General features: G+C 42.0%; 94 protein-coding genes (2 of these 94 cut by a window edge). 62 read left to right on the forward strand and 32 right to left on the reverse strand.

Annotation, left to right across the window (positions count from 1 at the left end):
* A protein-coding gene (locus PJIAN_RS05400) for a dihydrolipoamide acetyltransferase family protein (protein ID WP_068702871.1) crosses the window boundary here: on the reverse strand, positions 1–869 show its 5' portion. It extends 469 nt beyond the left edge of the window; the window shows 869 of its 1,338 coding nt (coding positions 1–869); it begins with the start codon at positions 867–869; its stop codon lies off the left edge, out of view.
* Between the two features lie 297 nt (positions 870–1,166).
* Here PJIAN_RS05400 and PJIAN_RS05405 point away from each other — a divergent pair, with 297 nt between their 5' ends.
* The 9 genes from PJIAN_RS05405 to PJIAN_RS05445 all read left to right on the forward strand — a co-directional run bounded on the left by PJIAN_RS05405 (position 1,167) and on the right by PJIAN_RS05445 (position 12,059).
* Positions 1,167–1,874 (forward strand): GntR family transcriptional regulator, encoded by a 708-nt coding sequence (locus tag PJIAN_RS05405; protein ID WP_068702873.1) that lies wholly within the window; start codon positions 1,167–1,169, stop codon positions 1,872–1,874.
* 183 nt (positions 1,875–2,057) lie between these two features.
* Entirely contained in the window at positions 2,058–3,464 is a 1,407-nt protein-coding gene (uxaC, locus tag PJIAN_RS05410; protein ID WP_068702875.1) for a glucuronate isomerase, read from the forward strand.
* A gap of 168 nt (positions 3,465–3,632) precedes the next feature.
* Complete coding sequence (locus tag PJIAN_RS05415) at positions 3,633–4,676, forward strand: sugar kinase (protein WP_068703217.1); 1,044 nt, start codon at positions 3,633–3,635, stop codon at positions 4,674–4,676.
* 97 nt (positions 4,677–4,773) lie between these two features.
* Positions 4,774–5,442, forward strand: coding sequence for a bifunctional 4-hydroxy-2-oxoglutarate aldolase/2-dehydro-3-deoxy-phosphogluconate aldolase (locus tag PJIAN_RS05420; RefSeq protein WP_068702881.1), 669 nt, complete (start codon positions 4,774–4,776; stop codon positions 5,440–5,442).
* Positions 5,443–5,509: 67 nt separating this feature from the next.
* Positions 5,510–7,030: an MFS transporter gene (locus PJIAN_RS05425; RefSeq protein WP_068702883.1), complete on the forward strand. Its 1,521-nt coding sequence runs from the start codon at positions 5,510–5,512 to the stop codon at positions 7,028–7,030.
* A gap of 165 nt (positions 7,031–7,195) precedes the next feature.
* Positions 7,196–8,443 carry a type IX secretion system plug protein gene (locus PJIAN_RS05430; protein WP_084252285.1) on the forward strand — a complete coding sequence of 416 codons (1,248 nt, stop codon included), beginning with the start codon at positions 7,196–7,198 and terminating at the stop codon, positions 8,441–8,443.
* Positions 8,444–9,077: 634 nt separating this feature from the next.
* Positions 9,078–9,860: a twin-arginine translocase subunit TatC gene (gene tatC, locus PJIAN_RS05435; protein WP_068702887.1), complete on the forward strand. Its 783-nt coding sequence runs from the start codon at positions 9,078–9,080 to the stop codon at positions 9,858–9,860.
* 15 nt (positions 9,861–9,875) lie between these two features.
* The gene (locus PJIAN_RS05440) at positions 9,876–11,051 is read left to right on the forward strand and encodes a THUMP-like domain-containing protein (protein ID WP_068702889.1); all 1,176 of its coding nucleotides are present in this window, start codon (positions 9,876–9,878) and stop codon (positions 11,049–11,051) included.
* 360 nt (positions 11,052–11,411) lie between these two features.
* Entirely contained in the window at positions 11,412–12,059 is a 648-nt protein-coding gene (locus PJIAN_RS05445; RefSeq protein ID WP_068702894.1) for a carbohydrate-binding family 9-like protein, read from the forward strand.
* A gap of 271 nt (positions 12,060–12,330) precedes the next feature.
* On the opposite strand, the gene PJIAN_RS05450 is transcribed toward PJIAN_RS05445, so the two are convergent.
* Complete coding sequence (locus PJIAN_RS05450; protein WP_068702895.1) at positions 12,331–13,095, reverse strand: hypothetical protein; 765 nt, start codon at positions 13,093–13,095, stop codon at positions 12,331–12,333.
* A gap of 494 nt (positions 13,096–13,589) precedes the next feature.
* On the opposite strand from PJIAN_RS05450, the gene fabD reads away from it, so the two are divergent.
* From fabD to PJIAN_RS05470, 4 genes are all read left to right on the forward strand, one after another.
* Positions 13,590–14,462, forward strand: a complete 873-nt coding sequence (gene fabD / locus PJIAN_RS05455) for an ACP S-malonyltransferase (RefSeq protein ID WP_068702897.1) — start codon at positions 13,590–13,592, stop codon at positions 14,460–14,462.
* 683 nt (positions 14,463–15,145) lie between these two features.
* On the forward strand, positions 15,146–16,537 hold the full coding sequence (locus PJIAN_RS05460; protein ID WP_068702899.1) for a type III PLP-dependent enzyme domain-containing protein: 1,392 nt from the start codon (positions 15,146–15,148) through the stop codon (positions 16,535–16,537).
* 76 nt (positions 16,538–16,613) lie between these two features.
* The gene (locus tag PJIAN_RS05465) at positions 16,614–17,075 is read left to right on the forward strand and encodes an SPOR domain-containing protein (RefSeq protein WP_172795576.1); all 462 of its coding nucleotides are present in this window, start codon (positions 16,614–16,616) and stop codon (positions 17,073–17,075) included.
* A gap of 341 nt (positions 17,076–17,416) precedes the next feature.
* A complete protein-coding gene (locus tag PJIAN_RS05470; RefSeq protein WP_101750730.1) occupies positions 17,417–18,739 on the forward strand; it encodes an MATE family efflux transporter in 1,323 nt (440 codons plus the stop codon).
* 9 nt (positions 18,740–18,748) lie between these two features.
* Here PJIAN_RS05470 and PJIAN_RS05475 read toward each other — a convergent pair whose 3' ends face one another.
* The 8 genes from PJIAN_RS05475 to kdpA all read right to left on the reverse strand — a co-directional run bounded on the left by PJIAN_RS05475 (position 18,749) and on the right by kdpA (position 28,658).
* Positions 18,749–19,429, reverse strand: a complete 681-nt coding sequence (locus PJIAN_RS05475; protein WP_068702902.1) for a response regulator — start codon at positions 19,427–19,429, stop codon at positions 18,749–18,751.
* A 310-nt stretch (positions 19,430–19,739) separates the two neighbouring features.
* Positions 19,740–22,430, reverse strand: coding sequence for an ATP-binding protein (locus PJIAN_RS05480; RefSeq protein ID WP_068702904.1), 2,691 nt, complete (start codon positions 22,428–22,430; stop codon positions 19,740–19,742).
* 338 nt (positions 22,431–22,768) lie between these two features.
* Positions 22,769–23,344 (reverse strand): potassium-transporting ATPase subunit KdpC, encoded by a 576-nt coding sequence (kdpC, locus tag PJIAN_RS05485; RefSeq protein ID WP_068702906.1) that lies wholly within the window; start codon positions 23,342–23,344, stop codon positions 22,769–22,771.
* A gap of 19 nt (positions 23,345–23,363) precedes the next feature.
* Positions 23,364–23,642 (reverse strand): hypothetical protein, encoded by a 279-nt coding sequence (locus tag PJIAN_RS05490; RefSeq protein WP_068702907.1) that lies wholly within the window; start codon positions 23,640–23,642, stop codon positions 23,364–23,366.
* A 6-nt stretch (positions 23,643–23,648) separates the two neighbouring features.
* Entirely contained in the window at positions 23,649–24,098 is a 450-nt protein-coding gene (locus PJIAN_RS05495) for a hypothetical protein (protein WP_153802489.1), read from the reverse strand.
* A 58-nt stretch (positions 24,099–24,156) separates the two neighbouring features.
* Positions 24,157–24,597 carry an META domain-containing protein gene (locus PJIAN_RS05500; RefSeq protein WP_084252287.1) on the reverse strand — a complete coding sequence of 147 codons (441 nt, stop codon included), beginning with the start codon at positions 24,595–24,597 and terminating at the stop codon, positions 24,157–24,159.
* Positions 24,598–24,631: 34 nt separating this feature from the next.
* Positions 24,632–26,716 (reverse strand): potassium-transporting ATPase subunit KdpB, encoded by a 2,085-nt coding sequence (gene kdpB, locus PJIAN_RS05505; RefSeq protein ID WP_068702910.1) that lies wholly within the window; start codon positions 26,714–26,716, stop codon positions 24,632–24,634.
* A 256-nt stretch (positions 26,717–26,972) separates the two neighbouring features.
* Positions 26,973–28,658, reverse strand: a complete 1,686-nt coding sequence (kdpA, locus tag PJIAN_RS05510) for a potassium-transporting ATPase subunit KdpA (RefSeq protein ID WP_068702912.1) — start codon at positions 28,656–28,658, stop codon at positions 26,973–26,975.
* Between the two features lie 416 nt (positions 28,659–29,074).
* Between kdpA and PJIAN_RS05515 the strand changes: the two genes are divergently transcribed.
* The 3 genes from PJIAN_RS05515 (at position 29,075) to PJIAN_RS05525 (ending at position 32,901) form a co-directional block, all read left to right on the forward strand.
* The gene (locus tag PJIAN_RS05515; protein ID WP_068702914.1) at positions 29,075–29,839 is read left to right on the forward strand and encodes a sensor histidine kinase; all 765 of its coding nucleotides are present in this window, start codon (positions 29,075–29,077) and stop codon (positions 29,837–29,839) included.
* Positions 29,805–30,521, forward strand: coding sequence for a LytR/AlgR family response regulator transcription factor (locus PJIAN_RS05520; protein WP_068702916.1), 717 nt, complete (start codon positions 29,805–29,807; stop codon positions 30,519–30,521). Before PJIAN_RS05515 ends, PJIAN_RS05520 begins: the two co-directional genes overlap by 35 nt.
* 109 nt (positions 30,522–30,630) lie before the next feature.
* A complete protein-coding gene (locus tag PJIAN_RS05525; protein ID WP_068702918.1) occupies positions 30,631–32,901 on the forward strand; it encodes a cation:proton antiporter domain-containing protein in 2,271 nt (756 codons plus the stop codon).
* 170 nt (positions 32,902–33,071) lie between these two features.
* On the opposite strand, the gene PJIAN_RS05530 is transcribed toward PJIAN_RS05525, so the two are convergent.
* Entirely contained in the window at positions 33,072–33,485 is a 414-nt protein-coding gene (locus PJIAN_RS05530) for a helix-turn-helix domain-containing protein (RefSeq protein ID WP_068702920.1), read from the reverse strand.
* A gap of 368 nt (positions 33,486–33,853) precedes the next feature.
* On the opposite strand from PJIAN_RS05530, the gene PJIAN_RS05535 reads away from it, so the two are divergent.
* The 7 genes from PJIAN_RS05535 to PJIAN_RS05570 all read left to right on the forward strand — a co-directional run bounded on the left by PJIAN_RS05535 (position 33,854) and on the right by PJIAN_RS05570 (position 40,915).
* On the forward strand, positions 33,854–34,660 hold the full coding sequence (locus tag PJIAN_RS05535; RefSeq protein ID WP_068702922.1) for a polysaccharide deacetylase family protein: 807 nt from the start codon (positions 33,854–33,856) through the stop codon (positions 34,658–34,660).
* 18 nt (positions 34,661–34,678) lie between these two features.
* Positions 34,679–35,320: a SanA/YdcF family protein gene (locus tag PJIAN_RS05540; protein WP_068702923.1), complete on the forward strand. Its 642-nt coding sequence runs from the start codon at positions 34,679–34,681 to the stop codon at positions 35,318–35,320.
* Positions 35,321–35,352: 32 nt separating this feature from the next.
* Positions 35,353–36,651: a tetratricopeptide repeat protein gene (locus PJIAN_RS05545; RefSeq protein WP_068702924.1), complete on the forward strand. Its 1,299-nt coding sequence runs from the start codon at positions 35,353–35,355 to the stop codon at positions 36,649–36,651.
* Between the two features lie 121 nt (positions 36,652–36,772).
* Positions 36,773–37,393, forward strand: coding sequence for an HAD family hydrolase (locus tag PJIAN_RS05550; RefSeq protein ID WP_068702927.1), 621 nt, complete (start codon positions 36,773–36,775; stop codon positions 37,391–37,393).
* Positions 37,394–37,554: 161 nt separating this feature from the next.
* On the forward strand, positions 37,555–38,601 hold the full coding sequence (locus tag PJIAN_RS05555; protein ID WP_068702928.1) for a hypothetical protein: 1,047 nt from the start codon (positions 37,555–37,557) through the stop codon (positions 38,599–38,601).
* Positions 38,602–38,706: 105 nt separating this feature from the next.
* Positions 38,707–39,345, forward strand: coding sequence for a site-2 protease family protein (locus PJIAN_RS05560; protein ID WP_068702929.1), 639 nt, complete (start codon positions 38,707–38,709; stop codon positions 39,343–39,345).
* Between the two features lie 661 nt (positions 39,346–40,006).
* A complete protein-coding gene (locus PJIAN_RS05570; protein WP_084252301.1) occupies positions 40,007–40,915 on the forward strand; it encodes a CE1 family esterase in 909 nt (302 codons plus the stop codon).
* A gap of 119 nt (positions 40,916–41,034) precedes the next feature.
* Here the strand turns inward: PJIAN_RS05570 and PJIAN_RS05575 are convergent, their stop codons facing one another.
* From PJIAN_RS05575 to PJIAN_RS05615, 9 genes are all read right to left on the reverse strand, one after another.
* Entirely contained in the window at positions 41,035–41,520 is a 486-nt protein-coding gene (locus PJIAN_RS05575; protein WP_068702934.1) for a hypothetical protein, read from the reverse strand.
* 516 nt (positions 41,521–42,036) lie between these two features.
* Positions 42,037–43,470 carry an FAD-dependent oxidoreductase gene (locus tag PJIAN_RS05580; protein ID WP_068702936.1) on the reverse strand — a complete coding sequence of 478 codons (1,434 nt, stop codon included), beginning with the start codon at positions 43,468–43,470 and terminating at the stop codon, positions 42,037–42,039.
* 1 nt (position 43,471) lies between these two features.
* Positions 43,472–44,143 carry a phosphoglycolate phosphatase gene (locus PJIAN_RS05585; protein WP_068702937.1) on the reverse strand — a complete coding sequence of 224 codons (672 nt, stop codon included), beginning with the start codon at positions 44,141–44,143 and terminating at the stop codon, positions 43,472–43,474.
* A gap of 425 nt (positions 44,144–44,568) precedes the next feature.
* On the reverse strand, positions 44,569–45,345 hold the full coding sequence (locus PJIAN_RS14980) for a TIR domain-containing protein (RefSeq protein ID WP_201787343.1): 777 nt from the start codon (positions 45,343–45,345) through the stop codon (positions 44,569–44,571).
* Positions 45,346–45,578: 233 nt separating this feature from the next.
* On the reverse strand, positions 45,579–47,483 hold the full coding sequence (locus PJIAN_RS05595; RefSeq protein WP_068702940.1) for an AIPR family protein: 1,905 nt from the start codon (positions 47,481–47,483) through the stop codon (positions 45,579–45,581).
* 201 nt (positions 47,484–47,684) lie between these two features.
* Entirely contained in the window at positions 47,685–48,809 is a 1,125-nt protein-coding gene (locus PJIAN_RS05600; protein ID WP_068702941.1) for an FRG domain-containing protein, read from the reverse strand.
* Position 48,810: 1 nt separating this feature from the next.
* On the reverse strand, positions 48,811–49,395 hold the full coding sequence (locus PJIAN_RS05605; RefSeq protein WP_068702942.1) for a hypothetical protein: 585 nt from the start codon (positions 49,393–49,395) through the stop codon (positions 48,811–48,813).
* A gap of 489 nt (positions 49,396–49,884) precedes the next feature.
* Positions 49,885–51,981, reverse strand: a complete 2,097-nt coding sequence (gene dpp5, locus PJIAN_RS05610; RefSeq protein WP_068702943.1) for a dipeptidyl-peptidase Dpp5 — start codon at positions 51,979–51,981, stop codon at positions 49,885–49,887.
* Positions 51,982–52,126: 145 nt separating this feature from the next.
* Positions 52,127–53,200 (reverse strand): mannose-1-phosphate guanylyltransferase, encoded by a 1,074-nt coding sequence (locus tag PJIAN_RS05615; RefSeq protein ID WP_068702945.1) that lies wholly within the window; start codon positions 53,198–53,200, stop codon positions 52,127–52,129.
* A gap of 520 nt (positions 53,201–53,720) precedes the next feature.
* On the opposite strand from PJIAN_RS05615, the gene PJIAN_RS05620 reads away from it, so the two are divergent.
* The 9 genes from PJIAN_RS05620 to PJIAN_RS05660 all read left to right on the forward strand — a co-directional run bounded on the left by PJIAN_RS05620 (position 53,721) and on the right by PJIAN_RS05660 (position 63,585).
* Entirely contained in the window at positions 53,721–54,890 is a 1,170-nt protein-coding gene (locus PJIAN_RS05620) for a MalY/PatB family protein (RefSeq protein WP_068702947.1), read from the forward strand.
* Positions 54,891–55,250: 360 nt separating this feature from the next.
* Entirely contained in the window at positions 55,251–55,514 is a 264-nt protein-coding gene (locus tag PJIAN_RS05625; RefSeq protein WP_068702948.1) for a glutaredoxin family protein, read from the forward strand.
* Positions 55,515–55,805: 291 nt separating this feature from the next.
* Positions 55,806–57,116, forward strand: coding sequence for an aspartate kinase (locus tag PJIAN_RS05630; RefSeq protein ID WP_068702949.1), 1,311 nt, complete (start codon positions 55,806–55,808; stop codon positions 57,114–57,116).
* Between the two features lie 121 nt (positions 57,117–57,237).
* Entirely contained in the window at positions 57,238–58,395 is a 1,158-nt protein-coding gene (gene lysA, locus PJIAN_RS05635) for a diaminopimelate decarboxylase (RefSeq protein WP_068702950.1), read from the forward strand.
* Positions 58,396–58,452: 57 nt separating this feature from the next.
* Positions 58,453–59,613, forward strand: coding sequence for a glycosyltransferase (locus PJIAN_RS05640; RefSeq protein ID WP_068702951.1), 1,161 nt, complete (start codon positions 58,453–58,455; stop codon positions 59,611–59,613).
* A gap of 142 nt (positions 59,614–59,755) precedes the next feature.
* Positions 59,756–61,207: an aminoacyl-histidine dipeptidase gene (locus PJIAN_RS05645; RefSeq protein ID WP_068702953.1), complete on the forward strand. Its 1,452-nt coding sequence runs from the start codon at positions 59,756–59,758 to the stop codon at positions 61,205–61,207.
* Positions 61,208–61,326: 119 nt separating this feature from the next.
* Complete coding sequence (locus PJIAN_RS05650; RefSeq protein WP_068702954.1) at positions 61,327–62,274, forward strand: GSCFA domain-containing protein; 948 nt, start codon at positions 61,327–61,329, stop codon at positions 62,272–62,274.
* Between the two features lie 494 nt (positions 62,275–62,768).
* A complete protein-coding gene (locus PJIAN_RS05655; RefSeq protein ID WP_068702955.1) occupies positions 62,769–63,281 on the forward strand; it encodes a DUF3124 domain-containing protein in 513 nt (170 codons plus the stop codon).
* 46 nt (positions 63,282–63,327) lie between these two features.
* The gene (locus PJIAN_RS05660; protein WP_068702962.1) at positions 63,328–63,585 is read left to right on the forward strand and encodes a zinc ribbon domain-containing protein; all 258 of its coding nucleotides are present in this window, start codon (positions 63,328–63,330) and stop codon (positions 63,583–63,585) included.
* A gap of 38 nt (positions 63,586–63,623) precedes the next feature.
* On the opposite strand, the gene PJIAN_RS14890 is transcribed toward PJIAN_RS05660, so the two are convergent.
* Positions 63,624–63,761 carry a hypothetical protein gene (locus PJIAN_RS14890; protein WP_153802490.1) on the reverse strand — a complete coding sequence of 46 codons (138 nt, stop codon included), beginning with the start codon at positions 63,759–63,761 and terminating at the stop codon, positions 63,624–63,626.
* Positions 63,762–63,772: 11 nt separating this feature from the next.
* Here PJIAN_RS14890 and PJIAN_RS05665 point away from each other — a divergent pair, with 11 nt between their 5' ends.
* The 3 genes from PJIAN_RS05665 (at position 63,773) to PJIAN_RS05675 (ending at position 65,759) form a co-directional block, all read left to right on the forward strand.
* A complete protein-coding gene (locus PJIAN_RS05665; RefSeq protein ID WP_068702964.1) occupies positions 63,773–64,141 on the forward strand; it encodes a hypothetical protein in 369 nt (122 codons plus the stop codon).
* Between the two features lie 109 nt (positions 64,142–64,250).
* Complete coding sequence (locus PJIAN_RS05670) at positions 64,251–64,754, forward strand: hypothetical protein (RefSeq protein ID WP_068702966.1); 504 nt, start codon at positions 64,251–64,253, stop codon at positions 64,752–64,754.
* Positions 64,755–64,766: 12 nt separating this feature from the next.
* Entirely contained in the window at positions 64,767–65,759 is a 993-nt protein-coding gene (locus PJIAN_RS05675; protein WP_236714379.1) for a YitT family protein, read from the forward strand.
* Between the two features lie 12 nt (positions 65,760–65,771).
* Here the strand turns inward: PJIAN_RS05675 and PJIAN_RS05680 are convergent, their stop codons facing one another.
* Positions 65,772–66,791, reverse strand: a complete 1,020-nt coding sequence (locus PJIAN_RS05680) for a hypothetical protein (RefSeq protein WP_068702968.1) — start codon at positions 66,789–66,791, stop codon at positions 65,772–65,774.
* Between the two features lie 271 nt (positions 66,792–67,062).
* Between PJIAN_RS05680 and PJIAN_RS05685 the strand changes: the two genes are divergently transcribed.
* From PJIAN_RS05685 to PJIAN_RS05695, 3 genes are all read left to right on the forward strand, one after another.
* The gene (locus PJIAN_RS05685) at positions 67,063–70,572 is read left to right on the forward strand and encodes a proline dehydrogenase family protein (RefSeq protein WP_068702970.1); all 3,510 of its coding nucleotides are present in this window, start codon (positions 67,063–67,065) and stop codon (positions 70,570–70,572) included.
* Positions 70,573–70,719: 147 nt separating this feature from the next.
* Positions 70,720–71,202 carry a hypothetical protein gene (locus PJIAN_RS05690; RefSeq protein ID WP_068702972.1) on the forward strand — a complete coding sequence of 161 codons (483 nt, stop codon included), beginning with the start codon at positions 70,720–70,722 and terminating at the stop codon, positions 71,200–71,202.
* Positions 71,203–71,213: 11 nt separating this feature from the next.
* On the forward strand, positions 71,214–71,420 hold the full coding sequence (locus PJIAN_RS05695) for a hypothetical protein (protein ID WP_068702974.1): 207 nt from the start codon (positions 71,214–71,216) through the stop codon (positions 71,418–71,420).
* Between the two features lie 77 nt (positions 71,421–71,497).
* Here the strand turns inward: PJIAN_RS05695 and PJIAN_RS05700 are convergent, their stop codons facing one another.
* The gene (locus tag PJIAN_RS05700; RefSeq protein ID WP_068702976.1) at positions 71,498–71,983 is read right to left on the reverse strand and encodes a hydrolase; all 486 of its coding nucleotides are present in this window, start codon (positions 71,981–71,983) and stop codon (positions 71,498–71,500) included.
* A 606-nt stretch (positions 71,984–72,589) separates the two neighbouring features.
* On the opposite strand from PJIAN_RS05700, the gene PJIAN_RS05705 reads away from it, so the two are divergent.
* The 11 genes from PJIAN_RS05705 (at position 72,590) to PJIAN_RS05755 (ending at position 85,849) form a co-directional block, all read left to right on the forward strand.
* The gene (locus tag PJIAN_RS05705; protein ID WP_068702978.1) at positions 72,590–73,228 is read left to right on the forward strand and encodes a hypothetical protein; all 639 of its coding nucleotides are present in this window, start codon (positions 72,590–72,592) and stop codon (positions 73,226–73,228) included.
* A 71-nt stretch (positions 73,229–73,299) separates the two neighbouring features.
* Entirely contained in the window at positions 73,300–73,590 is a 291-nt protein-coding gene (locus PJIAN_RS05710) for a hypothetical protein (RefSeq protein ID WP_068702980.1), read from the forward strand.
* A complete protein-coding gene (locus PJIAN_RS05715) occupies positions 73,541–74,917 on the forward strand; it encodes a cupredoxin domain-containing protein (RefSeq protein WP_153802491.1) in 1,377 nt (458 codons plus the stop codon). The genes PJIAN_RS05710 and PJIAN_RS05715 overlap by 50 nt, the downstream gene beginning before the upstream one ends.
* Positions 74,918–74,999: 82 nt before the next feature.
* Complete coding sequence (locus PJIAN_RS05720) at positions 75,000–75,470, forward strand: lysozyme (protein WP_068702983.1); 471 nt, start codon at positions 75,000–75,002, stop codon at positions 75,468–75,470.
* Positions 75,471–76,062: 592 nt separating this feature from the next.
* Positions 76,063–77,091, forward strand: a complete 1,029-nt coding sequence (locus tag PJIAN_RS05725; protein ID WP_068702984.1) for an SAM-dependent methyltransferase — start codon at positions 76,063–76,065, stop codon at positions 77,089–77,091.
* 43 nt (positions 77,092–77,134) lie between these two features.
* A complete protein-coding gene (locus tag PJIAN_RS05730) occupies positions 77,135–77,830 on the forward strand; it encodes a phage tail protein (RefSeq protein ID WP_068702985.1) in 696 nt (231 codons plus the stop codon).
* Between the two features lie 65 nt (positions 77,831–77,895).
* Entirely contained in the window at positions 77,896–79,056 is a 1,161-nt protein-coding gene (locus PJIAN_RS05735) for an ABC transporter substrate-binding protein (protein ID WP_068702986.1), read from the forward strand.
* A 34-nt stretch (positions 79,057–79,090) separates the two neighbouring features.
* The gene (locus PJIAN_RS14755) at positions 79,091–82,093 is read left to right on the forward strand and encodes a beta strand repeat-containing protein (protein WP_172795577.1); all 3,003 of its coding nucleotides are present in this window, start codon (positions 79,091–79,093) and stop codon (positions 82,091–82,093) included.
* Positions 82,094–82,353: 260 nt separating this feature from the next.
* On the forward strand, positions 82,354–83,508 hold the full coding sequence (locus PJIAN_RS05745; protein ID WP_068703225.1) for an acyltransferase family protein: 1,155 nt from the start codon (positions 82,354–82,356) through the stop codon (positions 83,506–83,508).
* 184 nt (positions 83,509–83,692) lie between these two features.
* Positions 83,693–84,472 (forward strand): hypothetical protein, encoded by a 780-nt coding sequence (locus PJIAN_RS05750; RefSeq protein WP_068702988.1) that lies wholly within the window; start codon positions 83,693–83,695, stop codon positions 84,470–84,472.
* Between the two features lie 78 nt (positions 84,473–84,550).
* Positions 84,551–85,849 (forward strand): SGNH/GDSL hydrolase family protein, encoded by a 1,299-nt coding sequence (locus PJIAN_RS05755; RefSeq protein ID WP_068702989.1) that lies wholly within the window; start codon positions 84,551–84,553, stop codon positions 85,847–85,849.
* A gap of 83 nt (positions 85,850–85,932) precedes the next feature.
* On the opposite strand, the gene xylE is transcribed toward PJIAN_RS05755, so the two are convergent.
* From xylE to PJIAN_RS05780, 5 genes are all read right to left on the reverse strand, one after another.
* Complete coding sequence (gene xylE / locus PJIAN_RS05760) at positions 85,933–87,603, reverse strand: D-xylose transporter XylE (protein WP_068702991.1); 1,671 nt, start codon at positions 87,601–87,603, stop codon at positions 85,933–85,935.
* A gap of 134 nt (positions 87,604–87,737) precedes the next feature.
* Entirely contained in the window at positions 87,738–89,054 is a 1,317-nt protein-coding gene (gene xylA, locus PJIAN_RS05765; RefSeq protein WP_068702993.1) for a xylose isomerase, read from the reverse strand.
* A 47-nt stretch (positions 89,055–89,101) separates the two neighbouring features.
* The gene (locus PJIAN_RS05770; protein WP_068702995.1) at positions 89,102–91,291 is read right to left on the reverse strand and encodes a glycoside hydrolase family 3 C-terminal domain-containing protein; all 2,190 of its coding nucleotides are present in this window, start codon (positions 91,289–91,291) and stop codon (positions 89,102–89,104) included.
* A gap of 24 nt (positions 91,292–91,315) precedes the next feature.
* Entirely contained in the window at positions 91,316–92,788 is a 1,473-nt protein-coding gene (locus PJIAN_RS05775) for a xylulokinase (protein WP_068702996.1), read from the reverse strand.
* A gap of 44 nt (positions 92,789–92,832) precedes the next feature.
* Positions 92,833–93,549 carry an NUDIX hydrolase gene (locus tag PJIAN_RS05780; protein WP_068703227.1) on the reverse strand — a complete coding sequence of 239 codons (717 nt, stop codon included), beginning with the start codon at positions 93,547–93,549 and terminating at the stop codon, positions 92,833–92,835.
* Positions 93,550–94,131: 582 nt separating this feature from the next.
* Here PJIAN_RS05780 and PJIAN_RS05785 point away from each other — a divergent pair.
* Both PJIAN_RS05785 and PJIAN_RS05790 read left to right on the forward strand, forming a co-directional pair.
* The gene (locus PJIAN_RS05785; RefSeq protein WP_172795578.1) at positions 94,132–96,021 is read left to right on the forward strand and encodes a DUF3857 domain-containing transglutaminase family protein; all 1,890 of its coding nucleotides are present in this window, start codon (positions 94,132–94,134) and stop codon (positions 96,019–96,021) included.
* A gap of 75 nt (positions 96,022–96,096) precedes the next feature.
* Complete coding sequence (locus tag PJIAN_RS05790; protein ID WP_084252288.1) at positions 96,097–98,145, forward strand: DUF3858 domain-containing protein; 2,049 nt, start codon at positions 96,097–96,099, stop codon at positions 98,143–98,145.
* 9 nt (positions 98,146–98,154) lie between these two features.
* Here the strand turns inward: PJIAN_RS05790 and PJIAN_RS05795 are convergent, their stop codons facing one another.
* Positions 98,155–98,808: an HAD family hydrolase gene (locus PJIAN_RS05795; protein WP_068703001.1), complete on the reverse strand. Its 654-nt coding sequence runs from the start codon at positions 98,806–98,808 to the stop codon at positions 98,155–98,157.
* Positions 98,801–100,720: a RecQ family ATP-dependent DNA helicase gene (locus PJIAN_RS05800; RefSeq protein ID WP_068703003.1), complete on the reverse strand. Its 1,920-nt coding sequence runs from the start codon at positions 100,718–100,720 to the stop codon at positions 98,801–98,803. Before PJIAN_RS05800 ends, PJIAN_RS05795 begins: the two co-directional genes overlap by 8 nt.
* 107 nt (positions 100,721–100,827) lie before the next feature.
* Here PJIAN_RS05800 and PJIAN_RS05805 point away from each other — a divergent pair, with 107 nt between their 5' ends.
* The 11 genes from PJIAN_RS05805 (at position 100,828) to PJIAN_RS05855 (ending at position 112,593) form a co-directional block, all read left to right on the forward strand.
* Positions 100,828–101,493 carry a DUF4294 domain-containing protein gene (locus PJIAN_RS05805; protein ID WP_068703005.1) on the forward strand — a complete coding sequence of 222 codons (666 nt, stop codon included), beginning with the start codon at positions 100,828–100,830 and terminating at the stop codon, positions 101,491–101,493.
* A gap of 31 nt (positions 101,494–101,524) precedes the next feature.
* Positions 101,525–102,667, forward strand: a complete 1,143-nt coding sequence (locus PJIAN_RS05810) for a 4-phosphoerythronate dehydrogenase (RefSeq protein ID WP_068703007.1) — start codon at positions 101,525–101,527, stop codon at positions 102,665–102,667.
* A gap of 77 nt (positions 102,668–102,744) precedes the next feature.
* Positions 102,745–103,524 (forward strand): O-methyltransferase, encoded by a 780-nt coding sequence (locus tag PJIAN_RS05815; protein ID WP_068703009.1) that lies wholly within the window; start codon positions 102,745–102,747, stop codon positions 103,522–103,524.
* Between the two features lie 102 nt (positions 103,525–103,626).
* Entirely contained in the window at positions 103,627–104,184 is a 558-nt protein-coding gene (locus PJIAN_RS05820; RefSeq protein WP_068703010.1) for a cob(I)yrinic acid a,c-diamide adenosyltransferase, read from the forward strand.
* A 131-nt stretch (positions 104,185–104,315) separates the two neighbouring features.
* A complete protein-coding gene (locus tag PJIAN_RS05825) occupies positions 104,316–104,537 on the forward strand; it encodes a DUF2795 domain-containing protein (protein ID WP_002558131.1) in 222 nt (73 codons plus the stop codon).
* A gap of 243 nt (positions 104,538–104,780) precedes the next feature.
* Positions 104,781–105,734 (forward strand): PorP/SprF family type IX secretion system membrane protein, encoded by a 954-nt coding sequence (locus PJIAN_RS05830; protein ID WP_172795579.1) that lies wholly within the window; start codon positions 104,781–104,783, stop codon positions 105,732–105,734.
* An 18-nt stretch (positions 105,735–105,752) separates the two neighbouring features.
* Positions 105,753–107,111 carry a T9SS ring complex lipoprotein PorK/GldK gene (gene porK, locus PJIAN_RS05835; RefSeq protein ID WP_068703014.1) on the forward strand — a complete coding sequence of 453 codons (1,359 nt, stop codon included), beginning with the start codon at positions 105,753–105,755 and terminating at the stop codon, positions 107,109–107,111.
* Positions 107,112–107,120: 9 nt separating this feature from the next.
* Positions 107,121–107,963, forward strand: a complete 843-nt coding sequence (gene porL / locus PJIAN_RS05840; protein ID WP_068703016.1) for a type IX secretion system motor protein PorL/GldL — start codon at positions 107,121–107,123, stop codon at positions 107,961–107,963.
* A 19-nt stretch (positions 107,964–107,982) separates the two neighbouring features.
* Positions 107,983–109,521: a type IX secretion system motor protein PorM/GldM gene (gene porM, locus PJIAN_RS05845; RefSeq protein WP_084252290.1), complete on the forward strand. Its 1,539-nt coding sequence runs from the start codon at positions 107,983–107,985 to the stop codon at positions 109,519–109,521.
* Positions 109,522–109,544: 23 nt separating this feature from the next.
* Positions 109,545–110,498: a type IX secretion system ring subunit PorN/GldN gene (porN, locus tag PJIAN_RS05850; RefSeq protein WP_172795580.1), complete on the forward strand. Its 954-nt coding sequence runs from the start codon at positions 109,545–109,547 to the stop codon at positions 110,496–110,498.
* Positions 110,499–110,703: 205 nt separating this feature from the next.
* A complete protein-coding gene (locus PJIAN_RS05855) occupies positions 110,704–112,593 on the forward strand; it encodes a putative porin (protein WP_068703022.1) in 1,890 nt (629 codons plus the stop codon).
* On the opposite strand, the gene priA is transcribed toward PJIAN_RS05855, so the two are convergent.
* Positions 112,594–115,056 carry a replication restart helicase PriA gene (gene priA, locus PJIAN_RS05860; RefSeq protein ID WP_068703024.1) on the reverse strand — a complete coding sequence of 821 codons (2,463 nt, stop codon included), beginning with the start codon at positions 115,054–115,056 and terminating at the stop codon, positions 112,594–112,596. It abuts the gene before it with no gap.
* Positions 115,057–115,212: 156 nt separating this feature from the next.
* Positions 115,213–115,343 carry the 3' portion of a UDP-N-acetylmuramate dehydrogenase gene (gene murB, locus PJIAN_RS05865; protein WP_068703027.1) on the reverse strand. Its footprint extends 883 nt past the window's final position, so only the last 131 of its 1,014 coding nucleotides appear in the window; its start codon lies off the right edge, out of view; it ends in the stop codon at positions 115,213–115,215.

The following is a 115,343-nucleotide window of genomic DNA, read 5'->3' on the forward strand; positions in this document are numbered from 1 at the left end:
GGGAACTTTTTCAATGCTTTGATCACGGCAAACCCTACCATGTCGTTCAATGTGATATTGGTTGGATAGCCTTTCTCCATTGCTTTTTTTACCTTTTCGCGCAGTTCGAGGATGCGGCGGGCATCAGCTCCTAAATGGTGGGTGAGCTGAGCCGAGTTCTGCAACGAAGCATGCATTGCTTTGGCAATGATCTTGCGCATGTTGGTAACCGGTTTAACTTCAAAGTCGGCTCCGTATACTGGATTTTTCGCGGCTGACAAATCTTTGGCAGTGACGCTTCCTCCCAATCCCGTGCCTTCTGTAGCTGTTGCGCCTGTTGCTTTGGCTTCGGCTTTTGCCAGCGGAGTCAGTTTCGGACGGTTTTCAATGGCGGACTGAACGTCACGCTCGATGATGCGTCCTTTGGGACCGGAACCCTGAATGTCACCTGTAGAAACGGCCTCTTTTTCTGCCAGATGTTTGGCGCGCGGAGAAATCGCCCCACTGGTTGAGCTTGAAACCACTGCAGTTGGAGTTGATGCTGTTGCTGAGGAAGCAGTCGCTTGAACTTCGGGTTCTTGATTCTTGGCTCTTGGCTCTTGAGTCTCGGATGTTGATCTTCCTCCCGGGCGGAACTCCTCTGCCGACTCCCCGGCTTGTCCGATCACCAACACATTGGTTAGTACAGGAACTTCGTCGCCGTCGCCGAAAAAAATGTCGAGAACAATCCCGTCAGCCGGAGCAACTTCTTCGAACGAGGCTTTGTCTGTTTCGTATGCAAAAAGGAGTTCGCCTTGCTTGACGCTGTCTCCTTTTTTTTTGTTGAACTGCGTGATGATGCAGCTTTCAACCGATTGCCCTTGCTTGGGCATAATTACTACTGTTGCCATGAATATTGGAAATAAGATGTAGCCCTCAATTCGGGGCGGTTATACTATAAAAGGTTGTGTGTTGTTTCGTATTTGTGACGACGCTTATCGTCTGTCGAATACAAAGGTACAACTATTACATATATGTACAAGTTATTTTTAAATCAAATAATAACTCTGAATATCAGTGTTTAATAATTATTTGTATGCATAAAAATATATATTTGTACGTACAAGTTGGCTAAAAAAAGTTTTGTCGTATTGATGATAATACCTACCTTTGGACTGTAATTCATAAAATGCTTTTTTCTTGACTCAATGGCAGAACTTCCTGAACATAAAAAACTATATGAAGCGCTTCGAAGGCTGATAAGTGACGGCGTGTATGCTGAAGGTGATTTACTTCCTTCGGAGAATGAACTGAGTTCAGTGCATGGTGTGGCGCGCCATACGGTTCGAAAAGCGCTGGATCGTCTGGTGGTGGATGGCTATATTCTGAAACATCAGGGGAAGGGTAGCGTTGTGAAAGGAGTGCCAAAGGGTATCGGTATTCTGTCGTTGATGAGTACGACGTCGGCCGTGGGCGATAACATTCTGACGACGAAAATTATCGGTCGGCCGGAAGTGAGAGCCTGGAAAGAGGCGTTTACTTTTGAGTTGAGCGATGTGGAAAAAGAGGTCGGTTGTATTTATTTCGAACGGCTGCGGTCGCTCAACGGGAAGCCGGTGTTTTATGATATTACCATGTTGCCAAATCTGAATTTTCCCCGTTTTACTTCATTGAATCTGGAAAATAAATCGTTGTTTGATGTGTTGCGTACCAAATATCAGATAGAGGTTACGGGTGGCGTGCAGCAAATCTTTGCTATTAAGGCGGATGCAAAATTGCAGGAGCATTTTCGCGTGAGACCCGGGCATCCTGTGTTGCGCTTGAATCGTAAGCTGAACACGAATAAAATGGGAGTCTATATTTATAGTCAGGTTTTCTGTATAACCGATGAACTTGGCTTGTCCGGTACTTTTTAATTCGCTTGATGCATTTCTGCCTTCTTTCCTGTGAGGAATTAAAATAAATTTTTTCGAGAAACGAAGTATGTTCTGAAATTTTATCCTTATCTTCGTGCTCGAACACGGTAAATGTGCTTGCGGTGCTAATGCATTGATAATTAGAATCTAATTATAATACCAAATAATACAAACAGAATACGTATGAAAGCTTTCATGGACAAAGACTTCATGCTCGACAACGAAACAGCGCAACAACTGTATCATGAGCATGCGGCTAAAATGCCGATTATTGACTATCACTGTCACCTTAACCCTGAATTTATTGCGAAAGACCGCCAGTTTGATAACCTGGGCCAAATTTGGCTCGAAGGCGACCACTACAAATGGCGTGCTATGCGTACCAACGGTATTGAAGAACGCTTCTGCACCGGAAAAGATACTACCGACTGGGAAAAATTTGAAAAATGGGCAGCTACGGTTCCTTACACCATGCGTAACCCGCTTTACCACTGGACTCACCTCGAACTCCGTTCGGTTTTCGGTGTCAACACGCTGCTTAAACCCGAAACTGCCAAAGAAATCTTCGACGAATGTACTGCTAAGCTGCGTACTCCCGAGTTTTCTGCACGTGGCCTGATGAAACGCTGCAACGTAAAGGTTGTTTGTACCACCGATGATCCTGTTGATTCTCTCGAATATCATATTGCTCTGAAAAACGAAGGCTTTGAAGTGAAAGTTCTTCCTACCTGGCGTCCTGACAAAGCAATGGCAGTAGAGAGCCCTGCTAATTTCCGTGCTTATATCGAAAAGCTGGCTGCTGTTTCCGGAGTTTCTATCTCCAAATTTGCCGATGTAATCGAAGCGTTGCGCGTACGCCATAAATTCTTCGAATCGGTAGGCTGTAAACTGAGCGACCACGGTATCGAAGAATTCTATGCCGAAGATTATACTCAGGCCGAAATCGATGCCATCTTCAACAAAGTGTATGGTGGCAAAGAGTTGACCAAAGAAGAAATTGTAAAATTCAAATCGGCAATGTTGGTTGAATTTGCGGTGATGGATTGGGAAACAGGTTGGACACAACAATTCCACTACGGTGCAATTCGTGATAACAACAGCCGTTTGTTCAAAAGTTTAGGTGCTGATACCGGTTTCGATTCAATCGGTGACTTTACAGTTGCCAAAGCGATGTCGAAATTCCTCAATCGTCTTGATACTGACAACAAGCTGGCCAAAACAATCCTATACAACCTCAATCCACGCGACAACGATTTGATTACTACCATGATCGGCAATTTCCAGGATGGTAGTGTTGCCGGTAAAATTCAGTTCGGTTCAGGCTGGTGGTTCCTCGATCAGGAAATCGGCATGACTGCTCAAATGAACTCACTCTCCGTTTTAGGTCTGTTGAGCCGTTTCGTAGGTATGCTGACCGACTCCCGCAGCTTCCTTTCTTACCCTCGTCACGAATATTTCCGTCGTATCCTGTGTAACCTCATTGGTACAGACGTAGAAAAAGGTAAGTTACCGGCAAGCGAACTGGCATTTTTGGGTCAGATGGTAGAAGATATCAGCTACAACAACGCTAATAACTTCTTCAAATTCTGATTTATCGCTGAAAGCAATGTAAAGAAACTGTAAGCATTCAAAAGCTGAACAATTCTAATAATGTGATGGTTCTTTGTAACAATCTGTTATTGCTTAATTGGGAAAAAAGCAGTTTCTTTGCATTCGCAAAATTGGCAGACCAATTTAATCAAATACACAATCAATACAATGAGTAAGAAAATTGTAACTTTTGGAGAGATTATGCTTCGTTTGGCCACTCCGGGCTACGAACGTTTTTGTCAGGCAACACACCTCAATTCTACTTTTGGTGGTGGAGAAGCTAATGTTGCCGTATCTTTGGCTAACTACGGAATGGACGCTCAGTTCGTTACCCGTTTGCCTAAAAATGACATCGCAGAGTGGTGTTTAAGCGAATTGCACAAGTATGGCGTTAAAACCGATAATGTAGTGCGTGGTGGTGACCGTGTAGGTATCTATTTCCTCGAAACCGGTGCTGTGGCACGTGCAAGCAAAGTGGTTTACGACCGTGCTCACTCTTCAATTGCCGAAGTTACCCCGGGTATGATTAACTGGGAAGAGGTATTGAAAGGTGCCGACTGGTTCCACTGGACAGGCATCACTCCGGCTCTTTCGCAGGGTGCTGCCGATGCTTGCCTAGAAGCTATCAAAGTGGCCAACAAATTAGGCGTTCCCGTTTCATGTGACCTGAACTACCGTAAGAACCTCTGGAAATACGGCAAAACAGCATCGGAAGTTATGCCTGCATTGGTTGAAGGTTGCGACGTTATCCTTGGTAACGAAGAAGATGCAGAAAAAGTATTCGGTATCAAACCCGAAGGTTTTGATGTAGAACACACAGGTGGCGAGGTAAATGCAGCTGAATTCGAATCGGTTTGTACTCAAATGATGGCTAAATTTCCACGTGCTAAAAAAGTGATTATCACATTGCGTGGCTCTATCAATGCCAACCACAACACATGGAGAGGTTGCTTGTATTCTGAAGGTTCTCTGAAAGTATCCAAAGATTACGATATCACTCACATCGTTGACCGCGTAGGTGGTGGCGATTCGTTCATGGGTGGTTTGATCTACGGTTTGCTGACTTACACAAACGACGATCAGAAAGCACTTGAATTTGCAGTAGCAGCATCTTGCCTGAAACATACTATCTATGGCGACTTCAACCTGGTTACTGTTCCTGAAGTAGAAAACCTGATGAAAGGTGACGGCTCGGGACGTGTTTCAAGATAATTGACCATTTTTATTGACTATTCGTCTGAGTAAAAACAATGACTGAGATACGAGGAGTCAATCGTAAATTGTAAATGAATAAATCGTAAATACTATTATGGCAAGATTTTCAAAAATACAGGTTTTGGCTGCTATGAAAGAAACCGGCATGGTTCCGGTATTCTACAATAAGGATATTGAAGTGGCTAAAAACGTGCTCAAAGCATGTTATGAAGGTGGCGTTCGCGCTTTCGAATTTACAAACCGTGGCGACTTTGCTCACGAAGTATTTCGTGATTTGGTGAAGTTTGCTGCTGTAGAATGTCCCGAAATGATTTTGGGTATCGGTTCTATCGTAGATGCTCCTGCGGCAACGTTGTATATTCAGATGGGCGCTAACTTTATCGTGGGTCCGCTGTTCAATCCCGATGTGGCAAAAGTGGCAAACCGCCGTTTGGTACCGTACACTCCGGGTTGTGGCTCTGTGTCAGAAGTTGGTTTCGCTCAGGAACTGGGTTGTGACCTTTGTAAAGTATTCCCCGGCGATGTGTTGGGTACTAGCTTCGTAAAAGGTTTGAAAGCTCCGATGCCCTGGTCGCAACTGATGGTGACCGGCGGTGTAAAACCGGAAGAAGGAAACCTGAAAGGTTGGTTTGATGCAGGTGTTACCTGTGTAGGCATGGGATCAAATCTGTTTCCGGCCGATTTGATCAAAGCTCAGGATTGGGCTGGTATTACCAAACTTTGCAGCGATGCTTTGGCAATCATTAAAAAAGTTCGCAAATAATATTCTAAGCGGAAAGTGGTACTCCCATTTTCCGCTTTCACCTTTATACTTAAATCTATAAACAATTATGACTTCAGTTACTGAAAAAGTTGGAAAATACAGGTGGACGATTGCTGCTTTGCTTCTTTTTGCCACGACTGTGAACTACATGGACAGAAATGTGATCGGGTTCCTGAAAGATTATTTCTGCTCTCCTGAAGGATTTGGATGGAGTTCGACAGAATTCTCTACCCTTACTTCTGTCTTTACAGCATTCTACGCCGGTTTTACGCTGGTGGCAGGATGGATTATCGATAAAATCGGAACGAAAGTAGGCCTTGCAATTTCGCTGGTGGTGTGGTCAGTTGCCGGTATCGCAAGTTCTTTGATGGGTAAATCGCTTATTGCACATAGCATTGCACGAAGCATTTTCGGAGCAGGCGAAGCTGGAAACTTTCCGGCATCCATTAAAACAGTAGCTGAATGGTTCCCTAAAAAAGAGAGAGCACTTGCAACCGGGGTTTTTAACTCGGGATCTAATATCGGTGCTATGATTTGTGCTATTTTCGTTCCATGGTGTTTGCTCACCTGGGCAAGCGGCTCCGAGTTTCTCGGAAGCCTGCATGGATGGCAAATGGCTTTTATCATTACCGGTGTAATTGGTTTCCTTTGGCTGATTTTCTGGAGTATTTTCTATTCTACTCCTAAAAAGATGCTGGAAAAAGGGAAACTCGGACAGGCAGAATACGATTATATTCACAGCGACAAAGACGAACCAAAAGAAGACGATGACGCAGCTAACCATGGTCAGAAAATTTCATGGGGTAAAATGCTCGGATACCGTCAGACCTGGTCGTTTGTAGTTGGTAAGTTCCTGACCGATGGTATCTGGTGGTTCCTTTTGTTCTGGTTGCCAACTTACGTCAAACAACAGTTCTGCGTAGGTTTGAGCCCGGCAGAAACAGCTCAGCGTGTAATGATATCCAACTTTGTTGTGTTCGGTATTGCTATCATCGGTTCTGTTTACGGAGGTTCTATTCCAATGTCGTTTATGAACAAAGGATGGGCGGCATACAAAGCCCGTATGACTTCGATGTTGCTGATTGCTGTCGCTCCGTTGTCGTTGCTGCTTACTCAAACGATGGCCGGTTTCGGTATCGTTTACGGCATTGCCATTATTTGTATTGCAGGAGCTGCTCACCAGGCCTGGTCGGCTAACCTGTTTACAACTGTTTCTGATATGTTCCCGAAAAAAGCAGTTGGTACTGTAACCGGTATCGGTGCAGCATTTGGTGGTTTGGGCGGTGTTGCCGTTCAACAAATCGCAGGTCGCCTGGAAGACCATTATCGCGCCATTGGCGTTGGTTTGGCCAAGGCACAGGGTTTGATTCAGGAAACAGCTCAGATTCCGCTCGACAAAATCAAGATCGACAACCTGAAAGAAGTGGTTGTTAGTCCTCAGGCACTGGATCATGCAAAAGAATTGATCTCTTCTAATGTTTCTACAGCCTACGGAATTATGTTCGGAGTGTGTGCGTTTGCTTACCTGCTCGCTTTCCTGTGCATGAAACTTTTGGTTCCGAAGCACAAACCAATTACGGATTTGTAATTTTATTAAAGGATAATATGTTGAAGCTGCCGGTGATGAAAATGCCGGCAGCTTTTTTTGTGTTTTGTATTTTGATATGGCATAAATACCTTAATTTTGCAAAGATTGGATGATAATGGGGAGTCGGATACAGAACAGTAGTCTCATAATCTTAAACAGTGTCGGATGAAACGTCTTTTGCTTGTATGTTTTTTTGTAGCAACGCTATGTGTGTCAGCGCAGGAACACTACAGAACCATGCCGTTGGCTGAAAATATAAAGACTCTGCAGGTCGGTATTGACGGACAGAAGCTCTCTTTGCCGGTTATTCGCCTGGATGATACGGATCGGATCTGTGTGAAATTTGATGAGATGTCGCATGACCGGAAAAATTATTACTATTCAATTCGGCATTGCAATGCAGACTGGACACTCTCAAATATCACCGAAATGGAAGCCATTGACGGCTCATCCACCGGAACGATAAATGATTTTGAGTCCTCCTTCAATACCACCTTTTTGTATACTCACTATGCAATCAGGTTTCCAAACGATCAGGTGAAATTTAAGATTTCAGGGAATTACCGGGTGACCATCTACGAGGATAATAATCCCGATAAAGTAGTTGCTGTGGCGTGTTTCTCCGTGGTGGAACCGAAAGTGTCTATCGAAGGTACAATTCGAGGAAATACAGACATGGAGATTAACCGTCGTTACCAGCAGATCGATTTCTCTGTCGATAACAGCCGCTTTCCGATTAAAGACGTGTTCTCGGAACTGAAGATTTTGATTCGTCAAAATGGCAGATGCGATAATCAGGTGTTGGGGGTTCAGCCGTCTTATACGACCTCTTCCAAACAAAGCTATGTCAATAACCGTGCTTTGATTTTTGAAGGTGGCAATGAGTACCGGAACTTCGACTGCTCTTCCATCTATACCTTTGGCAATGGAGTGGATAATATTAAATATCATGCGCCGTATTACCATGCCACTTTGCTTCCGGACAACTCCAGGGCCGGAAAACCATATGAAAAGATTGAAGATGCAAATGGAAGATTCGTCATTAATCTGCAAAATGATGAAGCTGACTCTGTGAATGCGGATTATATGTTTGTGCATTTCACGATACCGACCGAGAAGCCCTTTTTTGACGGTTCTTTGTATGTTCTGGGCGATTTGAATTACAATCTTTTCGACCGGAGTGTGCGGATGGAGTATAATGCCCAGCACAGCGCTTATGAACAAACCGTTTTGCTAAAGCAGGGCGGCTACAACTATATGTATGCCTTTGTGAAAAAAGGGGAGACCTCGGGCTCCTTGCAGCCGATGGAAGGAAGTTTGTGGCAAACCCGCAACGAGTATGTGATTTATGCCTATTACCGTGGTTGGGGCGAGCGCTACGACAGATTAATTGGTATGCAGGTGGTTGAATAATAAGGCGATTTGCCGATCAACCCCCTTCAAACCCGCTTAAGCAATCTGCATAAAAATAGAACCGTATAGTTTTTATAATCGTTGGCAAAACCAGGCCCGAAGGGTAAACAAAGATACCAAACCGACGGAAAGCTGTTTGAGTGAGTAGGCCAACTACAGACATTTTATAATGAAGTCGTCTCGATTTTTTGTTAGATTATAATTTCGCTCCTATTGGAGCTCTTTGACACATCTTGATCAAGATTTTCTACCATAATATCGCTTCTCCGAAGCTAAAAAATGCTCCGATAGGAGCAAAATTATGGTAGAATTATTCAATGTTAACGATCAATAGCTCCGTTAGGAGCGTAATTATGAAAAGTCAAGATTCATGGCCGAGCGAACGAGTTCTTTTATGTGATATGTGTTTATTTTTTTAAGGACACATAGAACTCGTAACTCGTTACCGTCACTGTTTTTGCTTGCTTTTTGCGTCAAAAAGCAAGACCTGCCGCAGGCAAAGAACAAATTAAGAATGGTGAAGAATTGTTTTTTTTTGAATATCTGTGCTGCAACTGGTGCATAATTATAATATATTAATCCCTTGAGGCAAGCTAAATTGCAATGCTTGCGAAAGTTGAATAATAATGAGACTATGAGTGTGGAAAACGAAGAACAGGAAATGACGTTTTGGGACCATTTGGAAGCGTTGAGGTGGACGCTTTTCAGAGCGGTGGTAGCTATTGTGTTGATGATGGTGGCGGTTTTTTGTGCAAAAGAATGGGTGTTTGATGTCATATTTGCTCCAAAAAACTCCACATTCTACATGTACAAATGGCTGGATATCATTGGACAAAACCTGCATATTTCATCACTTCGTTTTGAGGATTTCAACCTAAAACTGGTCAATTACGAACTTACCGGCCAGTTTATGGTGCACCTTAACATCGCTTTCTGGCTGGGACTCATCCTCTCTCTTCCCTATATTGCATATGAATTGTGGCGTTTTGTGAGCCCGGCACTTTATCCGAACGAACGGCGTCCAATCGTGTGGACTTTTGTTTCCGGAGGCTTGCTTTTCTTTCTCGGAGTACTGATTTCTTATAGCTTGATATTCCCGATTGCGATACGCTTTTTCTTCACCTATCAGGTTAGTCCCGATATTGTAAATATGGTATCGCTGAGCTCTTATATCAGCCTGTTTACAACCACATTGATCTGTATCGGCGCAGTTTTCGAACTGCCGATTCTGGTTTACCTGCTTTCGAAGTTCGGTATTCTGAAACGTGAATTTATGCGTAAGTACCGCCGCCATGCAGTGGTAATTATTGCGATTCTGGCAGGTATTATCACACCGGCCGATCCTTTCTCAATGATTGCGGTATGTATTCCTCTCGTTCTGCTCTATGAGGCCAGTATTTACGTGTGTAAGAAATAATTCCGGCGTAGGCATATGATTCAACCGGACGAACAGCTAAAGTCTTTTATACGTCAACATGCCGATGATGATACTCATAAGCTGTTGCTTGCATCATCCCGATATCCGGGCATCGATGTGGAATTTGCTGTGCGACAGATAGAAGGCCGGTGTAAAGCGAAAGAGAAATTTCCCTCACTCGTAGAAAACGAAGATTTTATTTATCCGGTTAAGCTCTCGATGGAGCAATGTTCTTCGGAGCTGACGGCGCAATACAAAGCGTCATTGGTGGCAGGTCTTTCCGTTGCTGATCTGACAGGAGGTTTAGGGATTGACGCCATATTTATGTCTGCTCAGAGTGCGGGATATTGTTACGTAGAGCGTAATGTCGAATTAGAGCAAATAGCGGCTCATAATTTCAGCGTATGCGGAGCCGCGGTGAAATCTTATTGTGACGATGGTATTGAGTTTCTGGCGAAGGCGAATCGTCGTTTCGATTGCATCTATATTGATCCGGCTCGTCGCGATGGAAATAAAAACAAAGTGATCCGACTGGGCGATTGCGAACCCGATGTGCCATCTGCTTTGTCCGTTTTATGGCAATATGCGGATAAAATTCTTGTCAAAGCCTCTCCCATGCTAGATATTACGCAAGCTGTGAAAGAGCTGGGTTGTGTGAGCCGGGTGCACGTGGTTGCCGTGAAAAATGAATGTAAGGAACTGCTTTTTGAATGCAGCCCGGGTGCTACATCATATTCCATCACTTGCGCGAATCTGGATGCGGAGCGTCACTCTTCATTTTCTTTCACTCCGGAAGAAGAATCGCAGTCTGTCGTCGATTTTGCGGAAACTCTTTCTGCTTATCTCTATGAACCGAATGCGGCTATTATGAAAGCCGGTGCTTTTCGGTTGACAGGCAAGCGTTTCGGCCTGAATAAATTGCATCCCGATACGCACCTTTATACTTCGGATGTGTTGCTGTCCGACTTTCCCGGGAGGGTATTCCGTATTGTGTCTTCCGGTGCGATGAATAAGCAAACGATGAGGGAAAATCTGTCGGATAGGAAAGCGAATATTGCGGTGCGTAATTTCCCCTCGAAACCCGAAGAAATCAGGAAGAAGTTTGGCTTGTCTGATGGAGGATCTGTTTATTTGTTTGCTGTGACGATGTTTGGAGGCAGAAAACAGGCGATTTTTTGTCAAAAAGACTAATTTAGTCATAATACTTTATCTTTTCTTATTCACAAAAAGCCACTTTTTTTTTAGCTAAAAAAATTGTATCATTGCATATCTGTTTCTCAACAATATTTAGAAGTCATCTTGACTTTTTGTTTTGTGACCCCCAACCCCCAAAATGGGGGCTGTAACTTTGTATAATGTGCAATTTTTTCTTGTTTTGAGAACGAATTCCTCCCCATTTAGGGGAGGTTAGGAGGGGTCGGAAGGTGAAATTGAGAATAAAATATAGTGCCTAAGAAAAGCCCTGACGAGTTCTTATTGTGCAGAACAGATAATTAATTCGATGATAATTTTTTATCTGATTGTGTGTTAGGTATTTAAAATGTGGAGGCGATGAAGACAATTAATGTTCCCTATGTAGATCGTTTGGATGATGCATCCATAGAGTCGGTAGCCGATATTCTTACGGAAGAAGGCAGTGCCGGAAGTATCGACAGTATAAACTGGCCGGAACGATATCCCTATAAACCAATTACTTCATTCCGCATTGCGCGTTCCGCATCTGCAATATGTATAAAATATACGGTCTGTGGCAATGTTCTTTGCGCAGTTTATAGCAAAGATCAGCAGCCGGTATGGAAAGACAGTTGCGTGGAATTTTTCTGCAAAAGAGCCGATCAGAATGGTTACATGAATTTTGAATTCAATTGTATCGGTACCTGCTATTCTGCCAAACATATTACCCGTCATGAGTCGGAGTTGCGCACTCCGGAAGAGTTGCAACAGATCTTGCGTTATCCCTCTATCGGTACAAAAGCTTTTCAGGAACTGGAAGGCATGTTCGAATGGGAGCTCACAGTTGCCATTCCATTCTCGCTACTTGGTATTGATCCTGAAAATTTACCCGAAAAGATATTGGGTAACTTCTACAAGTGTGCCGATGATACAGCCTTTCAGCACTATTTAAGCTGGAATCCAATCACAACACCTGCGCCCGATTTTCATCGCCCTGAATTTTTTGGAGAACTGAAATTGGTTTAATTTATGCTTGCGACGCTGTTGTTGATATCGTGCGTCAGCTACTTCAATCTATTTTGCATGCTCTGGGAAAGGGTGCAGCGAACCAACGGTCAACGACAGCAAGGTGCTATTTTTAAATCGCTGAGAGTTATTACATGCGAGTCGGAGCTCGCATCACCCAATAACAACTTGCCTCAGATTTCAATCATTATTTTAATCATCACTCCGACGTAGGCCAGAGCCATACGCCGAACCTGAATCGGCTAACGCTACAATGTGCGGGTTTGGCAATTTATTCGTTCATAAAGTCATCAACAAGATATTGTCTTATTCTCTGACTGTATACTTTCTCTGCAGCTGTGAGTTTCGCCTGAGCTTGATCGAAATTTAGCATTTTCGTATTCTCTTTATATTCTCTATCAGAAATCTTTTTCAGATAGTTTTGCTTCATTAGATTTATAATTTTGAAGTCAATGGTAATGGCATTCTTTAGTGGTGTAGACAAATTATCTTTTCTTGAAGTCAAACCAATATCTAAAATGTTGAATTGGTAGTTTGGATAAGTTGTATGCATTTCTCCATAGTCATAAGAAATTTTGTCATCATTTTTTCTTTTTATGAAGCCATCAAAATATACTGTAGAATAGTCTGATATTCCTTTTAATTTGTTGTACAGTGAGTCAGAGTCTTTCTTTTCTGTCTTTATATTGTAGGTGCAAAAGAATGATACCTCTCTGTATTGTTCTGGTTTGTAATTTATTGAAAAAGTTATTTGAGTAAAATCACCTACTTCATTCGTTTTAATATCTTTTATCTCACCTTTCCAATTTACAAAAATTCCAATAGAGTCAATTAAATGAGCTAATTGAGTCTCGAACTTTTCATTGAATTCCTTCCTTTGAATATCATTTGTTTGCAATGATTCTAAATTGTTTTGTGCACTCAAAAACTTGTCAAAAATGTCCTGTTGTAGGTTTTCGAAATTTTTTTTGGTTTGTATGTTACAACTGTTTGATAACAGGACCCAAAAAAATAATAAAATAATTTTTGTTTTCATGTTCAGATATTTTTGTTGTTTCTTATCGTTAGAGGTCGATTTTGTGGGGGTTAAAAGCTTTGATTTATACCTTTGAAATTTAATTCCGTTCTTTTTAATGGCTCGTTGCTACCACTCGGTTTGCCCACACGATGAAATAGAGGAAGAGAGGAGCCTTATTTTTCGGTCCAAACGGCGATAAAATTTTCCGTTCCAAATCTACGAAAATCCTTCCAAAATACACTAATTAGCTTAAATAATATTTTATATATATGAGCTGATAGGTGTGTCCTAAGATTGATGCTGCTCAGGCGATGCAGAGATTCGCTTCCTATTAAAGAAAAATCCGTATCTTTGTGCCGCTTTCGGGTTGGACAGAAAAAGGCGCTGTTTTAGCGTCTGTGTTATTCTGTATTTGCCTGTTGCATAAATAAATAACTTTAGCCTACCGTGCTTCTTGACGGTTTGATCCGAAGAGAAAGCACCTAATCTAAACTTAAGAAAATTATCATAGTATGAAAAAAGCTTATGTATTTCCCGGTCAGGGTGCCCAGTTCGTAGGAATGGGTAAGGATTTGTATGATAACAATCCTTTGGCAAAGGAACTTTTTGAAAAAGCAAATGAAATTCTGGGATTCCGTATCACAGATTTAATGTTTGCAGGAACTGACGAAGATTTGCGTCAGACAAAAGTAACGCAACCTGCAATTTTCCTTCATTCTGTTATTCTGGCGAAAACCCTTGGTGCAGAATTTGCTCCGGAAATGACTGCCGGTCACTCTTTGGGCGAATTTTCAGCATTGGTTGCAGCAGGTGCTCTTTCATTCGAAGATGGATTGAAACTGGTTTCTGCCCGTGCTCAGGCTATGCAGAAAGCTTGCGAAAAACAACCTTCTACAATGGCCGCTGTTCTTGGTCTTGAAGACGCTAAAGTGGAAGAAATTTGTGCTTCGGTTGAAGGCGTTGTGGTTCCTGCTAACTATAACTGTCCGGGTCAGTTGGTTATTTCCGGTGAAGTGGAAGCAATCCAGACAGCTTGCGAGTTGCTGAAAGCTGCCGGTGCCAAACGTGCTTTGGTTCTTTCGGTTGGTGGTGCATTCCACTCTCCGTTGATGGAACCGGCTCGTGTTGAACTCGAAGAAGCTATTGCCCGTACACAGTTCTCAGCTCCGGTTTGCCCTGTTTACCAGAATGTAAACGCTCAGCCTCAGACAGATCCTGAAGTAATCAAACAAAACCTGATTGCGCAGTTGACCTCTCCGGTACGCTGGACACAAACCGTTCAGAATATGATAGCTGACGGCGCAGGCTGGTTCCGTGAACTCGGCCCCGGCACAGTTCTTCAGGGTCTTGTGAAGAAAATCAACAAAGAAGTTGAAACTTGCTAAGATACGGTAGTTAACGTATACGTCCGAAAGGGGAAAATGTGGTTTTATCCGCATTTTCCCCTTTTTTGTTGTCAGTTAGAGGTTTGCTGTGGATGGGTTTCGATACTAACCATGGAGTGGTGGCTTATTTAGCTCTGCCGATTTTCAATTCAGCCCAACGTAAAGCGAAGCGAAACGTTGGGTTTCCTGATAAAGCAGATTTTGAGCCCTGTAAGGGCGATTTAAGCCGTCCTTACAGGACTTAAATCTGTTTGTTCGCATTGTACCCAAGGCTTCGCCATTGGGCTGAAGTAAATATGACTTTCAGTCAATTAAGGACTTAGCAGTCCCATCGTGCCGGGTGCTCAACTTCCGATCCGAAGGGGCGAATGTTACAGAGGAGTTAGATGGAATTTAAGTGTGAATTGTTTGTTATGCAGGGTTTTGTAATATACACTCCGAATGCGCTATGATTTTTTATAAATGTTATTCGATTTGACTTGTTATTTTAAATAAGCTAATGAACTGAATCCGATAATATTTTGTACTTTTGTAGCCCAATTTTAGTCGGTGGATTTCTTTTTGTGAAATCCGTGTGAGTTAGATTGGATTTTTTTTATCAATCCAAGTGAGTTGGATTTTCTGTTTGTTATTTATAAATTGTCTTTTTATTTTATTTATTCTTTTAGAGAATTGATATTCGGATGAAAAACAAGTATGTCGATTTAATTGAACAATCCTTCGAATTCCCAAACGAAGAGTTTACTGTAGAGGATAACGAACTCTACTGGTATGGTGTTCCTCTGATGGATCTTATCAAGCAGTACGGAACTCCGCTGCGCGTTAGTTACCTGCCAAGCATTGCCAAGAAGATACAGCGGGCGCGCCGTATGTTTAACGTGGCAATGGCAAAGGTGGATTACAATGCGGATTATCACTATTGTTATTGTACCAAGAGTTCGCATTTCTCTTTTGTGATGGAAGAGGTGCTGAAGCACGGAGTTCACATTGAGACTTCATCGGCTTTTGATATAAACATTCTGGAATCTTTGTTTGAATCCGGACAACTTAAACCTGACACATTTGTGATATGTAATGGATTTAAACGTCCTCATTATGTTGAGAACATCCAGAATCTGATAAATCTTGGTTTTGAAAATGTAGTTCCGGTACTTGATAACAAGTTCGAACTGGACTTGTTACTCAATGAGTTTGAACCTCAATTCAAAGTAGGTATCCGAATTGCTTCGGAAGAAGAACCCAAGTTTGATTTCTATACATCACGATTGGGTATCCGCTATAATGACATCATTCCTTATTATTGTGAAAAGATTCAGAACAATCCTCAGGTGGAGCTCAAAATGCTTCATTTCTTTATCAATACGGGAATAAAAGATACGGCTTACTACTGGAATGAACTGAACAAGGCGGTCAATCTTTATTGCGAAATGAAGAAGATATGTCCGTCGCTCGACAGTCTGAATATCGGTGGTGGCTTCCCCATTCAGGCACACCTCGACTTCGTTTACGATTATGATTACATGGCCGAAGAAATCGTCGCTCAGATCAAAGCAATCTGTACACAAAACGAGGTGCCAGAGCCACATATCTTTACCGAATTCGGTTCGTATACTGTCGGCGAAAGCGGCGCAATGCTCTATTCTATCGTCAACCAGAAGCAGCAGAACGACCGTGAGTTGTGGAACATGATCGACAGTTCGTTTATGACAACGTTGCCCGATACCTGGGCCATCAACCAGCGTTACGTTTTCCTTGCCATCAATAACTGGGATTCTGAATATCAGCGCGTTCACCTGGGTGGATTAACCTGCGACAGCGAAGATTTCTATAATGCGGAGGCTCATTCGAATGCGGTGTTCCTTCCGACAATGAAAGAAGATACCGAACAATACATCGGGTTCTTCCATATGGGAGCATATCAGGAATCACTCAGCGGGTTCGGAGGCATACAGCACTGTTTGATCCCGGCTCCGAAAGTGGTGGTGATTGATCTGGATGAAAACGGAGAATATGTTACTAAACTGTTTGCTAAAGAGCAAAGCTACAAATCGATGCTTAAAATTCTGGGCTATTAATAAGTTCTTGTTAATCTCACAAGAAATTTGCAATTTTGTACGCTGTAAAAAGCTTTTTACTCTAAATTCTATGACGATGAAGAAATTAATTTATTTGGCTCTTATTGTGCCTTCTATTCTGGTTGTTTCCTGCAAAACCACACATCCGGCAGGTATCTACGCGAAAGCTCAGTCGACAGAACAACAATCATCAGTGATTGCTGCTCCGGCAACACAGGCTCAGGTTCCTTCGAATCCTGTATCAGGAAAGGAAAATGTTCGTAAAGAAAATTTCAAGCCTATTGCAACAGAGACCAACCAGGATGTGGTGAATAAAAAATATCATGTGGTAGTAGGTAGCTTTGGTAGTCAGCTCAACGCTCAAAACCTTGCTGCAACATTGAAAAAAGAAGGAAAAAATCCGGCAGTTGTTGTCAACGAAAACAATATGTACCGTGTAATTATTGCTTCTTATGACGATTATGCTCAGGCAACCAGTGCAAAAGTAGAATTACAGTCGCGTTTCGCCGACGCATGGCTGCTGGTACAAAATAAATAATCACTTCTGATTGTTGGCGAAACCACTCAGAAAGTGTTTCGCCGGTCAAAAGAGCTGACAGGCTATTGAGTTTGTCGGCTCTTTTCTTGTCTTATCACTGAAGTTGTCTTGATTTTGCATAATTACGCTCCTAACGGAGCTCTTGATTGTTGGATTTGAATGATTCTACCATAATGTTGCTCCTAACGGAGCCTTTTTAGCTTCTGAGAAGCGATTCCCGATAGCTATCGGGAGGTAGAAAAATTTGATTAAGATGCACCAAAGAGCTCCGTTAGGAGCAACATTATAATCTAACAAAAAATAGAGACGACTTCACTTTATATTTGCAGAAAATTGATTCTATGTACAACCTCAAACATATTTGGCATCTTACTTATCCGATAATTCTGACGCTATTGGCGCAGAATCTGGTAAATCTTACCGACTCTGCTTTTCTGGGAAGAGTGGGAGAGGTGGAACTTGGCGCATCTGCTCTGGCCGGTGTGTTTTACCTTGCCGTGTTTGTGGTGGGAATGGGCTTCAGTTCCGGCTCGCAAATATTGATTGGCAGACGTAATGGCGAACAAAATTATCGTCAGATAGGCGAAGTGTTCAATCAGGGAATGATTTTCACCTTGCTGCTGGCGCTATTCGTTTTTCTGCTCAGTTTCTTTTTTGCAGCCCCGTTGATGCGCTCTTTTGTTCATTCGCACGCTGTCTGCAATGCCACTATTGAATACCTCAATTTCCGCATCTTCGGTTTCTTCTTTGCGTTTATCAACCTGATGTTTCGGGCATTCTATGTGGGTGTGATGCGGACAAAGGTGCTGACATTGAGCGCGTTTATCACTACGGGTGTGAATGTTCTGCTAAACTATCCGTTAATCTTCGGACACTGGGGATTACCAAGCCTTGGTATAGGAGGGGCAGCGCTGGCGTCGGTCATTGCAGAAGCAGCTACCACGTTGTTTTATTTTATCTATACATGGAAAGCCGTTGATACAAAGCGCTTCGGATTGTTTGAGATGCATCGGTTTAGCTGGCAAACGGTTCGTCAGATTCTTGATATCTCCCTGTTTATAATGATGCAGATCTTTCTGTCTGTGTCAACCTGGTTCTTGTTCTTTATGTTTATTGAACAAACAGGTGAGCGTCCGCTGGCTATTTCAAATATTATCCGTAGTCTCTACTCGTTGTTGGGACTGCCGGTGATGGCATTCGGGCAAACCATCAGCACCATTGTGAGTAATCTGATAGGCGAAGGCCGGCAGGAAGAGGTACTGCCTACCATCCGAAGGCAATTCCGTGTGGCGCTCGGAGCGGTGATTCCGGTTGCTGTTTTTGCAGCATTATTCCCAAAATTACTAGCCTCCATTTATACGGATAACAGCGAATTAGTCAATGCGGCTGTCCCGTCGATGTATGTGTTCTGTGGGGTGTTGTTTGTTTTTGCTTTCGGCTGTATATGGTTCAACGCTCTATCCGGAACCGGAAATACACGCATGGCATTGCTTTTTGATATGACAACGCTGGTGGTTTATATGGCCTATAACTATGTGGTGAACTTTGTATTTCACTGGTCGGTGGCGATTGCCTGGATGTCCGAAATCGTCTATTGGCTTGGACTTGGTACGATGTGCTACCTCTATTTCCATTTCGGAAACTGGAGAGCCCGAAAAATATAATTTTCGATTCTATTCGCAGAAACGATAGCCGATACCCGATTCTGTAATGATGTAGACAGGCAGGGAGGGATTATCTTCTAACTTCTTCCTTAACTGGGCGACAAACACCCGCAGATATTGTGTCTGTTCCAGGTAGCTATAACCCCATATCTCTTTCAGGATAAAAGTGTGAGTGAGAACTTTCCCTGCATTTTTTGCCATCAGTGCTAATAGAGAAAATTCGGTGGAGGTAAGTTTTATCACTTCGCCGTTTTTTTTGACGATATGATTCACGGCGTCAATCTCCAGATTGTTGAATGTAAAAACAGAGTGCACGGTGTTGGCTTGTGCCGAAAAACGGAGTGATGAACGTACGCGGGCAGACAGCTCGCCCGTACGGAACGGCTTGGTAAGATAATCATTGGCCCCGCTATCGAGAGCTTTTACAATATCTTCTTCCGAACTGCGTACCGAAAGGATGATAACAGGTCCGGCATACCATTCGCGCAATTTCTTCAGAACCATCTGGCCGTCCATATCGGGCAATCCCAGATCGAGGATGACCAGATGCGGATTATGACTGGCCGCCATCATCAGTCCGTCTTTCCCGGTGGTGGCTTCCAGAATAGTGTAGCCGCCAGACTGGAGTGTTATCTCAAGCAGCCGCCTGATTGCGCTTTCATCATCTATTATCAGTATTGTTTCAGCCATATTCTTTTAGCAAAAAGAGGAAAGGACAAAGATAGCGAACTATTTTCGCATACAGAATGCACGGAAGCAACAGATAAACACCGAAAATATCTTTGGAATTCAGCTATTTCATATTATTCATGCGGATCAGGAGTTTTGTAATTATTACAACTCCTGATTCGCATTATTCATAGGTAGTTAGTCGTCAGTAGAAAATCTGCCTTAGGGCAAGTTTCTATCAAAATAGAATAAAAATGGAAGTGTGAAAAGCCAATCTTAAAACATAAGTTGCTGTTGTTCTCGTTACTACCTCCTGTGTAGATCCATAAAATCAGTGTAATCCGTGTGCTTCGTTATTTTCGATTGTATATTTTCCGGTCGGTATTTTGATGGTAATCAGGGCACCGCCATGTGCGCGATTTTCAAACCGGATAGTTCCCTGATGTGCATCCACAAACCCTTTCACGATAGATAACCCGAGGCCGATCCCTCCGGCAACGCGATTGTTGGCCCGGTAGAATTTATTGCAAAGATAGGGAATAGATTCGGGAGGAAACCCGGTTCCCCGGTCCATTACCTGAATAACCAAATGATGATGATCGTAGTAGAACTTGATTCGTATGGTAGTTTTGGGTTGCGAGTGTTGGGTGGCATTGTACACCAGATTGTGCACCACCTGTTCCATCAATCCGAAATCAAATTTAACCAGCGGCATATTCTCGGGAATGATAACCTCCGTATGGAATGGTTTCAGTTTATCGTGCAGGTTGGAAATAACTTTGTTGGCCAAATCGTGCACATCGTGCCAATCAATGGATGGGGTAATGCGATCCGACTCCAGGCGTGACATGTTCAGCAGGTTTTCGATCAGTCGGTTGAGACGATCAGAGGCCATAAAGATCTCCTGTGCAAGTTGCTGTTGCAGTTCCTGATCGCTGTTTTTCTGGAGCAGCGTTTCGGATGCCCCCATGAGCGTAGAAACCGGAATGCGCAATTCGTGCGAAATGGAATTGAAAAGCGTTTTATATAGCTTTTCCGACTCATTGAGCACCGAAGCCCGTCGGGCAATTTCGTTCAGCAATTCCCGTTCCAGCGCATTGGTGAGCTGCACCCGAAACGTATCCCAGAACATCTCCATCTCGCCCCGAAAAGGCTTTTGTGGCTTTACCAACAAGACTCCCGTATTGATTCGTTTCCCTTTTAACGGATAAAAAGTAAGATCGGTCGCCGGCAGGGTATCGGTATATTTTCCAGCCTTCTTTACATGTTTATAGACCCACGCGGCGATGCTGTGTTCTGTGCTCTGCAACTCTATCTTCGAATCGGCTGGCAATAAGGTCGTTTGCAAACCGGTTTCGTCTTCACACAAAAGTATGGCGCTTTCGATGTCGAAATATTTGCGAATGTGTGTCACTGCCTGTTCTATCACTTCCTGTGTTCCGGAAGCCGAAGCCAGCACTTTCGAAAGTTCGTACAGGGCGCTTGTGCGCTGTTCTCGGTCGCGTGCCAGTCGTTGCTGACTGCGTAAACGGGCTGTCAATACCCCGTTGATGATGGCTACAGAGAAAAATGTTCCGAACATCATCAAATCTTCGGGTTTGGCAATGTAAAAGGTGAGCGGTGGATTGATGAAAAAGAAATCCCACAGCATAGCTCCGAGTGCGGCGGCAAGCAAAATAGGACCGGTACTAAAAAAGAGCGCTACCAGCGAAACGGCAAAAAGCAGAATGTAAGAGACGACCTGATAACCAACAAAACCTTTGCACAAATAACAGAGTAATACCGCCAGCAGCATCACGGCAGCACTTGCCAGATAGGCTTTGGGTGACGAACGGAATTCGGATGAAGCAAAGGCAAAACGCTTTTGTCGTTTCTTCATCTCCTTGGCTCCGACTACGTAAATGTCGATATCGCCGCTATCGTGAATCAGTTTGGAGACCAGATCGCCCCGCAATAGTTCGCGCAAGCCCTTTCGTTGTGATTTTCCCACCAGAATATGGGTCACGTTTTCGCGCTGGGCAATATTGAGGATTCCTCTTGAAAGATCTGTGTCGGTAGTGGAGAGATAGTGTGCTCCCAACTGTTTTGCCAGGGCAATGTTTTTGTTAAGTTGTTCCTGATCCTCCGGCGAAAGCGTTTCCGTTTTTTGCACATAAACGGCAATCAGCGAAGCATCCATGGTGTAAGAGAGACTCTTGGCCCAACGAATCAGCCATGCGGAATAAGGGCTGGGGCCGATGGCTACCATCAGGCGCAATCCTGATTTCCAGGGACCGGGTATGCGGCGGGTTTGCATGTATTCCCGCAGTTGCTTATCGACCCGGTCGGCCACCAACCGCAGTGACATTTCGCGCAGTGCCGTAATGTTCCCTTTCCTGAAGAAATTACGGATTGCCTCTTGCGAACGTTCCGGTGTATACACTTTTCCTTCGGCAAGACGTTGTAACAGTTCATCGGCGGTCAGATCCACCAGCTCTATTTCATCTGCCGCTTCCAACACATCGTCAGGCACTGTTTCACGAATAGAGACTCCAGTGATTTGGGTCACCGTATCGGTACGGCTTTCGATGTGTTGTACATTCAGCGTTGTGAATACGTCAATGCCGTTGTTGATCAGCTCCTGCACATCCTGATAACGTTTGGTATGACGGCTTCCGGGTGCATTGGTATGCGCCAGTTCGTCAATCAACACCACCTGCGGCTTACGGGCAATAATGGCATCAATGTCCACCTCACGAAACAGGGTGTCACGATAACTGATCTGGTATGGAGGAATAATTTCCAGGCCTTCTACCAGTTTGTCCGTTTCAGGACGGCCGTGCGTTTCCACATATCCGATCACCACATCCACCTTTTTCCCCTTTTCCAGGTGGGCAGCCTGCAACATGGTGTAAGTTTTACCCACACCGGCACACATTCCGAAAAAGATTTTCAGTTTGCCCAGTTTGTTTTTATCCTCCTGCTCTTTCAAAGAAGCCAGCAGTTCATCGGGATCGGGGCGGTTTTCGTCGTAAATATTCATAAGAAATATCTTTTTACCATGAAGGCATTAAGAGAATGAAGGTCAGTCATCATACGCTAATAGGAATAGCTATATTTCCCCAAGATTGAAACAAAATCAAATTCGTCAGCCAATAGGAGCGATAGCTCTGTCTTCTTGGTTGTGACGTAGCAATGAACAGAATAAAGGGGCGTTAGCCCTGTCGTCTAAACCTGTTTTCTAACCAATCATACACAAAGAAATCAGAGCTAACGCCCCTCTCTATTAATCAGGTGTAGAATCGGATGATTGTTTAGGCATCCTTCCTTAATGGTTAATCCAATTGCTGTTACGTATTACAATGACAAATATACGTCGATTTATTTCAACAAGTCCAGGTCACGGTTCAATTGCAGCACATTCACCCGCTTTTCTCCCAGACACCCAAACTGAGGTGGTTCAGCATGCCTTGCTACCAATTTGTGTAATTGCAGGAGTTGAGCTGTTGAAAAATGACGAGCCAAAGCCACTCTCCCAATTTGGAGTTCGGCACTTTCGGGCGAAATGTGCGGATCGAGCCCGCTACCGGAAGCCGTCAGCATTTCGTTAGGTACCACCGTATTCAACGGTAGATGATTGGCAAGAATAAATGACTCTCTTCGTTTTTCAATCGTCTTGCGCAATGTGTCGCTGGTTGGACTCCAATTGGAAGCCCCCGAGGGCAAAGTGGCATAACTGCAAGCCGAAGGCCGCGACCAGAAGTAGTGGTCGCTTTTGAACTCTTGCCCCAACAACTCCGAGCCATAAGATTTTTGTCCAATGGAAATGATGCTGCCATTCGACTGACGGGGAAACACTGCTTGCGCAATTCCCGAGACAATTAAAGGATAAACCATTCCGGTCAACAGGGTGAATGCCAATAATATTTTTAAACCGGATAAAATAGACTTTTTCATCTGTTACTAATTTTGTTTCTTATAATGTAATGCCTGCTACGAAGAAGGCTTTTTCGGACTGAGGATTCGCTCCGACAATCCCATAAACCGGCAGACTGAAAGAGTCGGAAAATTTTATCTCTTTCGACACTTTAAGGCCAAGGTTGATTACTGAAAAACCATTGTTATAATAATTGGGGCTGTCGAACAAAGAGGCACCGAGAAAAGCTTTGACGTTCGAAGTAATTGGTAAGCCTAATTCTACATAAGTAGAGAACGCCTGATTGCCGTTCGTCTTTTTGTCCGCACCGTATAACATAGTGTTTCATGCTATTGACAAAGGAAATGATTTCGTTCCTCCGTAAGCCAGCGTCCCTTCAAAAACGTGACCTGTTTTTCCATTCTTATAGTTGAAATATCCGATACTGCCATCGTTTCCGTTATTCCAATTGTAATCTGTAACGGTAACAGAGAATGCTTCGGGTAAAGACAGGGTTGCGTATAGGTCAACTTCCTTGACATTGCCTGAAAACGCGTACGAGCCCCATGCTCCGACACAGAAAGCTCCATTGACATACGAAACGGAGGGTTGAATATTGGTAGAACCGCCCCGCGAACCTTCTTGTGCTACACCTCGCCAAACATATGAACTAACGACATCGGCTGAAACAGAAAAATGGTTATTGTTGTTTTGCGCTTTTGCCTGACAATATACAACAGTAAAAGTGACAATTGCACAAAATTTCAGCATCGAAAATCTATGAATCTTATACATTATTTCAAAGTTTAATCATTAAAACGAATAGCCTTGAATTGCAGTGTTGGTTTGCTATTCAACGCATATCCATAGGCATAAATTTAGCCAGTACTTTATCTCCTTTTTTCAATAACAGGTGGCCGTGGTCGACTGTGTAGTTGTCCGTAGAATCGAGGGAGGCAAAAAAAGCACTTTCGATGGCTCTGTCCGGGCACGATATATGGGTGAAAATCAGGTTCCCGAATTTCAGGTTGTAGCCAGTCACTGCTACCTGACCCTCAAAACTATTGCATCCGGTAGTGCCCTTGATAGTACCGTCAGACAATACTTCAAGAGTCGGAATCTCATCTTTGGACGGAATCAACGACGAATCGCTGACTACCGCTTTGACAGTGACCAAACCCCATACGGATTCGGTAATATTTCCTTTCGCACTTTTCCCCTTCGGAGAGGAGCAAGCCATGAAGCCAGATATGAGGCTTATTGTCAATACGCTTATGATGATGTTTCGTTTCATAATTATTGTTGAGTTAGATTGTTTGCATTTTAGATTATACGCAATGTGTCCATTGCAGGAAAATATCAATCAGTTTAATTCCGATAAAAGGCACCACCAGCCCACCCAAACCATATACCAGCAGGTTTTTGGCCAAAATACGGTTCGACGAAAGCGGACGGTATTTCACGCCTTTCAATGCTAACGGAATGAGCAAGACAATGATCAGAGCATTGAAAATAACCGCGCTGAGTATGGCGCTTTGGGGGGTGGCAAGATGCATAATGTTGAGTGCCGACAACACTCCCTGTCCGTTGGCACCGGCATACAGTCCGGCTGCAATAGCAGGAATGATGGCAAAATATTTTGATACGTCGTTGGCAATACTGAAGGTAGTGAGCGAACCCCGGGTCATTAGCAACTGTTTGCCGGTTTCCACCACTTCAATCAATTTGGTCGGATTGCTATCCAGATCGACCATATTCCCGGCTTCGCGGGCAGCCTGTGTGCCACTGTTCATCGCAATTCCGATATCGGCCTGCGCCAGAGCGGGAGCATCGTTGGTGCCGTCGCCAATCATACCTACAAGGTGTCCGTTTGCCTGTTCCTGACGAATGCGGGAAAGTTTGTCTTCCGGTTTGGCCTCTGCAATAAAATCATCCACCCCGGCTTCGGCGGCAATGGCGGCGGCAGTCAAAGGGTTATCGCCCGTTACCATCACGGTTTTAATACCCATGGCCCGTAACTGGGCAAAGCGATGTTTGATACCGCCTTTCACAATATCTTTGAGATGAATCACTCCCAACACCCGATCGCCGTCGGCTACCACCAGCGGGGTGGCTCCCTGTCCAGAAAGTTCGACGACCTTATCCGTTACATTTTGAGGAAAGAATCCGTTATTGTTTTGCACGAATTTGCGGATGGCGTCAGTTGCTCCTTTTCGAATGGAACGGACTTTTCCGTTCGAAAGACGAATATCTACTCCACTCATGCGTGATTGAGCCGTGAAAGGAACGAACGTAATGTCGTTTTCGTGAATATGGCGTTCGCGCAAATGAAATTTTTCTTTTGCCAAAACCACGATAGAGCGGCCTTCCGGCGTTTCGTCTGCCAGTGAGGAAAGCTGAGCAGCATCCGCCAGTTCTTCTCTCGATACGCCATCGGCAGGTACGAAATCGGTTGCCATGCGGTTTCCGAGCGTGATGGTTCCTGTTTTGTCCAGCATTAATACATCCACATCGCCCGCAGCCTCAACGGCTTTTCCGCTGGTAGCAATCACATTCTTTTGCAACAAACGATCCATACCGCTGATGCCGATCGCGCTCAACAAACCGCCAATGGTGGTTGGAATCAGGCAGACCAACAACGCTACCAGAATGGTCAGGCTCAACGTCGATTGTTGCCCTGTAAGGTTGTAGTTGAACAAAGAAGGCAGGGTGATGACTGCAATCAGGAAGATGGCCGTCAGTCCGAGCAGCAGGTTGTTCAGGGCAATTTCGTTTGGAGTTTTCTTCCGTTTGGCACCTTCCACCAGAGCAATCATCCGGTCGAGGAAGGTATCGCCGGGTTCGGAAGTTACCTTGATAATGATTTTGTCACTCAGCACCTTAGTGCCGCCGGTCACGGCACAGCGGTCGCCACCACTTTCGCGAATCACCGGTGCCGATTCGCCGGTAATGGCCGATTCGTCCACGCTGGCAATACCTTCAATCACATCTCCGTCGGCTGGAATCAGGTCGCCGGTTTCGCAAACCACCAGATCTCCGCGTGTCAGTTCGGTTGCCCAAACCACCTCTTCCTTATCTCCTTTCATGCGACGGGCTTTGGTTTGTGTACGGCTCTTTTTCAGGGTCTCCGCCTGTGCTTTGCCTCTTCCTTCGGCAATGGCTTCGGAGAAGTTGGCAAACAAAACAGTAAACCACAACCAAACGGTAATCTGGAAGTCGAAGGATGAAAAGTGGCCGGCAAACAGATTTGCGACAACAATTCCGGTTGTCAGTACGGCACCCAGTCCAACGATAAAGATGATTGGATTTTGGATCAGTTTGCCCGGATGCAACTTGACAAAAGAGTCTTTTAATGCCGGAACGATTAATTTTCGGCTAAACAGTTGTGACGATTTTTTATCTTTTGTGCTCATTGATTGTTCAATTTTAATGATTATCGAATATTATGCCTATACAAAAAGCAGTACACTATATCCGTTTTTCTCAGCGTTCTTTGCTAAAAACTTTGCTCTCTTTGCGGTGAAGAATCTGAGATTAACCGCCAAGAACGCAGAGAATGCGCAACGCACGCAAAGATTAGGTCTATGAGGTAACTAATCCAATAGTCATATTAATTTCTCAGAAATTACAGATTTCATTTCCACATTTTCAAATTCTCAAATTTTCAAATTAAAACGTCATTCCCGCCTGCATCAGCAGATGTTCCAGAATCGGACCCAATGAAAGTGCCGGAAAGAAAGTCAATCCGCCCACGATGATAATTACCCCGATTAGAAGAATAAGAAACATTCCGTTGTCGGTATGAAAGGTACCCGAAGATACCGGTGTAATCTTTTTGCCCGCCATGCTACCGGCAATAGCCATCATTGGGATAATAACCCCGAAACGTCCCACCAGCATGCATATCGATAAAAGCACATTGTAAAACGGAGTATTGGTAGTGAGTCCGGCAAAAGCGCTGCCGTTATTTCCACAGGCTGATGTAAAGGCATATAAAATTTCCGACAAGCCGTGCGGTCCTTTGTTGTTTAACCCGGCAAGCCCGGCATGTGTACTGACGGCTATGGCCGTGAAAGCAAGAATACAGACTGCCGGAGCCAATACGGCAATCAGCGCCATTCGCACCTCGAACGATTCGATCTTCTTACCCAGGTATTCAGGTGTCCGTCCTACCATCAGTCCGGCAATAAAAACGGTCAGTATTACAAACGCTATCATGCCGTATAAGCCGGAACCAACACCACCAAAAACCACTTCTCCCAGCATCATATTGAACATGGCAACCAAACCGGCCAGCGGAGAGAGACTGTCGTGCATAGCATTCACCGAACCGTTGGAAGCAACCGTGGTAGAGGTCGACCAAATAATGCTGTTCACGATGCCAAACCGGGTCTCTTTTCCTTCCATCGAACCGGTGATGTGGAGAGCCGGATTAGCCGCGTATTCGGCATAGAGTGAAACGCCCAGACCCACGCACAAAATAATCAGCATGGCGCCGAAAAGCGTCCATCCCTGTTTTTTGGAACCGATAAAGAGTCCGTAAGTGTACGTCAATGCTGCCGGAATAAGTAAGATGGCAAGCATCTCCAGAAAATTGGAAAAAGGTGTCGGATTTTCAAACGGATGGGCGCTGTTTACGCCGAAGAAGCCTCCGCCATTGGTTCCAAGTTGTTTGATGGCAATCTGGGATGCTGCCGGACCGAGCGGGATGACCTGCTTGACACCTTCCAGCGTTGTAGCATCAGTATAGGACGAGAATGTTTGCACAACGCCCTGACTTACCAAAACCACCGCAAAGATGATAGATAGCGGTAGCAGAATGTAAATGACCGAACGGGTCAGATCGACCCAAAAGTTCCCGAGGTGTTGCTTTGTGTTTTTGATCAGGCCTTTCATTAGTGCTATTAATACCGCCAACCCGGTTGCCGCACTTAAAAAGTTCTGTACTCCAAGAGCTGCCATTTGCGTGAGATAGCTCATCGTGGTTTCGCCGCTGTACGATTGCCAATTAGTATTGGTGACAAAGCTTATTGCGGTGTTTAACGCAAGGTGCCAGGAAGTATTCGGTACTTTTGCCGGATTCAGCGGCAGCCAGGCTTGAGTCATTTGTAGGGCAAAAACAACCACAAAACCAAAGAAATTGAACCAAAGCAAAGCAAACAAATATTGCTTCCAGTTCATCTCTTGTTGCGGATCGACACCACAAAAGCGATAGATTAACCTTTCGAGCCATCCGAAAACCGGTGTCAGGAGGTGTTTCTCTCCGCCAATTACCTTCTTTATATATTTTCCCAAAACGGGAGTCAGAAGGACAAGTGCCCCGAAGAAGAGGGCCAGTTGAATAAATGAGTTCATCGTTTGTCTGTTTTACAGCAAATAATCTTAGTAGGATTTCACTGCAAAAGTAAGGCGGAAGTCATAAGGGGATTGTAAAGAAGCAAAAGCAGAGTATAAAGATTTTATAAAGATATTGATATGACAAATAGAGTTTATGTCGAATAGATTATTACGAAATTGATTAATACGATTTTGTTCAGACCTCTCCTCCTAGCCTCCTCTCCCAAGGCGAGGAGGAACACGACAGTAACAATGAGAGATAAACCTCATTAATACAGATGTAACGCCCCTCTCTTCGGGAGAGGGGTTGGGGAGAGGTCAAATATTGGAATTGAGAAATAAATTAAACGGCATAATGTCTAATAGATGTAGATGAATATTATTGTGGTTGCTGATGAAAAATCCGCTATCTTTGAACTGTTTTAATAAAGAAAATGGATAATACGTTTGTCATCATATATGTTATTTTAAGTGCAGGGGCATTGTTGCTTCTGAGCCTTACTGCTGTGTATTTCTACAAAGCAGCACGTCGAGCTAAAGCCGAAAAACAGCGTTTGGAGCAATTGTGCGGAGAACTGACGAAAAAGATAGAAAAAACCGAATTGCCGTCTATCGAAGCTAAGCTGAATCCCCATCTTTTTAAGAATATTCTCAACTCTATCCAGTCGCATGCCTACCAGACTTATTATGCCATGGATAAGCTGGCGAACGTGCTTGATTATATTCTGTATGAGAGTAACGGTTCTTTTGTTACGCCACAGGAAGAAATTGAGTTTGCTCTCAATTTGATCGAAATCAATAAAATAAAGGTGAGTCCTCTGTTTGCCATGAATGTGAAAAATAAAACAGACGAATCCGATCCGCTTTACCGGACGAAGGTAATGGCTCCGCTTATTTCGGTCGATCTGATTGAAAATGCGTTTAAACATGCCGATTTGCAAAGTGGCGATGCTTTTATTGCAGTTTCGTTTGAATTCAGACAGGGAGTATTTTCGCTTACAGTCGCCAATAAGATTTCTTCGCGTACGGCTCTGCACAAAGAGAAAAGCGGTATCGGCTCTGCAACGTTAGAGCAGCGCCTGCAAATACTTTACAACGGGCACTATCGTTTGGATCGCGAGGTGGAGAATAATACATACACTGCTCATTTAACGATTGACCTCAATGGAAAAGCCTCTGAAGTGTCTGCTGCTCGATGATGAGTTGCCTGGGTTGGCTTATCTGAAAATGCTTTGCGAGCAGATATCGGGTTTGATAGTGCTTAAAGCCTTTGCTGATCCTGTCGTTTTCCTGGAAGAGGCCGCCGTAACAGACTTTGATCTTGCAATCCTCGATATTGAAATGGGCGGAATGGATGGATTGTCAGTTGCCCGATGCCTGAATGGTAAGCCGGTGATTTTTACCACTGCATACAAACAATATGCTACGGATGCATTTGATATCGATGCGGTGGATTACCTAGTGAAGCCGATTCAGAAAGAGCGCCTGCAAATTGCCGTGGAAAAGGCGGCCAAGCGCATCGAACTATTACAGAATCAGCCCGCTTTTGTCCGTTTGAATACGGATAAAGGCAGGGCTTTATTGTTTTTCGACAAGGTGCTCTATATTGCCACCTCGGACATTGATAGCCGCGACAAAGCGGCAACGCTCGATGATGGTTCGGTGCTGATTTTGAAGAATATTTCCTTCGAAAAACTCTTAGCTCTGTTGCCTTCCGATAAGTTCTGCCAAATTAATAAACAGGAAATTATTGCACTACGGGCAGTCCGGTATTTTTCTCACGACGAAATCGTAACGAATCTTCCTGCGGACGAAGGCTTACTGACGCTTCATCTGAGCGAGGCTTACCGTAGCGTTTTTATGCAGAAAACCATTCGTTGATTTCTTTACAAAATTTTCCTGTCTTGTTGCAAAATCCCCTTTGACAGGACTCTCCAGCCTTGATTTTATCAGCTTTTTGCATAATCTTTGCACAAAAAAGGAGGTCGTCATGCATCGTTTGAAAAATACAGGGTTTTATGTCGTGGTTATGGCAGTTTTTTCTGCATTGATGGTGTGGTTTTTTCATGCCGGAAAATCCCTTGAAGTTGGAAAGACGATAAAACCGGCGCTTAGCGATGATAGCATGTGGACGGCTTTTCTGCAATCTCTGGGGGTGAACTTCGGACACCCGCTGGCTATTCTTCTGTTGCAGATTGTTACCATTATCCTTGTTGCTAAACTCTTCGGTTGGATTTGTACCAAAATAGGACAACCGACGGTAATTGGAGAAATCATTGCCGGTGTGGTGTTGGGCCCCTCTGTTGTCGGTCATTATTTTCCCCATTTCTTTTCAACGTTATTTCCGGTTGCGTCATTGGGCAATCTTCAGTTTATTAGTCAGATAGGGTTGATTTTGTTCATGTTTATGGTGGGGATGGAACTCGATCTGAAGGTGGTGAAGAAGAATGCCGGCGATGCGTTTGTTATCAGTCAGGTGAGTATCATTGTTCCGTTTGCACTGGGTCTCGGACTGGCGTATGCCATCTACCGGAGCTTTGCACCGGCCGGTGTGCCCTTTACTTCTTTCGGACTTTTCATCGGAATTGCCATGAGCATTACGGCCTTTCCTGTTCTTGCGAGGGTAGTGCAGGAGCGGGGACTGCATAAAACGCATCTTGGTTCGGTGGTAATTACCTGCGCGGCGGTCGATGATATTACGGCATGGTGCCTGTTGGCTGCTGTTATTGCCATCGTGAAAGCCGGATCGTTTGCCAGTTCGCTGTATGTGATTGCGTTGGCTATTGTTTACGTGGTTATAATGATCAAAGGTGTACGTCCGTTTTTGAAACGGGTCGGCGACTTGCATACTTCGCGCGAAAACCTGAGTAAACCAATTGTTGCAATATTCTTCCTGATTTTACTGCTTTCGTCGTATGCCACAGAATTGATCGGTATTCATGCTTTATTCGGGGCATTTATGGCGGGAACCATGATGCCTGATAACGAGAAATTCCGTAATATTTTCATTGAAAAAATTGAAGATATCGCGCTGGTGCTTTTACTTCCTCTCTATTTTGTGTTTACCGGGTTGCGCACACAAATCGGACTGCTCAACGATGCTTACCTTTGGCAGGTAACAGGGTGTGTTATCCTTGTTGCCGTGGTCGGGAAGTTTGTGGGAAGTACCGTGGCTGCCCGTTTCGTGGGGCAAAACTGGCGTAACAGTTTGTCGATAGGCGCCTTGATGAATACACGGGGATTGATGGAGTTGGTGGTGCTGAATATCGGTTATGATCTGGGCGTGTTGTCTCCCTCTGTTTTTGCCATGATGGTGATAATGGCGTTGGTAACTACATTTATTACAGGCCCGGCGCTGAATCTCATCAATAAACTCTTTAAACCGGGCAAAGAAGAGGTCTCGACTACCATCAGCCGTATTGGTAAGTATAAAATATTGGTGTCGTTTGCAAATCCGGAGCGGAGTGTGGCATTGCTCCGTCTGGCTTATAGCCTTACCAGTAAGCAAAGTGGTAATTCTATGATTACGGCCATGCACCTTTCCCCGAATAACGACCTGAATCAGTTTAATGCCGCAGAGTACGAAGAAGAAAGTTTTACCCCCATTATTGCAGAATCGAACCGGTTGAATGTTGATGTTGCCACTTTGTTCAAAGCATCTAATGACATTGAGACGGAAATAACCCAGATGGCGAATAAAGGGAATTACGACTTGCTGCTGATCGGTATCGGACAGTCAATTTTTGAGGGCAGTGTATTGGGAAAAATCCTTGGTTTTACGGCGCGTATCATCAATCCCGATCTTTTGCTCAATAAAGTGACCCGACGCGAAAAGCTGTTCGAAAACTCTCCTTTTGATGAGAAAACACGGCTGATTGTGGGCAAAAGCGAAGTGCCGGTAGGTATATTGATCGATAAGAATTTTGTGAAACCCGATCGGGTGCTGGTAGCTTTGTTGTCGCCCGAAGATTCGTTTTTAATCGGTTATGCCCAGAAGCTGATCTCGAATGCAGATTCGCAGGTGACGGTAATCGATAGTCGTCAGGCGTTGAAACATTCATCGGATATTCGGGAAACGATTCGCAATATAGAACAAATTGCTCCGAATCACATTCAGACGGTTCATGAGTCGAAGGTGACCCGCGAAATGATTCGTCATCATGACCTGTTGTTGATAAGTATTAATAGCTGGAAAGCGGAACTCGATCGTGAGAGCCGGTGGTTGAAAGATATTCCCAGTACATTGATTCTTAAGTCGTGATAGGCTTGTAAAAGAGATTTCGGATAAATGTTGTTTGGAAACGACAAACCGCGCCATGCATTTGCACGGTGCGGTTTTCTCTTTAGATATTTGGTTTACGTTGAGCAAAACTAACCTATTGCTCAATGCTTCTTTAAAGCATATTGTTTCGTGTCTGACGTATCTTTATCTCAGACTTCTTGCTCTTCAGGCGAGGGCTGATGCTCCATTATTTTTATCCCCGCTTTTATTTCGTTTATCTTCTTCTCCTTTATTTTTTTCTGGTATTGCGATGGAGTGCATCCGTAAAAAATTCGGAAATCTTTACTGAAATGAGATGCCGTGCTGTAACCTAACCGACTCCATAGCTCCTGTATTTCAATCGATTCGTCACTTTTAAGATAGGAGCACGCTTTCTCCATCCGCAGTCGTTTAATATAACGACGTGGTGTTTCTCCTGTTACTTTTTTGAAAATCCGGTGGAAGTGATATTCCGAAAACATTGCAATTGAAGCAACCTCTTTCAGTGACATATTTTTCCCGGGATTTTCTTTCAGGTACTCAATAGTTTTCTTTATACGCTCTAAATGATGGTCGCTATTCATTCGAGTTAAATGTTTGTGCAAAAATAGATTTAATAAATTTAGCAATGTGTTCAAATCTTGCTTTTTAGATATTTTAATTAAAAAAATGGTTTCCGTTTTTTCTATCGGACTGACTGCGGCTTGTTTAGTAAATTCACTATCAGGGATATTGTAAGATTGCAGAAAATACGATTCGTAAAAGAGATATGTTTTTTCATCTCTGTCTTTAATTTGGCGGTTTTAGTGTCCGGTTCTTCTTGTATATTTCGGGTTTTGTGTCATTCAAAAAGCTTGTAAGTTGTTTTAAGTTGTAAAAAGAAAGCTGTAAGTTTGTCTTCTTATTAGTAAATATGATGCTTGCATTTAATTGTTTATAACCTTTTTATCCTATGAACCGTAAAATCTTATTGGCCTTTATTATTTCAATTGTTATGTCTCAGTTTTCGAATGCTCAGCAAAATGAACTTTGGAACGGCAAGAAATGTGCTGTAGTGCTTACATATGACGATGCAATTGATGTTGATCTCGACAATGCCATACCTGCCCTTGATTCGGTAGGTCTTAAAGGTACTTTTTATATTATCGGACAGTCGCCGGTGGTGGCAAAACGAATGAACGAATGGAGAGCAGCTGCGCAACGTGGACACGAGCTCGGCAACCATACGCTTACTCATCCCTGCGACGCGACTCTACCGGGGCGTAGCTGGCTCACACCCGAAGACGATCTTAGCCGCTTTTCGGTAAAACGGGCACAAAACGAAATCAGAATTACAAGCACCCTTCTACAGGCAATCGACGGCAAAACCGAGCGCTCTTTTGCTTATCCATGTGGAGATCGTACCATTGGCGGCGTCGATTTTTATAAACCGCTTGAAAAAGAATTTACCGGAGCCCGCGGTGTTACGCCGGGTTTACAGCACAGCAACGAAGTCGATCTCAATGATATTCGTTGTTATATGATTAACGGAGAGGGAGGCGATTATATGACAGGTCTTGTGAAGCAGGCCTTGGAATCGCATACGTTACTGGTTTTTCTGTTTCACGGCGTAGGTGGCGGACATAACATCAATGTTTCGCTTGAGGCGCACAGCAAGTTGCTCCATTTCCTGAAAGCGCATGAAAATGAAATCTGGATTGCTCCGATGGTGGATATGGCCAGGTATATCCGCGAGAAGCAGCAGTCGGCAAAAAAATAATTGCCAATTGTTTTTTCTATGAGGCTAAAAACTTGGATGATACTTTGCCTGTCAGGTGTTGTTCTGATGTTGGTGATAATTTCGTTTGCGAACTATCGTGTTGAAAGTTCGACTAATTGTGATGTGTTTAGCAATATAGCTCAGTTGCCTGCAAATAAAGTGGGATTGCTGTTAGGTACATCCAAATTTATTCATGGAGGCCGCCCAAACCTCTATTTCTACAATCGCATTGAGGCTACGGTGCAGCTCTTTAAGGCGGGGAAGATCGAAGTGGTTGTAATCAGCGGGGATAATGGAAGAAGTGGTTATAATGAACCTCAAGATATGAAGGCTGCATTAGTAAAAGCCGGAATATCGCCGGAAAAAATCTATCTCGATTATGCCGGATTTCGTACTTATGATTCCGTCTATAGGATGAAAGCCATTTTCGGACAGACAAAATTTACCGTTATTTCTCAGGAATTTCATAACCGAAGAGCTGTTTTTATTGCAAAGGCATTGAAACTGGATGTGGTCGGCTTTAATGCCAGAGATGTGGATGCCTATAACGGATTCAAAACCAGATTGCGGGAGCGCTTTGCCCGGGTGAAAATTTTATTGGACGTGTTTTTTCAGTTCAAACCCAGGTTTTTGGGCGAACGTATTTTAATCAGTCAATAATTAGTTATCGAGCTGAAATAAAATGATAAACTATGAAATCATTTCCCTGTGCTTTCAGAATTATACTGTTAATTCTGGTTGTTGGTGTTTCTGTTGTGGCTAAACCAATGTCGTCAATTGACTCCATCCGTTGGCTGATGCAACAGTCGCGGTTTGATGAAACGATCAGGATTACTCAACGGCTGCAGCAGGCGAATCAGGCGACAGCCGAAACTTTTTATCAGGAAGGACTTGCCCTGAAAAATATCTACAGGTTTGCCCGGGCTATTCGTTCATTCCAAAAGTCGTATGAGATAGATACGCTTCGGTCTGAAATCCTTTCCGAACTAGGGAGTTGCTATAAATCGTTGAACGATTACGGGAAAGCTCTCGGTTGTTATGAGAAGGCTTTGCTCAAAACGCCCTTGTCTTCGGGGGTGATGGCCGATGCTGCCAATGCGTATATGATGGCCGAAAAATATGAACGAGCGTTGGAACTCTATCGGAGTCTATATAAGAATGAACCACTAAACGTTTATTTTCTCCGCAACATTGCACGTTGTTACGACTACATGGGCCGAGAAGATTCGGCCATCGTTTCTTATGATAAATGTTTGTATCCGATTAATGGCGATTATCAGTCGACGTACCGGCTCTGCACTCTTTGGCTGAAGAAGAAAGCTTACGATCAGGCTTTGTCGCTGACAAATCAATATATACGTCAAGATTCTACCAATGCCCGTATCAACAGCCTCAATGCCTATCTTTATATGATGAAGCATTTTTATGCAGAGGCAAAGTGTTTGTTTCTGAAATGTTACCGGAATCACGATGAATCGAAGTTTACCCTCAAATACCTCGGAATCACTTCTTTCAAACTAAACGATATGGAGAGTGCTAAAACCTATCTGGAAAAAGCGTACCAGATCGACTCTACCGATTATGAAGTGACCAATTTTCTGGGTATCGCCTGCTCTTCGTCGGCTTATAAACGCCTGGGTATTTTTTACCTCAATAAAACGCTTCAGTTAATCACGCCCGATTCTGTTTATCTGGGAAATATCTATGGTAATCTTGGTAAGGCTTACGATGCATACAGCAATGCTCCCTGCGAAAAGTCGCTGGAAGCGTACCTTAGAGCAATGGAGTTGAATCCGGCCGACACGCTTTCAGTGTATTTGGTTGCCAATAAGTATGATAATTGTCTGAAAAATAAAACTATGGCGGTGAAGTATTACCGGCGGTTTGTCGATATGTTTCCGGCCCGGAAAAAGAGTGAACCGGCAGAGCCCAACGTGATCTCTCTTTACAATACGGCTCTACGTCGTCTGAAAGAACTGACGCAAAAATGATGTCTGTCTCCATTGAAAAGTATCGATACTAGCAACTGATTGGATTTGCGTTTCGGTTGTTGGATAAAATCTGCTAAATTAGCAGTATCGAATGTTTTATCCTATTAGACAGTAAATGAGAATGAATACAATAGTTTTTGATATAGACGGTACTCTGATCGATACCGAACAGGCAGTGTTGTGTGGTTTACAGAGTCTGTTGAAGACCGATTACGGCAAAGAATATTCATTGAAGGATCTGGAATTTGCTTTCGGGTTGCCGGGCTCCGATTCTTTACCGATGTTCGGTATTGAGGATGTGCAACATGCCAACCTGCGATGGAACTTCTTTTTTCAGCAATTTTTTCATACGGCAAAGGTTTTCGACGGCATCCGCGAAATGTTGGTGTCTCTGAAGAAAATGAACCTGCAAACCGGCATCGTTACCTCCAAAACGCAAAACGAGTTTAAGCACGAGTTCGCTCCTTTCGGACTGGCGGATCTTTTCGATTATGTGGTTTGTTCCGATCAAACCGAAAAGCACAAGCCAGATTCCGAACCGATGCAGAAGTTTCTGGAAGTATCAGGTGCAGCAGCCGCACAAACCATCTACATCGGCGATACGGTATACGACTGCCAGTGTGCTCACGGAGCCGGAGTGAAATTTGGACTGGCGGGGTGGGGCAGTCGCCACCCGGAACGAATCGCTCCCGACGTGACATTTCGGGTGCCGGCTGATATTGTTGAGTGGGTGAGAGTCTGAAAATATCTTCGGTTTGCAATGGATGGCAGTTGAAATTCACGTTGTGTTATCGTTGTTAATATTTAAAGAACCGTTTCTGATTGCTAAGCCTGCACAAGAGAAAAGAATCAGATGTCAAAACCAAACAGACTTTATTCGCGAATAGACATAAATGGATATTTATGAATTCATTATTTAGAACTATTAGTATTGTTTTTTTATTAATTGGATTGGCTAATTGCAAAGGGAGTGAAGATGAACCTAAAACTAATATAGCTGATTCTGGTATTTATGTTTTAGTGAACAATCCAATAGTATCAGTAAGCAATCCTGCAATATTAGAAGGAGCTGTAAAGTTATGGCATAATAATGCACTTACTAATATATCAGCATCAGGAGCGGATTACTATCTTGCTTCGGGTCTGTTTGTAGATGGTAATGACACCTATATTGTCGGATATAATGCAAGTACAGGGATGGCTGTATATTGGAAAAATAAGACGCTGGTCACTTTGTCAACTTTAGGTAATTCTAAGGGATTGGCAATATGTGTATCGAATGGGGATGTCTATGTTGCAGGAAATACTTCATATGGAGGCAAAACCTATGCCAGATATTGGAAAAACGGAGTAATTACTAATCTTACAACCGGGAAATATGTTGCAGCCGCAACTTCTATTATTGTGTCGAATAATGATATTTATGTTGCAGGCTATGAATATAACAGTTCGACTATAAATATTGCCAAATATTGGAAAAATGGAGCGGAATTTAGTCTTACAGATGGAACTTATTCGGCAAAGGTAGAAGCAATGGCACTGTCTGGAACAGATCTTTATATTGCGGGTTATGAACGTAACAGTTCGGGGAGTAAGGTTGCTAAATATTGGAAAAACGGGAATGCGGTTTCATTAAGCAACGGGAATTATGATGCTGAGATTAGTTCAATATTTATTGATGGAAACGATGTGTATATGGCCGGGTACGAGGGAACCCAATATACTCCGAGGATTGCCAAATATTGGAAAAATGGGATTGGTACAACTGTAACCAATAGTAGAAATTTATCAGAAGCTCTTTCAATCATTGTAAAGAACAGTGATGTTTACATTGCAGGTGAGGAACATAATGGAACAGCTTCAGTTGCCAAATACTGGAAAAATGGAACGGAAATCATCTTAGCTTCAGGAGGAGCAGATGCAGTTGCTCAGACTATATTTGTAAAGTGACAATATTTATCTTGACGTTGTGACAGAATCAACACGTCCGAGAATCGTTGAATATATGTAGCCTCAAACGACAGAGGAATGAATGAAATGAAACAGAATTAATTCATGGAACTATCCGAAACGGTTAAGATTATTCCGGCAGCCATTATTGGCCTGACCATACACGAGTTTGCCCATGCCTACACGGCCTATCGACTGGGCGACAGCACGGCCAAAGACGACGGACGTATATCACTCAACCCGTTGCGACATATCGACTGGATGGGTTTCTTTCTGATCATCTTTGCCGGTTTCGGGTGGGCCAAACCGGTCAGTTTCAATCCCGACAACCTGAAACACAAGCACCGCGACGAGATTCTGATCTCCATTGCCGGACCGCTTTCCAATTTCTTGCTGGCTCTGTTGCTTCTGATCGTGGCACGGATACTCTTTGTCTATCCCTATTTCAATGCCACCGAGACGGGGATTGCCGTTATCAACCTGATAGTTCTTTCGGGAATCATCAATTTCGGCTTGTTCGTGTTCAACCTTATTCCTTTGCCTCCGCTCGACGGTTCGCACGTGTATCTTACCTTCCTTAAAGACATCAATCCGACATTGATGATGAACCTCTATAAATGGGGAACGGCGGCGTTGCTGGGTATTATCCTGCTTGAAAACTATGCGCATCTCAATATATTGCACCTGTCGCAGATTATAAACCATATAACGGTGTTCTTTCTCAGGTTGCTGGATTTTCAGTAGCTGAAACAAGAACCTGATAAAAATCAGGATGGAACGCAAATTGCGCAAATAATCGCAAATTAAAATACCATCATAATTAGTTTCGACCGAAAAGCGAGGCACTTTACAATGTCCGTATAACGTGCATGAATTACGCATTTAAGAATTTGGCAAAGAAACGATACTGAATTTGTCAAGAATGCTACGTCAGATTCGGAGCGGCCTTGTCCGGAGAGCCAAAAAACAAGAGAGGCAAGCGTAAAATTGTCCATTGTTTGAAGCTCCTGACGAAAGGAAGGGGCAAGTTTGGACAATTTAGCTTGACGAACGCCGGTTTTTTGAGCGAAGCGGGCATAGCCTTGACCTTTTTGCTTCCTTTTTGTTTCAAGACAAAAAGGAAGTCGGGGTTACAGGGGCGGAAGCCCCTTATATAACGTGGTTTTGGCTTTTGCTCAGGCAGAAAAATATGTTCCTTCGCCCTGCCGAGAATAGAAGATGCCGTACCGTACAAAAGCTCACATCAATTCCTCCACGGTTATAAAATCGTCGGCTGGTAGGAATAAGCAGCTAAACTAGTTTCCAAGCCAAACAAAGGTGATGGTCTAAACGTAAGAACAAACGTCAGTTGTCTGACGCATACATAGTAATAATAAATAATCAGGAATCATTTAAAATCATGAACATGAGAAAAACACTTGTTATCTTTATCCTTTTAGCTTCAATTTTTTCGTGCGAAGCACAACCAGGTATTTCAGTCGAAGTGGCCCGTTCCTTGAACAATGCTCCAACCCCCAGCGCCGGCTACGGTAAAGACCTTGGAGATTTTAAGAGCGGGATTTACACTATCACCAGTGCCGGACTTGAGCGCCAGTATACCATTGATATCCCCAAAAACTACGACAAAAACAAAACATACCGTTTGATTTTTACCATGCACATGATGGGCGGAAGTATGAAAACAATGGTTGATAATAACTATTATGGTCTTAAAACCTATGCCGAAAAAGATAACGTTCCTGTTATTTTCGTTGCACCTCAGGGATATACCGATCAAACACCCTGGCGTACACGTGATGACAAAGATCATATCTTCTTTGCCGATATGCTTAAATTGTTTAAGGATAAACTGAGCATCGACACCTCCCGTATCTTTTGCTGCGGCTTTAGCTTTGGCGCTATGTTTACCTACTCGTTATCATTAGAATTTCAGAGCGATCTTCGTGCTGTGGCTTGTTATGCTCCGGCCAACTGGAACATTTATCTTCCTGAAAACAAACACAAACCTCTGGCTTACTTTAGCACAACAGGTACTCAGGACGGTCTTTGTAAATATGTCAACTCTGATGAAAAAAGAGAGGGTGGTAAATATTGTGTATTGACTCATGCCGAAGATAACGGATTAAAACAATTGCCGGAATTACCGTTAGCCACTACTCCGACTCATGTCACCACTGAACTTAAAGGACTTCCTGCCGAATATCCGGTGATGTTTGGTTCATTCGTGGGTGGACATACCGATAATGCTAAAGATCCCGGTTCTGAGGTCAACTGGATCGCCAAAGAAACCTGGAATTTCTTTATGCGTTTCTAAACCTCAGTAGCTGGTAGATTAAAAAAACGGCAAAGGCGGTTTCCCGATAATCGGAGAACCGCCTTTGTTATTTTTTCACTTTCAAGACCGCAATGTAATGTGCGCTTTTGTCTGGGTTACTACTTGTAATTAATGTTGTGATTGTCGCAGTATGAAACGTATTTTGCAAGAATTTCATTCCAACGTTTCAATGTAAATCTGCAAATAACTTTATGTTCTCTATCGTAAACCAGTGTGTTTTTATATCCAAAGTAAGTTGAGATTTTTACTTGAACATTACAAATGTATGTCACAATATTATCCTCATTTTTGTATTTCTCCGAAAACGCGACAATACTACTTAAAAACTGATATACATCTTTTGAATTTCCTTTAAAATATTCGACTTCATAACTTCCGTCATCTCTGCTGTCAAAGTAATTCTGGTATCCCCATAGTGAAAATATGTCAGTTTTAGCTTGTTTCTCGTTCTCAATGACTTTCCAATGAGATAGATATGTTTTGTCTGAAGAATTGTCAGAAAATACAGTTTCAAGTTTATAAGTTTGTGAAAATAAGTTTGCAGAGACAATGCAAACAAGCGCTATTGAAGTTATCTTTTTCATTTGGTATAGGGTTTTGAAGTTCGGGATATAAAATTATCACCATCTGTCGCACTATTGTTTCGTTTGGCCATTCCATGCCTTCCCGGTTTTGCCGACCGGCTGTTACTATTTTGTTTTAACCTTGTCATTTTTTGCTCCCGCACGAAAAGAATTCAATTCATTTCGCGCGGGAGCGGTATTCAATTAAGAATTTTGCAAAAGCAAGGCGCTAAATTTGTAAAGAATGCTACGTCAGATTAGGATCGGCCTTGTCAGGTGAGCCAAAAAACAAGAGAGGCAAGCGTAAAATTGTCCATTGTTTGAAGCATCTGACGAAAGGAAGGTGCTAGTTTGGACAATTTAGCTTGACGAACGCCGGTTTTTTGAGCGAAGCGGACATAGCCTTGACTTTTTTGCTTTCTTTTTGCGTCAAGTGGAACATCCCGACCGCAGCCTCGGGGACAAAAAGAAAGTCAGGGTTACAGGGGCGGAAGCCCCTTATTTAATTCTTAAATGCATAATCCCTGCGTATTGTATTTATTCCCTTTTGATAAGTAGTCGCGAAAGCGAGCCTGGATATCCGCGTTGGCTGGCTAGTTCACTAGCCAGATTATCAATCTCGGTTTTTGAGATGCTGTCAAGCAGTGCATTTTGTTTTGCATTCGATTGAAATGCCGGAATAATGTTTTCTTCCTGCATTTTCTGAATGATTTGCATGGCTACCGTTAAGGCCGAAGACGCTTTTACAATCTCAGAACGTGCATACGATTCACATGGGAAACACACTTCACCTACTCTTCGGTTGGGGTCATCTCCGGGTATTTGCTGTGCTCCGTGTAGGGGCGGTCCACCTACAGTAGCCGATTTGAATGACGGTACATATTGAGAGGTATACCGGATGGCCGATTGGGTTCTTTCGTCGATTTCCTTTTGATTCCATTTACGGGCAAGTTTCTGTTGGATGGCCGGGTCAAATTCGGCTGGTGATACATCTTCTTTTGATTGTATCAATCCATTGTCAAACAAGGTGATATCCTTGGTCATGCCGTGAATTTGATAATAGTCATTATTGTAGGGTGTTAGCTGTGCCATGCCGTGCGTACTGCCACGCTCTCCGTGAAAAATCATTTCAGGAATTAAGCCCGGAATGCTATGCCACTTGGATATATATGCCGCTTTGTATTCAATCAGTCGGTTAGCGTTTAGCTGTAGGTATTCATCTACATTCGCAGTGTTATAGCCGGACGAATTGACTAAATACTTCACTTTGTAGACGGCATCCTTTGTGCTTATTTCCCAGTTATAATCTAAATTCTGACCGCGTACATCCCTGATGTTTGTGACTTTCGTATTCGTTTGTAGCGTACATTCTTTGGCTTTAGTCAGAGCTAACTGCGCTTGAGCGGCTACCCGAAACAGGTTCCAGCCATATTCCTCTACTAAGAATACCGGCATTTTTAATTTCTCGTAATCGATGTATTTAATAGCGTTAGCCATCCATTCATCATGCGATTTGGGCCGCTTTACAGTAGCTTGTTTGGCTAATGAAACCAAATCTTCGTGCGTATAGACTTTGTAATAGTTGGCCGGATTGCCAAGTACTTCATTAGATGCATCTTCGTCCACTAACTCCTGATAGTAGTTTGCCAGAAGTTTGAGCTTATCCTCAATCGCATTTACATCCAAATTTTCTGATTTTGGAACGCTGATAAAGGTCGGTCTTTCGTCAATCGATTGCGGGAATAGTCTTGCCATTTCGATTGATTGACGCATGAGCTGTTTACATTGCTCAATAGATATGTCGGGGTAAAGATTTCCTCCTGCGTGTAAGTGGCAGAATGGAGGTCCATTCACAAGGCTTTCACCTTGTTCAAATAAAATATTGTCTATTCCGTATTGGGCGAGTTGCAAAGCAGTAACAGAACCTGATATTCCACCACCGATAATGCCCACATTGTATATCTTACTCATTTCAAAATATTTTTTGCAGGTCGGAAAAACTATCCAACACTACACTTGGTTTATAATCTGCGATATTCTCGTTGTAATTGTAGCCATAGGTCACACCCACGCTATTCATACCCGCATTTTGCGCCGCAAGAATATCATTTTTTGAATCACCCACCACGATGCTTTTTTCTGCAGTCGTATTCATCTCTTTCGCTAAATAAAGCAAAGGGGCGGCATGAGGTTTTTTCTCTGGCATTGAGTCTTCGCCAAGCCAGCGTTTAAAGTACGGTTTAATGGAAAGAAAATCGAGAATTGGTTCAATATAGTCAAACGGCTTATTCGAGCAGATCACCATCTTATAGCCTTTATTATCAAGGTAACGTAGCGTTTCTACTACTCCCGGATACGTGAATGTTTTCTGACACGATACCTCTTTATATGCCGCAAGATAAAACGCAAATGCTTCTGCTAAAAAATCACGCGTTGGTTCCTTGTCCTGCATGGCAAGTTGCAACGCTCTTTTTACCAACATAGAAGCTCCGTTTCCAACAAATGACGCAATGAGATCTATCTCTATGCCTGGTAAATTAAAATGGGTCAACATTTTATTGACAGCCGTTGCTAAGTCGGGAATGCTATTGATGAGTGTGCCATCAAAGTCGAATATAATAAGTTCTTTATCTTTAAAATCCATAGTGCTTAATTTTACTACAAAGATGTGGAAGTTTTGATGAAAAACTAAGCTATTGGAGGGAATTTTAAAAGAAAATGTATTCTATAGGCATCATTTTTGCAATTAAACACAGCGATGTCCATAGGGTAGTGGTGGTTTACTTTCGTTGATTGTGGCCGTTGGTTGCGGGAGTGGGGGACAGAATGCAAATTACGCAAATCAATACAACACCACTTGTTACAAGTTTGCCTGTTGTTTGCGTCCAAGCTACACTTCGTTAAGTTTGAACGAGAATATGCCATACTTGCGCCATCAGGCGTAGTAATTTACTCTTTTCATGTCTGTCTTTTTTTCTATCATGCCGCCTAACGGATAGCTAAGCGACGGTAAATCAATTGCAACGCATTGTTTTACTGTTGTTTAGGTGATGTTGTGGCTAGGAATTTTTATAAAATATCATTTACATTAATACTATATCCATTATTACTCAATTCTTTAGCTAAATCAAATTTCCACCTCCCATTATCACCATCATACGAAATATAAATAATACCGTGTATATCTGAAGGCAAATCAATTTTTTTACTAGAATCAACTAAAGCCACAACTCGATTTCGCCCAAGTTTTGCATAAAAAAAACCAAGTTCTAATACAACATTTTGCCTTGCCCTATAGTTTTGTTTATTGTTCGAATCAAAAACTATATCATCTGCTGAAAGTATAACAACAGCGAAGCCAACATTTGAATTAAAAAGAAATTTCTCGATAATCGTCATACCCATATTTGGCTGTTCGTGCAAAATAATTGGTTCTAATCCTAATTTATCAATTATACGTGCTACAGATTGTTTTATTTCATTATTATGTCCATGAACAACAAAAACCTTATGATTTTCTTCATAAACTAACTTATTCATCCTTTCAGAAATATCATTTGCTTGATTTGGCTTTGTTATAAATTCTTCTTTTTGGCTGCTTAATTCTATATCATCAATGATTATATCCAAAATTGAGATAAGTTTTTGTTGATTATCTTCAAAGAAAAATCCATTTTGATTTATTTTACTCAATCTAGTTGAATATTCATTTTCAGATCCAAATTTTTTATCGACAATCTTTATTACTCTTTCAATTGTGTAACGCAAGCTGTTTGAATCAAACTTTATATCTGGATCAAGTAAGTCATCTTTTATATCACTAAGTTTTTTCACATAAGTATCCATAATTACTTTTATTTAATTTAAAATTGTTCAATTGCGAAAAAATCAATTACCGGTTTTTATTCTTAGCCATAACGACCGAGGCTATGGGCATTTGGCGGTTTGCGGGAGCGTTCGCTGTCGCACAGCGACAAAGTGAATTGAAAATCAGCGAAGCTAATGCGGGAGCAAAACCTGCGAAATACACGTCAGCCAGCCAATGGACATAGGCGTGTGTTATGGGCAGTTTTTTAGATTTATTTTTCAATTGGCCTTGTCCTTCTGCCTGTTTTTACAAGTGTATGAACAGCTGAAAAAACAGACTGTACGGGACAATCTAATTTATAAGCAATTGAATAATATACCCTTTTTTTCCATGATTCTTTTGGTAATAACGCTTCTACTTTATCAATAAATTCAGCTGTCAAAGTTGGCTGATTATTAAAACCTGAATTATGTGCAATTCTATCATATCCCTTGATATTATCACTTATTTCTAACTTTTTGCATAATTCCAAAAAAACGCTCTTTTTAAGTTTCTGTTTACTGTTTTGAGCTGGAAATAAATCTTTTAAAAGTAGCCAACTATGCTCTAATTCTTCAAGGGTGAACCTAGTGAGGTCAAGTTTTATCAAATCATATAAATTAAAGTCAAAATTACCTAGTAGCTTACTAACTGTTATAAAACTAACATATTGACGTCTGAATTTAAGGAATTTCTCGCTTACATTATTTGAGTTTGGCCGTTTACTTTCAAGAAACTTATCAGTCGTTTTCATAATGTATGCAATTTGTGACCAAACTTGCAAATCAGTAAACTGAGAAAATACAGTATTATATGACATTTCATTTCTCATGAACTTTGACTTAAGGTTACTTGCTTGTTCTGGAGATTTTAGAATCAATGAAATGAAGCCACTAGCCATATACAGAGGAGTTACCATTTTATCCGCCTGAATACCTTGATTTTTGTAAAAATTTGCCCTCCTTTCGTAAAAGAAATCTTTCATTTTTAATGCTTCTTCAATATCTCTTTGGATTTTATCTGTTGCGTGTAAAGAATAGAGTTCAACTTTTGTTTGATTGTTAGTGGCACGGATTATTTCATCTCTATTTTCACTATTTTTCGAAACAATTACCTTTACAAGTACTGACCTATTATTTACGTCTAAACCACCTTCTGAAAAATATCTAAAAATCGATTCTGAAGTTTGTAAACCATTTACAATTTGAATATCTTGTATTTGAATTGATTGTCCTACGATACTTGCATCTGTTGCAAGTATCGTAACCCCATTATTTAACCACCAAAAGTCGGGAGAATTATCATTTAATAGAGTGTTTTTTATATCTTCATTGACACTATTAAGTCCCATGAAATCACGGACATTAGAGTCAAATAAATATCTCTTAAGCTTCCCATTATCAGATATAAAACTAAAATAATCATTAAGTTTGACTAATAGAATATATGTTTGACCCCTAGATAAATCATCTAAAAAAGGTAATTCAATAGAGAAATTTGGTTTTTTTCTATGAAGTTCAATCAATTCTGTTGAACCAAAAAATAAGAACTTTGAATTACAATTTCCGAAATAATCATTTGCCATTTGTTCTATTTGATTTGCACGAGCCCAAATAGAATCTCCAATTTCATCATAGTTACCTCTAGAGGCATAACAAAATCTAGTTTTAAATTCACTCAATCTTGGTGAAACCTTTTTGTATGCATGTTTGAAATTAGTTCGTTGCTCTAAAATAGTTTCGGAGTACTCACCTTTAAGTTGTGAATTTTCAATTGATAAGTCAAATAATTCTATAAGACTTGCTGCCAGATTATCAAGTGGTGATTGTCTAAAAGTGTCATGGTGTTTACATGTAATAATCCATACTTCTAAAATAGACCCAGACTTAGGCCAATTAAACCTATCTAAATCAGACAACAAATGTCCATTGACGAATATAAAGAAACCATCAATTCCTCCGTCCAACGCACCATCTACACTGCCCGATATTATTTCGTCTTGAGTTAAATCGTAATCTTTCAGAATTTGTTCAAATGAAAAATACTCAAAGACTTCATCTCTTTTATTTGAAGGTAGTTTTAATTCAATTCTTTCATCGATTATTCCATCAATGAGTATTTTGTCATTCTTTGCCATAATGAATTGTTACGAATATTTTATTACTAATAAATAAGCTGTGAGTTTTTTTAAAATTGCTCATAACGGTAAATTGTATGAGTAGTGGCAGATTGCGTGTTAATTTCCTGTCAAACCGCTATGCAGTTTGAGCGGGCTACAAAACTTGATATTTACCACATCGCCTGCCATTACTTATACAAAATGTTGTGCTTCGTTATTTTATTCAAATAAATAAATCTTATTCAAGGCTCTTCTTGCTTCACTTTCGTAGCAACCTCTATTTTTCATCTTTACAAAGTAGTTGAGTATTGGATCATATTCTTTTTTAGGGAATAAATCCTTTTCAAAGTCTTTAGGTAAACCATTTAAAAAATCTGGCTGCATTTTAAATCCGCACATTAGATAGCTACCTAATTGATTTTTTGCATAACCCCATCCAACATGTCCGAACCATGCATCTTGAGCATCAGGTCGACCTGATGGAAAAATTTTAGGGCGAACTCTGCTATAAGAAAAAACAGAATTTTCAGGACACCTAAAAACGTAGATTATTGAATTTTTAAAATCTTTTATCGGCTCTGTTTTTGTAATGCCCTCGTTATCAATAATCATCTTATTTAGAGCAAACCATGCTGCGACTTTTAGTGTTTTAGTCAAGTCAAGACCAATACTAGGCATACCATAATGTTGTGCAATTCCTAAGGCAAATCCGTTCATGTCAATTCCACCTTTAATTGCCATTATATCTTTCTGATATTCTTGGAATTCTAAGGGTGTTAGTTCTTCAGAGTAATCTATACCAATGTCATTTAATAATATTGCTGCTTGACTATGCCACATACTATGCATGAAGTTCTCATTGAAATTGCTTCTCAAATGACTTGGTAGGAACGATGGTTCTTTTATATCCTCACTGCCATAAAGATGACGCTTTTCATCTTTATCACGATCAATTGGATAATGACTATGTTGTCCTCTTAGTAGGATTTGATAATTTGGATTAGCTTTTTCCATTTCGCTTACTAAAGGTGATATTGAATCTAAGCTACTCACCTTAAAAATTGGAATTTTCCTATAAGGTACTCTAAACGTATCAACAATTTCATTACTTATGCCAGTTGGATAATAATTTAATTTTTCTCCAACTCCATATGGAGTTAAGTTATTATATAGCCATGAACTAAAAACACGACCATAATAATCATCAATTAATAAATCATCAGAGCTGATATCCTTGTTTGATTCATTTGGTAATGTTGCAAAACTTATTTCGTTTTGAATAGGGTAAATATTATAAAACCCAGTGTGTAATAATCTATAATCGTCTTTCTTTATCTTTTCCATTTTATGAAACTAAAACGTTAGAATTAGGATTTAAGGGTATGCCCAAACTTTCACAAACCCAAATTTGAATAAAATAAGAAAAAGAGGTAGATGAATTAGCATTTAAAAAAAGACATTCTTTGTTTCCCCCAACTGCTTCTATGTACTTATTAAAGTAATCAACAGACGCAGTTAATTCAGAATGGAATTGACTAATTGGTGACCAGATTAAATCAGCAAACATATCATATGATTTAATCATTATTCTTTCATTATGTATTACAACCTCGCTTTTGAGACTTGCTTCCCTTATAAATTCTTCAAATAAGCTCAATATTTCTTCATCTAGTTCTGACAAGAATACATCTCTGCATGATTTTTCAACTTGTATATTCCTTAAAATACCTTCAACCAAATTAGGGTAACTGTTTGAAAGTAGTTGTTCGTATGTTTTCTCATTATCCACTGGGAGAATTAGGGCTGTTTCTTCTCTTGGATTATACCCAGACTTAAGTTGTTTATATTTAATTACAAAATCCCAACTTGTCAAGCGAGAATTAAAATGCTTATAGAAATCGTGAAGTATTTCCTTGTTATCTACAATCATAATTTGTTCGAATTACCTTTTTTTTAATGAAGCACAACATCTGTATATGTGCACCTTTGGTGCACATATATCGACTATAGGTGATTGTTTTTGTTTGTTTAATTATCTGTTAGTATAACGTTTACGCGTATTTTGCAAACAACGTTGAAGGTACACATATCCAATTTATTGATAGATTTATTTTCCTATCTTGATTAAATATCCAACTTGTCTAAAGGATTTATGATATTGTCTATTCCCTTGGTGGTAATATGTGTGTAAATCTTGGTGGTCTTTGTACTTCCTTTGCTCCGACCTACATCAATCCCCTCTCTTTCTATATTTTCACCACAAACATACGATAAATAATTAACAAATTAAATGCAATTTATGACCGGCGTAAAAAAATAATTATTAAGCTAATTGATCGTAAAGAGAGGTGTAAAATAACAAAGGCTTCATTGAATTGTTTTGTTCAATGAAGCCTTTGCTGTGTATGTCCGTATGGAATTACTTCGAGTTTTCAGGCGTTTTTAGCCATTTATTCAACCAGTCGAAGAAGGTGCGTTGCCACAGGATGCCGTTTTGCGGCTTGGTTACCCAGTGGTTTTCGTCGGGGAAGTAGAGGTAGCGCGCCGGAATGCCTCTCAGCACGGCGGCGTTGTAGGCTGCCATTCCCTGCGAAGCCACGATACGGTAATCCTTTTCGCTGTGAACCACCATAATCGGGGTATCCCATTTGTCGACGAAGCGGTGGGGTGAGTTGGCATAACTGCGTTGTGCCGTGGGGTTGTTTTTATCCCAGTAGGCACCGCCCAAGTCCCAATTTACAAACCACATCTCTTCGGTTTCGCAATATTGCTGTTCCAGATTGAAGATGCCGTCGTGTGCCAAAAAGGCTTTGAAACGTTTGTCGTGGTGACCGGCCAGCCAGTACACCGAAAATCCGCCGTAGCTGGCACCCACGCAACCCAGATGTTCTTTGTCCACATAGGGTTCTTTGGCAAGTGCGTCAATAGCCGAGAAGTAATCCTTCATGTTCTGTCCGCCGTAGTCGCCGCTGATCTGTTCGAGCCATTCCTGACCAAAACCGGGCAATCCGCGACGGTTGGGAGCCACCACAATATAACCGTTAGCTGCCATAATCTGCATGTTCCACCGGTAGCTCCAGAACTGGCTTACCATGCTTTGCGGTCCGCCTTCGCAGAAGAGCAGGGTGGGGTATTTCTTGTTTTTGTCGAAGTTGGGAGGATAAATCACCCATGTCAGCATATCCTTGTTGTCGGTGGTTTTAATCCAGCGACCTTCCACGTTGGCAATTTTGAGCTGAGCCATCAGATCTTTGTTCTCGAACGAGATTTGGGTCTCTTTGCCGTCGGCCGGATTGATCGAGAATATTTCGGTGGGAGCCGACATCGACTGACGCGACCCGATCAGGTTTTTGCCTGCAAGATCGATGGAGAGATAGTCGTGCACACCTTCGGTCACTCTGCGGATAGCGCCGCTTTTTACGTCAGCCACAAAAATGTCTTCCACGCCGTGGAACGGGCTGATAAAGTAGAGTTTGCTGTTATCCTTGCTCCAGCAGATGTTGTGAGCGCTCTGGTCGAGCTTTTGGGTATAGTCTTTGGCGGTTTTGGTGGCAAAGTCGTACACCATCAGGCGCGACTTGTCCGACTCGTAACCGTCGTGTTCCATGCTCTCCCAGGCAATCTTTTTGCCGTCGGACGAGAATACCGGATTGATATCGTAGCCCATCATCCCTTCCGAAATGTTTTCGGTGGTTTTGGCGGCAATATCGTAGAGGTAGATGTCCGAATTGGTAGAGAGGGCGTAGGCTTTACCCACCTTTTTGCGGCAGGTGTAGGCAATCTTTTTGCCGTCGGGCGACCATGCCAGTTGCTCCACGCCACCCATCGGGCGCATGGGCGATTCGAATTGAGTACCCTGCAATAGGTCGATGTCGTTGCTCAGTTTGCTGCCGTCGAAATCGGCCACGAAAGGATGAGGATAGCTGTCTACCCATTCGTCCCAGTGGCGGTACATCAGGTCTTCGTTGACGCGGCCCGTTGTCTTGTCGAGTCCGGCAAAGAGTTTCGCCTGCGGGTTCTCTTTTTTGACGGTTTTGATGTAAAGGATGTGTTTGCCGTCGGGCGCATATTTAAATCCTTCGATGCCGCCGTCAATAGACGAAATCTGTTTGCGATCCTGCCCGTCGAGCGTCATCTCGCAGAACTGGTCGTTGCCATCCTTGTCGGGATAGGTAAAACCGATGTGCTTGCCGTCGGGGCTGAAAGCCGGACTGCCTTCGCTCTTGGTCGTCTGCGTCAGGCGTTGTACGCCACTGCCGTCGGCATTCATCAGGTACAGGTCGGCGTTGCTCTTGTTTTGTTCAACGCTGTAGTAGCGCACGCTGTACAATACTTTTTTGCCGTCGGGCGAAACACTTACATCACCCACACGTCCGAAAGCCCAAAGCGCTTCGGGGGTCATCACTCCGTTCTGCACTTTGAAGTCGCTTTTTTCAATCAGCTTAGCTTCGTCTTTTGCATGGGAAGGAGTTGCGCATAAAGTCATAATCAATAAAGTAAAAATCAGTTGCTTCATAAAATGAATTTGAGAATTTCAAAATTTGGGGATGTGAAGATTTGGGGATGTGGAAATGGAACTGACAAAATGAATTAAGCGCAAATGCGATTGATTTGCGCTTAATTTTCACATTCTCAAATTCCCAAATTTTCAAATTATCGGGTTAAATATACTCTTCCTTGAATTTTACCTGTGCGTCGGTAACAAATTGCCGGATATGTTGTTCGTTTTCTTTTTTGCAAATCAACAGTACGTTGTTCGACTCGGCAACGATGTAACCTTCCAGACCATCGATCACCGCCAGTTTGCCCGGTTCGAGCGTCACAACGTTTTCTTTGCTGTTGTAATACTGGGCATTGCACTTGAGAGTAACGTTTTTGTTGTCGTCTTTGTCTGACAAATCGTAAAGCGAGCCCCAGGTTCCCAGATCAGACCATCCGAAATCGGCCGTCAGCACATACACATTGTCGGCCTTTTCCATTACGCCGTAGTCGATGGAAATGTTGTGGCACGAAGGAAAAGCTTCGTTGATAAATTCCTGCTCTTTGTCAGTGTTATAAAATTCCTGGCCTTGCGAAAATTTTTGGTGCATTTCGGGCAGCAGCTTTTCAAAGGCGGCATCAATCGTCTGAAGATTCCAGAGGAACATGCCGGAGTTCCAGAAAAACTCTCCACTCTTCAGGAATACCTTGGCTAATTCCAGATCAGGCTTTTCTGTGAAAGTCATTACTTTGCGAAGCGGACCTTTTCCGTCAGCAATCTGGATATAACCGTAACCGGTTTCGGGACGGCTCGGTTTGATGCCCAAAGTCAGCAGGCAATCGTTCTTTTCGATAAAATCCAGTCCTGTTTTGATAATAGAACCAAACTCATCTTCTTTCAGAATCAGGTGGTCTGATGGAGAAACAATAATATTGGCTTTGTCGGTTTGCGATTTGATGCGGTGTACGGCGTAAGCTATACAGGGAGCTGTATTGCGGCGGCAGGGTTCCAATAATACCTGATCGGCTGAAATTTCAGGAAGTTGTTCAAGTATAAGGTCTTTGTAGATTACATTCGAGACTATAAGAATGTTTTGTGCCGGCACAAATTTGCTGAAGCGGTCAAAAGTCATTTGCAGGAGAGAGCGTCCGGTGCCAAAAAAGTCGAGAAACTGTTTGGGGCGATTGTTTCGGCTGAACGGCCAGAAACGGCTGCCGATTCCGCCTGCCATGATGATACAATAATTATTTTCCATAGTTTTTTTAACCAATTGAATATAAGATTGTTGTTTTATGTTGGTTATGCAAGCAAAGTTACACTATTTTTTGTATCAACACAAAGTGATAGTTTAATTTTTAATACATGATATACTCTTTTGGAAAACAGTAAGGTATGATTCGTCTTGTGTAGCTGAAAGTGAACCCGGATTCAAAACTGAAAGCATCCGTTGTTAAGTCATGTCCGACCTTTCAGGTCGTGTCGGTAGAAGCTTGTCTTCTCGCAGGTCGCCGACCTGTGGTTATGCAAATAAGGCTTTTCAAGCCATTTTATCTGCATGTTTGTTATGTAAGGAGTTGTGTCAAACCTGATAACTATATTATGATCATCCGCAGAATCACCCAAGAGGTTTCATAAGACAACGTCGTAACCCAAAAATAACGCTGGAACTCATCGGGGTGTAAGTTCGTTTTGTAATTAATAGACGCTTCAAGCGAAAATATAAGGATTTCCGCTTCAAAAACAGTAAATTTGCTCTTCATAAATTAGACAAGACAATGAAATATAATTTTGACGAGCAAATAGACAGAGAAAATACGAGTTGTTATAAATACGATTTGAGAGAAAAGGTGTTTGGTACAGAAAACGTGATACCCATGTGGGTGGCGGATATGGATTTCCGTACGCCACGATTCATTACCGATGCTTTGAAAGAACGCCTTGAACACGAGATTCTTGGGTATACTGTGCCGCCTCTCAGTTTGAAAAAAATATGCGCCGACTGGCAAAAGCGCCGTTACGGTTGGGATGCAAATCCGGAGTGGTTCGGTTTTGTGCCGGGCATCGTAACGGGATTGGGTTTTGCGGTGAATACGTTTACACAGCCCGGCGATAAGGTAATTGTGCAACCACCGGTGTATCCTCCTTTCTTTAAGGTGCCGAACGGTAACGGTCGTGAAGTGGTTTACAATCCTTTGAAAGAGGTGAATGGTCGTTATGAGATGGATTTCGATCTGCTGGAGAAACAGCTGAGCGATAACGCGAAGTTATTTATTCTCTGTCATCCGCACAATCCCGGTGGACGGGTGTGGAATCGGGAAACGCTTGAAAGACTCGCCGAAATGTGTGCGTCGAAAGGCGTTTTGATTATTTCCGACGAAATTCATGCCGATATGACCTATCACGCTTTTCAGCATATACCCTTTGCATCCATTTCGGAAACGGCGCGCGATAATTCGGTAACCTTTATGTCGCCGAGCAAAACCTTTAACGTGCCGGGACTGATCAATTCGTATTATGTGATTCCGAATCCGGCCTTGCGTCGTAAATTTGAAACGGCGATGGAGCATGTCGATTTGCATGTGAACCTGTTTGGATTTGTTGCTACGGAAGCGGCTTATACACAGGGTGAAGAGTGGCTCGGTCAGATGGTGGATTATCTGGAAGGAAATGCCCGAACAGTTGTTGATTACTGCGATAAAAATATTCCGGGAGTAAAAGCCATGATGCCCGAATCTTCTTTTTTGGTGTGGATCGACTTTGCGGAACTGGGCCTAAGTAACGAAGCTTTGCGAAAACTGATTATCGACAAAGCCGGGCTTGGATTGAATGACGGACCAACATTCGGTCCAGGAGGAGACGGCCATCAACGCATTAATGTGGGTTGTCCCCGCGCGTTGGTAGTAGAAGCCATGGAACGCATCGAAAAAGCGGTGAAGGCAATGTGATAATGTGCCAATATGAAAATGGAATCTTGGAATTTGAAACATGGGATTTTGAAATCACAAACTTCTAGGCCACAGATTCCTAAGTGGTAAATCGTAAATGTCTATCGGATAGTTTGCTTACATGTTTGTCCTGTAGGGACTCACTATGAATAACCCCGTACGTAGTGCGGGGAAAGAGAGAACAATCGCAGGTATCAACCCTGTGAGGGTTGACTATGGTTAACAATCGAATCGGGCAACCCACTATGGGGTTGAGGGGTCTGCTTATCGTCTGCCGTGCGTTACACGCACGGTTATTTAAAGTCAACCCTTTACAGGGTTAAATTGTAAATCGTAAATGTCTAAATTGTATATTCACCTATGCCAAAACTAACATTATTTATACAGGAAACCTGTCCGTTTTGTCGCCGGGCGTTGAGCTATATCGACGAACTGAAAAAGGACGGAGCATACCAGGAAATTGAACTCGAAATTGTGGACGAGAACATAGAAAAAGAGCGCGCCGATTCTTTCGATTATTACTATGTGCCGACTTTTTATCTCGGAGATGAAAAGCTGCATGAAGGTGGAATTTATCAGGAAGAGGTAAAAGCTTTGTTCGACGATGTCCTGAAACGGAGTTGAAGGCAGGTTTGACGATCATTCCTGTCTGGGGTTAAACCCAAATTGATCAATAGAAAAATTTCTATTGATCAATCGACGATTTTTGCAGATTACCTGCAAAAATATCGGGGTTAACCCTGACAAAAATATTATTTTTCGTCAGCCCTTCGGGCAAATTCCGCTGTTACGGAATTTGGGTTAAACCGACTTAAACGGTTTATTTTGTTCGCTTTTTTGCCTTGAAAGTCGGGGAAAAAGGTTATATTTGCATGATTTTTCAAAAACAAACAGAACACCACTATTTTTCAGAAAATGAAGGTATTAAAATTTGGAGGAACGTCTGTAGGGTCGGCTCAACGCTTCAAGGATGTTGCAAAGTTGATTTGTGATGGTAATCAAAATCTTGTAGTACTGTCGGCTATGTCGGGCACAACCAACACTTTGGTGGAAATATCAGACTATTTCTACAAAAAGAATCCGGTAGGAGCCCTGGAAGTAATCAACGCGCTGGAAAAAAAGTATTTGAATACAACCAAAGAACTTTATGCTGCTGACGAAACCAGACAAGAAGCAGAAGTTGAAATAAAAAAACTGCTTAATTATATCCGTACATTCTCGAAAAGTATTTTTACTCTTTTCGAAGAAAAAATCATTCTGGCTCAGGGCGAAATGCTCTCAACCACGATGATGAACATTTATCTGAAAGAAATCGGTGTGAAATCGGTTTTGTTGCCGGCTCTGGAAATGGTGAAGACCGATAAAAACGGCGAACCGGACAATGTATACATCCGCGAGAATATTGCAAAACAATTGCAGTTGAATCCTGATGCGGAAATCTATATCACACAGGGGTATATCTGTCGTAATTTCTATGGCGAAATCGACAACCTGCAACGCGGAGGCAGTGATTATACCGCATCTTTGCTGGGAGCTGCTATCGATGCTGAAGAAGTTCAGATCTGGACTGATATCGACGGTATGCACAATAACGATCCCCGTTTTGTGGAAGGTACCAAGCCGGTTCGTAATCTGCATTTCGAAGAAGCTGCCGAGTTGGCTTATTTCGGTGCTAAAATTCTTCACCCGACATGTGTGTTGCCCGCTAAACTGAGCAATATTCCCGTTCGTCTTTTGAATACGATGGATCCTACAGCTCCGGGTACACTTATCTCGAACGAAACAGAACACGGGAAAATCAAGGCTGTAGCTGCAAAAGATGGGATTACCGCGATAAAAATCAAATCGGGCCGTATGTTGCTGGCTTATGGTTTTATGCGTAAAGTATTCGAGATTTTCGAAAGCTATCAGACTCCGGTCGATCTTGTTACTACTTCTGAAGTTGGCGTTTCTGTTACAATTGATAAGACCAAACATCTCGAAGAGATCGTTAACGACCTGAAGAAGCTGGGAACGGTGACCGTTGAAAAAGATATGGTGATTATCTGTGTCGTTGGCGACCTGTATCACGAATACGTAGGTCTTCAGGCTATCGTGGTGAACGCCCTCAAAGATGTTCCGGTTCGCATGGTTTCTTACGGAGGAAGTAATTATAACATTTCATTCCTTGTTAATAAAGACGATAAAATTAAAGCTCTTCAGGCACTGCAATCTATCTTTGAATAATTATTTGCTAATAAACTAATTCGCCAATATGTCAATTAGCTGGTTCCACTGAATCTGATAATTGGCATATTGGTTTTGCTAAAAGCTGTTTGGTGCGTTGGCATATTAAAATATAGAATCTATGGTAAAAGGATCTTTTCCTGTCGATAAACTGAGGGTGGTTGAAACACCCTTTTATTTTTATGATCTGCAGTTGTTGAAGCAGAACCTTGAGGCTGCCAAAACAGAAGCCGAACGCTATGGCTATCATGTTCATTATGCGGTGAAAGCAAATGCTAACGACCGTATTCTCGAAACTATAGCTAAGGCCGGTTTCGGTGCAGATTGTGTGAGTGGTGGAGAAGTGGAAGCTTCTATCAAAGCCGGTTTTCCTGCAGGCAAAGTGGTATTTGCCGGAGTCGGTAAAGCCGACTGGGAAATCAACCTCGGACTTGACAACGATATTTTCTGTTTCAATGCAGAATCGATTCCCGAACTGGAAGTGATTGACGAACTGGCCGCCGCCAAAGGCAAGAAAGCCCGTGTGGCTCTGCGTATCAATCCGAATGTGGATGCTCATACTCACCACTATATCACTACCGGCCTGAACGAAAATAAGTTCGGCTTCAATATGGAGGATATGAGCAAGGTGGTGGATTTGCTTAAAACTCTTACCAATGTAGAACTGGTTGGAATTCATTTTCATATCGGTTCTCAAATCACGGATATGTGTCCGTTTCAGAACCTCTGCGTTCGGGTGAATGAAATTCAGGATTTCTTCGAACAAAAAGGGTTCAAACTGGAGCACGTCAATGTTGGAGGAGGATTGGGAATTAATTACCAACATCCTAACCATGTTCCTATTTCTGATTTTGAGGCATACTTCAAGGTGTTTCATAATCATCTGCAATTGCGCCCCCGTCAACAGCTTCACTTCGAGCTGGGACGTGCCATGGTGGCTTCTTGCGGTAGCCTGATCACTAAGGTGCTCTATGTGAAAGAAGGAACTACCAAAAAATTCGCGATTGTGGATGCCGGTATGACCGACCTGATTCGTCCTGCTCTTTATCAGGCATATCACCATATCGAAAATATTACATCCGACGAGCCATTTGAACCGTATGATGTTGTGGGCCCGATTTGCGAATCGTCCGATACATTTGGAACAGCACGTATGCTCAACGGAACAAAACGCGGAGATTTGATTGCTCTTCGTTCTGCAGGTGCATATGGCGAAATTATGGCATCCCGCTATAACCTGAGAAAATTGCCCGGAGTTTATTATTCCGATCAGGATTGAATTTTGGAAAGGACAGGCAATCAACTGAAAAAATAAATTTGCTGAAGATAAATCGAGATGAATATTTTAGCCTCTCTACAACGTTTGACGGCAATCGACTATTGTTTGATGGCCGTTTTGTTGGTAGTGTTTGGAATACAGATTTACTATTATAGTTATCACTTCGCATCTATTATTAAATACAGGAAGAAAAGAGACAACGGCATTGTTCCGTTTGTAGAGAATCTTCCTCCTGTGTCTGTGATTATTTGTGCTAAGAACGAGTCGGAGAACCTGCGTCAGTTTCTTCCTGCGATCCTCGAACAGGATTATCCCTGCTTTGAGGTGATTGTTGTAAATGACGGCTCGACCGACGAAACTTCCGATTTGCTTCAGGAACTAAGCCTTACATATCCGAATCTCTATCGCACTTTTGTTCCGGAGAATGCCAATATTCGCAGTACCAAAAAGCTAGGGCTGACCATTGGAATTAAGGCGGCCAAGTTTGATGTACTGTTGTTTACTGATGCAGATTGCAAACCTGCCAGCAACAAGTGGATCGAAAATATGGCCCGCAATTTTACTCAAAGTACCGAATTTGTACTGGGTTATGGAGCATATATGCAGGAAAATGGTTTCATGAGTCGTATGATCTCTTTTGATACACTTTTTATCGGCATGCAATCTCTGGGGTATGCTCTCAATGGTCATCCATACATGGGTGTGGGACGGAATATGGCGTACCGGAAGGAAACTTTTGTGCGGATGAAAGGCTTTTCCAAATCACTTGGCATTCAGTCTGGTGACGACGATCTGTTTGTGAATAATGGGGCCAATGAATACAATACCCGTGTAGAAATATCGGCTGAAAGTGTTACATGGTCGGTTCCGAAGTCTACTTACAGGAGTTGGTTCCGGCAGAAAGAAAGACATTTATCGACATCGTCTTTCTATAAAGCGGATGGTTTGTTGCGTATTGGAGTTGAAGTGGCCTCACGGGGATTGTTTTATGCCTTGATTTGTGCAATAGCGATTTTGTCTCCCTGGACATTTGGAGTTGTCGCCGGTATTGTTTTCTTGATGCGTTATTCTGTACAACTGATTGTTGTCAATAAAGTTGCCAAGCAGTTTAATGAACGGAAATTCTATTTTTCTCTGCTGATGTTTGATGTTGTGTTGCCTCTGATAAGCCTTTACATCAAGATCTTTAGCAAGAAGAGTATTTTTAAGTGGAAATAAAACAGTTGCTTTTATATATGTACAGCCTCCGGTATTATCGGAGGCTTTTTTGTATTTGTTTGTCACTCATTCTTGTTACCTTTGCGTATGGAATGTCGTCTGAAACATTCACAGACTACACAAAAAACAAAAAAATAATATCATGTCAGTATTTAATGATTTAGAACCGAAGCTTCTTTGGAGCTTCTTTGATGAAATTCGTCAGGTGCCTCGTCCTTCAAAAAAAGAGGGTAAAATTATAGCCTATTTGAAGGCGATCGGCGAAAAGTTGGGTGTTGAAACAACGGTTGATTCTGCCGGGAACGTGGTGATGCGTAAAGGTGCAACTGCCGGCAAAGAGAAATCACCGGCTGTGATTCTGCAAGCACATGTTGATATGGTTTGTGAGAAAAACAGCGACGTGACCCATGATTTCGAGAATGATCCGATCGATATTTTTATTGAAGATAATTGGTTGAAAGCCAAAGGGACCACTCTGGGTGCGGATAATGGAATTGGAATCGCGGCTGCATTGGCGGTATTGGCTTCGGATACTATAGAACATGGCCCGATTGAATGTCTGTTCACCGTTGACGAAGAGACCGGACTTACAGGAGCTGCGGCGTTAAGTGCCACTGCATTGAAAGGAAGTGTACTGCTTAATCTTGACTCCGAAGAAGATGGCGAGATATTTATCGGTTGTGCCGGAGGTATCGACACGGTGGCAACTTTGGCATACACACCTGTAATGGCTCCAAAGAACTATTTTTGGGCTACTATAAGTGTGAAAGGATTGAAAGGCGGGCACTCCGGAGACGATATTGAAAAAGGCCTGGGAAATGCTAATAAAATACTTAATCGTTTTTTGTGGCAACAAGCGCGTAAAACTGAGTTGCGCCTGGCTGACTTTAACGGTGGTAATCTTCGTAACGCTATTGCACGCGAAGCTCATGCGCTGATTGGAATTCCATTTGATCAGAAAGAGCAGCTGAGAATTGATTTTAACCATTATATTACCGATGTAGAAGGAGAGCTTTTGTTGAAAGAGCCAGGCATCTGTTTAGAACTGGAGTCCGAAGAAGCACCGACCACGGTTGTCGATAAGAAAACCAGTGATTTACTGCTTAATGCCTTGTATGCCTGCCCTCACGGCGTTATCCGTATGAGTGATGAGCTTCCGGGTTTGGTGGAGACTTCCACAAATCTTGCTTCTGTGAAGTTTGACGGCAATAATAATATTGTTATTACAACCAGTCAACGCAGTTCTATCGAATCGGCAAAACACAATGTGGCGGCTATGGTTAATAGCGTGTTTACGCTGGCGGGAGCCTTGGTTAAGCATGGTGAAGGATATCCTGGTTGGAAACCGAATCCCAATTCTCCGGTAGTGAAAGTTACTGTCGATGCTTACGAACGTCTTTTTGGGGATGTGCCTCACGTAAGAGCAATTCATGCAGGTTTGGAATGCGGATTGTTCCTTGAAAAATATCCTCATTGGGACATGGTCTCTTTCGGACCTACCATCCGCGGCGCTCACTCTCCGTTCGAACGTCTCGATATTGAAGCAACACAGAAGTTCTGGAAGTTGCTGGTCGACGTGCTGAAAACGATATAATGATCAGGGCTCAGGAATCAGGGATGAGGAATTGGTATGGCGTTAGTTTTGCCTTATTTTTACACGCGATTTCTTATCCCTGATTCCTTCTTTTTTTAATCCTAATCTCTGAGATCCTTATGAAACTGATTACCGAAATATCAATCCCGTCTCCGTTAATATCCGTCACCTATGACAGGCCGTTGCTTACTATGGGTTCGTGTTTTGCAGAGAACATGGGAGAGCGGTTGCGGCAATACGGTTTTGATAGCGATGTAAATCCGTTTGGGATTTTGTATAATCCGCTCTCTATAGCTTCTTCTCTTGAACGTTTGATGAGCGGCAAACTGTTTACGGAAGCAGAGTTGTTTCAGTATAATGGCTTGTGGCACAGTTATGCGCATCATGGTAGTTTTTCAGCTGTGGCAATCGGCGAAACTTTGGAAAAGATAAATGCAAGTTTGGTGACGGCTGCGGAGCGTTTAGCTGATTATGGCATTTTGCTGGTGACGTTTGGTACTGCATGGGTCTATCGCAAAAATGATAGTGAAAATGTAGTGGCTAATTGTCATAAGGTGCCGGAAAAATACTTCACGCGTTCCCGCTTGTCGGTTGAGGATATAACTTCCCTCTGGATTCCTCTTTTGCAAAGATTGAAGCAACTTAATCCTAATCTTAGAGTCCTTTTTACCGTGAGTCCGATTCGTCACTGGAAAGACGGCGCTCATGAAAATCAATTGAGCAAAGCTGCTCTGTTGTTGGCTATTGAGCAGTTGAAAGATAGTTGTGACATTGCTTATTTCCCGGCATACGAACTGATGATGGATGAATTGCGGGATTATCGCTTCTATGCGGCAGATATGCTTCATCCTTCCGATTTAGCTATTGATTATATCTGGGAACGTTTTGTTGCCAGTTGCTTTGATAAATCTACCCGTGAAACCATGCGGGAAGTAGAACAGATTAACAGAGCGATGTCTCACCGTCCTCTTAATCCTGATTCGGAAGAATACTTGCGTTTCCGAAAGCAAACCTTGCTCCGCAAGGCCGATTTATTGCAACGTTTTCCTCATTTACGGTTGGATTGATTTTTTTTAGTGTTAAATAAGCTAAATAGTTTATTTTATTAAATTAGACATAAGGATATTTTTCTAAATTTGCCAAGTCGGAAGATATAGATATTGTCATTTTTTCTAAATCATATTCTTCTGACATTTCTTCCAAAATCTTTAGAGAAAGGCCAATCATCCCTGATGTCAGTTGATGATTGGCCGCGTGCCGGCAGTCATTCTTATTTTTCTATATATTTTTCACTAACCAAAATTGTTTTCAGAGCTTTATTGCAGGATGCGAATTAATGTTCGTATCCTGCAGTTGGCTATTATGTCGTTTCTGATATTTTTTAGCAGAAGTACTCATTCGATGTTTATATTTGTAGCCGGAAGACCTTAGCGACAATCACAAAGTTTAATTGCTTATGAAACTAAAACATGGTATAGAGATATTGACTCGAATTAGTTGTGCTTCAAACTTTCAGTGCTATTCTTTTTATCCACGAATTTTGAAAAAACACACATACAGAATGAGAAATATCAGTTTGTTCTTTCTGGCTGCTTTTGTGATTCTGTCATGTTCAAAAAAAGGAGATTCAGGAAGGGTGCATTCTGTTAATTGGGAAGCTCGCGTAGTTGGCCAAAAGGATATTTCAAAGTTAGTTCAGGGAAGTACATACCTGCCGGTTTATTCTTCAATATATCAATTACACGAAAATAAAACGTACGATCTGACCGTCACGGCAAGTATTCGTAATATTTCTCCGGCGGATACGGTTTATCTTCAAAAGGCTAACTATTACGGAACCGATGGACGATTGGTGCGTAAATATCTGCAACATCCGGTTTATATCAAACCGCTTGAAACGCTCGAAATTGTTATTTATGAAAAAGATCGGGCAGGAGGTACCGGAGGTAATTTTGTGTTCGACTGGGCTGCAAAAAGTGAGCAGAAAGCTCCTCTTTTCGAGGCTGTTATGATTTCGACTTCCGGACAGCAGGGACTCTCGTTTCTGACCCGGGGTGTGAGAATTGAGCGATAGCTGTAAATGATTAATTGTTAGTGTTTAATGCTGAAAAGATATTGCAATGAAAAACCATAAATTTTGCCAGAGTTGCGGCATGCCGTTTAGGGAAGACCCGAATGGAGGTGGAACCAATGCTGATGGTACAAAGAGCGCTGCTTATTGTAGTTATTGCTATCAAAATGGAAGCTTTACTTTTAATGGCACACTGAAGGAATTTAAGGAACATTGCCGGCAAAAGATGATTGAAAAAGGTATTTCAAAATTTATTGCATGGCTGTTTACCCGTGGAATTGGTCGTTTGGATCGATGGAAAAAATAAAACAATCAGGAGAAGTGATAATTTGTTGATACTTATTTTTATTCGGGGGTTTGAGTAAGGGGAGAGATAAGGCGCAGGCCGAAATCTCTCCCTATTTGTTTTTCTGTTATTGCCTGATTTTGCCCTTTTTGCAATTCATTGGGAATGGATATTTGTGTTATTCGTTTATAAATCATATCTTTGTGGTATGAAGAAGATGTTTCGAAACTACACGCTTGTGAAAATTGCATTGCTATTTTGCTTTGTGATGAACCTCAATGGAGGAATTCCGTTGCTGGCCGCAGAAGCTGAGCATCATTCGTCGCATTCTTCGTATGTTTTGGCCGTGTCTCCTTCCGATCATTTCGGAATTGCCGGTCAGGCGAAATTGTCCGGTGGTGTTAATGTCAGTTTGCCTGTAATGAGCAAAAATCATGTCAGGGAAACAACGCTTGCGATCCGCAATATTGCCTCGGTATATTTCAACAATCTTTCGCAATATACTTTCTATGCCGATAACCTCATTCGGCGTTTAGAGAAGCCGGATATCGTTTATCCGTTCCATTCTTTCTGGTAATCTTGTTTTTAGTTGAATCCGCATGATGGCGGAAGTGATTTTTTTGTCCGTCGACAGGCTATTGTACTGCCGGTAGTCGGATTGTGTCTTACTTTTAAACAACTAAAACATGGAAATTGGAACGACAATTGTCGGAATTATTATCATAGCGGTTTGCATAGCATCGTTGGTGTTGATGAGCCGCAGCAACAAATCAAAGCAAAATAACTTAAAGAAGTCTCTTGTAAATATAGCCTTGCATAATCATTGTGAGTTAACGCATTCGGAAGCTTGTGGAAATGTAGCCATTGGTATGGATGCTGCAAAAAAGAAGCTCTTTTTTGTGAGGAAGAAAGGCGAAGAGAACGTTTCTCGTATGTTGGATCTGAACGGACTTGCGAAGACTTACGTAGTGAATCTTAGTCGCACGGCGGGAGAAAAAGGTGAGTTGAAAGCGACTGATAAACTGGAGCTTATTTTGACGTTTCGGGAAAAGAATAAGCCTGACGATAAACTGGAGTTTTATAATGTAGAGAATGACAGTTTACGGCTTATGGGTGAGTTACAAATGATTGAAAAATGGAATAGCATTTTTAATCGATTCGTAAATGGAGATTCGATAGAAAAAATGTAATTTTGAACTGACATGAAAGCAATCTGTGGCAGAAACTACAGATTGCTTTCTGTTGTGTTTTTTACAGAAATCATTATGGATAAAACAGAAATTACATCTCAGAATGAACTAAACGTTTCTGAACCACCTGTGTTTGTGCCCGATTCGAAAGGGACAATCTGGTTGCATGTGAAAGATATCGTTTTGATTGTTGCCGGCATATTTTCGGCAGCATTCGGGCTGAAAGGCTTTTTGCTGACGAATCATTTTATAGACGGTGGTGTGACGGGGATATCGCTTTTGATATCGGCCGTTACGGGATTGCCATTCGCTCTGTTGATTTTCTTTATCAGTATTCCCTTCATGATACTGGCTTATCAGGTCAACGGTAAATTGTTTGCTGTAAAAACGGCATTGGCTATTACCGGGTTGTCGTTGTGTCTGGCGACAGTCTCTTTTCCTGACGTAACGAAAGATAACTTGCTGGTTGCTGTTTTTGGCGGAATCTTTCTGGGAGCCGGTATTGGCTTGGCCGTGAGGGGAGGTGCTGTGATCGATGGGACGGAGGTTCTGGCCGTTTATCTGAGTCGCAAATTGAGGACAACCATGGGGGATATTATTGTCGTAATCAATGTGTTGATTTTTTCGCTGGCAGCTTATTTTTTGTCTGTGGAAATTGCTCTTTATTCGATGATTACTTATGTGTCGGCTTCAAAGGCGCTCGATTTTCTGGTAGAAGGGCTGGAAGAATATATCGGGGTTACTATCGTGTCGAAACGAAGTGAAGAAGTCCGACAGATGATTATTGATGTGATGGGGCGTGGAGTGACGCTCTATTGCGGTAAGAGGGGATATGGCAAACACGGTGAAACTCAGAGTGTGGACATTGTATACACGGTAATTACCCGCCTCGAACTGGCAAAACTGAATACAGAAGTCGAGAAGATAGAGCCGGATGCGTTCATTGTTATGAACCGGGTAAAAGATACGAAAGGTGGTGTCATTAAAAAACGACCTCTTCACTGATGTGTTATCCGGTTAATTCTTCAGATAGGGAACCTGTTTGTTTTCTATCACATATTTCTTTACAGGGTGCGAAATTTTGCGCTGGCGTAAAGAAACCGCAGTGACTTTTACCGTGACGTCAATGGATTGTAGCTTGTTGCCGTTTTTCAGACAAACAAAATATTCTCCTTTCAGAGGTGATGTGATACGCGAAAAGTCGTTCACAACATTACCTTGTTTAATCCATTTGAAGGGCTTTCCGGCTTCGAACAGAAATGCATTGGTGGCATCGGTGATCCAGTATTCCACGCTTTCGCCTCCTGAAATGGAGGTGAGAAACGACGTGCCGTTGAGTGCCAGCGCTGCTAGCGGACCGTAACCGGGAATCGCGGAAACCAATGGGCTGGCCGATCTTAGTAGGCCTGCAGTTGCGTCATTGAAGGCTTTGTTCCCTGCCTGATTGACTCCGATATAGTAGCTGTAAGCGATGGTTTGTAATGGCAACGTATACGAAAACGACATCTTATTGCTTTTGGTGGATAGCAAGGCATGAATATTTACCACTTTGTCGGTGAGATTTGAAATTAAGGTGTCGGTAACAAGAGTCGTTTCCGTTTCGTTCTTACATCCGATAGTGTCTTTGGTAGTTTTCCAGTAAACGGTGGTGTTGAATTTTGCGGGTGCTTCACTTCCCGGAATCCGTTGAACGGAATATCGGCAGATTTTATCTTTCGGATCATTGTTTGTGAAGCGAAACAGGTAGATGCCGGTGTGAGGTATCGATATTGTTTTTTGTTTTATTTTGGATGTCTTGTAGTCGGCAAATTGAGAAGATGACGGATATTCAAGAATTTCTACGCGGTCTATTTTCCCTCCTTTTTCAGATTCAAAAGAAAAAACCAGTTGGTCGCCTTCTGCTAATCCGCACAAGTATTCATGCGTTGTCTGTTTTTCAACCTTGACTGTCGATTCATACACATTGATCGGATTTTGCCCCATAATAAATGACACCATTGTCATCATCACCATAAAGATACCGCAACGTAGTTTCATCTTATCCTTTTTTTGTTGCAAAATTAAGCTTTTCCATCCATACGAGTGGCTTTTGCATTCTGAAAAACGACAATTGCGTCTGGTTTAGACTCATCGTGTCACGTACTATGGTAGGGATTCACGAATCGTATTGTTCAATTATTTTGTGGGAATTAATACAATTCGCTTGTTTTTAATTTATCTTTCGAAGATATTCGATGGGTAGGTCACTCCTCGTGACTCCCCTATAAACAGGGACTTGAAGCGAATTGTTATTTCTAATACTGCATTTATGGGAACACTCAATGCTACCGAAGTTATAGAATGGGCGAAACAGTTTCTGTCGCAAGCAGAACAGGAATTGACTGTTGAAGAAAAAAAAGAGCAGGAAAAGTATGCTATCCTGATTCAAAATCCGAAAGATAAATTTTTGCTGTCGAAATTACTTGACGAATCGTTGCAAATACGAAGTAATAAGCGGCTGGCACGTAGGATGAAAACTCTTTTCGATCGTTATGGCGTTCCTTCTTTTTTCGATAAAACAGATGCTTTTCTTATTAAGGTATTTGCCTGTTTTGGGTATCTGTTTGATTTTATTGCAGTTCCTGTCTTCAAAAAACGGCTTCGTTCCGATACCGCAAAGGTGATAATAAACGAAGAAGCCTCTTTGTTGAATCGTCATCTAAACGAGCGGAAACGACAACATATCGGGCAAAATGTCAATTTGTTAGGAGAAGTGGTTCTGGGTGACGGAGAGGCAGATCATCGTTACCGACATTATCTGGAAGCCCTGAAAGATCCCCGCATTAATTATATTTCGATCAAAATTTCGGGTATTTATGCTCAGATCAATCCACTGAATTACGAGCAGAATAAAATAGATCTGTGCGAAAGACTCTCCCATATTTATCAACAGGCAATAGATTATCCTTTTGTGGATGATGATGGTCAGTCGAAAGCCAAATTTGTCAACCTTGATATGGAAGAGTATAAGGATACAGAACTTACGCTCGATGTTTTTCTTACCGTATTAAGTCAGCCGCAATTCAAAAACTATTATGCCGGCATTGTGGTGCAGGCGTATCTGCCTGATGCATGGGGATTTCAAACCCGGTTGCTCGAATTTGCTAAAAAACGGGTTGCCGAAGGTGGTGCTCCTATCAAAATGCGTTTGGTAAAGGGTGCTAACCTGCAAATGGAAAGCATTATTTCCTCGCTTAAGGGTTGGGAGAATCCGGTATATGATTCGAAAGTGAAAGTGGATGCCAATCATTTGCATGTTCTGGAGCGTGCTTTGGAGCCAGGGAACGCAAGAGCGGTTCATGTTGGTGTGGCGACACATAATTTCTTCAGTATTGCGTACGCTTACCTGCTGAGCCGGAACAATGGAGTTGATGAGTATGTTACCTTCGAAATGCTTGAAGGGATGGCCAATCATTTGCCTCGCGTTATGCGCAAACTGGGACGACAGATTATTTTGTACACTCCGGTGGTAAGTGATGAGCATTTTTTGAACGCAGTTTCATATCTTGTTCGTCGTTTGGATGAAAATACGGGAAAAGATAATTTTCTTAGTTATTCCTTTAATCTGAAAGTAGATAGTGAGCACTGGAAGTTTCTCGAAGCTCAGTTTTTGCAGGCCTATGCTCTGAAAGACAGCGTGGAGGTTACTCCTTTAAGACGACAAGACAGAACAAAAGAAGGGTCAGCCATACAAGCGGATTTGCATTGTTTTAAAAATGAACCCGACACCAACTTTGATCTGAAGCCAAATAAAATATGGGCGGATTCTATTCGTCGTGCCTGGATGAGGCATAAGGAAGATAAACCATATGAGATACCGGTTCAGATTGGAACCAGGCACTCTTTGTCAGAGAAGAAGAGATTGTATTTAGATCGTAGCCAAAACGATGAAGTGTGTGTCTGTAAGGTGAATATGGCTAGTCATTCGCAGGTGAGGGATATTGTAATGCTTGCGGAGAAAGATGCATCGGAGTGGAGAAAGAGTTCGCTCGATAAAAGAAATCGTATTTTGCACAAAGTGGCAGATCATCTTGCTGCGAAAAGGGGACACCTGATCGGATGTATGTCTGCAATTACAGGCAAAACATTTAATGAAGGTGATGTGGAGGTGTCGGAAGCAATCGATTTTTGTCGTTACTATCCTATTTCTATGTCTCGATTCGAAGCGCTTGAAACAATAAAAATCTCACCTAAAGGTATCGTGTTGGTCATTCCTCCCTGGAATTTTCCGCTGGCAATTCCCGTAGGAGGAGTAGCGGCGGCACTTTCAGGAGGGAATAGTGTAATCCTGAAGCCAGCAACGGTTGCTTATCCGGTGGCTTGGGAGTTTGTGCAATGTTTTTGGGATGCAGGAGTGCCAAAAGATGCGTTGCAGATTGTTTGCCCCGATAGTCGCGAATCTTTGGGTTACCTGACTGCCCATCCGGCCATCAGCCATGTTATCCTGACCGGAGGAACCGAAACGGCTTTTCGTCTGTTGGAAAGTAATCCTACATGCCCGTTGTCGGCAGAAACGGGCGGAAAAAATGCGATCATTCTGACTGCAAGCGGAGATCGGGATCATGCAATCCAAAACATTATGACCTCGGCCTTCAGTAATGCAGGACAGAAATGTTCGGCATGTTCATTGCTTATTCTAGATAAGTCGATTTATAATGACACAGACTTCAAATTAAAGCTTATTGATGCAGTCACAAGCCTGCACACAGGTAGTGTTTGGGAGGGAGGAACGGTTGTGGGGCCAATGATTACCTCTGAAAACGAGAAATTGCTTTATGCCATCAACCATCTCGAAGACGGTGAGTGGTGGTTGGTTGAGCCCGAGTTTGCCGATGAAAAACATTATATGTTGAAGCCTTGTGTGAAGTGGGGTGTAAGGCCGGGTAGCTATACCTTTACTACCGAGTTGTTCGCTCCTTTGCTGGCGGTGGTGTGTATGGATGATCTGGAACATGGCATTGAATTGGCAAATAGTTCGGATTATGGTTTGACTACCGGTTTGCAAAGTCTCGACGAAACGGAACATGCTTTGTGGAAAGAGAAGATAGAAGCCGGTAATTTGTATATTAACAGAGGAATAACCGGAGCCATTGTCAGTCGACAGCCGTTTGGAGGTATGAAATTGTCGGCTTTTGGTGGTGGAATTAAAGCTGGCGGTCCAAATTATGTTTCTTGTTTTGTGAATATAGAAGAAGCTTCGCTTTATGATTCGAAAGATGTGATTGAATACAGCTCATTATCACAACTGTTAAAAGAAGAAGAACGATCCCGTTTCGCGGCGGCTGTTGACAGTTATCAGCGAAACTACAGAGAAGAATTTGCTGTTACCCGGGATATTCATCAGTTGTACGGCGAACAGAATCTTTTTCGTTACTTGCCGTTGAAAAATATGATTTTCAGAATACAGCCGGAAGATAAACTTTGCGATGTGCTGATGGTGTATGTGGCAGCTCAGATTGCAAAGACCCCGATGGTGTTAAGTCTGAATCCGGGAGATGAGGTGAAATTGAAAAAACTTGCCTCTGTTGTTCGCGATGGAGAGCTTGTTGTTCAGTCGGATCTGGAGTTTCAGAATGAGTTGGGATCATATGATCGTGTGAGAAGTTGTAGTTGTGCCTTGCCATTGGATGTCTTCAAAAGAGCGGCGTCTCTTGGAAAATATATTGCTACAGTAAAGCCTTTGTCTGAAGGTCGCCTTGAGTTATTGCACTATTTGAAAGAACAAAGCATAACATACGAATATCATCGTTACGGTAGTATCTCGGAAATCCCGGAATGATTTACACAGCTTTGTCTTGACCGAAGTTGATAATCCCCGGAGAATAATTTATATAAAAATGAAAATCTCGGTTGATTTTGGTCGTAAATGTGTGTAACTTAGTGGAATCAAAAGAGCGTATTGTCGTACCCGCTAAAATCTAAAGTTATGAATAATCATGTTGTGAGGTATAGTCATAAGATATTGAAAGAGAAAAGGTTGGTTCTTGAGGTGTTGCAGGGCGATTTCGCTATTAGTACTTTGAAAGTGAACCGTGATATTTTGTATGCCGACAGACTTTACAATCCGCATTTCGATTTGTTGCATGATATACGGGAGGCTCGAATGAATTTTACGCTGGAAGAACATACGGCTTATCTTAATTATTTAGGGAAAGAAGCTAAGGTTTTTACGCAGCGTAAAGCTGCAATTTTGACCAGTGAATCGGCTCTTGCTAAATACTCCGAGTGGTTTGGAACTTTTAATGGTTTGTATGATGTCGAGTTTAGGGTGTTTAGTTCTCTTGGTAAATGTTTGGAATGGATTAATCCGGATCTTATTGAGATGGAAATTGCCAACGAAATTGAAAAACTCAGAACGGCTTCGTGCTCCCAATGCTTCAAAGAACCTAATGCTTTTACCGGTTTTTAATTAGTTGGATTATGGCTTCTTATTACGTTAACCGACAACCTTTACCTACAGGCGAACATGAAGTGCATCGTTCCGACTGTGAGCATTTGCCCAATATCAAAAACCTCTATTATTTGGGTAACCTTGACTCTGCTGAAGAAGCTATTCTGGAAGCGGAAAAATATTTTGTAAAAGTGAACGGTTGCGAATTTTGTTGTAATGTTGAAGCTACAACATAAAAGGCAGGCTTTAAGCTTTGCGCAAAAAACAGCCGGAAGAGAGCGATCTCTTTTCCGGCTGTTTTTTGTGCCTGTAATTATTGGCGAACCTTCGCGATAATCACAACATAATTTTTGCCATATTTCTTTGCGCATTTGGGACAAGTTGTGTACCACATATACATTTTCTCAAGCTCCATGCCTTTTTCTTTTATGTGTTGGGTGAAATCCGCACACCATTTGTCTGTCTCTCGGAAGTCTCCTTCGTAAACGCGACTGTAAAACGTGCCCGATATTTCGACGTTTGACGCCATGTATACTTCTTTGTCAACTGCGGCGTAAATGTCCATGTTCCATTTAGAGGTGTGTTCCGACAGACACATCCAATCCTCCATTTTTCCATCCGAATCTTCTATCAGGTGTATCAATCTGGTAATTTTCTTTCCAAAATTGACAGGATAATAGAACAATGTGAGAACGCGGTCTTTCACAAAACGCTTCTTCTCCCATTGAAATAGCTTGTCGTCCCATGGTGTCGGATCAAAGGGAGGGCAACATTCGACATTGTCTGATTGTGGTTTCATAATGGCTTGTTTGTTTGGAGTTGTGCTTTGTTTTAATACAAAGGTACTTCAAATAGAAAGGTTGTATACAAGTGATCAGGATAATTCTATCCAATCTTTAATTTTCAATCTGATTGTTTCCTGATTTTTCCGGGTGTAATTGTATAGGCAGTTTTTGCTTGCGTATCTGGATGTTGGATTGTGTAAATATGATTAAATATAATTAACATATAAATTAGGGTTATATTTAAATTAATGAACTATTTTTATCCGCTAAGTTTTAATTTGTCAAATACATATTTTATATTGTCAATAATATAAAATAAATATTCGCTCAATTGTCTTTTAATTATCGCGAAAACGTTGAGTTTGGGCTTTTGATTATGTGCGAATGAAATGAACATGTTGCTTTATATGGCTAACCGTGATGAGTAAAAACGGTAGCAACATGAAAGCATATTTGACCAGTTAAGAAATTATTCTGCACAAACCAGAACGATGTCATTTTGATGTAATAGTTGTTGCGCTGCGCAACTGTTTGTAATCCGTACCTCTCCTTTATTGGATGCTCTCTGCATTTGCAACGAACGGTGTTGTTTTCCCCTCATTCCTTTATTTTACTACTACATGAATACATGTGTTGTTTGTTTTTGGCTCGTATTTTTTGTTCTTCTGGCTGTCTATGTTTATCTTGATCTGAAGCACGACTTATTGCGTGATCAGAGTACTGCAGCCCGTAAGCCCTGGAGCTTTGCTCGTACTCAGTTGGCTTGGTGGACTTTAATTATTATGTCGGCTTTTGTCGCTGTTTTGATTAAGTGTAACACGGCTCCTCACCTTACTTCTTCAGCTTTGATTTTATTGGGCATAAGTGCAGCAACGGCGACCGGAGCCCGGTTGATTGATATATCGGATATGAAACAGGAAGATATATCGGTTCGCCACCAGGATATTGCCAGTGAGGGATTTCTTATAGACCTTATTTCCAATCAAAATGGAGCAAGCATTCATCGTCTGCAGGCTTTGATTTTTAATCTTGTTTATGGAGTCTGGATGATTGTTGAAGTGGTAAATAATCTGAATAATGGAGTCGCCTGCGATTTGATTATTCCGAATATGGACGCCAATGCTTTGATCTTGCTTGGGATAAGTTCGGGTACGTATGCGGTTTTGAAAACTCCCGAAAACAAAGTGGCTCCAAATGCAGTTTCTCAGGATAAACCGGCACCGGATCAATCGGGTCAGTCTGTTCCTCCAAGTGTATGAACTGAGGTTAGTCAGTCTTGTATTTGGGCAATAGATTAGTATTGCTTTCTACTCAATTTATACATAGGTAGATGATTATGAAACTCCCGAAACATTTGTTATTCCTGTTGTTTTTCTTTGCAAGTCAGAGTGTGCTCACGGCTCAGTCTCCTTACATTATCAAGTATAAAGGAGCGTCGTATGTGTTTACTGTGACCGCAAAAACCGACTATTTTTTGATACGTTATCAGTCAAAAGCTGATTCCCTTTTGTCTCTTTATAAATCGGATGACCTGAGAGCGGTTGTTGCACAGCTGATGCAGTCGGCAGAGTATGAGAAGCTTGCGGATAGTCTTAAAGTGGTGGTCTCGTCTGTGGAGTGATAAGTTGCAGGATTCTTATTTTACATTGCAAAATATCCATTCGTTGCAATCGCGTGTCACCAATCTTGAGTCGGATAAGGCATCGAATATCGCTTTGCTAAAATTGAAGAAGACAACTGCTGTTGCTTATTTGCTCAGGAAAACCATACGTGCCGGTAGTCGCAATAATGAATTGCCCTTGTCAGATAATAAGAAGAAAAACAATGATATAGTTGCAGACTCAACAAATAAATGGAGAAGGACAGTGTTTGTACAGTCTGTTGATGTTGCATTTGAAAATGGAGTGATAAAAGATTTATTGGTAAGAGCCTTGGATTCGACGGATAACAGGCAGTGTTATTTTTCTAACATGGAATATATACCGATAAGAAATGGATTTGATGTAGATCGTTTGGCAACAAAGAACAGGCATTTTGTAACTTTTCAATATGATCGGGTGCAGACTTTGGCTCTCGACTTGTCGGATGTTTTGGATTATAATCGACAAATAACCAGTACGTCGGGGACTTATATACCAAAAGACACTACCGTGTCATTTGATGGGAAGCAAATAGCTACGGTTAAATTGTATAAACCTTCTATTGCGCAGTCATTCGATATTCGTCTGTTTACAGATGCTCTTGGTTACAGCGGTAAAACCCCGAATGGCATTGTTCAACTCGAAGCACAACTGAACTTTTATCTCAATCAGGGGAAGAAATTCAGGAGTCTGAACGAGATTCGCACCGAGAATAATCCATATAAATATAGATCTCAGCAGGTTTGGCTGAACCGGATTTCTCCTTATTTCAGACTTTCTAAGCTCGAAGATGCCGGGAAAAGTCTTACTGTTTCCAATCTTGCTGATAATAAGTTGATGTTGGAGTTGTATAAGTATGCCAATCTTGATTTTGGAACAGATCTTAATCTGCTTACGAGTCGCACTGATAGTAAATTGTTTACTTTTAATATGGCCGCCGGCTTTTTGCGTACATCAGTCGGGAAGGACTCTGTTGATGCCTCCTCTGTGTATATACACCCATATGTTGATCTGAAATTTTTCGATTCTAACAAAATAGATTTTAATGTAGGAGTGGGAGGGTATCTGGCCTGGAGAGTATCTTCAGTTGATCCCATTCATATTCAACAAACACTTCGTAACGGGTTGGTTCGTTTCTTCTGTAATCATTCATGGTTGAACCTCAGTCAAAGTGTCAATCTTCATCCGAATGGAAACAGACAGAGTTCGGTGTTTATTCGTGCGACCCAGTATGTCGGTGTATATAACAACTATTTTACTTTTCAAATCGGATATTCTACGTCTATAAGTAACCTGTTGAATTTTTGATTCTTGTGATGCTGTGGGTGATACGGGCTGGCTTTAAGTATAGATGGTATTGTGTTTTTGTTAACTTCTTAATATATTGAAAATGGCTAAAATTACTACTGTTTCGGATCAATGTCTTCAGCTGATAGAGCAGTTTGAATGCGGAGGCAATGTGGGAAAGTATCTTGCTGCGTACAAATGTCCTGCCGGTGTATGGACTATCGGTATCGGTACGACGGTTTATCCCAATGGTCAGAAAGTGAAAGCAGGCGACATAGCTACTAAGGAACAGGCATATGAATATTTGCAGCATGATCTGCAGACAACGGAAGTGTTGGTAGATTCTTATACTACCGACAAAGTTAATCAGCACCAATTTGATGCTTTGGTTAGTTTTGCCTACAATGTCGGTACCGGAGCTTTGAAGGGATCTACCTTGCTGAAGAAGGTCAATGTCAATCCGGCCGATCCCACAATTCGTGCTGAGTTTAATAAATGGGTTAATGGGGGAGGAAAAGTTTTACCTGGGCTTATAAAGCGGAGAGCAGCTGAGGCTGATTTATATTTTAGCTAAGAGGCTGAATAGTTTTTTTATACTATCAGTATTGTAAACGTTAGAAATGAATCTGTCATGGCTTTCCTTAAGTAAGATTTTTTTTGTCAATTTTTGCAGAAGGCGCCTGATGTCATCGGAAGAATTTCCAAGGCTTTTAGTCGCGCTCTCTTAAACGGGAGAAAATATTGAGGTTCTTTTGAAAAGGGTAAGATGAGACAATGAGGAAATATTTTCATTCCGCAAAATCAAAGCCATGATCGAGGATGCAAAATTAATGATGGCTTTCGGTGATTAATTAATCTAAATTGAATATATAAAATAATTTGTTTATTAAAATAAATATTGTATGTTTGTGTAGTTAAAAATTATTGAAAAACAAATTAAGTGTGTTTTTGCAGGAATAGATAGTTTGATAGTAGTAAAATCTAAAAGAGAGAGATAATCAAGAGGGTACATTTTTTGAAGTTTTGAATATTCAGAAAGGCATCATTCTGATGATTCCGTTCTGATTTCAGGGCTCCACCATACAGCAACCAATATCGTGTATGCATTAGCCGCGTTGAAATAAACTATTTTGGCGTGTGTATGCTGCATGAGAATAATTATATAAATGGATCAAACCTCTGATATCTCAATTGTACGAAACGCAGTCCGGACTCTTTTGGATTGTGCCGATGATTTCTTTATCATGAAACAATCGGTTGATGCGCTTTACAACGTCTTCAGTCGTATTGCCGGTGTTTCACCTGCGCAAATTGGTGTTGATAAGGATATTATACTGCCTTCGGGTAAGGCCATTTCTCCCTCAGCCGCAGCTCATTGCCTGCTTGAAATGAAACGGACTGCCGTCTTTCTGCGCGGCATTCATCAGTCTGTATTACAAAAACTAAACAACCGGGCTGACAAACCCGTCCGCATACTGTATGCCGGCACAGGCCCCTACGGAACACTTGTCATTCCGCTTTTGCCCCTTTTTACTCCCGACAAAATTCAGATCGACTTGTTGGATATCAATCCAGCCTCACTCGAAGCCTTGCAAAAACTAATCGACGAGTTACAGCTTAACGAGTATATCGGTTCCGTTTTTTGTGAAGATGCTACCACTTTCACTCTAAGTCGTAATTACGATATAGCTATTTCCGAAACCATGCTGGCCTGCCTTAAAAGCGAACCGCAGGTTGCCGTTATGCAAAACATTATTCCGCAGTTACACCCGGAAGCCATTTTTATACCCGAAGAAATACGCATAGACGCAGCCCTTACCAATCCGAAAATGGAACAGGACAGGTTGCTCTATTATGAAAACGAAGCTCCACCTTTCCGTCGCATTGAATTAGGCAATGTGTTTACGGTAAATAAGAAGACCCTCGACATTGACCGTATGCAAAAAATTATTGAGATTCCTGATGAAAAAGACTTTCCGGTACTCAAACTTTTCACAACGGTAAAAGTGTTTGGCGACGAACTATTGAGTGAAAACGATTCGAGCATTACGCTCCCCGTTAATTTTTACGATTTGCGAAAAAAAACGGCTCAGCACATCGTCTTTTGGTATGTACAGGGCGAAAAACCGTATATCGAAAGCCGGGTAGTTCGCACTCCAGCCCTTTATCAAACAGAGATTATGAACGCTTTATAATCAGTAATTAATTTCAGTATTAACTTTTTTAATCTTTAACATTATGGATGAAGCTTTTATTGGCGCAATTTTCGCTTGGCCTATCAGCTGGTGCCCTTTGTCTTATTCTTATTGCAACGGTACTCAATTAAGCGTTGCTCAAAATCAGGCACTCTATTCTCTACTTGGCACTGCCTTTGGTGGAAGTATAGGTAAAACTTTCAATTTGCCCAATTTACAGGGGCGAACGATTGTCGGTGCAACCAATATGGGAGGAACATACCCATCCGGCGTTAACATTCCTTCTGCTTATGTCTTTGCTTCTGGCGGAGGGTCTGATATAGTAACATTATCAGCAGCACAGGCACCCCTCATGTCGCATAGCCATACAGCTATCATTGCTGGTACAGCTACAGCAACATTAACAGGACTTACCGCGACCGGTGCCTTAAAAGCAACAGCTCAGGCTGGTACAACCAATACTCCGGGAAGCTCGGTTAGCCCGGCTAGGGTTCCAGATACAGGATCGGGAGATTCTATTCAGGCTTATGGTGCTCCTGATAACAGCACAACCATGCCTGTTACGGTTACTGTAACCCCGCCTTCCGGAGGGTTACCTGTCGACCTATCGAAGACAACAGTTACGGTTGGAGTTACTCCTGTGCCATCTATTGTAACTCAACCTCACAACAATATGCAACCCTTCCTTGCGCTTAATTACATAATAGCACTGGAAGGTCTTTATCCGCAACGCCAATAAAAATGAGAAAATAAATACGTGGTACTTTTGTGCCACGTATTTAATAGTTTAATAAACACATTGTCATGTCACCATTAAAAATCGGCCTTTTAGCTTACAATTCCTCGGTTTATCCTCACGCTCATCACGATTTTGTGAACGGCTTCTATGCTGCTTTGCCCTCTCAAATAGCCCGTGGACATTTTCAATTTATCCCTGAATATATTAAAGCTCCTACGGTTGCACATGTAAAAGAATCGGCACAAAAACTAGTGGGATTCGATCAGGTTGATATTCTCTCGGGGCTCATCAATTATAAAGCCGTGCCGGATATTGTACCGCTGGTAGAACGCCATAAAAAGATTGCGTTCTTTTATGATATGGGCGAGCTTATCCCTTATACCCAGCATATCTCCAATCATGTTTTTTTTAACAGTTTCCAGTACTGGCAATCGGAATATGCACTGGGTTATTGGGCATTTAAGGAATTTGGCGATAAAGGCTCGGTCGTCATGTCGCTTTACGATGCCGGATACCATTTGCAGAGTGCATTCCGACAAGGGGCTATTGCCGCAGGCTCGCAGGAGATCGATTATTGTGTATTGCACGATAATCCGACTCAATCGCAGGTAAAAGACAAAGCCCGACTTCTTCTGGAAAAATTCAAAACTACATTACCATCATTTATCCATGCCATTTTCTGTGGATCGGAAGTATTCGAGTTTCTCGAAGAATTTAACCAATCGGGATTAAAGGGAAAGATTCCCCTGTTGGTGACAGCCCACATGGCTTCCGAAGAAATGGTGTCTCAGGTGGCCAATATGGGCATTTCCATGTATGCAGCCTCAATGTATAACTATTACTCGCCCGATAAACTAAACCTGCAATTTAAATTGGCTTTCGAAGCCCTCACAGGCCGTAAAGCCAATGCTATTGCTCTGATGGGTTACGAAATGGGACTGGCCTTGGTTCAGCTACTCCCAGAATTGCAAAAAAGGGACTGGCCAACCATTATTAACCTTCTTAAAAAAGAAACCGTACGCAGTCCTCGTGGCGAACGAAACTTTTACCTCGATTCCGATTATGCCATCCCTACCATCGATATCGAGAAAATTGAGGTAAGAAACCAACGTATAAACAAGATGATTGTAGCTCAGGGCAAAGCCCTTAAATACAATCATTACATCTTCGAAGAAATACACCGTGAAAACGTAACAGGCTGGCAGAATCCCTACCTCTGCGTTTAGACTTAATCATAGTCAATAACTAAAACAAGTAATTATGAAAAAGTTTTTTACTCTAATCTTCTTTCTGGCTTTGTCGAGTCAGATAATCTTTGCATTCTCTGGCTTAGGAAGTGGTACTTCCGGTGATCCTTATCAGGTAACAACTGCGGCACAACTGGCTGAAGTTAGATATAGCTTAGCTGCTTATTACAAGCAAATGAATGATATTGACCTCAGCAGTTATTCCAATTGGACTGCGATAGGGGCTACGGTAACTACAGGCTTTACCGGAACTTATGATGGGAATAGCTATAAAATTACCGGATTAAAAATCATAAGCACTACAGCCTTATATAATGGATTATTTGGAGTTATAGGCGATGGAACGACATGGGGGCTGGGAACCGTAAAAAATCTAGGAATTGACGGAGCAAATATCACTGTAACACATCATTATTCAGGAATACTTGTAGGATATAATTATGGTGGTGTTATTCAAAATTGTTACACCACAGGGACAATCAGTAGTTCTGCTAATACTGTTGGTGGATTTGCAGGATCTACTAAAGGAACTATTAATTCTTGTTATTCAACTGCCACAGTAAATGGAAGTACTTCCGTAACACAAAATGCTGGAGGATTTGCTGGATCTCAATTAGCTTTTACTGGTCAGACCCCTACTATTCAGAATTGCTATGCAACAGGTCCTGTGCGCGGGCAAACATATGTTGGTGGATTTATAGGATTTAGAAACAATAACTCCAATGTAATAAATAGTTACTCAGTTGGTGGTGTCAGTGGAACAACTATAGGAGGATTCGCAGGGACTACAGGAACTGGTTCTACGGCAAATTGTTTTTGGGATACAAATACATCAGGACTATCAACATCGCCAGGTTCAGAAATCGGTAAAACAACAACAGAAATGCAAACAGCATCAACCTTTAGTTCTGCAAGCTGGAGTGCATCAGATTGGATTCTGAAGGATGGAAGTTATCCTAAATTGGCATGGCAATTACCTTCTGTAACGGCAATATCACCAACGAGCGGTACAACAGGAACATCTGTCTTAATAACCGGAACCAACTTCACAGGTGCAACAGCAGTGAACTTTGGAAGTACTGCGGCTACAAGTTATACAGTTAATTCATCTACTTCTATTACAGCAACTGCACCATCAGGCTCAGGAACCGTAGATGTCATTGTTACAACCTCTGACGGCACCAGTGCAACCAGCAGTAATGATAAGTTTACTTATGTTGCAGCCCCCACGGTTACTAGTCTTTCTCCAACAAGCGGACCTACAACAGGAGGTACTTCGGTTTCAATTACCGGTACAAACTTTACCGGAGCTACTGCTGTTAAGTTTGGCAGTACCAATGCTACTAGCTATACAGTTAACTCTGCCACTCAAATTACTGCTACTTTGCCTGCAAATTCTGCCGGAACGGTTGACATAACAGTTACCACAATCGGAGGAGCCAGTGCGACTTCCAGTAGCGACCAGTTTACTTATGTTGCAGCTCCCTCTATTAGCAGTATATCTCCCACAAGCGGGCCAACCTCTGGTACTACATCGGTGACCATTACTGGTACTAATTTATCGGGGACTACTGCTGTAAAGTTTGGCAGTACTAATGCTACAGGCTTTACAGTTAACTCTGCCACTCAAATTACTGCTACTTCGCCTGCAAATTCTGCCGGAACGGTTGATATAACAGTTACCACAATCGGAGGAACCAGTGCGACTTCCAGTAGCGACCAGTTTACTTATGTTGCAGCCCCCACGGTTACTAGTCTTTCTCCAACAAGCGGACCTACAACAGGCGGCACTTCGGTTTCAATTACCGGTACAAACTTTACCGGAGCTACTGCTGTTAAGTTTGGCAGTACTAATGCTACAGGCTTTACTGTTAATTCGTCTACTTCTATTACGGCTACATCACCTGCCGGTTCTGCCGGAGCCGCTGATATCACAGTAACTACAACCGGAGGTACAAGTGCTACCGGCAGCAGCGACCAGTTTACTTATGTTGCAGCCCCCACGGTTACTAGTCTTTCACCAACAAGCGGACCTACAACAGGAGGCACTTCGGTTTCAATTACCGGTACAAACTTTACCGGAGCTACTGCTGTTAAGTTTGGCAGTACTAATGCTACAGGCTTTACTGTTAATTCGTCTACTTCTATTACGGCTACATCACCTGCCGGTTCTGCCGGAGCCGCTGATATCACAGTAACTACAACCGGAGGTACAAGTGCTACCGGCAGCAGCGACCAGTTTACTTATGTTGCAGCCCCCACGGTTACTAGTCTTTCTCCAACAAGCGGACCTACAACAGGAGGTACCTCGGTTTCAATTACCGGTACAAACTTTACCGGAGCTACTGCTGTTAAGTTTGGCAGTACTAATGCTACAGGCTTTACTGTTAATTCGTCTACTTCTATTACGGCTACATCACCTGCAGGTTCTGCCGGAGCCGCTGATATCACAGTAACTACAACCGGAGGAACCAGTGCTACAGGGGGTAGTGACCAGTTTACGTATGTGGTAGCCCCCACGGTTACAAGTATTTCTCCACCGAGCGGCCCTTTGGCGGGTGGAAGATCGGTTACTATCACAGGAACTAACCTGTCTGGAGCAACAGCTGTGAAGTTTGGCACAAGTACAGCCTCCATCACATCCAACACGTCTACGCAAATTGTAGCAACTTCGCCTGCGGGGGCTGCCGGAACGGTTGATATAACAGTAACTACAGCAGGAGGTACCAGTGCGACTTCCAATAGCGACCAGTTTACGTATTCAACTACTACCGGCATTGATGATGCTAAGTTAGACGGAGTGACGATTTATCCGAATCCGGTTGATGATCGCTTGTACATTAAAGGTGTTGATGAAGGTGAAATAGCTGTTTATGATATGGGAGGTTGCAAGGTTATTTCAGCGATTCTTGCAAATGCTCAAGCCGTGGATGTTTCAGGCTTGGCAAAAGGAGTCTACACGGTTCGTATTACAACTCCAAATGGAAGAGTAGAGAAAAAACTGGTGAAGAAATGAGCCTTTTTGTAAGCAGATAATGATTAAGTAAACAATGAGGATGGAATAAACTTCTTCTGTTTTTCTGTAGACAGGGTTATTGTTGAGTTTTTATCCAAGAAAAGCTTTGCGATAACCCTGTTTTTATAAGCTGTTTGCTGCAAGATTGTTATTTACCCTGTTTTTGACAATTTTGCTCACATGCTAACGAAAATAAATTGTTAATTTTGCGTCAGGAATATCCAAACAATAAAAATCTGATTAACCTTTTTGAAAATCCAATGAGTTCAAAGCATTCTCCATTAACCGTTTTTTCTGATACCAAACGTCACTATGAGATTTTGGATAGCCTGCGTGGAGTAGCGGCTGTGATGGTGGTAATCTTTCATATCTTCGAAACGTTTTCAGGTGGCGATCACCTCAAGCAAATTGTAAACCACGGCTATCTGGCAGTGGATTTTTTCTTTGTGCTATCGGGTTTTGTGATTGGATATGCCTATGACGATCGCTGGGGCAAAATGAGCTTGAAGGGATTCTTCAAACGTCGTATTATTCGCCTTCATCCGATGATTATTATGGGGATGATTGTCGGAGCCATTGGATTTTACTTTAGTGCCTCTCCAATTGTATTTCCGGGCATCAGTAGTGTGCCGGTTTGGAAATTGTTGCTCATTATGCTGATTGGTTTTACGCTGATTCCGGTGCCCACGTCGCTGGATATTAGAGGATGGACAGAAATGCACCCGCTTGACGGTCCGGCATGGTCGCTATTCTTTGAGTATGTGGGTAACATTCTGTATGCGCTGTTTATTCGTAAATTTTCCAATAAATTATTGGCCATTTTGGTTTTTCTTGCCGGTTGTGCTACTATTCATCTTGCAGTAACCAGTCCTCACGGTGATATGATTGGTGGCTGGTCGCTGGAACCCGCACAATTGCGCATTGGTTTTACCCGTTTGATGTATCCGTTTTTTGCTGGGCTTTTGCTTTCAAGAATCTGTAAGCCGGGGGAATTCAAACACGCCTTCCTTTGGTGTAGCCTGATGGTGGTTGCTATTCTTTCTTTTCCTAGGGTAGGGGGAAGCGAGCATCTGTGGATCAATGGTCTGTACGATTCCTTGACGATTATTTTGGTGTTTCCATTGATAGTTTATCTTGGAGCAAGCGGTAAAGTAACCGGCAAATATTCATCGAAAATAAGCCGTTTCCTGGGCGATATCTCTTATCCTCTCTATATTACGCATTATCCAATCATTTATATTTTCACGGCGTGGGTAGTCGATAATAAAGTACCTCTGAATCAGGCTTGGCCGGCAGGAATACTTGTTCTCGTTTCGTCTGTGATTCTGGCTTATGCTTGTCTTAAACTCTATGACATACCGGTGCGAACATGGCTGGCAAAGAGATATATGGGCAAGGGTGTCCGGCATAAATGATTTTTAACTGATTGCATAGTTGTTTGCTGTGTTTTCAAAGGGAATGGAAATGATTAGAATGCTTATCATTTCCATTCCTTTTTGTAATTTTGGCGCTTGAAAAATAACCGACATAACAGCGATGTTAGAGTCACGTGTTGTAGAAGAGAAAATTTAGTGTAGTTAATTTTATTAGTTTTTTAGGATGAGAAAGTACAAGTTGTTTTACAAGGCACTTCCTGTTGCTGTGATCTTTTTTGCGTTGAAAGTTGTGGTTCATTACTTTGGTTATGAGTGTATTCCGAGTAACCTGATGACGATGCTGCCGACAATTCTTACGTCCATCGTATTTGTCCTTGGTTTTTTGCTTGCCGGAGTTATTGCTGATTATAAAGAGAGTGAAAAAATACCGAATGAATTGTCTGCATCTTTTTTTGCGATATGGCAGGAAGCCTATCTGCACTACCAGACTAAGCCCAGCGAACGTATGAAAGAATTTTTGGTTGAAATGCCGAAAGAAATCAGAATATTATTGGTGGAGTTTTTTATAAAACACGACAGAAATGCGTTGAAGGTTCTTGATAAATGGGTGATGGATATTCATAAGTTTGATGGTAACGAGATGGCAACTGTTTATGTAAACCGTTTGAAAACGGAGCTGATCTCCATTCGTAAAATGTTCAATCGCATTACCGTTGTTAAGAAAACTGACTTTTTGCCATCGGTATTCACAACCATCCGCATCATTGTTTGCATTTTTATCGGAGTCTTTTTGTTTCTGGATGTTACACCTTGGTGGGGAGGTGCCATTTTGCCTGCGTTATTCGCTTTTATGATCTTTATTATTCTTTATGTGATTCAGGATATTGAAGATCCGTTTGAATATCTGAACGAAAATCTGAAGGGCAAAGGCGATGAGGTTGATATGGGGATTCTGACCGATACGATTCTTAGTATTGAAGAACAATCACGCAGTATCCGGTGATCTTGCCTGATCCAAACCTTGTTTGTTAATCCGCTTGTTGCTTTTTGAATGTATAATGGTCTAAATATAAATAAAATCATGAAGAAAAAATCTTTTATTACAGTTGGAGGAAAGAGTAGTGGCAGAAATGGACTGGCACATTCAGCATTGCACACACTCACTCTTGTACTGCTTTCTGCATTGCTTTTCAGTTTTACAAGCCCCGAAGTCAGTAAAGTAAAAGCTCCGAAAATTTCTAAAAAGGAACAAGTTTGGGTGGGAACCTGGAGTACCGCTCCCTATTTTGTGGATGCTAATAATATGGCACCGGCGCCGGGGCTTACAAATAACAGCTTCCGGCAGATTGTGCGTGTTTCGGTTGGAGGCGATGTGTTGCGTTTTCGCTTTACCAATCTGTTTTGCAAAAATGCAGTTGTTCTGAAATCGGTTGGCATAGCCGTTTCAAAAGGGAGCAGCGATATTGATGCCAAAACGAATAAAACGCTCAAATTTGCAGGAAAGCAGGAGGTGACCATGTCTCCGGAGACGGAAATAGTTTCCGATCCTATCTCGTTTCATGTAGATCCGGGAATGAAGGTGGCGATCACTATTTGTTTCGGTGAAGCCGGACCGAATGTGGGTGGACATGCGGCATCGCGCACAACGTCGTTTCTGCTGGCTGGAAACAAATCTGTGCTGGCCGACTTTACCCCAGCAACTCCAACGGATCACTGGTTTGTCATTAGGGGCATCGATGTGGAAGCTTCGAACTCTACCTCCGCGATTGCTATTCTGGGGAACTCTATTGTTGATGGACGCGGTTCGGGAACCAGTAAATTCAACCGATGGACGGATGTTCTCTCCGAACGTTTGTTGCACAATCCGGCCACCAAAAACCGGGCAGTGTTGAATTTGGGAATCGGCGGTAATTGTGTGGTTCGTGGCGGACAGGGACAACCAGCCGTGGCTCGTTTCGATCGCGATATTCTGGGACAAAATAATGTGAAGTGGCTCATTATCTCTGAAGGAATTAATGATATCGGGGGAATCAGAACCAGCGAACAGGCTTCGCAGGTGGCGAATGACTTGATTGAAGCATACAAGCAGATGATTGAAAAGGCGCATGCAAAAGGCATGAAAGTTTACGGTGCAACTATTCTTCCGTTTGCAAAGTCGTTTTACGATAAAGATTTTCGTCAGGTGGCCCGTGATATGGTGAACACCTGGATTCGTAACAGTGGCAGTTTCGATGCGGTGATCGACTTTGAAAAAGTAATGAGCGATCCGAACGAACCGAAAGCGCTGTCTCCTGATCTCCACTCGGGCGATTTTCTTCATCCTAACGAAGCCGGATATGCAAAGATGGGTGAATTTATTGATTTGAAGTTGTTTGAATAGATAGAGGGTTTCGTATACATACAAAAAGAGTCGGTCGAATAAATTTCGACCGACTCTTTTTTATAAGCAGCGAAGCGGAATAATTATTTCTTCTTTTTCCAGAGCTCTTCGATCGACTCCAGGGTGCGACCTTTGGTTTCGGGAACAAGTTTCCACATAAAGATAGCAGAAAGAATACCCATAATACCATAGATCCAGTAAGAGAAACCGTGGTGGAAAATATTGGTAAGCCATACGTTGTCGTTCATCATCGGGAAGGTGAGCGATACGATCCAGTTGGCAATCCATTGGGCTGCAACTGCAATTGACAAGGCTCCACGAATCGAGTTCGGGAAAATTTCAGCTAAAAGAACCCAGCAAACAGGTCCCCAGCTCATTGCAAAGGCAGCTGTATAGAACAACATGAAAATAAGAGCAACAATACCTACGTGTTCTGTATAGAATGTAAATCCGAGAGCGATCATGCTGATAGCCATTCCGATTGAACCGATAATCATCAAAGGTTTACGTCCGAATTTATCGACAGTAACAATAGCCACAACGGTAAATGTAAGATTCACAATACCAACGATAATTGTCTGAAGAAGTGAAGAATCGGTAGAAGCACCCATGTTGCGGAAGATATTACCGGCATAGTAAAGTACCACATTGATACCTACTGCTTGTTGGAATACCGATAGCAGAATACCGATCAAAATAACACCGAATCCGTAAGACAGCCAGGGTGCATTTGCTTCGTGTAAAGTGCTCTTAATATCGGAAAGAATGGTTTTTGCACTCTCTTTTCCGGCTATTTTTTCAAGTACACTCAGTGCCTTTTCGTCTTTCCCTTTCAGGGCAAGATAACGGGGAGTTTCCGGAACGAAAAACAACAAAATGATGAAGATAGCAGCAGGAATAGCACCAGATAAGAACATATAGCGCCATCCGTCAGTAATTAACCATTGTTCGTTGCCCTGACGAGCAATAATAAGATTTACGAAATAGATAACCAACATACCGAAGATGATGGCAAATTGGTTGAAAGATACGAGTTTGCCGCGAACTTTTGCGGGAGCAATCTCGGCAATATATACCGGAGAAATCATAGAGGCGATGCCGACACCGATACCACCGATAATACGATAAATGACAAATGAGTAAACCGGAAGAGTGCCGAATACGTTAAAAGTTTCGGGCCTCCATGCGCCAACAGCCGAAACAAAGAACGCCACGGCAGCAATAAACAACCCGTTTTTACGACCTAATGACTTTGAAATAAATCCGGCAGAAGCACCTCCGATGATACAACCGATCAGTGCACTGGCAATAACAAAACCTTTTACAGCATCAGCTGTATTTTTCATTTCTTCAACATCCGAGAGAGCAGGAATTGCTTTGGTTAGGAAGCTGATAGCCCATATTGTGAGTCCGCCTAACATAACGGCACTTACAATGCTTCCCTTTTTCTTGCCAAAGAGTCCAATCATCTGAGCTCCGATTACCGCGAAAATCAAATAAAGAACAATGACCATCAGCATACGGTACTGGCCGATGAGTGTGAAAATTGTGTTAGGGTCAAAGAGGTAATTACCTCCGTTTTCTTTGTAAATGTAGAATTCTACCAGCGATTTTTCAGCACCGTTTACAACCGCCGTGTCATACCCGAAAAGCAAACCACCAAGTGTGGCTACCAATGTTAAAAGGGCGATGTATAGTTTGCTTCCTTCCTGAAAAGAGCTTGACTTACTTCCGCCTGTGTCGATAAAAGCCATGTTGTATTAGTTTATTAAGTTGTTAATAATATCAGATCTGATAATAACAGAAAAAGAACCGGAACTTAAACAACTAAGGTCATCATTCCGGCTCTTCGTTATTGTCGTAAGGTTTACGATTTAATCAATAAAGATTAGATGTACATGTTTACGAGTGCTTCGTACAATTCTTGTTTTCCGCTGATCTGTTTAGGTTCACCAACAGATTTAGCATAAGCAACAACATCTTCGAGGGTCAGTTTGCCTTCTTCGAATTCTTTACCTTTGCCAGCGTCAAAAGAAGCGTAACGATCAGCAACCATTTGTTTGTAAGGAGATTCTTCGAGGATAGCAGCTGCAGCTTCCAAAGCGCGAGCCATTACATCCATAGCACCGATGTGAGCGATGAACAAATCATCGTTGTCGGTAGAGTTACGACGGATCTTAGCGTCGAAGTTGGTACCACCACCTTGCATGCCACCACCTTGAAGGATAACAAGCATAGCTTGTGTCAATTCAAAGATGTCAACTGGGAATTGGTCTGTATCCCAACCGTTTTGAACATCACCGCGGTTAGCGTCGATAGCACCCAGCATACCTGCATCAACGGCACATTGCAATTCGTGTTCGAATGTGTGACCTGCCAATGTCGCGTGGTTTACTTCGATGTTTACTTTGAAATCGTTTTCCAAACCGAATTCTTTCAGGAAGCCGATTACAGTTTCTGTGTCAACATCGTATTGGTGTTTCATTGGTTCCATTGGTTTCGGTTCGATCAGGAACACGCCTTTGAACCCTTTTGCACGACCGTAGTCGCGAGCCATTTGCAACATGGTGCCGAGGTGTTGTTTTTCGCGTTTCATGTTGGTGTTGAGCAAGCTCATGTAACCTTCACGACCACCCCAGAATACGTATGCTTTACCACCCAGTTCGATAGTTGCGTCGATAGCGTTTTTGATTTGAAGCATAGCACGAGCAGCAGCGTCAAAGTTAGGATTGGTGCTGGCACCGTTCATATAACGTGCGTGGCTGAATACGTTTGCTGTACCCCACATCAGTTTGATGCCGGTTTCAGCTTGTTTTTGTTTTGCATATTCAACGATAGCTTTCAGGTTTGCTTCGTATTCTTCGATGCTACCACCTTCGCTGATTAAATCGATATCGTGGAAGCAGTAGTATTCGATGCCAATTTTTTGCATGAATTCGAAACCTGCATCCATTTTGTCTTTTGCAGCCTGAAGTGCATCAGCAGCACCAACCCAAGGGTGTTTTTGTGTGCCACCACCAAATGGATCGCCACCTTCTGCGCACAGTGTGTGCCACCATGCCATACAGAATTTGAACCATTCTTTCATAGGTTTGCCATAAACAACCTTTTCAGGATCGTAATAACGGAAGGCCATAGGATTTTTGCTGTCTTTGCCTTCAAATTTGATTTTTTCCACTGAAGGAAAATAAACTTTTGTGCTCATAATTTGAATTTAATGTTAGGGTTTGTTGTTATAATTTTAGAACTGAATTATTTCATTGTAAACTGGATAGATGCCGGCGTGGCAGCTCCCAGTGTTTGTGCAACCGGTGACGGTGAACTCCCTGCTATGGTAACTTTAAAATCGCCGCTTTCCAGTACTCTGTCACCGTTGTCATTCACCAATTCCATCATACGCGGCGTAATCTGAAATGAAACGGTTTGAGATTCGCCGCTTTTCAGCTTCAGGCGTTTCACTCCGTCGAGCGAATAGAGAGGCACACGGGTACTTGCTTTTACGTCGGTTACGTAAAGCTGAACCACTTCTTCTCCATCCGATTTTCCGGTATTGGTCACTTTGGTAGTGATAGTTACGGTTTCTCCTTTTTTGATTTTTGCTTTGTCAATGGCGATATCGCTGTATTGGAACGAGGTATAGCTCAGTCCGAATCCAAACGGATAGAGCGGCTCTGCCGTCATGTAACGATATGTACGTCCTTTCATGCTGTAATCGTCAAAAGCAGGTAGTTGGTCAACTGATTTCGGGAAGGTGATGGCCAGTCTTCCGGAAGGATTTACATCTCCGAAAAGAGCATCGGCAACAGCGCGTCCGCCTTCTTGTCCAGGATACCATACAAAGATGATAGCATCGGCAATTTCAGACAGTTCGGCTGTGCAAACAGGACTACCTCCGGTCAGAATCAACACGATCGGCTTTTTTGACCGTTGCTTCATGGTGCGGAGAAAATCGAGCTGGTTTTGAGGAATATTCAGGTTCAGACGGTCGCCCAAAGTATTTGATGCTGTCGATTCGCCTTCTTCTCCTTCAAATACACCAGAAACTCCAAAAACACCAACGATTACATCCGAATTAGCACCTTCGCCGAACGCATAGTTGCTCGCATTCTGGTTCGGAGCGCTTGGCTCTACCCCCTGACGATAAAAAACAGAAGTCCCGGCGCTTACTTTTCCAACAATTGCTTCGAGAACGGTAGTCAGGTGGTCGCTTACACCGTTGTAATTACCCATCAAAACATCCTGACTGGCAGCATAAGGTCCTGTCACGAAAATCGATTTGATCTCTTTTTTTAAGGGAAGCAAATTGTTCTTGTTTTGCAACAGAACAATCGATTTTGCAGCAGCTTCGTATGCCAGGTCAACATGTTTTTTGCAACCAATAACTTCTTCACCTATTTTTGAATAAGGGTTGTTGTTTACCGGGTCAAGTAATCCTAATTTGAAACGAGTTACCAAAAGCTTGCTTAGTGCCTGATCTATTTCTTTCTCTGTGATTAAACCTCTTTTTACAGCTTCCGGGAGACTTTGAAATTCGTTACCGCAATCGAGGTTGACACCGCTCTTGATAGCTAATGCACAAGCATCGGCTTCGTATTTTGCAGCTCCGTGATGTTTGTAAAAGTTGGTGATGGCGTCGCAGTCGGTAGTGATATACCCCTGAAATCCCCAGCGTTTACGTAGCAATTCCGACAAAAGGAATGAGCTGCCGCAACACGGTTTTCCGAACGTGCGGTTATAAGCGCACATCACGCTCTGCACATTGCCTTCTTTTACCAATGCTTCGAAAGCCGGCGTGTAAGTTTCCATGAAGTCTTTCATCGGAGGTTCGGCATCAAACGAGTGGCGCGATGCTTCCGGCCCTGAGTGAACAACATAATGTTTTGCACACGCTGCCGTTTTCAAAAAATGAGGGTCGTTACCCTGCATCCCTTGTACATAGGCAATTCCCATGCGCGAGGTGAGATACGGATCTTCTCCATAGGTCTCCTGTCCGCGACCCCAGCGGGGATCTCTGAAAATATTAATATTGGGAGCATAGAAAGTCAATCCGGTATATTTGCCGTAGTTCTGCATTCGTTGAGCAATGTTGAATTTTGCCCATGCTTCGTCTGAAATTGCTTCACCGATCCGTTTCACGAGATCAGGATCAAAGGTTGCCGCTAAGCCAATGTTTTGAGGAAAAACCGTAGCTCGTCCGGTACGTGCAACACCATGCAAAGCTTCGTTCCACCATTCGAACGGGAGCAAGCCCAGTCGTTCAATGCCGGGGGCACTGTTCATCATCTGGTATGCTTTTTCCTGAAGCGTCATTCTCGAAACAAGATCAGCAACGCGTTCGTCAACCGTTTTGCTTGGATCCTGATAGGGGAACTGCTGTGCAAACAATGAAGTGCAAAAGGCACCGGCAAATAACAAAGACGATAAGAATCGAAATCGTTTCATAGCAACTTATAAGGGTGTCGTTAATTAAAGTTTCGATTTCCAGAGCTCGTAAGCTTCTTTGTATGCCGTTTCATTCTTGGCATCCGGTTCTGTTGATTTCAGCTTTTCGAGAGTTGAGAATGCTTCAACATTCGATTTGTAGATCCCTGCACCAATTCCGGCTCCCTTGGCAGCACCTACAGAACCATCAGTATTGAATAATTCGATGGTGGCTCCGGTTACTCCGGCCAGTGTATCGCGGAAAATAGAACTCATAAACATGTTGGCAAATCCTGCACGGATGATACGGGTGTCGATGCCCATTCCCTGCATAACTTCCATGCCATAAGCAAATGCGAACACGATGCCTTCCTGTGCAGCACGCAAAATTTCAGCTTTGCCATGTTTGTTGAAGTTGATGCCATGAATGGAACAACCGGTTTCTTTATTGCCCAGCATACGTTCAGCTCCGTTTCCAAAAGGAAGAATAGAGATTCCGCCTGAACCAATGGCGATTTTTTCTGCCATTGCATCAATTTCCTTGTAAGACATATTTTCGGGAGCAACGTTCTTTTTCATCCAGGAATTAAGGATTCCAGTGCCGTTTACGCAAAGCAATACGCCGAGTCGTGTTGACTCTGAAGTGTGATTTACGTGAGCAAATGTATTTACACGTGATTGTGGATCGTATTTTACATTGCCGTTGACACCATACACAACACCCGAGGTTCCTGCTGTTGCTGCGATTTCGCCCGGGTTAAATACATTGAGTGATAATGCATTGTTTGGCTGGTCGCCGGCACGGTAGGTGACAGGGGTGCCTTCTGCAAGACCCAGTTCTTTAGCTGCAAAAGCAGTCACTTTGCCTTGTTCTGCAAAGGTGGGCAAAATGGCAGGGATAATCGATTTGTCGAACCCGTAATAGTTGAGAATGTCTTCTGATACACAGTTGTTTTGAAAATCCCAGAAGATACCTTCAGAAAGACCGGAAACAGTAGTGGTGATATCGCCTGTCAGCTTCATGGCAATATAGTCGCCCGGAAGCATTATTTTATCAATTTTGGCAAATAATTCAGGCTCGTTTTCTTTTACCCAGGCCAGTTTGGATGCTGTAAAGTTTCCCGGAGAGTTGAGTAGGTGAGAAAGGCATTGTTCTTCGCCGATACCTTTGAATGCTTTTTCGCCGTAGGGTACAGCACGGCTGTCGCACCAAATGATAGAAGGACGCAATACCTGTTGATTTTTGTCAACAAGTACCAATCCGTGCATCTGATAGGAAATACCGATGGCTTTAATGTCGCTACTGTTTACGCCCGATTCGGAAAGTATATTTTTTAATGCGGCTTTGAAATTGTTCCACCAGCTATCAGGGTGTTGTTCTGCCCATCCCGATTTCAGGGCTGTGATTTCCATTTCTACTTTTGGAGAAAAATCGGAAGCTACACACTTACCGTTTTCTGCGTTTACTAATGAAGCTTTTACAGACGAACTGCCTACGTCGATGCCTAATAGATACATTATAATAGTGTTTTGTGGTTAATTATAATTAGTCGTAAATTGTTTTACCTGTGAGATTTGTTGTAAATTATTTTGTCAAAGCGATAATAACGTGCAGCACGGTGAGCCACATTTTGTTGCTTCTCTTCCAATGGAATGATATAATTGAGAGAAATGAATTTTTTGTGGAAATTGCGTATATCCACTTTCTCTCCGAAAATGACTTCATGCAGGTTTCTCAACTCGGCCTCAGTGAATTTCTTAGGCAGAAGCTCGTACATTCCAGTCGGGTCTTCTTCTATTTTTTTGCGGACATAATTTAGGGCACCTTCAACAACTTCGTTGTGATCAAAAGCCAGTTGTCCTATTTCGGATAAATTGCACCAGTGCGCTTCGTATCCATCGGCAAAGCCTCTCAGCTTTTGATTGATTTTGATTAACGCTACGTAAGCAACGGTGATAATACGCCCGATTTTCATGTGGATGGCATTCTCCAGCCAAACGATATCACGGGGATGCTTGGTTCTGTCCGGAGAACCGAAACTGCGAAATTGTTGCAGGTAAATGTTTTTGATGCCGGTTAGTTCGTAAAGAACGCGATAGGCTGCATCGTCAAGATTTTCGCTTTCATAGATCACACTTCCGGGAAGCTTCATGTCACTATAACGACCTTCTTCGCTTTCTCCCGTACGGGTGATCAGCAAAATCTTCAATTGTTCTCCGTCGAATCCGAAAATGGCGCAGTCAACAGATACGTGAGGATAGAGTGATGTTTCTTGCATGGTAGAGTAATTTCCGGTCAATAAATAATTTCTATGCAAATAAACATCATTTCTTGATTAAAAGCAAGAGCTATTAATGTAAAAAACTGATATACAGATAATTGAACTTTGTATTAAATACAGTAAAGCTTTTCTCTCATAGTGCTGGATTTCAGAAGTGTAGCAGGGGTATCGCTATTGTAAAAAATACAATAAGATATGGCTGTTAAATAATGTCAATGAGTTGTGTGGGGTATGGTATAATGACAGCTTAGAGGAAGAGTATTTGCCTGAAAGTTTCGCGATAAGCGTCTCCAATAGGGATAATGTAGTTTTTACTGTGAATGCGAACAGATGAATGAATATTTTTTTTGTAGTTTATTTATTATTAATGTAAAAAATATTTTCTTTTCCATTGTTTATGCCAAATTTATTTTGGAAATTTGTCGCGTTCTCGGAAAGATTGACTTCGTTGATTTGCAGTAACGAATAAATTTTACCCATAAATTTCCTCGATAAAGGTTGGAGTTATATTAATGAACAGCAGTCTGTTGTTTTGACGATTAAGTGATAATCAAAATGGTTAATGTAAGATCAATAAACATGAAGTTCGAACGGATCATGTATCCGACAATCTTTTCCACAAGCAGAATGATTGTGTTTGCAATTGTATTCCTAAGTCAGTTGCAAATTCATTTACGTGCTCAGGAGGTTAATGCTGAGGTGGTTGACTATAAGAGTGTTTGTGTTTTTGATAAATCAAAATTATCTCAAAGCAAGTCGGTAACCGTTCAGGTTAACAACAGGGCGGGGGAAGAGTATGGGGAAGTGAAAATCTATTATTCTAAAGCAGATAAATTAACAGATGTCTCGGTTCGTCTTGAAGATCGGAATGGAATACTTATTCGTACGTTGGGCAAGAATGAATTATCAGACCGGAGCGCTATCTCGGAAGGTGCTCTTTATGAAGATAGTTACGTTAAACAGGCATTAGTGAAACATAATGTTTATCCCTACAGGGTAACATATTCATATACAATAGTCTCTAAAAATTACATTGAGATAGCAGACTGGACTCCGGTGGTTTATAATGATATACCGACTCGAAACGCAACTCTGAAGGTTGTTATTCCGAAAAATGTGAAATTTGAAGTTACGACAATGAGCGTGGACACCTGTCAGAAAGATTCGACAGTATCTTCTCTGGAGATGGTTTGGAAAAGTCGATATAATAAACAAATCAAGAACGAGGTGTTTGCTGAAAAAGAGAATTTTTATCCAAGAGTGATCGTTGTGCCTGGAGTCTTCAATTATGGTGTTGAAGGTGAATCGCGAAGTTGGACTTCTTTGGGAAAATGGTATGCAAATCTCACCCGGGGGCTCGATAATTTGCCTGATGAAGAAAAAACTAAAGTTCAACATCTGATATCGGGACTGAAAGATAAACGAGACATTATTCGGAAACTATATCGGTACCTTCAGGATAATACTCGATATATCAATATTTCTATCGGGATTGGCGGGCTTAAACCTTACCCGGCTTCTTATGTGGCTCAAAATCGGTATGGTGATTGTAAGGCTCTTACCACATATATGAAAGCTCTGTTGAAAGCAGCCGGCATTGACTCCAAATATGTTTTGATTTATGCAGGTGATCAGCCTCGCAGTTTGATTAGACAAGCGGTCTTTCCCCAGTTTAATCATGTAATTTTGGCCGTGCCGGTAGATAGAGATACTATATGGCTGGAGAATACAAGTCCAGTAAATCCATTTGGATACATGGGTTTGTTTACTCAAAACCGTGAAGCCTTGTTGGTAGATGAACAAGAAAGTCACCTCGTTCATGTGCCTGCATTGCATCGTCAGGATGCTGTCAATGAACGCATGTTCAACTTTAGGTTTAGTAGTGCAGGTCATGCAACTGTTAATTGGTCTTCGATATTCAAGGGGCAGGATTTTGATAGATTTACGCAAATCAATACTTCGTTGAACGAAGAATTGAAGGATAGAATTATAAGAGATTATATTCCATTTAAGAACTACGAGGTTCTCGATTGGCATATTGAACGGGCGGATCGGGATTCTTCTTTTATAAAGTTCAATGCCAGTTTTAATGTCTATAAATATCTTAAATCACTGGGTACAGATATGTACTTTAGCCTTTATCCTGTTGAGATTCCCAATTTTATACAGCCGGCTTTACGAACTTTACCCCTTGAAATTCCCTATCCTGTTGGCGGAGTCGATAGTTTGGTTTATTATTATCCTGATAAATATGGGTTAAAAGGCATGATGAAGGATGTCAATATAGATACAAAATTCGGGACTTATTCATGTGTTTTTCACCCCGATAAAGAAAAGCTGCTTGTGATAAAAAAAATAAATATTTACGCAGGACGATACTCGTTGTCTCAATATTCAGAATTTTATGAATTCATTAAATACATCAAAGAAATTGATACTGCGAATGTTTTATTACAACGGGCTGATTAATCTATTATTTTGACGAAATGATAAAGTTTCTGGCTCTTTAATTATGTGCAATATTTACCCTTAAATCAATTATCTATGAACCCAGCATGTCACGATGGAAACAAAAAGAAACATTTTAAGACTGGATCAGTAAACGGTTTGTTGCAATTTGTACAATCCCATTTGTTGTTACAATTAGGTATGATCTTCTTTTTGTTGTCGATTCCGAAATGGAGTGTAGGTCAGACATTCCTGCATGAATTCGGTAAGTGTAGTAATGAAGATTTTGAACTAAAAAAATATGATAAAGCCCCGAACGCCGATGCTGTTGTTATTTATGATATTGGCAAATCCTATTTCTCGGAAAGTGGAGGTGGGTTCAATGTCGTTTTTGAAAGAAAGCTAAAGCTTAAAATTTTCAATAAAGCGGGAATTAAACATGCGAATTTTGATATCCCTTATTATACAGGGAAGAACGGCGATGAAAGTGTATCAGAATTGCAGGGGAATGTGTATAATTATGAAAATGGCAGCGTTAGGGTCTCGCACCTAGATACTGAAAAAGATTATAACGAGAAACAAAATGAACACTGGAAAATAAAAAAAATAGCCATGCCAGATGTAAAGGAAGGTTCTGTTGTAGAATTAGCCTATACAATAACCAGTCCGTATGTTTTCAATTTTAGAAATTGGGAGTTTCAATCTCATATTCCTGTGATTTATAGTGAATATATTACTAAAATGATTCCATTTTATGAATACACATACATTTTACAAGGTATGCCTCGTTTTGACGACTTTAAAAACTATCAATCAGAAGGAAGTGAATATAGTTTTGCCGGGGTGAAATATCACGAAATGATCTATGATTTTGTAATGAAAGATTTGCCCGGGTTCAAAGATGAGTCTTTTATAACTTCGGAGCAGGATTACATTGTGAAGATGGATTTTCAACTATCTGCAATGCATTATCCGGACGGAAGGGTTGAGAAAATTATGCGAACTTGGCCGGAATTATCAAAAGAATTGCTTGATAATGATTATTTTGGCAGATATATCAATGCGGCACGGAAAAAAGCGAAGGATATACTACTTCCGCTTAATCTTTCTGCATTGACAAAAAAAGATAAGGCGAAAATAATATTCGAATACGTAATATCTAATTATAGCTGGAATAAAGAGGTTTCTAAATTTGTGGATAAAAGCGTGAAGGATTTCTCTCTGTCAAAAACAGGGAATAGCGCCAGTATCAATTTATTTATGTTGGCGATGTTGAATGAAGCCGGAATAGAAGCAGATCCTGTGGTTTTAAGTACAAGAAATCATGGCAAAATCAAGATGGATTATCCGTTCGAGTATTTTTTTAATGATGTTGTGGCGTATGCAAAACTTGATTCGGGAACTGTTGTGATGGATGCAACAGAGCCTTTGTGTACTTTTAATCAGATTCCTACACGTTGCCTAAATGATAGAGGGTTGGTGGTGCAAAAAAACAAAGTGGAATGGATACCTCTTAAAGGAACAACGCCATCGAAGGAAGAATATCAGCTCGAAATTAAATTGAATAGCTCGCTGGATAGTGTACGTCAGAGTTGTAAGCTGATATCGACCGGTTACGATGCTGTATATTATCGGGATACGTATCAAAGTGAGAAAGATAAGCTGAAAAAGAAATTGTTGGGGAGTAATGCTCTGGAAACTGAAAAACTGGAAGCAGATAATCTGACTCAACCGGAAAAGCCGTTTCTGCTGAGATATGAAAAAAACAATGCTATTGATGTTGTTGATGGTAAATTAATTATAGAGCCGTTTGGAAATACGGTTATGAGCGAAAACCCATTGAAGCAACAACTCCGTAGCTATCCTGTTGATATGACTTATCAGAAAACAAATAAATTTTACGCTCGCATCATGGTACCTGCCGGATATAAACTATTATCGAAGCCGGAAGATATGTCAATTAACAATGGCTTGGTGCGTGTTATTTATACGGCAAGTGCTATGGATGATCAAACTGTTCAGATAGTTGCTAGTTACGAGTTTAAAAAGGATGTTTATCCCAGCGAAGACTATTCGAATCTGAAAGCATATATAAATATGATTGTTAGTAAGTTCAACGATAAGATTGTTTTGTCGAAGATCTGAAACTTCACGCTATTTGTTGAGGAGGTTCAGAATTTCTCTGGCTTCTTCAACAAATAGAGTGGCTCCTTTTGCTTCGAGTTCCGCTTTTGGACGGAAGCCCCAAAGTACCGAAACCAAACGAACCCCCGCATTCAGCGCTGTTTCTACATCCACGCCCGAATCTCCGACATACAGCGTTTCTTCTTTACCGGTATCAGCATTCTTCATAATTTCATAGACGATGGAAGGGTCCGGTTTTATGGGAAAATCTTCACGTTGACCAAGTACTGTGGAAAACTTGATGTCAGGGAAAAAGCGCTTGGTCAGATATTTCGTGGCAGAGTCTATCTTGTTTGATGCAACGGCAAGTTTGATGCCCTTGTTCTGCAACGTTTCCAGTAGTTCCGTTATTCCGGGATAAGGACGGGTAAATTCAGTTGAATGATCGGCGTAGTAGAGTAGAAAATCTCTTTTGACTTTCGCGATGGTAGCCGGGTTTCTGTCGCTCTCGGGGAGCGCACGTTCAACCAGTTTATTCATTCCGTTGCCCACAAAAAAACGATAAGCTTCTATTGTGTGAGTAGGGTAGTGGTGTAATTCGAGCGCGTAATTACAGCTGTGAGCCAGGTCGTATATGGTGTCTAAAAGTGTTCCGTCTAAATCGAAAATTACTAACTTAATCATCTGTTTGATTCTTTGATATGTGGATCAATTGGTTTTGGTCTATTGATATAATGTTTTTGTCGAGCAAAAAACGTAAAGCTTGTGTTGTCTTGTCTTCGGACGTTTTCATTGTACGAAGAAGCTCGTTTGAGGAAACAGGCTTAGCGCTTATAATGGTTTTAATGCGAGACACGATTATATCGAATTCTTCCGTGGAAAGCGAGTTCTTCTTTTTTGCAATGCAGACGTCGCACACGCCACAGGCCGTTTCTTGTTTTTGTCCGAAATAAGCTAACAACTGCTGGCTGCGACAGATGCTGTTTTCTTCCGCATAGCCTTGCATAGCTTCTATTCTTTTCTCGAATCGTTCTTTGCGGGTCTCGTATACATCTTTGCTCAGTTTCACATGTTTAATGTCTTCCCGTGAAGATGTAAAGGTAATGAAAGGGGTTTTCTTTGCCGGAATGTAGCTGAATATGTGGGTTTTGCTAAGCTGGCTGAAAACGTTGTATACGGTTTCTCTTGTCGACTCGGCTCTTTGAGCGATTAAATCTTCGTTGATATACACATGGTCGGCAAACAAACCGGTGTAAGACCGTAATGTTACCTGAATGATGTTATCCCATTCGGGGTTTCCGTGACGCAAAGAATAGAGTTCATCTTTGTTGACGGTAATCATCAGTCGCGACGGATTGTCAAGAGCATCAGACAGAGTGATATAGCCGGCCTGTTCCATTATCTTCAACGCGTTGTAACTCATGTTGAGCGGTAATTTGTAGGCCTTGCAGAATTCCTGAAGGTCGAATGGAAAAACGGCTTCGAACCCGGATCCGACAGCTAACTGGTAAAAATTGCCAAGTGAATTGTATGTGTCCAAAACTCGTTGTTTGTCCGGAAATGAATCGCTTATCCTGCGTTTGAGTTTAGCTCCGTCATTCTTGCTGTAAATGATGGTGGCATACGCTTTTTTGCCGTCGCGTCCTGCCCGTCCTGCCTCCTGAAAATATGCTTCCGGCGAATCAGGCAAGTCGAGGTGAATAACTAGTCGAACGTCCGGTTTATCAATGCCCATGCCAAAAGCGTTGGTGCAGACAATCACCCGGCATTGGTTCGATTTCCAAGCCGCTTGTCGTTCGTTTTTCACATGCTGAGGCAATCCCGCATGAAAAAAATTGGCCGAAAAACCGTTGTCAATTAGAAATTCTGCGACTTCTTTTGTCTTTTTCCGGTCTCGTACATACACAATAGCACAACCGGGAACGTTGGTCAGGATTTTTATGAGTAAAGAAAGTTTATCGTCAGCTTCGCGAACAATATAGGCAAGGTTTTGTCGGGCAAAGCTCTGTGAGAAGCAGTTTGGTTCGTCGAAGTTTAATTGTGATTGTATGTCCCGGATTACTTCAGGCGTGGCTGTAGCAGTCAAAGCTAAAACCGGAACCCCCGGCAAATGTTTGCGTATTTCAGCTATCTTCAGATAAGACGGACGAAAGTCGTATCCCCACTGAGAAATGCAATGTGCTTCGTCAACAGCAATTAAGCAAATGTTGATGGAACTGAGTCGCTTTAAAAACAGCTCGGAGGATAGTCTCTCGGGAGAAACATAGAGGAATTTTACATTACCGAATGCACAATTATCGAGTGTCGTAATGATTTCCTGGCGGCTCATGCCGGTGCAAATCATTTCGGCTTTGATTCCACGGGCTTTGAGATTGTCTACCTGATCGCGCATCAGGGCAATTAGCGGAGTAATTACCAGACAGGTTCCGTCCATTGCCATTGTGGGCACCTGAAATGTAATGGATTTGCCACCACCGGTGGGCATTAGTCCCAATGTGTCTTTCCCCCCGGCAATGCTGAGGATAATATCGCTTTGCAACGGGCGAAATGCCTCGTAGTTCCAATATTCTTTTAATACGTTGAGAAATTTATCCATCGGACTTCTGACGAAATTGTTGCAAAATTACAATTTTTATACCATTAAATCAGTCGTTGTGCTCCATTTAATAATTACCTTTGTACCCGGATTTAATCATTGCATACATGCGTCGTGTTATTTTTGCGATATTGATTACCTTTTCGTCTGCGGTCATGGCTTTTAATCAGACAGTGGACTACGATCAGTGGCTGAACAAACTACAGACTACTCAGCAGATTTTTAACGAGCTCAACTACACTCTGAAGTTGTCTCCTAAAAGCTGTGTGTGTAATTATGAAGTGCACGGTCGTGATACTTTGTTCTTGTATGTCTTCAATGATTTCTACTGTTTTCCTCCAATGAAGTTCATGAACAAGAAACAGGAAAATTTCTATTGGAAAACGGTGAGAGACGTAAAAAGAGTGTTGCCATATGCGCGGCTTGTTTCCCGAACGGTGTATGATGCAAACAAACAGCTTGTGCAGATAACCGATGAAAAAGAACGTAAGGTTTTCCTGAAACAAACTGAAAAGGAGCTTTTCAAGCGTTACGAGAAAGAATTACGATCCATGTCGATCAATCAGGGAAAATTGCTTGTGCGCCTTGTCGATAGGGAATGTCATCAGACTACTTATTCTATCATCAGAACATATAAAGGCGCTTTTTCAGCCTGGATGTGGCAAACTGTAGCCAAGCTCTTCGGGTCAGACCTAAAGGCTGAATACGATGTGCAAAACAAGGATAAAATTATAGAAAGGGTAATTACCCTTGTAGAGGCCGGACAATTATGATCCGGCATTTTTTTACTTCAAAATTGAGCATATGCATCAACGTCCGCAGATAGTAATAGATGAGAAAATTCCTTTTATTAAGGGCGTTTTAGAGCCTTATGCAGATGTGAACTATGTGGAAGGTGCTCAAATTGATTCAAATATAGTAGCAAATGCAGATGCATTAATTGTTCGAACCCGCACTATCTGCAATGAAGCTCTCCTGAAAAATTCGACAGTAAAATTTATTGCTACTGCAACAATAGGGACAGACCATATTGATACTGCCTATTGTGATGCCAGGGGTGTTTTTTGGACAAATGCACTGGGTTGTAATTCCGGATCCGTTTATCAATATATAGCCTCTGTGTTGTCCTGGTTGGTTCGGGAAAAACAGGCAGAACTTGAAGCGTTGACGCTTGGCGTAATTGGATGCGGACATGTGGGAAGCAAGGTTGTCCGACTCGGACAATTGCTTGGAATGAAGGTGCTGGTTAACGACCCACCTTTGCAAAGGGCACATGGCGGAAATTTTGTTTCGTTGGATGAATTGTTGCAACAATCGGATATTGTATCTCTTCATACACCGTTGACACGATCGGGCGAAGACAAAACGTTTCATCTTATAGATAACGTTAATCTTCGCAAAATGAAGTCTTCTGCATGGCTCATTAATTCTTCAAGGGGAGAAGTACTCGACGGTGAAGCTCTTGAAATGGCGTTGAAAAATCAAGCAATTCAAGGAGCTGTTCTGGATGTTTGGGAACACGAACCACATATTTCGGTCGGCCTATTAAATCAGGTAGCTTTAGCCACTCCTCATATTGCAGGCTATTCTGCCGATGGTAAAGCTACTGCTACCGCGATGAGCGTACAGGCTTTAAGCCGATTTTTTAATTTACCTCTTGATAAATGGCAGCCTGATTCGATTCCTTTACCACAGCAATCGACTTTATTAACCATTGATGCTTCAAATAAGACTATTTCGCAATTATTTGCAGAGGTGGTTTGGGCTACTTATGCAATTACCGAAGACAACGACCGTTTGCGTAATGCGGTTGCTGATTTTGAAAAACAAAGAGGGAATTATCCCATTCGCCGCGAATTTCAGGCTTACACAATAAATTTGAAGCAAGGGAACAGTCAACTTGTTGATTTCCTGAAAGCACTGGGTTTCCAGGTTACTTTGTCCTGATTTTTTATTTCGAAACATTGCGATAGAGTGTCGGTTGTAAACCGATTTTTGTACTTTTGTATGGTTATCTGAATAGCATGAACCGAACGTTTGCAATAAAATCCTACCTGTTATATTTGTTAAGAGCCCGTCACAAGAAAGGCTATGGCATTCATTCTCCTTTTGTGTTCAATCTTCTTAACTCTGTCTTTTACGAGCAATCTCCATATTATTGTTACGAAAGCATTGAAGATCTGAGAGAAAAGTTGAAAAGCTCAAAAGACCTGATAGATGTGACAGATCACGGGACAGGTGGTTATACGAAACGTAGGATATGTGATATTGCCAGAAAGTCTGTGAAGCGTACTCAATATGCGCAATTGTTGTTCCGTTTGGCTAATTGCAACCGGTCGTCAAGCATACTGGAACTTGGCACTTGTTTGGGGCTGACAACACTCTACCTGTCACAAGTAAACAGCAATGGAAAAGTAGTGACAATTGATGCAGATGAGAATCTTTGCCGGTTGGCGTTGAATAATTTCAAAGAGTTAAGTGCCGATAATATTGAGCTTTGCAAAGGAAAAGTTGATGATGTGTTGCCTGGTATATTAGAAAAACTGCCGTCACTTGATTTCGTCTTTTTTGATGCGAACCATACACGGGAAGCAACATTGAAATATTTTGAGATGTGCCTGCCCAAAACACATAAATCCAGTATTTTTGTGTTTGATGACATTTACCGGAGCCAAGAGATGAGCCTTGCCTGGCAACAAATCATACAACATCCGGATGTCAGATTATCCATCGATATTTTTGAAATGGGAATAGTGTTTTTTAATACGGATTTGTTCAAGCAGGATTATATCGTCGCATTTTGAAGAAAAAAGTCGCATTACAACACTAAAAAGTAATTTTGTACGTTTCAGCAGTAGACTAAAAGAAATTTTGCTGGAAAATATTGATAATTTAAGCAATAGACTGTGAAAATATATACTAAAACCGGAGATAAAGGACAAACCAGTCTTATCGGAGGCACGCGGGTGTCGAAAGCAGATCCTCGTTTGGAAGCATACGGCACTGTAGATGAACTGAACTCTTCGATTGGCTTTTTGGTAGCAAATATTACGGATGAACATACCCGTATTTTGCTGTTGGAAATTCAGAGTCGTCTTTTCGATTTGGGTGCAGAATTGGCAACAGACAGGAATGCCGTTACAACAGAACCGAATGGAACTATCTTTGGGGACTGCATTCAGACAATTGAAAAAGAGATAGATAACATCACATCAACATTGCCATCCCTGAAACATTTTGTTTTGCCGGGAGGTGACGAAACAGCTGCCCGTTGTCATATGTGTCGAACGATTGCCCGCAGGGCGGAACGCAGAATGTGGGAATCAAATGCAATGTATCCGATAGCTGATGAATGCCTGGTTTTTGTTAATCGTTTATCTGACTATTTTTTCGTTTTGGCGCGTAAGTTTGTCCATGATGCAGGAAAAGAGGAAATTTTTTGGGAATCCCATTGTAGGTATTAGATTTTTTGTATTTTTGCACTCAATTAAGATTTTGATAAAATCGCTTAAATATAAATTATTAAGCGATTCTAAAATGATAATTCAGAGCCTGATTTAGGTTTTGTGGTAACCAACTAAAATAAGTAGCTAGCATGTATTGGACATTAGAATTAGCATCCAAATTAGAAGATGCACCCTGGCCAGCAACTAAAGACGAGTTGATAGACTATGCAATGCGTTCAGGAGCTCCTCTTGAGGTAATCGAAAATCTTCAGGAAATGGAAGATGAAGGGGAAATCTATGAAAGTATAGAAGATATTTGGCCGGATTATCCAAGCAAGGAAGATTTCTTCTTTAACGAAGAAGAATATTGATCTTTTTGCTTTTTTGTTTTATTGTTTTTAGCTGTTCTTTGTGTGTTTTTTGCTGTTTAGTTAATTTTGGTCTGTGAATTATCAGAACAAAGATATCTGGCAGGCTGAAAATTAGTTTTATTCTCGAAAAGAAGAGCTTTTTTATACAATAAAACGATAAAAGATGCCGTTATCATAGCATTGGACGAACTAAATCATCAAACGAAATGCTACGTTTGTTGAAGTAAATATAAAATATTTCCGGTGAAAAAACTCTGCTTAGCTGTATTGTGTGGCGTTTTGTCTTTAGGAACAACCAACGCTCAGTTTGTTTCGCAATACAGTCAGTATATGTTTGCAAAAGGGTCGTTTAACCCCGCAGCAATTGCAGAGGGAGACATGATGAGGCTTACCGGACTTCACAGACAACAATGGATAGGTATGCCGGGAGCGCCCGTCGATACTTATTTTAATCTTTCAATGCCGTTCACCATCAACAAAAAGAGTTTTGGAGCTGGACTGGCTTTTGATAATGAAAAAATGGGCTTGTTTACCAAACAGTTTGTGGTTCTTCAGGGAGCTTATAAGATGAAACTGGGAGACGGCCTTCTTAGTCTTGGTGCAAATATTGGTGCAATTAGTGTCGGTTTTCAGGGTGACAGCGCCTACGTTCCGACAGGTAATGACTATCACGTAGCACCGGGTTCCGACAGCCAGATTCCAACGTCGCAAGTTAGTGGGATGGCTTTGGATTTGAGCTTGGGAGCATACTATTCTACAGAGAAATGGTATGCCGGTTTTTCTGTTTTAGATGCTAATCAACCTACTATTCGTTGGTCGGATACGCAGGAATCGTATGTAGGAAGAATGTTTTATTTGACGGGAGGTTACAATTTGCCTTTGGCGAATACAAATTTCACCTTCAAACCATCAGTTCTGGTAAAAACCAACTTTGTTAATTATCAGACGGATTTGGACCTTTTACTTGATTATAAGGATAAATTTTGGGGAGGCTTGGCTTACCGATTCAAAGAATCCCTGATTTTTATGGGGGGAGTCAGACTTGCTAATGGTTTAGCAATCGGATATTCATTCGACTTGCCGGTGACAAATTTGATCTCTTCTACTTATGGATCTCACGAGCTGTTTGTGACGTATGACTTCAATATTTCACTCGAAAAGAAAAAAAATAAATACAAGAGTGTAAGAATTTTATAAAGGATAAATGACTCTGATATGAGAAAATTACTTTTTATAATCCCATTGCTTGGATTGTTGGTTGCGTGTAATTCCAAACCGGCAGGAGAGTTAGTGGGTCAATCGAACTCCAAAGTAAATGAAACATCTCCCTATGGAATGGTTTGGATAAGGGGAGGTGCATTTATGATGGGCGCCAATGATCAGGATGCTTTTTGGTCGTTCAAAGGAGAATCAAAAATGGTATCTGTTGATGGTTTCTGGATGGATCAAACCGAGGTTACCAATACAGAATATCGTCAATTTGTAGTTTGGGTAAGAGACTCTATCGCCAGACAACTTTTGGCAAATGTATCACCCGAAAAATGGCGTCAGAAAAAAGATACAGCTAAACTGAACTGGAAACGTCCTTTGCCATGGAAGAAAACCTGGGAAAAAGCTTCGGGAGAAGAAGATGCTCATGCTGATTCACTTTGGAACAGTTTGAAAAATTATAACAATAAATTTGAAGGCCTGAATTACGTTTATCGCTGGTACGATCTGGAACAAGCTGCCAGAGAATATAATAAATTTGACAGAGCTCACGGTCATTACCCTAACTCTTCATTTGCAATTGTAGATGAATATTATTTTGACGGTGGTGTCATCAAGATGCGTACAAAACGAATCTCACCTGTTCATAGTACAGAAGATTTCTACATGACTAAGATCATTAATGTATATCCGGATAAACTGGCATTCTGTACTGACTTTACCTATTCTTACAACGATCCTACTGTAAAATATTTCACGCTACGTTCGTATGACCAGTACCCTGTAGTTGGTGTAACTTGGGAACAGGCAAAAGCGTTCTGTGCATGGAGAACAAATTACTATAACAGTAACCATCTGTTCCAGGGACAAGATTACCGCTTGCCGACAGAAGCAGAATGGGAATGGGCAGCTCGTGGTGGTAAACAACAAAGCATGTATCCTTGGGGAGGCCCGTATATTCGCGATGGAAAAGGTTGCTATTTGGCCAACTTTAAACCTATGAGAGGTAATTACCGCGCGGATGGTGAAGTTCGAACAGCTAAGGTTGCAACATATCCTCCTAACGGTTTCGGGCTGTATGACATGGCTGGTAATGTTTCTGAATGGACAGAGTCTTCGTTTATGTCAATTAATGCAAATGGAACTCATGATTTAAACCCAAGTTTTGCTTACAATGCAAAAGAAAAAGATTCCGATATTTTGAAGAGGAAGATAATCAAGGGCGGATCGTGGAAAGATGTCGCAGCTTATCTTCAATGTGGCGCACGTACATTTGAATATCAAACAGAATCTCGTTCCTATATTGGTTTCAGGTGTGTGAAATCAACCAACCTGAAGAAAAAATCAGCAATGAAAAACTTTTAATACTTGATTATGGGAATCCTTGAATTTTTACAAACAGATAAAGGAAAAGCATTTGCAGGAAGATGTTATGGATTTGGGGCATCTATTGTAATTATCGGAGCGTTGTTTAAAATTCAACACTTCCCTCTTGCCGGATGGTTTTTGAGTATCGGTATGGGAACCGAAGCTATTTTGTTTGCATTGAGTGGACTCGAAAAGCCTCATAAAGATTATGAGTGGGAAAAGGTATTTCCTCATTTTCAGGACGAAAATGTACCTCCTATTACAGCAGGAGGTGGCGGCTCGGCAACCCCGATGTCTACAGTGCAAAGTAACCTGTTGGACGAAGAACAGGTGAAACGGTTGAACGAAAGTATTAAGAATCTTGGAGATACTGCAATGCAATTGACCTCCATCTCTAAGGCTTCTGGCGTAACAGATACATATGTTCAGAATATCCAGGCAGCTTCTGATGCTGCTGGCATTTTTGCTAAATCTCAGTCTGAACTTGCAACTTCAACCAGTGCAATAGTTCAATCTTACAAGCAAGCTGAAGATGAAATTGGCATGGTGGCAGAGCAAAGTAAAGTGTATGCTGCTCATGTGAATACAATTAATAAGAATCTTTCTTCTCTCAATGCCCTATATGAGCTTCAGATGAAGGGGGCTCAAGCGGGTAATGACGAATTAACAGCACAGATAGAACAACATAAGGCTATGTTGTCAAATCTTGAACAATTGAAATCTAATCTTGGTGCTTCACTTAAAGAGTCCGAAGAATACAAAGTTCAGGCAGTTAAGTTGTCCCGTCAGATATCTGATCTGAATAATGTTTATGGGAACATGCTAAATGCATTAAATACAAAGGCTTAATAGCAATATACGATAAACCATGAGTGGAGCAAAAAATTGTCCGGAAACGCCGCGGCAGAAGATGATTGGGATGATGTATCTCTTCCTGACTGCTATGCTTGCGTTAAATGTTTCTTCAGAGGTGCTGAATGGCTTTGTATTGGTGAACAACAGTATGTTGCAGAGTATTACCAGTTCAGATGCAAGAAACACCAATATGTATCAACGATTCAAAAATCTGGATGCAGATAACCCGGGCAAGGTTGGTGAATGGTTGAATAAAGCTTTGGTAGTGAAGCAAAAGTCAGACGAGATGTTTAAATATGTTGAGAATTTTAAGTATCAACTTGTACGTCTTGCTGATGGTAAAGATGCGGTTACTGATAAAATCAAAAATCTGGACAATCTGGATGTGGCCGGACAATATGCTTTAGTACAGGGGCATGGCAAAGAGTTAAAGCAAAAGCTTTCAGAATATAAGGAGTTCCTGAAAAGCTTTGTCAACGGTGATCCTGTGAAGATTGCAATGTTCGACAGGAACTTTGCAACAAAGGGCGGTAAAGACGGCAAAAACTGGCAGGAAAATATTTTTGAAATGATGCCGGTTGCTGCAGCTACCACTATTCTTACTAAATATCAAACAGATATTCGTGCGGCAGAAGGTGAAGTTGTCCAATATTTAATGGCGCAAACTGACGCAGGAGACTTTAGAGTAAATAAATTGCAGGCATATGTTATCCCGGTTTCTACGTACGTTATGCAGGGAGACAAGTATAGTGCTCAAATAGTACTATCAGCAATCGACTCAACAAAGGTGCCCCAAATTATGGTAAATGGACGTACTCTTGGTCGTGATGGTAAATTGGAAATGGTTTGCGGTCAGGTCGGAAGTTATGATTATAAGGGTATTATACGCTTAAATTCAGGCGGAGTAAATCGCGATTATCCATTTGTAGGCGCTTATACAGTTGGAGCGAAAAGTGCAACGGTTACAAATACGGCGTTGAACGTTGTATATGCAGGTATTGAAAATGAACTTTCCGCTTCTGTTCCGGGTGTCGCTGCGTCAAATATTCAGCTTGCCTGTGCCGGTGGGTCTGTTTCCAGAAAACCTAATGGTTTATGGACTTGCCGTACAAATGTAACTTCAGGAAAAATCAATTTTTCTGTTTCAGCAAAACTGGCAGGAGGGAATAGCTTTGTTCCTATGGGTACTGTGACATTTAACGTTCGTCAGTTGCCGGATCCTCGTCCATTCTTAGCGTATAATGCAGGGGGTGTAGAGAAATCTATTATTGAAGGCAATATAACTCTTGGTCAATTAAATGGTGCTGTTATAAAAGCAGATTACGTGAACGAATTAATTTCTGCCAATTTTACGGTAGTTTCGTTTACTTTGGAATATCCTAACGGTGAGGTGCTTGAAAGTAATGGTTCTACATTATCGGCAGCACAAAAGAATCGTTTGGCTCAGGAACGGGTAGGGTCACGTATTCTTGTAAGGGGTATTAAAGCGGTTGGCCCGGATCGATTGGTTCGCTCATTACCATTGTTAGCTGTGAAATTGAGCGGAAGATAGACTAAAAATTAAACATGAACAATATGCAACGAATGAGATTATTTTGTATCATTTGTTTTTCTGCCTTGATTGGCACATTGTGTGCGCAAGGTAACGAGAAAAAATTTTTCGATGAGTCTCCATCACCTTATGACTCTGTGGCATTGTCACAGCAAAAGCAGGAGGTGGTAATTTCGGACTCTGTGAAACGGGCTATCGTAAAGATGCGTAATGCTTTGCAATCTAGAATTCGTCACGATGATGTGGTTTGGTCTAAAACTGTGTATCGCATTATTGATATGCGCGAAAAACAAAACTTTCCGCTCTATTTTCCTCTGGAAGAGATGGATGGCTTTAAGAGCCTTATGAATGTTATGTTGCAGGGTGTTATCAATAAAAACCTGACTGTTTACCGAAAAGGTATTCGTGATGACCAATTCCGCCCTGATTTTTCAGTTAGCAAAGCTGTACCATTGGATAGTACAAAATACCTTATTAATAGTGTATTTTCTTACAAAGATGGAGATGCTGAGTTTTATCCGGCGTTAATGGTTTCAGATAAAGGAAAATTAGGCATAGATAATATGACCATCATTGAATTCCTGAAACGTCAGCAGCGTTTCCTGATCAAAGAAGTATGGTTTTACGACAAGCATCGTTCGGTACAGGAATCACGCATAGAAGCTATCGCTCCTTTGATGAGCTATCCAAAAGACAGATCTTCTTTGATTAAATCTATTGTATGCTGGTTTAAATTCAATGAATTACGTTCATTGCTGGCAGAAGAGAAAATATTTTGGGGAGACAACCAATCTTCTGATATGACATTTGATCTGTATTTTAGTCAACGAATGTATTCCGGTAATATTCTTGGTGTTGATGATATTTATCATCGTACATTACTTGATTATCTTACAAATGCTGATGACGTTAAAAAAGAGCAGGATGCAATTCAACGTTCGATTATAAACTTTGAAAATGATTTGTGGGAATATTAAATAAGTCTTATTCTCAGGCTATATAATAGTGATAGTTCGTTTGATATTGTTCAAGCGGACTATTGCTGTATTAAAGCTCTCCTTTCTAAAATTTAAGTATAATACATATACAATCTTCTAACTCATTTTTGTGGTGAGATACATTTTTTTTCTTTTGATCTTTTGTTGTGCGTCGGTTTGTAGCCTGTCTGCTCAGTCTTCTCGTATGCGCCCTCAAAGTGGAAGCTCTTCTTCAAAAGGAGAGGTTGATAATAGCAAGGCTAATTACGTTTCTCCGCATGTTGTGGCAAAAAAGATTGAAGAACGTTTTGGAGTTGCCGATTCAGTCACCGTCGACACAATTCCAAGAAATTTTCCGGATAAAAATTTGCTTGATTCATATAGCATAGCTAACGCCTATAACGGGAATATGGGTTCTCCGGTACAGTCGAAAATTTTCTTTGACCGGACACAAAAAACGAATTTTCTGTTTTCCACTCCGTACGATCCCTATGTGTATACGGCATCCGATTTGTCGTTTTACAATACGAAAACTCCCTATTCCAATTTGACCTATCTATCCAGTTTTCCGGGAGAACAATCGGAAGAAAGAACTAAGATATTTCTGTCGATGAATACGAATAAGAAGTTGAATATTACAGGTTTATTCGATTATTTGTACAACAGGGGACGATACATGAATCAATCCAATAAAGGACTGATAGCATCGCTTTATGGAAGTTATTCAGGAAAGCATTATTCTGCTTATGGGGCTTTTCTTTATCAGAATTTTTCGAATTATGAAAACGGAGGGCTCGCAAATACCGATTATGTAACGAATCCATCCGCTTACAGTCAGTATACTTCCATTACGATGCCGGTGAATTTAACCGGGGTGCAGGCCGGTTACCGAACGATGAGTTTCTTTTACAATCACAAATATTCTCTTGGTTTCAATAAGGTTATTGTTGTTAAAAAAGATTCAACGCGGGAGGAATTTATTCCGGTTACATCATTCATACACACTTTGAAGGTGCAAAGAGATGTGAAACGCTTTCATGAAGCATCTGTCGATACTACGTTTTTTGCGAATACCAATTTCAGCAAAACAGCTCATTCCGATACTGTAGCTTATTTGTCTGTTCGGAATACTTTTGCCGTTCAAATGGATGAGAAATTTAACCGCTTACTGAAATTTGGATTGACCGCTTTTATCGAAAATGAGGTAAACCGATATATGCAACTTGATCAGTACGATAAGATTGCCTATAAATGGGAACAAAATACACGTGTCGGAGGAATTCTTGCGAAGAATGAGGGACGGATTTATCGCTATAATTTACAGGGAAATATAGTTATTGTGGGTCCTAAAATAGGAGACTTTGAGCTGAGTGGTCGAGTGGGTGGCTATTTTACATTGTGGAAAGATTCTGTCGCTTTGAAAGCAATGGCAAGAATCAGAAATACATCCGCATCTTATTTCTGGGAACATTATTATTCGAATCATTTTATTTGGAATAATAACTTTGATAAGGAGCTGCAAACCTATATCGGAGGAAGTATAGAGCTTCCTAAAAGGCATTTGAAACTGGGCCTTCAGGTAGCAAATAACACCAATTATCTTTACTTCAATGAGAACGCAATGCCTACGCAGGCTTCGGGTAGTGTACAGATTGTTGCTTTGGATGCGAGTTTGGATTTGTTTTTCGGAAAGCATTTTGCGCTTGAAAACAAAGGTGTATATCAGGTGAGCAGTAATCAGAATGTGATTCCTCTGCCGGCATTGGCGTTGTACAATAATTTGTATTACCAGACAAAGCTTTTTAATGTATTACGAGTACAGTTAGGAGTTTCTTCGCATTTCCATACGTCATATTATGCCCCGGCTTATATGCCTGCAACCGGTCAGTTTTATGTGCAGAGCAAAACCAAGATCGGCAATTATCCCCTTGCAAGTGCATACGCCAATTTCCATTTGAAGAAAACCCGTTTCTTTCTGGAATATTACCACGTAAACCAGTCGTTTATGCCTAACCAGAATTATTTCTCCATGCCGAATTATCCAATGAATCCGACTACGATGAAAATGGGAATTTCCTGGAATTTCTACGATTAATTACATGGGGTCAACATCGTAGTTGACCTGAAGTGATTTGAAACGACCATCCGATTGAATACCACTCACAACATTCCGGATGATTTCCTTGACAGCATCTGGTGAAGCTGCGTTTTCTATCTTGAGGAGAATATGCTTGATGTACCAGTTCTGAATTCGCCCTACAGGAGGATTGTTCGGCCCTAAAACCCTTGTTCCAAGTAGCTTTTTAAGCTCATCAGCGATAAGTGCAGCCGCATGGTTGTTTACTCCAGCATCTTTGTGGCGGATGATGATATTTATCAGCCGGAAATATGGAGGATATCGGAAATCGTGCCGTTCCCTCATTTGTGTCGCAAACATTCCTTTGTAATCGTGAGCAATTACCTGCCGGATTACCGGATGATCCGTCTCCGGGGTTTGGAGAACTACCAACCCTTGTTTGCTTTTCCGTCCGGCTCGACCGCTAACCTGTGCCATTAGCTGGAAAGCCCGTTCGTGCGCCCGGAAGTCTGGATAAAACAGTAGGTTGCCGGCGTTCAGAATCCCCACCAGGCTGACATCACCGAAATCGAGCCCTTTAGTCACCATCTGCGTTCCAATCAAAATATCGATGGAGTGGCTTTCAAAATCGCGAATAATCTTCTCAAAACCTTTTTTGGTTCTTACCGTGTCGAGGTCGAGGCGTGCCGCTTTGGCATCCGGGAAAAGTGCATGTATCTCTTCTTCAATTTGCTCAGTGCCGAATCCTTTCGTTTGTAGCGAGGGCGTATGGCAACTCGGACAATTGGCCGGTACTTTGGACGTGTAGCCGCAGTAGTGGCAAGTGATCATGTCGAAGTGCTTGTGGTAGGTGAGACTAACATCGCAATGGGGACACCGGGGAACGTATGCGCACTGCTTGCATTCGATGTAAGGTGCATATCCGCGCCGGTTCTGGAAAAGAATAACCTGCTCTTTATTGGATAATGCCAGAGTGATTTTTTCGACCAATTCGTCGGTGAAATGTCCGGTGATCCGTTTTTTGCGGTATGCTTCTTTCAGATCGACGGTCTGTACTTTGGGCAACTCTATCTCTTCGTGTCGCTGTGTTAGTTCCACCAATCCATATTTTCCGGCAAGAGCGTTGTGGTAGCTTTCGATAGCAGGAGTAGCACTACCAAGAACGGTTTTGGCTCCGTGCATGTTGGCCAGCACAATGGCAGCATTTCGGGCGTGATATCGGGGTGCCGGGTCGTATTGTTTGTAGCTGCTTTCGTGCTCTTCGTCGACGATGACTAATCCAAGATCTCGGAACGGTAGAAAAACCGAAGAACGCACCCCGAGAATGATTTCATAACCTTTATCGTTCAAAAGATTGTTCCATATTTCTACCCGTTCGTTGTCCGAAAATTTGGAGTGATAAACGCCCAGCTTGTTGCCAAAGACCCGCTCCAGACGTTGGGTGAGCTGCGTGGTAAGGGCAATTTCGGGTACTAGATAGAGAACCTGTCGACCCAGCTTCAATGTTTCGGCGATGAGATGGATATAAATCTCCGTTTTGCCGCTCGAAGTTACTCCGTGAAGTAGGACTACGTTTTTCTCTTTCAGTTGCGAGAGAAGCGATCTGTATGCAGTTTTCTGAAAGCTGTTGAGTACGGCAAGCGGTTGCAGTGCTGTTTGAGTGGAATCCAGTCGGCTGATCTCTTTCGAGTAGGTATGCAAAATCTTTTTTTCGACCAACGCATCGAAGACAGCAGCGGAGCTTCCACTCTGTTCAAGGAGTTCCTTTTTGGAGACTTCCCGCGATCCGGTTTTTGTCAGGTGGCGCGACAGTTCAAGATAGACCATCAACAGATTCAACTGTTTCTTGGACCGGTGCAGCAAGTCGAAAATAGTTTGTAATTGTTCGTCGTTGGTTACATCATCGGCAAGACGGACGCAGGTGAGCCGCTTGGGTTTGTAGGCGGCGCGCAACTCCTCGGAAAGTGACACGGCGCCTTGGTCCATCAGGTTTTTGACGGTTGGCAGGATGGTCTTAAAGCCTGTGATGCGGGTCAGTTCCTTGATGGAGTGGGGCTTATTGTCGCTCAGTGCATTGTAAATGCGCAGCTCTTTCTCCGAAAAAGGAGCATCGGCTTCAAAGTCGCTGTTGAGCGTGATGGTGGTTTCGCTTTCTAGTTTCAGTCCGGCCGGAACGGCTGCCGTGTAGACATCGCCAATGAAAGCCATATAATAGTTGGCAATCCATTCCCAAAACGGAAGTTGCGGACGGCGGAGAATAGGTGCGTTGTCGAGCAGCGCAATGATCTCTTTCACCGACGAAACTTTAGGCGGAACGGCATGTACGTAGCGAACGATGCCGGTATATATTTTTTTGCTTCCGAACGGAACGACAACCCGCATGCCAAGCTTAACCGATTCGGATAGTTCCTCCGGTATTTTGTAGGTGTAGCTGTTGGCTAAAGGCAGGGGAAGAATGATGTCGGCAAAACGTTCGGACATAATGCGTTTAGATTATAGAGCAAAGAACAAAGAGCAAAGAGCAAAGATTCTTGAGAGGTGTGGTCTCCCTTTCTTGGCGGCTTTTTGTTATTTGCATTGATTTTTAAATCAATACTACGTGTCTTTATTCTTTGTTCTTTACTCTTTGTTCTGTTTTTATACGAATATAGCTTCCGGTTCTAAAGTGATGCCAAAATGTGTCTCGACGGATTGTTGAATCTCTTTTGCAAGCGCTTTGACCTCTTCTCCGGTGCAATCGCCCAGATTGTAGAGAACCAGCGCTTGCT

The sequence above is a fragment of the Paludibacter jiangxiensis genome (assembly GCF_001618385.1).
GTDB lineage: Bacteria > Bacteroidota > Bacteroidia > Bacteroidales > Paludibacteraceae > Microbacter > Microbacter jiangxiensis.

Bases quoted from the DNA above. Each gene is read 5' to 3' on its own strand.
- PJIAN_RS05405 (WP_068702873.1), top strand. From the start codon at position 1,167: ATGGCAGAACTTCCTGAACATAAAAAACTATATGAAGCGCTTCGAAGG.
- uxaC (WP_068702875.1), top strand. From the start codon at position 2,058: ATGAAAGCTTTCATGGACAAAGACTTCATGCTCGACAACGAAACAGCG.
- PJIAN_RS05415 (WP_068703217.1), top strand. From the start codon at position 3,633: ATGAGTAAGAAAATTGTAACTTTTGGAGAGATTATGCTTCGTTTGGCC.
- PJIAN_RS05420 (WP_068702881.1), top strand. From the start codon at position 4,774: ATGGCAAGATTTTCAAAAATACAGGTTTTGGCTGCTATGAAAGAAACC.
- PJIAN_RS05425 (WP_068702883.1), top strand. From the start codon at position 5,510: ATGACTTCAGTTACTGAAAAAGTTGGAAAATACAGGTGGACGATTGCT.
- PJIAN_RS05430 (WP_084252285.1), top strand. From the start codon at position 7,196: ATGAAACGTCTTTTGCTTGTATGTTTTTTTGTAGCAACGCTATGTGTG.
- tatC (WP_068702887.1), top strand. From the start codon at position 9,078: ATGAGTGTGGAAAACGAAGAACAGGAAATGACGTTTTGGGACCATTTG.
- PJIAN_RS05440 (WP_068702889.1), top strand. From the start codon at position 9,876: ATGATTCAACCGGACGAACAGCTAAAGTCTTTTATACGTCAACATGCC.
- PJIAN_RS05445 (WP_068702894.1), top strand. From the start codon at position 11,412: ATGAAGACAATTAATGTTCCCTATGTAGATCGTTTGGATGATGCATCC.
- PJIAN_RS05450 (WP_068702895.1), bottom strand. From the start codon at position 13,095: ATGAAAACAAAAATTATTTTATTATTTTTTTGGGTCCTGTTATCAAAC.
- fabD (WP_068702897.1), top strand. From the start codon at position 13,590: ATGAAAAAAGCTTATGTATTTCCCGGTCAGGGTGCCCAGTTCGTAGGA.
- PJIAN_RS05460 (WP_068702899.1), top strand. From the start codon at position 15,146: ATGAAAAACAAGTATGTCGATTTAATTGAACAATCCTTCGAATTCCCA.
- PJIAN_RS05465 (WP_172795576.1), top strand. From the start codon at position 16,614: ATGAAGAAATTAATTTATTTGGCTCTTATTGTGCCTTCTATTCTGGTT.
- PJIAN_RS05470 (WP_101750730.1), top strand. From the start codon at position 17,417: ATGTACAACCTCAAACATATTTGGCATCTTACTTATCCGATAATTCTG.
- PJIAN_RS05475 (WP_068702902.1), bottom strand. From the start codon at position 19,429: ATGGCTGAAACAATACTGATAATAGATGATGAAAGCGCAATCAGGCGG.
- PJIAN_RS05480 (WP_068702904.1), bottom strand. From the start codon at position 22,430: ATGAATATTTACGACGAAAACCGCCCCGATCCCGATGAACTGCTGGCT.
- kdpC (WP_068702906.1), bottom strand. From the start codon at position 23,344: ATGAAAAAGTCTATTTTATCCGGTTTAAAAATATTATTGGCATTCACC.
- PJIAN_RS05490 (WP_068702907.1), bottom strand. From the start codon at position 23,642: ATGTTATACGGTGCGGACAAAAAGACGAACGGCAATCAGGCGTTCTCT.
- PJIAN_RS05495 (WP_153802489.1), bottom strand. From the start codon at position 24,098: ATGTATAAGATTCATAGATTTTCGATGCTGAAATTTTGTGCAATTGTC.
- PJIAN_RS05500 (WP_084252287.1), bottom strand. From the start codon at position 24,597: ATGAAACGAAACATCATCATAAGCGTATTGACAATAAGCCTCATATCT.
- kdpB (WP_068702910.1), bottom strand. From the start codon at position 26,716: ATGAGCACAAAAGATAAAAAATCGTCACAACTGTTTAGCCGAAAATTA.
- kdpA (WP_068702912.1), bottom strand. From the start codon at position 28,658: ATGAACTCATTTATTCAACTGGCCCTCTTCTTCGGGGCACTTGTCCTT.
- PJIAN_RS05515 (WP_068702914.1), top strand. From the start codon at position 29,075: ATGGATAATACGTTTGTCATCATATATGTTATTTTAAGTGCAGGGGCA.
- PJIAN_RS05520 (WP_068702916.1), top strand. From the start codon at position 29,805: ATGGAAAAGCCTCTGAAGTGTCTGCTGCTCGATGATGAGTTGCCTGGG.
- PJIAN_RS05525 (WP_068702918.1), top strand. From the start codon at position 30,631: ATGCATCGTTTGAAAAATACAGGGTTTTATGTCGTGGTTATGGCAGTT.
- PJIAN_RS05530 (WP_068702920.1), bottom strand. From the start codon at position 33,485: ATGAATAGCGACCATCATTTAGAGCGTATAAAGAAAACTATTGAGTAC.
- PJIAN_RS05535 (WP_068702922.1), top strand. From the start codon at position 33,854: ATGAACCGTAAAATCTTATTGGCCTTTATTATTTCAATTGTTATGTCT.
- PJIAN_RS05540 (WP_068702923.1), top strand. From the start codon at position 34,679: ATGAGGCTAAAAACTTGGATGATACTTTGCCTGTCAGGTGTTGTTCTG.
- PJIAN_RS05545 (WP_068702924.1), top strand. From the start codon at position 35,353: ATGAAATCATTTCCCTGTGCTTTCAGAATTATACTGTTAATTCTGGTT.
- PJIAN_RS05550 (WP_068702927.1), top strand. From the start codon at position 36,773: ATGAATACAATAGTTTTTGATATAGACGGTACTCTGATCGATACCGAA.
- PJIAN_RS05555 (WP_068702928.1), top strand. From the start codon at position 37,555: ATGAATTCATTATTTAGAACTATTAGTATTGTTTTTTTATTAATTGGA.
- PJIAN_RS05560 (WP_068702929.1), top strand. From the start codon at position 38,707: ATGGAACTATCCGAAACGGTTAAGATTATTCCGGCAGCCATTATTGGC.
- PJIAN_RS05570 (WP_084252301.1), top strand. From the start codon at position 40,007: ATGAGAAAAACACTTGTTATCTTTATCCTTTTAGCTTCAATTTTTTCG.
- PJIAN_RS05575 (WP_068702934.1), bottom strand. From the start codon at position 41,520: ATGAAAAAGATAACTTCAATAGCGCTTGTTTGCATTGTCTCTGCAAAC.
- PJIAN_RS05580 (WP_068702936.1), bottom strand. From the start codon at position 43,470: ATGAGTAAGATATACAATGTGGGCATTATCGGTGGTGGAATATCAGGT.
- PJIAN_RS05585 (WP_068702937.1), bottom strand. From the start codon at position 44,143: ATGGATTTTAAAGATAAAGAACTTATTATATTCGACTTTGATGGCACA.
- PJIAN_RS14980 (WP_201787343.1), bottom strand. From the start codon at position 45,345: ATGGATACTTATGTGAAAAAACTTAGTGATATAAAAGATGACTTACTT.
- PJIAN_RS05595 (WP_068702940.1), bottom strand. From the start codon at position 47,483: ATGGCAAAGAATGACAAAATACTCATTGATGGAATAATCGATGAAAGA.
- PJIAN_RS05600 (WP_068702941.1), bottom strand. From the start codon at position 48,809: ATGGAAAAGATAAAGAAAGACGATTATAGATTATTACACACTGGGTTT.
- PJIAN_RS05605 (WP_068702942.1), bottom strand. From the start codon at position 49,395: ATGATTGTAGATAACAAGGAAATACTTCACGATTTCTATAAGCATTTT.
- dpp5 (WP_068702943.1), bottom strand. From the start codon at position 51,981: ATGAAGCAACTGATTTTTACTTTATTGATTATGACTTTATGCGCAACT.
- PJIAN_RS05615 (WP_068702945.1), bottom strand. From the start codon at position 53,200: ATGGAAAATAATTATTGTATCATCATGGCAGGCGGAATCGGCAGCCGT.
- PJIAN_RS05620 (WP_068702947.1), top strand. From the start codon at position 53,721: ATGAAATATAATTTTGACGAGCAAATAGACAGAGAAAATACGAGTTGT.
- PJIAN_RS05625 (WP_068702948.1), top strand. From the start codon at position 55,251: ATGCCAAAACTAACATTATTTATACAGGAAACCTGTCCGTTTTGTCGC.
- PJIAN_RS05630 (WP_068702949.1), top strand. From the start codon at position 55,806: ATGAAGGTATTAAAATTTGGAGGAACGTCTGTAGGGTCGGCTCAACGC.
- lysA (WP_068702950.1), top strand. From the start codon at position 57,238: ATGGTAAAAGGATCTTTTCCTGTCGATAAACTGAGGGTGGTTGAAACA.
- PJIAN_RS05640 (WP_068702951.1), top strand. From the start codon at position 58,453: ATGAATATTTTAGCCTCTCTACAACGTTTGACGGCAATCGACTATTGT.
- PJIAN_RS05645 (WP_068702953.1), top strand. From the start codon at position 59,756: ATGTCAGTATTTAATGATTTAGAACCGAAGCTTCTTTGGAGCTTCTTT.
- PJIAN_RS05650 (WP_068702954.1), top strand. From the start codon at position 61,327: ATGAAACTGATTACCGAAATATCAATCCCGTCTCCGTTAATATCCGTC.
- PJIAN_RS05655 (WP_068702955.1), top strand. From the start codon at position 62,769: ATGAGAAATATCAGTTTGTTCTTTCTGGCTGCTTTTGTGATTCTGTCA.
- PJIAN_RS05660 (WP_068702962.1), top strand. From the start codon at position 63,328: ATGAAAAACCATAAATTTTGCCAGAGTTGCGGCATGCCGTTTAGGGAA.
- PJIAN_RS14890 (WP_153802490.1), bottom strand. From the start codon at position 63,761: ATGATTTATAAACGAATAACACAAATATCCATTCCCAATGAATTGCAA.
- PJIAN_RS05665 (WP_068702964.1), top strand. From the start codon at position 63,773: ATGAAGAAGATGTTTCGAAACTACACGCTTGTGAAAATTGCATTGCTA.
- PJIAN_RS05670 (WP_068702966.1), top strand. From the start codon at position 64,251: ATGGAAATTGGAACGACAATTGTCGGAATTATTATCATAGCGGTTTGC.
- PJIAN_RS05675 (WP_236714379.1), top strand. From the start codon at position 64,767: ATGAAAGCAATCTGTGGCAGAAACTACAGATTGCTTTCTGTTGTGTTT.
- PJIAN_RS05680 (WP_068702968.1), bottom strand. From the start codon at position 66,791: ATGAAACTACGTTGCGGTATCTTTATGGTGATGATGACAATGGTGTCA.
- PJIAN_RS05685 (WP_068702970.1), top strand. From the start codon at position 67,063: ATGGGAACACTCAATGCTACCGAAGTTATAGAATGGGCGAAACAGTTT.
- PJIAN_RS05690 (WP_068702972.1), top strand. From the start codon at position 70,720: ATGAATAATCATGTTGTGAGGTATAGTCATAAGATATTGAAAGAGAAA.
- PJIAN_RS05695 (WP_068702974.1), top strand. From the start codon at position 71,214: ATGGCTTCTTATTACGTTAACCGACAACCTTTACCTACAGGCGAACAT.
- PJIAN_RS05700 (WP_068702976.1), bottom strand. From the start codon at position 71,983: ATGAAACCACAATCAGACAATGTCGAATGTTGCCCTCCCTTTGATCCG.
- PJIAN_RS05705 (WP_068702978.1), top strand. From the start codon at position 72,590: ATGAATACATGTGTTGTTTGTTTTTGGCTCGTATTTTTTGTTCTTCTG.
- PJIAN_RS05710 (WP_068702980.1), top strand. From the start codon at position 73,300: ATGATTATGAAACTCCCGAAACATTTGTTATTCCTGTTGTTTTTCTTT.
- PJIAN_RS05715 (WP_153802491.1), top strand. From the start codon at position 73,541: ATGAGAAGCTTGCGGATAGTCTTAAAGTGGTGGTCTCGTCTGTGGAGT.
- PJIAN_RS05720 (WP_068702983.1), top strand. From the start codon at position 75,000: ATGGCTAAAATTACTACTGTTTCGGATCAATGTCTTCAGCTGATAGAG.
- PJIAN_RS05725 (WP_068702984.1), top strand. From the start codon at position 76,063: ATGGATCAAACCTCTGATATCTCAATTGTACGAAACGCAGTCCGGACT.
- PJIAN_RS05730 (WP_068702985.1), top strand. From the start codon at position 77,135: ATGGATGAAGCTTTTATTGGCGCAATTTTCGCTTGGCCTATCAGCTGG.
- PJIAN_RS05735 (WP_068702986.1), top strand. From the start codon at position 77,896: ATGTCACCATTAAAAATCGGCCTTTTAGCTTACAATTCCTCGGTTTAT.
- PJIAN_RS14755 (WP_172795577.1), top strand. From the start codon at position 79,091: ATGAAAAAGTTTTTTACTCTAATCTTCTTTCTGGCTTTGTCGAGTCAG.
- PJIAN_RS05745 (WP_068703225.1), top strand. From the start codon at position 82,354: ATGAGTTCAAAGCATTCTCCATTAACCGTTTTTTCTGATACCAAACGT.
- PJIAN_RS05750 (WP_068702988.1), top strand. From the start codon at position 83,693: ATGAGAAAGTACAAGTTGTTTTACAAGGCACTTCCTGTTGCTGTGATC.
- PJIAN_RS05755 (WP_068702989.1), top strand. From the start codon at position 84,551: ATGAAGAAAAAATCTTTTATTACAGTTGGAGGAAAGAGTAGTGGCAGA.
- xylE (WP_068702991.1), bottom strand. From the start codon at position 87,603: ATGGCTTTTATCGACACAGGCGGAAGTAAGTCAAGCTCTTTTCAGGAA.
- xylA (WP_068702993.1), bottom strand. From the start codon at position 89,054: ATGAGCACAAAAGTTTATTTTCCTTCAGTGGAAAAAATCAAATTTGAA.
- PJIAN_RS05770 (WP_068702995.1), bottom strand. From the start codon at position 91,291: ATGAAACGATTTCGATTCTTATCGTCTTTGTTATTTGCCGGTGCCTTT.
- PJIAN_RS05775 (WP_068702996.1), bottom strand. From the start codon at position 92,788: ATGTATCTATTAGGCATCGACGTAGGCAGTTCGTCTGTAAAAGCTTCA.
- PJIAN_RS05780 (WP_068703227.1), bottom strand. From the start codon at position 93,549: ATGCAAGAAACATCACTCTATCCTCACGTATCTGTTGACTGCGCCATT.
- PJIAN_RS05785 (WP_172795578.1), top strand. From the start codon at position 94,132: ATGAAGTTCGAACGGATCATGTATCCGACAATCTTTTCCACAAGCAGA.
- PJIAN_RS05790 (WP_084252288.1), top strand. From the start codon at position 96,097: ATGAACCCAGCATGTCACGATGGAAACAAAAAGAAACATTTTAAGACT.
- PJIAN_RS05795 (WP_068703001.1), bottom strand. From the start codon at position 98,808: ATGATTAAGTTAGTAATTTTCGATTTAGACGGAACACTTTTAGACACC.
- PJIAN_RS05800 (WP_068703003.1), bottom strand. From the start codon at position 100,720: ATGGATAAATTTCTCAACGTATTAAAAGAATATTGGAACTACGAGGCA.
- PJIAN_RS05805 (WP_068703005.1), top strand. From the start codon at position 100,828: ATGCGTCGTGTTATTTTTGCGATATTGATTACCTTTTCGTCTGCGGTC.
- PJIAN_RS05810 (WP_068703007.1), top strand. From the start codon at position 101,525: ATGCATCAACGTCCGCAGATAGTAATAGATGAGAAAATTCCTTTTATT.
- PJIAN_RS05815 (WP_068703009.1), top strand. From the start codon at position 102,745: ATGAACCGAACGTTTGCAATAAAATCCTACCTGTTATATTTGTTAAGA.
- PJIAN_RS05825 (WP_002558131.1), top strand. From the start codon at position 104,316: ATGTATTGGACATTAGAATTAGCATCCAAATTAGAAGATGCACCCTGG.
- porK (WP_068703014.1), top strand. From the start codon at position 105,753: ATGAGAAAATTACTTTTTATAATCCCATTGCTTGGATTGTTGGTTGCG.
- porL (WP_068703016.1), top strand. From the start codon at position 107,121: ATGGGAATCCTTGAATTTTTACAAACAGATAAAGGAAAAGCATTTGCA.
- porM (WP_084252290.1), top strand. From the start codon at position 107,983: ATGAGTGGAGCAAAAAATTGTCCGGAAACGCCGCGGCAGAAGATGATT.
- porN (WP_172795580.1), top strand. From the start codon at position 109,545: ATGCAACGAATGAGATTATTTTGTATCATTTGTTTTTCTGCCTTGATT.
- PJIAN_RS05855 (WP_068703022.1), top strand. From the start codon at position 110,704: ATGCGCCCTCAAAGTGGAAGCTCTTCTTCAAAAGGAGAGGTTGATAAT.
- priA (WP_068703024.1), bottom strand. From the start codon at position 115,056: ATGTCCGAACGTTTTGCCGACATCATTCTTCCCCTGCCTTTAGCCAAC.